Below are 113,251 nucleotides of genomic sequence, written 5' to 3'. Positions count from 1 at the left end.
CAGCGACGCCTGGCACGGCATCTCGCCGGCCTGGATAGGCCTCGCGGCGGCGCTGGTGTGCCTGTTCCCCGGCAGCGGCCTGATGCCCGACCGGCCGCTGTCGTCGCTGAACATGGAGTCGCTGTTCTATGTCGCCGGCATCGTCAGCCTGGGCGCGCTGGCCTACCACAGCGGGCTGGGCGAACGGGTCGCCCATGTGCTGCTGGCCGCGCTGCCCCTGAACGGCGCCGGCGACGCCACGACCTTCGGCCTGCTCGGCGGACTGGCGATGGCGCTCGGCACCTTCCTGACGCTACCCGGCGTGCCCGCGGTGCTGACGCCGCTGTCCCCCGAGATCGCCGCCATCACCGGCTGGTCGCCGGAGGCGGTGACCATGACCCAGGTGGTGGGCTTCTCGACCATCCTGCTGCCCTACCAGGCGCCACCGCTGGTGGTCGGACTGCTGGCGGCGCGGCTGCCGCTCAGCAGCGGGGCCCGGGTGTGCCTGATCATGGCCGTGCTCAGCCTGGCGCTGCTGTGGCCGCTGGACTACCTGTGGTGGCAGCTGCTGGGGCGGATCTGAGCGCCGGCCTCATCCGGCTCAGAAATAGCGCGCCCGGAAGTGCCACTCCCCGGGAGCGATGTCGTTGCGGATCGCCGCCACGACATCGGGATCAAGAGCGGGGTCGTCCGGGGCGTAGAGGCCGCAGTGCGAAAGCGCCTGGCGCGGGCTGACCGTGTCGGCGATGCGCTCGTAGACCACCCTCACGCCGCAGGGCATGCGCTCGCTGCTGTCGGCCACGCCCAGCTTGAGGCCGGTGAGCCGGGCCACGTGACTCTTGAAGCTGGGGAAGAGGATGGTCTGGGTGATCTCGTGGCCGTTGAGCGACTCGTGATCGGCCAGGAACAGGCGGTCGGTCAGCATCAGCGCCACGCCGCGGTAGCGGTTGTGCCAGACGCGCCCGCCGGCGCGGGGCGGCATGCGCTCGGTGCGCTGGTAGAGCACGTCCTCGCCGCGCCGCTCGAGGCACACCAGGGTGCACAGCACCTGGCCGGGCCGCGACATCGCCATGTAGTACTCGTGGTAGCAGCCGAGATAGCGCGATAGTCCCTGGCGCCCCTGTTCGAGCAGCGCGGCGGGCAGCCCGAGCGACGTCGCGCGCTCGACGGGGTCGCCGTCCCGGGCCGGACGCAGCCGCACCAGCGCGCGGAACTCGTCGTGAGGCAGCAGGATCTCGTGGACCTCGACGCCGAAGAAGTCGCAGATGCGGCGCATGGTGTTGCTGGCGGGCTTGTAGCGGCCGCTGAGATAGCGGTTGAACTGGGCCCGGTTGATGTCGAGCCGGCGGCAGACCTCGGCGATGGAGCGGTAATAGCTGCACAGCAGCCGCAGGTTGGCCGCGAAGTCATCATGCATGTCGTGGAGATTCCTCGGGCAGTCGCCCTGAAATGGTGCACCCTGGTGCACTGGATGCGGCGCATGGTGCGCCAGGCTGCACCATAGCGTCAAATCACAGCGCGCCTCCGTCCTGCTTAAATCCCTCGCACCGCGAATAACGCCAATATGGAGACTATCGGATGTTGGATTTCCTCAATGACCTGCTATGGGGCAAGGTCCTGATCGTGCTGCTGATCGCCGTGGGCATCGGCTTCACCGTCGCCTCACGCTTCGTGCAGTTCCGCTATTTCGGCCGCATGTTCCGCATCCTCGGCGCCAGCCAGGCCTTCAAGCGCGACAAGCACGGCCACCTGAGCTCTTTCCAGGCGCTGGTGCTGTCGGTGGCCGGCCGGGTCGGCGGCGGCAACATCGCCGGCGTCGCCGTGGCCATCACCCTGGGCGGCCCGGGCGCGATCTTCTGGATGTGGGTCGTCGGCCTGATGGGCATGGCCACCAGCTTCCTCGAGTGCACCCTGGCGCAGACCTACAAGAGCGCCGAGGGCGATGGCACCTACCGCGGCGGCCCGGCCTATTATATCTCCCGCGGCCTCGGCCGGCGCTGGAACTGGCTGGCCGGCGTCTACTCGGCGCTGCTGCTGGTGACCTTCGGCTTCGCCTTCACCGCGCTGCAGTCCTACTCCGTGGCCACCTCCTTCGGCGACGCCTTCGGCGTGCCGGTGCTCTACAGCGGCCTCGGCCTGGCGCTGCTGGTCGGCCTGATCATCTTCGGCGGTATCAAGCGCATCGCCCGCATCTCCGAATTCCTGGTGCCGATCATGGCCGGCGGCTACATCCTGATCGCGCTGGTGGTGCTGGCCCTGAACGTCACCCAGATCCCCGACGTGATCACGCTGATCGTGAAGAGCGCCTTCGGCCTCGAGCCGGCCATCGGCGGCGGCATCGGCGCGGCCATCATGATGGGCCTCAAGCGCGGCCTGTTCTCCAACGAGGCCGGCCTCGGCAGCGCCCCCAACGTGGCCGCCGTGGCCTACGTGCCGCACCCCGCCAACCAGGGCATCGTGCAGGCCTTCTCGGTCTTCATCGACACCGTCATCATCTGCTCCGCCACCGCCTTCGTGATCCTGCTCAGCGGCGCCTATGATCCGGCCTCCGGCGTCGACGTGGCGGGCATCGCCCTGACCCAGGAGGCGCTGGCCGACCACGTCGGCGAGTGGGGGCGCACCTTCGTCAGCATCGCGCTGCTGCTGTTCGCCTTCAGCACCATCCTCTACAACTACTACCTCGGCGAGAACAGCCTGAACTTCTTCAGCCGCAGCAATCAGGGCCTGTTCAACGCCTTCCGCGTGGCCATCGTGCTGCTGGTCTGCTGGGGCGCCACCACCGACCTCGGCACCGTGTTCGGCTTCGCCGACGTGACCATGGGGCTGCTGGCGGTGGCCAACCTGATCGCCCTGATCATGCTGTTCAAGCCGGGCCTGCGCATCCTGCGCGACTTCGACGACCAGATGCGCAGCGGCATCGAACAGCCGGTCTTCAACGCCAAGGACCATCCGGAGCTGGACCTGGATCCCAAGTCCTGGGAGCTCGAGCCCGAGGACCTGGAGCGCGCCCACCAGGCGCTGGGCAACGCCCAGGCCGCCAACCGGCGCTGATGCCTCCCACGGCCCCGCTCATGCGGGGCCGTTTGCATTTCGCCCCTCGCCCCTCGCCCCTCGCCCCTCGCCCCTCGCCCCTCGCCCCTCAATTGTGCAACCAATGCTGAATAGAAAAACACTGTTCACAAAGTCGCGAAAATGGTCTTAAACTAAAGGCGAACGCTGCCGATGTGACACAATAGCGTTAAAGCCGAATGACACGCCCGCGAGGTTACCGGTGATGGCCCGCCCACTCTGCCTACTCTTCGATTGCGACGGCACCCTGGTCGACAGCGAGCCCCTGCTCGCCGCCGAGATGGAGGCCAGCCTGACCGCCGCGGGACTCCCCTTCCAGGCCAGCGACTACGTCGGAGAGTTCCGCGGCGCACGCTTCCGCCATATCGTCGCCGAGCTGGAGCGACGCCACGGCGCCGTCGATCCGGACCATCTCGACGTGCTGGAGCGCGACATGCGCGCCAACCTCAACCGCCGCCTGGCCACCGACCTGACGCCGATCACCGGCGCCACCGAAGCGCTGGCCGCCCTGACCGGCCACCCCATGGGCGTGGTCTCCAACGGACCGGTCAACAAGATCCGCACCTCGCTGCTCGCCACCAATCTCGAAGCGGTGTTCGGCGAGCACCTGTTCAGCGCCTACGAGGCCCAGTGCTGGAAGCCCGATCCCTGCCTGTATCGTCACGCCGCGGCCCTGCTGGGCTATACCCCCGAGGACTGCGTGGCCATCGACGATGCGCTGGTCGGCGTCCAGGCGGCGCTGAACGCCGGCATGACGGTCATTCACCTCAACCGCTTCCCGGACGCCGAGGAAACCCCGGAAGGCGCCATCATGATCACCAGCATGTTCCAGCTGCCCACCGTGATCGCCCGCCTGGAGCACGACCGCCAGCGCTCGCTGTCGCACGCCTGAGCCCCCTGCCCACCATGGTCTAACGCCGCCTGGCTTGCCATATCGCTCGGCTTGACACGAGAATGGGAACGTTCCCATTTTTCGTGACGCCCTCCATGACCGCTACCACACGCCGAGGCTCTGCCACTCTGCTGGAAGTCGCCCGCGACGCCGGCGTCTCCAAGACCAGCGTCTCGCGCTATTTCGGCGATGAGCGCAGCCGGCTGTCGACCGCCATGCAGCAGCGCATCGCCGCCAGCGCCGAGCGGCTCGGCTACCGGCCCAACCGCATCGCCCGCGGCCTCAAGGGCGGTCAGTCGGGGCTGATCGGCATGCTGGTCGCCGACATCCGCAACCCCTTCTCGGTGGCGGTGATGCACGGGGTCGAGCAGGCCTGCCGCGCCCACGGCTTCTCGCTGATGGTCTGCAACACCGACAACGATGCCGACCAGGCGCGCGAGCACCTGGCGCTGCTGGCGTCGTACCGCGTCGAAGGCCTGGTGCTCAACGTCGCCGGGCACCCCGGCGAGGCGCTCGCGGCCCTGGCCGAGCGGAACGCCCCGCTGGTGCTGCTAGATCGCGCGCTGGACGATCTCGCGGCGGACATGGTCGGCCTCGACAACGACCAGGCCATCGACGCGGCCCTGGACCACCTGCGGAGGCAGGGCTATGGCGAACTGCTCTACGTCAGTGAGCCGCCGGAGCGCGCCAGCTCGCGTCAGCAGCGCCTGGAACGCTTCCGCGAGCGCCTCGATGCCGACGGCCTACAGGGCGAGACCTGCTGCCTGGCATTGGATGATGCCCCGGCGCTGGAGCGAGCCATCGCCGGCTTCCTCGACCGCCCATCGCACGCCCCCAAGGCCGTGCTGTGCGCCAACGGCAACGTCACCCTGGCGGTGACCCGGGTGCTGCAGGCCCGCGGCGACACCCTCGGCACCACCGGCCTGATGGGCATCGACGAGCTCGACTGGTGCGGAATGGTCGGCCCCGGCATCACCACCCTCGCCCAGCCCACCGAGGCGATCGGCCGGGCCGCCATGGACAGCCTGCTGGAGCGCCAGGCCGATGCTCGGCGCCCGCCCCGCCAGGTCCGCTTCTCGCCGACCCTGATTCCCCGCGGCTCGACCCGCCGCTGATCCCATCGCCCCGTCGAGCGACGGCCTGTGCGCTCGAATGGTAACGTTCCCATTACACTTCAGGAGAGTTCGCCGATGACCACGTCCTCCCCCAGCCCCGAGATTCTCGCCTTCGGCGAGGCCATGACCCTGTTCGTCGCCGACGCCGCCGGCGAGCTGGCCGACGTCGAGACCTTCGGCCGCCGCATCGCCGGCGCCGACACCAACGTCGCCATCGGCCTGGCGCGGCTGGGCTTCGGCGTCGGCTGGCTGAGCCGGGTCGGCGACGACGCCTTCGGCCGCTACATCCGCCGCACCCTGGAGGCCGAGGGGCTGGACTGCCGACACCTGGCCCGCGACCCGGAGGCCGCCACCGGACTGATCTTCAAGGAGCGCGCCGAAGGCGGCGCCGACCCGCACGTCGAGTATTTCCGCCGCGGCAGCGCCGCCAGCCGGCTGTCGCCGGAGGATGCCCGGGCGGTGGACTTCACCGCCGCCCGACATCTGCATGCCACCGGCATCCCTCCGGCCCTCTCGGCGAGCTGCCGCGAGCTGTCCTGGCACATGCTCGATCAGGCCCGCCGGGCCGGCGCCAGCATCTCCTTCGACCCCAACCTGCGCCCGTCGCTGTGGGCCAGCGAGGCCGAGATGCGCGACACCCTCAACGCCATGGCCGGCCAGGCCGACTGGGTGCTGCCCGGGCTGGCCGAGGGCCGCCGACTGACCGGCCTGGACACGCCCCACGACATCGCCGGCTTCTATCTCGACCGCGGCGCCCGGGCGGTGATCATCAAGCTGGGGCCTGAAGGCAGCTACTACCGTGGTACGCTCGGAGGGCACGAAGCGAGCCTCGAGGTGCCCGGCGTGGCGGTGGCCAACGTCGTCGACACCGTGGGCGCCGGCGACGGCTTCGCGGTCGGAACGATCAGCGCCCTGCTCGATGGTCTCTCAGCACATGAGGCGCTGCAGCGCGGCAACCTGATCGGCGCCCTCGCCGTGCAGGTCCGGGGTGATATGGAAGGGCTGCCCTGCCGTGAACGCCTCACCGAACTCGAAGCCCGGCCGACCATGCCGGAATAAGGAGATTCCCATGCAGAAGCGTATCGTCGTCTATCGCCCCCTCCCCGAGGACCTGCTCGCCGAGTTGAAACGCGACTTCCACGTCGAAGACTTCGGCCATCTGGATGACCTCGACGATCCGGCCTTCCGCGCCGCCCTGAGCGAGGCCCACGGGCTGCTCGGCGCCGGCCAGAAGATCACCGCCGAGATCCTGGATGCCGCCCCGCAGCTGGAGACGATCTCCAGCGTCTCGGTGGGGGTAGACGCCTATCCGGTCGAGGAGCTGACGCGGCGCGACATCCAGCTGTGCCACACCCCGGACGTGCTCACCGAGACCACCGCCGACACCGGCTTCCTGCTGATCATGGCCACGGCGCGCCGCGCCATGGAGCTGGCCGACCTCATCCGCCGCGGCGACTGGCAGGCCAGCATCGGCGAGGCCCACTACGGCAGCGACGTGCACGGCAAGACCCTGGGCATGGTCGGCATGGGGCGCATCGGCGCCGCCATCGCCAGGCGCGGCGCCCTGGGCTTCGGCATGCGCATTCTCTATTCCAACGCCTCGCCGAAGCCGGCGCTCGAGGAGGAGCTCGGCGCACGGCGCCGCGAGCTGGACGAGCTACTCGCCGAGGCCGACTTCGTCTGCGTGACCGTGCCGCTGAGCGCCGAGACCGAACGCCTGATCGGCCAGCGCGAGCTCGGGCTGATGCGCGACTCGGCGATCCTGATCAATATCGCCCGCGGCAAGGTGGTCGACGAGACGGCGCTGATCGAGGCGCTGAATGCCGGACGCATCCGCGCCGCCGGGCTCGACGTCTTCGAACGGGAGCCGCTGCCGGCCGACTCGCCGCTGTCCCATATGGCCAACGTGGTGGCGCTGCCGCATATCGGCTCGGCGACCCACGAGACCCGCCACGCCATGGCCCGTCGCGCGGTGGACAATCTGCGCCTGGCGCTGTCCGGCGAACGACCGATCAGCCCGTTCAACGACCCGGCCCGCCTCCCGGCCTGACGCTCACTCCGCTCACGAGGACACCATGCTCCAGCCCCTCTGCCTGCTCTTCGATTCCGACGGCACCCTGGTCGACAGCGAGATCCTGCTGGCCGAGGTGATGGCCGAGATCCTGCCCCGTCACGGCCTGCCCTTCACCGCCCGCCAGTACATGGACGAGTTCCGCGGCGTGCGCTTCCTGTCCATCGTGCAGGCGCTGGAAGCCCGCCACGGCGCCCTCGACGAGGCTCAACGCCGCGTGGTGGAGGACGAGATGCGGGCACGGATGGAGGCGCGGATGCGCGCGGAGCTGGCCGCGATCGACGGCATGCCGGCGGCCCTGGAGGCCCTCGCCGAGCATCCCCTTGCGGTGGTCTCCAACGGCCCGGAACGAAAGATCCGCTGCGCCATGGAGAGCACCGGGCTCGGCCACCACTTCGGCGAGCGACTGTTCAGCGCCTACACCCTGGGCGTGTGGAAACCGGACCCGGCGCTCTATCTCAAGGCCGCCGAGGCCATGGGCCATCCGCCCGAGCGCTGCGTGGTGATCGACGATGCCGCGGTGGGCGTGGCGGCCGGCCTCGCGGCCGGCATGCATGTGGTGCACCTGAACCACTTTCCCGACGAGGAAGGCACGCCCGACGGTGCCATCGCCATCGGCCATGCCTGCGAGCTGCCGGCGGCGATCGCCGCCCTGGCCGCAGAGGTGACGCCGGCTCCCTGAGCCGGCAGTGGGAGGTACCTCGAGGCGTCAGGTCGCGTCGGTGAGTGGCGCGCTCGAGGCGCACTCCGGCTCGGACTGCCCCGGGGTGGGCACCGTCATGCTGAAGAGGCTGCCCGCCAGGGGCCAGCGCTGGCGGGCCTCGTCATCCAGGTGCTGGGTCGCGGTCGTGATATAGAGCGTGCGCAGATCCGCCCCGCCGAAGGCCACCATGGTCGGGTGCAGGCAGGGCAGCTCATGGCTGGCGATCAGCCGACCCTGCGGCGAGAAGCAGACGATGCGCCCGCCGCCGTAGAGCGCGCTCCAGTAGTTGCCGTCGCTGTCGACCGCGGCTCCGTCGGGCACCCCGGGCAGCCCGTGCGCCTCCAGGTCCACCCAGGTCTCGGGCGAGCCCAGGTCGCCGCTCTCGACGTCGAAGGGGTAGCGCTGGATACGCCGCGTCAGCGAATCGGTGTGATAGAGCCAGCGTCGATCAGGGCTGAAGGCCAGACCATTGGCGATGCCGATGCCGGAGCGGCGTGGATGCAGCGCCCCGTTTTCCAGGTGATAGAGCGCCGCCGTCGCCTGCGTCTCGTCGGCGTCGATGGTGCCCACCCAGAAGCGCCCGGAGGCATCGCAGCGGCCGTCGTTGAAGCGATTGCCGCGTGCCTGCCACTCGGGGTTGTCGACCAGCCGCTCGTACCGGCCGTCCAGGGGCAGCGTCAGCCGGTCGATGCCGGAGGCCTTCGCCGCCAGCAGCCCGTCCCGATGCAGGGCGATGCATCCCACCTTCTCGCCCAGCTCCACCACGGTCGGCGCGTCGCCGCTCTGCGGCCGCCAGGCATAGAGGCGGCCGCGATTGATGTCCACCCAGTACAGCGTCTGATGCCGCACCGACCAGAGCGGGCTCTCTCCCAGGCTCATGTCCAGATCGAGCGCGACCCGGATCGTCGATTCCGTCACTGCTTCCTCTCCCGACTCGCTCAGTGATTGTCCCGCGGCGGGCTGACCCGCGCCACGTCGCGATATCTCGTCGCCGGCGCCAGGGTCATGCCGCGGTCCAGCGGCTCGACCATCGAGCGCTGAATCTCCTGCCAGGGCGTCTGATGGTCCGGGTAGCGATAGCCACCTTCGGCCGCCAGGCGCTCGCGGCGCGCGGCCAGCTCGGCGTCGTCGACCATCAGCGTCACCTCGCAGCGGGTGAGATCCACCCGCAGCCGGTCGCCGCTCTGAAGCAGCGCCAGCGGCCCGCCGGTGGCGGCCTCCGGCGAGGCGTTGAGGATCGACGGCGAGCCCGAGGTCCCCGACTGGCGCCCGTCCCCCAGGCACGGCAGCGACTCGATGCCGGCGCGGATCAGCGCCTCCGGCGGCTGCATGTTGACCACCTCGGCGCCGCCGGGATGACCCACCGGGCCGGCGCCGCGCATCACCAGGATGGTGCGTTCGTCGATGCCGAGCGCCGGGTCATCGATGCGGGCGTGGTAGTCCTCGGAGCCGTCGAACACCACCACCCTGCCTTCGAAGGCGTTGGGGTCCTCGGGGTCCTCGAGGAAGCGCTGGCGGAAGTCCGCGGCGATCACGCTGGTCTTCATCAGCGCCGAGTCGAACAGGTTGCCCTTGAGGTTGAGGAACCCCGCGTGCTCGACCAGCGGATTGGCGTAGCGGCGGATCACCTCGTCGTCGGCGGTCTCGCGCCCGGCCAGGTTCTCGGCCAGAGAGCGGCCGTTGACGGTCGGTACCTCGCCGTGGAGCCGGCCGGCGCTCAGCAGCTCAAACATCACCGCCGGCACGCCGCCGGCGCGATGGAACTCCTCGCCGAGATACGCCCCGGCCGGCATCACGTTGGCCAGCAGCGGCACCTCGTGGCCGAGGCGCTGCCAGTCGTCGTTGTCGAACTCGACCCCGGCGTGGCGGGCGATGGCATTGATATGGATCGGCGCATTGGAGGAACCGCCCAGCGCCGAGCAGGTGACCACCGCGTTCTCGAACGCCTCGCGGGTCAGGACGTCGCTCGGCCGCAGGTCGTCCCAGACCATGTCGACGATGCGCTCGCCGGTCTGGTAGGCCACCGCGCCACGCTCCTTGTAGGGGCCGGGGATCATCGCCGAGCCGGGCAGGCTCATGCCCAGCGCCTCGGCCAGCGAGTTCATGGTCGAGGCGGTGCCCATGGTGTTGCAGTGGCCCACCGAGGGCGCGGAATCGGCAATCCTGGAGAGGAACTCGGGATAGTCGATGTCGCCGGCGGCCAGGCGCTTGCGCATCTCCCACACCACGGTGCCGGAGCCGACGCGCTCGGCGCCGCGCCAGCCGTTGAGCATCGGCCCGCCGGACAGCACGATGGCCGGGATGTTGACCGTGGCCGCGGCCATCAGGCTGGCCGGGGTGGTCTTGTCGCAGCCGGTGGTCAGCACCACGCCGTCCAGCGGATAGCCGTGCAGCACCTCGACCAGGCCCAGGTAGGCCAGGTTGCGATCCAGCGCCGCGGTGGGGCGGCGCACGTTCTCGTGGATCGGATGCAGCGGGAACTCGAAGGGCACCCCGCCGGCGGCGCGGATGCCGTCCTTGACCCGCTTCACCAGCTCGATGTGGTGGCGGTTGCAGGGCGTGAGGTCCGAACCCGACTGGCAGATGCCGATGATCGGCTTGCCGCTGGTCAGCTCCTCCAGGGTGATGCCCTGGTTCATGTAGCGTTCCAGGCACAGCGCGGTGGTGCCGGGATGATCCGGATTGTCGAACCAGTCGCGCGAGCGCAGCCGGTCGGGGGTGATCTTGTGACCAAGGTCGTTCATGACACTATCTCGTCAATAGAGGAGAGCGGTTGCTGAAGAGGCATGACGCGCCGCCGCGGATGGCAGGCGGCGCGAAACAGGCTTATTCGTATGCCATCTCCTCCAGCTCCTTGCCATTGGTCTCCCTGACGAACTTCACCACGAACAGGATGGACAGCGCCGCACACAGCGCATAGAAGCCGTAGGCGCCGGCCAGGCCGACGGAGGCCAGGAGGATCGGGAAGGTCATCGTGATACCGAAGTTCGCGATCCACTGGCAGAGCCCCGAGATGGCGAGGCCGGAACCGCGCATCTGGTTGGGGAACATCTCGCCCAGCATGACCCACATGACTGGCCCCCAGGAGACGTTGAAGAACAGCACATAGGCGTTGGCAGACAGCAGCGCCATCGTGCCCATGTGATCCGACATCTCGAGACCACCGTCGACCATGTCGGCGCTGGCGAAGGCATACGCCATCATCGACAGCGTCAGGGCCATGCCGACCGAGCCACCCCACAGCAGCGGCTTGCGGCCGATCTTGTCGATCAGGGCAATGGCCACCAGACAGGCTCCGATGCTGACCGCGCCGCTGATCACGTTGATCAGCAGGGCATCGCTTTCCGAGAAGCCGACCGACTGCCACAGCACGGCGCCGTAATAGAACACCACGTTGATACCGACCAGCTGCTGGAAGACCGCCAGCCCGACGCCGACCCACATGAGGTTGCGCACCTTGCCGCTGACGGGGTCGAGCACGTCGCGCAGGCTCGGCTTGCGATCGCGCTCCAGCGAGGCCTCGATATTGGCCAGCTTGGTGGTGACCCGATCGCTGGCGGACACCAGGCTCAGCACGCGCTCGGCACGCGCCGTCTTGCCCACGCTCACCAGGTAGCGCGGGCTCTCGGGGATGAACATCAGGGCCACCAGGAAGACCGCGGCAGGCAGCAGCTCCATCCAGAACATCCAGCGCCAGGCCGCCTGGCCCAGCCACAGTTCGGACACGGAGGAGCCCGCGATGCCGGACAGGAAATAGTTGCTCAGGAAGGAGACGAACAGGCCACCGATGATCGCCACCTGCTGGATCGTCGCCAGACGGCCACGATAGCGCGAAGGCGCGACCTCACTGATATAGGCCGGCGTCATGACGCTGGCCGCCCCCACGGCCATGCCCCCGAGCACGCGATAGATGACGAACTCCAGGGAGCCGTCGGCGACGCCCGATCCCCAGGCGCTCACCAGGAACAAGACCGCCGAGACGATCAGCAGGGTGCGACGTCCATAGCGATCCGCCAGCCGGCCGGCGAAGAAGGCGCCCACGGCGCAGCCCAGCAGCATCGAGGCGACATTGAAGCCGGTGCCGACGCTGTCCGAATTGAAGGATTCCTGAAGACCGTCGACGGTGCCGTTGATCACGCCGCTGTCGAAGCCGAACAGGAAGCCACCGATGGCAGCCACACAGCAGATGATGAAGATGTAAGCCGTACGTTGCGGAGACCTGTCTTGAGGCATGCTACCCCCCTTTCATTATGCGTTATGGTCGGGAATTGACTGGCTACGTGGCGGATGACGTCTCGTCATTGCGTCCTGAATGGTTCAACACCACCCGGCATCCACCCAGTAGTTGTGCGCGGTGCAAGCAGCGCCGTCATCGGAGGCCAGGAACAGCACCATGCTGGCGATATGATGCGGATGGATCCGAACCTTGAGCTTCTGCTCCGCGACGATCTGCTGCTCGTCCTCGGGGCTGTACCAACGCGACTGCCGCGGCGTCTTGACGTTGCCGGGAACCACACAGTTGACGCGGATGTTGTCTCCCCCCAGCTCCTGGGCCATCGCACGCGTCATGCCCTCGATACCCGCCTTGGCGGTTTCGTAGATCGCCAGACTCTCCTGGCCGAGATGCCAGCTGATCGAACCGAGGTTGATCACCGAGCCGCCACCGCGCGTTTTCATGCCCGGCGCCGCGGCCTGGATGGCGAACATCACGTGGCGCAGGTTCACTGCGATCCGTTCGTCCCAGTAGCTCGGCGTGATGTCGCTCAGGGAGTGGCGGTCATCGTTGGCGGCGTTGTTGACCAGGACGTCGACGGTCCCGATCCGCTGGAAGACCGCCGACAGCGCCTCGAGGTCGGTCAGGTCGCAGCGATGAAAGGTCGGCTTGCCGCCCAGCCGGTCCACCAGCGCGAGCGACTCGTCCTCGGCCACGTCGATGAAGTGCACCTCGCTCTGCTGGTTGACGAAGGCCTCGACCAGTGCCGCTCCGATGCCGGAGCCGCCGCCGGTGATCACCACGCGCTTGTCGGTGAGGCTGGGATAGATAGCCGAATTCATGCGGAACCTCTCTCTGCTGTGCCCTGTGCCGGTGTCGATCCGAGATGACAGGGCGGGATACCCGAGGTCGAAGGCAGCAGGACGCTCGTCAAAAAGCGCCCGCCTTTAGTTAAGACCTCTTACTAAGCGGCAAGTATTCCGCTTCCCCCAGGCCGTTTGCCATGAGACAAAGGTCTACTCCCGGCGACGGAGCGCTCCGGGACAGGACCCGAACCTCTATCTTGGTTTCGGTACCAAACCAAGCAGCGGCCCCGGAACGCGCACCGCCATGACATCGCCTCCCCACCGCCCAGATGTCATAATCGGCCTTCACGCCGCCGACAGCCGGCGAAGCCCTGCGTCAACGACGGACGATCCCAAGCCGCACCATGACCATCACCTCCCATCAGCACCAGGCGGGGGACCTTCATTTCCTGAAGCGACTCAACCGCAGCGCCATTCTCGAAATGGTGCGCCGCACCCCCGGCATGACACGCGCCGATATCGCCACGCGAGCACAGCTCACCAAGGCCACCGTGGGGGGAGGCGTTCAGACGCTGTTGAAGCAGGGATGGCTCGTCGAAGGGGAGCTGCTCAAGAGCAGCGGCGGCCGACCGGGCCGGGCGCTGCACCTCAACGATCAGCGCCATGTGCTGCTCGGCGCCGAGGTCAGCGTCCACGGCCTGCAGGTCATCGCCTGCACCCTGTCGGGCAAGACGCTGCACCAGCGCCACATCCGCATGGCGCCGGACGCTCCCGACACCACCGCCGAGGCGCTCGCCGAGCTCATTCGCGAGGTGATCGACCATCCCGAACTGAACGAACGTCAGCTGCTGGGTCTCGGCGTCGCCCTTCCCGGCCCCATCGCCCCCGACCGCCCGCTGCTGCATCTGGCGCCCAATCTCGGCTGGCGCGACGTGAGGTTCCTCGATCTGCTGCGGACGAAGCTGCCGGCCCTGGGCGGCCGCTGGCTGCTGGACAACGAGGCCAAGGCGGCCGCCTTCGGCGAGCTGTACTTCCGCACCGACAAGATTCCGGAGTCGCTGCTCTACGTCAGCGCCGGGACCGGGATCGGCAGCGGCATCGTCGGCGGCGGCCACTGGCCGCTGGTCACCCGCGGCACGCACGGCCTGGCCGGGGAGATAGGGCATACCGTCCTGCAGCCCGGCGGACTCTATTGCCACTGCGGCAACCGCGGCTGCGCCGAGACCCTCGTCAGCGGCTGGGCACTGCGCGCGGCCCTGGGGGTCGGCGAGGAGGAAGACCTGGTCGACACCCTGCTGCACCGCCAGCGGGAGCCGGAGGTCGGCCTGGCCCTGAAACGTGCCGGCGAGGCGCTGGGCACCCTGCTGCTCAACCTGCACCACACCCTTGACCCCGCCGAAATCGTGCTTGGCGGCTCCCTGACGCGACTCGGCACGCCGCTGCTGAAACCGGCCCTGGAATACTTCACGGCCAACCAGAACCGCCTGCTCGGCACGACCCAGCAGCGCCCGCTGCGCATCATCGACGACAGCACCTTCACCGCTGCCCGCGGTGCCGCCGCCGAGGTGCTGGCCAACACCATTCACGCCGCCGCCTAGCCCGCAGGGGCTCACGGCCCTCGCGCCGCATTAGACGAAGGTCTCGCTTACAGGGTAAGTAAAAAGATTGAACATACCTCCACTTAGTTCAATTTCATCCCAAAGTCAGCATCACGACGAGAGGAGCTCCCCTATGCCCCTGGAAGGCAAGCAACTGATCGGCCAACAGGCCGTGCTCAGCGACGGCAAGGCGATCCACGCCGTCGATCCCGCCACCGGCGAGACCCTGTCCCCGGGCTATCCCGCCGGCGGCCAGGCCGAGGTGGAACAGGCCTGCGCGCTGGCCCGGGCCGCCTTCGACGCCTATCGCGAGACCGGCCTCGAGGCCCGCGCCGCCTTCCTCGAGACCGTGGCCGAGGAGATCGAGGCCATCGGCGATGAGCTCATCGTGCGGGCCATGGCCGAGTCCGGCCTGCCCCGCGCCCGCCTCGAGGGCGAGCGCGGCCGCACCTGCGGCCAGCTGCGCCTGTTCGCCTCCGTGGTGCGTGCCGGCGAGTGGCTCGACGTGCGCCTCGATCCGGCGCTGCCGGAGCGTCAGCCGATGCCGCGCGTCGACCTGCGCCAGCGCCACATCGCCCTGGGCCCGGTGGCCGTGTTCGGCGCCTCCAACTTCCCGCTGGCGTTCTCCGTGGCCGGCGGCGACACCGCCTCCGCGCTGGCCGCCGGCTGCCCGGTGGTGGTCAAGGCCCACGCCGCCCATCCCGGCACCTCCGAGCTGGTCGGCCGCGCAGTGCAGCGCGCCGTGGCCAAGTGCGCGCTGCCCGAGGGCGTGTTCTCGCTGCTCTACGGCTCCGGCCGCGAGCTCGGCCAGGCGCTGGTGCGCGACCCGCGCATCAAGGCGGTGGGCTTCACCGGCTCGCGCAGCGGCGGCACCGCGCTGATGCAGGCCGCCCAGTCGCGCCCCGAGCCGATCCCGGTCTACGCCGAGATGAGCTCGATCAACCCGGTGTTCCTGCTGCCGGAAGCGCTGAACAACCGCGGCCGCGATCTCGGCGAGGCCTTCATCGGCTCGCTGACCATGGGCGCCGGCCAGTTCTGCACCAATCCCGGCCTGGTCATCGCCGTGAAGGGCGAGGCGCTCGACGCCTTCGTGGCGTCCGCCGCCGAGGCGGTGAAGGCTTCCGCGGCCCAGACCATGCTGACCCCGGGCATCCATGACGCCTACGTGCAGGGCGTCGACGGCCTGGTCGCCAGCAGCAAGGCCCGCGAGGTCGCCCGCGGCAACGCCGGCGAGGGCCCCAACGCCTGCCAGACCGGGCTGTTCGTGGCCGCCGCCGAGGACTTCATGGGCGACGAGGCGCTGCAGGCCGAGGTCTTCGGCGCCACCTCGCTGGTGGTCGAGTGCGCCGACCTCGACGAGGTCAAGCGCGTGGCCGAGTCCCTGGAAGGCCAGCTCACCGCCACCCTGCAGATGGACGACGCCGACCTGGACGCCGCCCGTGCGCTGCTGCCGACGCTCGAGCGCCGCGCCGGCCGGGTGATGGCCAACGGCTGGCCGACCGGCGTCGAGGTGTGCCACGCCATGGTCCATGGCGGCCCGTACCCGGCGACCTCGGACTCCCGCACCACCTCGGTGGGCAGCGCAGCGATCCATCGCTTCCTGCGTCCGGTGTGCTACCAGAACCTGCCGCAGGGCCTGCTGCCCGAGGCCCTGCGCGACGGCAATCCGGCCGGCGTCAGCCGCCTGGTCGACGGCCAGCGCGAGGCCTGAGGAGATGCCCATGCCCGATAGCATGACCTTCGCCCTGCCCGAGGATGCCGACCGCGCCCTGCTGGTCGGCCGGGTCTGGCGCGATGCGCCCCACCCGGGCCCGGCCCTGGTCGTCGTCCGCGACGGCCGGGTGGTCGACATCTCGGCGAGCGTCGCCTGCATGGCCGACCTGCTCGAGCGCGACGATGCCGCCGCGCTGGTGGCCACGGCCGAGGGCGAGGACCTCGGCCCGGTCGAGGCGCTGCTGGCGCGCTCGCTGGACGAGACGCCCGAGGCGCCCTACCTGCTCGCGCCCTGCGATGTGCAGGCGATCAAGGCCTGCGGCGTAACCTTCGCGGTCAGCCTGATGGAGCGGGTGATCGAGGAGCAGGCCGGCGGCGATCCGGCCCGCGCCAGCGAGCTGCGCGAGGAGCTCAGGCGGGTGATCGGCGGCGACCTGTCGAAGATCGTGCCCGGCTCCGAGGCGGCCATGGCGCTCAAGGCCGAGCTCCAGGCCCGCGGGGCCTGGTCCCAGTACATGGAGGTCGGCATCGGGCCGGACGCCGAGGTGTTCACCAAGGCCCAGCCGCTGTCGGCGGTGGGCTTCGGCCGCGGCGTGGGCCTGCATCCGGCCTCCGCGTGGAACAACCCGGAGCCGGAGATCGTGCTGGCGGTGGACGCCGCCGGCCGGGCCCGCGGGGCGACGCTCGGCAACGACGTCAACCTGCGCGACGTCGAGGGGCGCAGCGCCCTGCTGCTGGGCAAGGCCAAGGACAACAACGCGTCCTGCGCCATCGGCCCCTTCATCCGCCTGTTCGACGACGGCTTCACCCTGGACACGGTGCGCGAGGCCACGGTGTCGCTGCGCATCGAGGGCGCCGACGACGACTTCGTGCTGGACGATTCGAGCGACATGCGCCAGATCAGTCGCGATCCGCTCGACCTGGTGGGCCAGACCCTCGGCGCGCATCACCAGTATCCGGACGGCTTCATGCTGTTCCTGGGCACCATGTTCTCGCCGATCCAGGACCGCGACGGCGAGGGCCAGGGCTTCACCCACCACCTGGGCGACGTGGTGACCATCGCCACGCCCTCGCTGGGCGCCCTGGTCAACCGCGTCGACCGGTCGGACCGGCTGCCGCCCTGGACCTACGGCATCCGCCAGTGGATGGCGGATATGGCCTAGCGCCGGTAAGCGAACCGCCGACGTGAAAGAAGGGGCGGCCCATGCGGGCCGCCCCTTTTGCCCTGCGTTCGACCGCCGGCGCCAGGCCTCGTATCATCGTGGCTCATCCCGCATTGCCCAGGAGGCCCCATGGCATCCCTTCAGGACCAGCTGCGTGGCCTGGTCTACTCCACCGAACACGGCGACACCTGCCCCGAGTGCCGCCAGCCCGTCGACGACTGCCGCTGCGCCGAGCTGGCCGAGGACGCGCGCCTGGCGAGCCTGGACGGCATCGTACGGCTGCGCCGCGAGACCAAGGGCCGCAAGGGCAAGGGCGTGACCCTGGTCGAGGGCGTGCCGCTCAAGGCCGACGAACTCAAGTCCCTGGCCAAGGAGCTCAAGAAGCGCTGCGGCACCGGCGGCGCCCTGAAGGACGGCGTGATCGAGATCCAGGGCGACCAGCGCGACGTGCTCAAGGGCGAACTGGAAAAGAAAGGGTTCAAGGTCAAGCTGGCCGGCGGTTGAAGCCTTCGAGCCCCTCGACCAGCGCGGTCAGCCCGGCCTCGGCGCCGGCGGCCACCTTGAGCGTGTAGAGGTCGTCGGCGCGGGTCCGCCCGAGATTGAGGCAGGCCAGCGGCTTGCCGGCTCGGGCGGCTTCCCTGGCGAAGCGAAAGCCTGAATAGACCATCAGCGATGAGCCCACGACCAGCAGCCCGCCGGCCTCCTCCAGCAGCGCGAAGGCGTCGTCGACCCGGCTGCGCGGCACGCTATCGCCAAAGAACACCACGTCGGGCTTCCAGATGCCGTCGCCGCAGCGGGTGCAACTCGGCACCCGGAAGTCGGTGAAATCCGCCTCCAGATCGGCGTCGCCGTCAGGGCCCGCCCGGGCGCCGGTATCGAGCCAGTCGGGATTGCGGCTGGCCAGCTCGGCGTGCAGGTCGTGACGCATGCGCATCGCCCCGCAGCCCATGCAGCGCACCAGATCGGCGCGTCCGTGCAGCTCGATCACCCGCCGCGACCCGGCGCGGCGATGCAGACCGTCGACGTTCTGGGTGATGAGGCCGGCCACCCGCCCCTCGGCCTCGAGCCGGGCCAGGGCGCGATGCGCCTCGTTGGGTCGCGCGTCCTGCAGGGTGCGAAAGCCGATCAGCGCCCGCGCCCAGTAGCGCTGACGCGCCGCCGAACTGCCCATGAACACGCCGTGCTGCATCGGCGGCGAACGCTTCCAGTCGCCGCTGTCGTCGCGGTAATCGGGGATGCCGCTGGCGGTGCTGACGCCGGCCCCGGTCAGCACCGCCAGGCGCGGCGTACGGGCCACGAAGTCCACCAATGCCTCGATGTCGCCGATCTCACTCCTCATTCCTCGCACCTCGCACCTCGCACCTCGCACCTCGCACCTCGCACCTCGCACCTCGCACCTCGCACCTCGCACCTCGCACCTCGCACCTCGCACCAACCGAGCATGGCCGCGGGGGCACATCGTTGTCTACAATGGCCAGGATACCCGACGGGCAAGGACTCCCGATGGCCTGGCTGGAATACCTGATTCCCCTCATCTTTCTGTTTCCCCTGGCGGCGACCGCGGTGATCGTGGTCGGGCTGCGCAACCTGCACGACGCCCGGGTCAGCTCGCCGTTCGACGCCCATCCGCTGCGCGAGCCGGGCCAGTCGCTGCGCGACCGCCTGGACCGCGCCTTCGCCGGCCTGTTCCTCAACGGCGCGCTGGGCCCGATCGTGATCATGGCGCCGATGGTCTACGGCATGGGCCGCATGCTGCTGGCGAACGAGCAGAACTGGCTGGAGTGGACCCTCTACGGCGCGCTCTCCACGCTGCTGGTACTGGTGTTCTGCTTCCGCCTGATCCGCGACTTCCAGCGCATCCGGCGCCTCAAGCTGGGGCTGGCCTGCGAGCTGGCGGTGGGCCAGGAGCTCGAGCGGATGATCCGCCCCGAGTCGCACCCCTACGTGGTGTTCCACGACGTACCCGGCGAGGGCGACACCCTGGACCACGTGGCGGTCACGCCCCAGGGCGTGTTCGCCGTCGAGACCTGGGCGCGTAGCCCGGCGGTGCGCCCTTCCGGCGAGGAAGACAACCGCGTCACGGTCGAGCATGGGCGGCTGCGCTTCCCCGGCTGGATCGAGCGGCGTCCGCTGCGCGACACCCGCCGCGCGGCGCGCTGGCTGGCGGAATGGCTGGAGGGCGAGCTGGGCCGGCCGATGCCGGTGCAGGGCGTGCTGGCCCTGCCGGGCTGGCGAATCGAGAACGCCGAGGCCGCCGACGACCTGCTGGTGGTCAGCGGCGACGCCCTGGCCGACCGCCTGCTCGAGCACCATCTGGACGCACTCGACGACGCCACCCACGAGGCCGTGATCGCCGCGATCCATCGCCGCGCCCCGCACTGAGCGCCGAGCGACGCACTCCGGCTAACCGTCGAAGTCGGCGATCCGAACTCGCGTCGCACAGCGCCCGCGGCCGAGTCGCACCAGGCTATCGGCGGCCGGAAAACGTTCCAGGGCCTCGGCGTCGATGCCGATACGCACCTCGGTCAGCAGCCGGTTGCCGCGCCCGCGGCACTCCAGCCGCAGCGCCCGCCCGGTGTCCTCGCCGAAGGCCGCCTCGAAGGCCCCGATCAGGGCGTTGCGCCCCACCACGCCGCCGCGATGCAGCGCCACGAAGTCGCCGAAGGCGCTGTCGTTGACCGCCTCGAGCAGTTCGAGCGAGTTGGAAAACAGCGCCTCGGCGGGCAGCGCCAGGCAGGCCGCGTGCTTGGCGTACTGGTAGCGATCCAGGCAGCTCGCGCGCCCCGGCATGGCCCGGTCCAACCGCTCGCCCAAGGCCTCGGGCAATGCCAGCGGCGCATGGGCGCGGCAGAAGCCGCCGTCCGGCCGCGGCGTCTCGAGGAAGCAGCCTTTCCGCCACCAGTCGCGGCGCGTCACGCCGCGCTCGCGGAGCTCATCCGGCAGCGAGGCCCAGAGCCCGTGCAGCACGAAGCCGTCGTCGGCCCCGCGTCGCAGCCGCGCCTCGCGGCACTCCCGCGGCGGCCGCGAACGGCTGGCGCAGAAGCCGGGGTGCCAGGTCAGCGCCAGGGTGTAGTGATCGACGCCGGGCACCGCCAGCGCCGTGTCGTCGGCGACGGCCGGGGTGGTGGCAATGCCGGCGCCGAAGACGAGCAGGCCCCATAGCAGCGCCGCCGGCCCCAGCCGGCGGCGCGCTCGTCGCGCCCATGTCAGGCGACTCAATGGCAGTGCCCGCCGCCCTGGCGACGGCCCCACAGGAAGGCGCCCACCGCCAGCGGAATGGCGATCACGTTGAGCAGGGTGATGTAGTTCCAGCCGAACACATCGCGGCCCAGGCTGACGTCGCGCGGCCCCTCGGGCAGCCAGCCCAGGGCGGCGAAGCCGACGTCCAGGCACAGCGCGGTGACGATGGCGCCGAGGAAGAACACCAGCGCCATCCAGCCGGCCGCCTTCCAGCCGTAGTAGCGGCGATAGACCGACAGCATCGGCAGGGTGATCAGGTCGGAGAGGATGAAGGCGATCACCCCGCCGAACGAGATGCCGCCCTTCCACAACACCGCGGCGAGCACGATGTTGCCCACCGAGCAGACGAAGGCCAGCACGGCGATGAGGCTGCCCGCCACGGCGTTCCACAGCAGCACGCCGAAGCCCGGGTCGCTGCCCTCGTTGAGGAACAGCGCCTGCCAGGCCGACTGCGGCACCAGCACCGAGAGCACCGCCGCCACGGTCACGCCGATCAGGATGTCCTTGCCGACCATGGTCACGTCCATATGGAAGTGCGAGGCCGCGGTACGCAGTTTGCGGCGGGTGCCGCTCTCGGCCTGACCGTCGTGGTCGTGGTCGTGGTCGTGGTCGTGGTCGTGGTCGTGGTCGTGGTCGTGGTCGTGGTCGTGGTCGCCATGATCGTGATGCTCATGGCCGCCGCCGCTCTCGCGACCGGCGTTTTCCCGCGCGGCATCGATCACCGCCTGCGGCACCAGCAGCCTGACCAGACCCGCCATCACCAGGATGAAGATCAGCCCGCCGATCAGCTCGCCGAGCACGAAGGCCAGGCCCATCAGCGAGAACAGCACGATCAGGATCTCGAACACCAGGTTGGTGCTGGCGACCATGAAGGCCATGGCGTTGGCCCAGGCCGCGCCCTTCATGATCAGGGTGCGCGCCATGCTCGCCGCGGCGTAGGAGCAGCTCGACGACAGTGCCCCGACGCCGGTGGCCAGCGACAGCGAGGCGGGAGTCACCCGCCCCAGCTTGTCGCCGACCAGCGAGGCCGGCACCCAGGCGCGAATCAGCCCCGAGAGCAGGAAGCCCAGCGCCAGCCCCCAGAAGATTTCCCAGACCATCCCGGCCCAGGACGAGATCAGTTCGACGATCATCGTGCCTCCTTCCACTCCGTGGCTTCGAGCGTATCAGCATAAACCCCGGGGCAACCCAAGGCTCAAGCGTCCCGGCGCCGATAATGCTTGCCAGGATCGCGAAGGCGGATAATAATTCGCCGCCTTCGCAGGAGATGCCTTTTTCATCGCCATGAAACTCATCACGTTCGACGTTTTTCGCACCCTGGGCATTCCCGGCGTGCGCTATATCAAGCCGGAACGCATGTACGATCACCTGGAGGAGATTCGCCAGGCGGACTGGCTGCTGTTTCCCGAGTACTGGCAGGTCAACGCCCTGGTCTACGGCCTCGGCGCGCGCATCTTTCCGAGCCTCGCCAGCTACCATCTGGGCCACGACAAGGTCCAGCAGACCCGCGCCTTCCTGGCGCTGTGCCCCGAGCACGTGCCGCCTACCGAGATCCGCGGCACCTCCCGCGCCGCCCTGGATCGGGTCGAGGCGCGCTTCGGCTATCCCTTCATCGCCAAGCGCATCAAGAGCGCCATGGGCGAGGGCGTGCGGCTGATCGAATCGCGCCAGGCGCTGCACGACCACGTCGCCGAGGAGCCGGTGCTGTATGCCCAGGCGCGGCTGCCCATCGACCGCGACCTGCGCATCGTGCTGGTCGGCGGCGAGGTGATCGCCGCCTACTGGCGGGTCACGCCGCTGGACGGCTATCGCGCCAACGTCAGCCAGGGCGGGCGCATCGACCACGCGGCGATTCCCGAGGCGGCCATCGCTCTGGCCCGTCGCCTGGCCCGCGAGCTCGACATCGACCACGCCGGCTTCGACATCGCCATGGTCGACGGGCATCCCTACGTGTTCGAGTTCAACCGCCTGTTCGGCAACCAGGGCATCGCCGACAGCAGCCGGCGCATCGGCGACGCCATCCGCCGCGTCATCGGCCTGGACGACGACGATCGCGATCCTGACGGGGAGCCGCCGCTGCAGCTCACCGCCTAGTCGGCGACGAGCAGGCGCCGCTCAGTCGCCCCTGAGCCGCCCGCCCATCTCCTGAGCCAGATCCACCGCGTAGTGGTCGGTCATGCCGCCGATGAAGTCGAGCATGCGCCGGTAGCTGTCGTAGAGCGACCAGGAGGGGCGCGGGGTGTTCTCGCCGATCAGCGCCAGCACCCGCTGGTGCTTGAAGGTCGATGAGCCGGTGTGGTGCAGCTCGTGGGCGGCGCCGATGAAGGCCTCCAGCAGAATCCCCAGGGTCGTATACGCGCCGATCTCCAGCTTGGCCTTGCGCTCGTTGCGGAAGATGCGCTCCCGGGCCAGCTGCTTGGCCGTCTTCACGCCCCAGTCCAGGTCCGGGTGACACATCTCCAGCAGGTCGTGGCGCAGCCGGCCGCCGAGCAGCTCGCCCTCGTGCTGGACGAACGCCCCGGCCACCTCGGTCACTGCGCGCTCCATGGCCGCGCCGCGCAGCGCGGCGATCCGCCGCCGCTGGGAGACGCCCTGCTCGCGCATGGCCGCGAAGTCGCCGGGCTCACCGCCGGCGATCTGGGTCAGGATGCCGGCCACCTCGTCGAAGCCGAGGATGCCCATCTCCAGGCCGTCCTCCAGGTCGAGCAGCGCGTAGCAGATATCGTCGGCGGCCTCGACCAGCCAGGCCAGCGGATGCCGGCTCCAGCGATTCTCGCCCTGGGGCAGCAACCCCAGCCGCTCGGCCACCTCATCCAGCAGATGCGCCTCGCTCTGGTAGCAGCCGAACTTGCCGGCGGCTCCGCCGTGCTCGACGGTCCAGGGGTACTTGAGCAGGGTGCCCAGCGTCGCCGCGGTCAGGCGCATGCCGCCGCGGAACTGGTTGTATTCGATCTGGGTGACGATGCGGAAGCCCTGGGCATTGCCCTCGTAGGTCAGCAGGTCCGCGCGTTCGGCGTCGGACAGCCCCTCCAGCAGGCCGCTGCCGTCGCTCTCGGCGCGCTTGAACCAGTCGCGGATGGCGTACTCGCCGGCGTGGCCGAAGGGCGGATTGCCGATGTCATGGCCCAGGCAGGCGGCCTGGACGATCACGCCGAGATCGGCCGGGGTGATGTCCTCGGGCAGCCGGTGACGCAGCCCCTCGCCGACGCTCATGCCCAGCGAGCGGCCGACGCAGCCGACCTCCAGCGAGTGGGTCAACCGGGTGTGGATATGATCGTTGTCGGTCAGCGGGTGCACCTGGGTCTTGCGCCCCAGGCGGCGGAAGGAGCCGGCGAAGACGATGCGGTCGTGGTCCTTGTGGAAGGGGCTGCGGCCGATCTCGTCGCGGGACGTGCCGCGCCGGTCGTGGAGTCGGGCCGGATCGAGCAGCCGCTCCCAGGTCATCTGCGTCATGGGCGTTCCTCCTTGAGGCCCCCATTCTGGCACCCGGAGGCGAGACGCCCAAGCCGCCGACGCGGCTTGGCGTTTTCCGTCAGCCCAGCCGGCGCTTGACCAGCAGCGCGTAGATCAGCCCGGCGCACAGCAGGGTCGCGGCGAAGGCATAGATGCCGATCGAGATCCCGCTGCTCCACAGGATGCTCCAGTCGCCACCGGTGATCGATAGCGCCCGCCGCAGATTGAACTCCATCTGCCCGCCCAGCAGCAGCCCGAGCACCACCGGCACGGTGGGGATCTCGAGCTTGCGCAGCACGTAGCCGAGTACGCCGAAGGCCAGCATCATGTAGAGATCGAAGGGGCTGTTGTTGAGCGAGTAGATGCCGACGAAGGCCACCAGCACCACCATCGGCATCAGGAACCAGGACGGCGCCTGCAGTACCTTGGCGAACAGCCCCACCAGCGGGATGTTGAGCACCAGCAGCATCACGTTGCCGATGAACAGCGCCGCCACCAGCCCCCAGACCATGTCCGGCTGTTGCTCGAACAGCAGCGGCCCGGGCGTGATGTTCATCGACAGCAGCAGCGCCAGCAGGATCGCAGTGGTGCCGCTGCCCGGAATGCCCAGCGACAGCATCGGGATCAGCGCCCCGCCGGCGGCGGCGTTGTTGCCCGCCTCCGGGGCCGCCACGCCGCGGGGATCGCCGCGGCCGAAGTCACCCTCGGCGCCCCAGCGGCGCTTCTCCAGCGAATAGGACAAGAAGCTGCCGAGCGAGGCGCCGGCACCCGGCAGCACCCCGGCGATGAAGCCGATCAACGAGCCGCGACCGATGGACGACGCGCAGTCCAGCGAGCGCCGCATGCCCGGCGCGGCCGAGCCGAGTCGCACGGGCGCGGCGTCCTGGCGCTGATCGCGCTCGAGGAACAGCAGGCACTCGGAAATGGCGAACAGCCCGATCAGCGCCACCAGATAGTCGATGCCGTCGTAGAGCTCGTACCAGCCGAAGGTGTAGCGCGCCACGCTGCTGACCGGGTCGATGCCCACCGTGCCCAGCAACAGCCCCAGGCAGGCGGCGATGAAGCTCTTGGTGAAGCTGCCGGACGTCACCCCACCGATGGTGGCGAAGGCCAGCATGAACAGCGCGAAGTACTCGGCCGGCCCGAAGCGGATCGCCACCTTCACCAGCAGCGGCGCGAACAGCGTCAGGCCGATGGTGGCGATGGTCGCCCCGGCGAAGGAGGCCACCGCGGACAGCCCCAGCGCCTCGCCGCCGCGGCCGGCGCGCGCCATCGGATAGCCGTCGAGGGTGGTCATCATCGCCGGCTCGTCGCCGGGAATATTGAGCACGATGGAGCTGATGCGGCCGCCGTACATGCAGCCGTAATAGACGCTGACCAGCAGGATCAGCGCCGCGGTGGGCGCCAGCCCGAAGTTGAACGCCAGCGGGATCATCAGCGCCACGCCGTTGACCGGGCCGAGGCCAGGCAGGGCCCCGACCAGGGTGCCGACGGTGCAGCCGATCAGCGCCAGCAGCAGATGCTCGGGCTGCAGCGCCACCGCGAACCCGTGCACGAGGAAATCGAGAATATCCATGACGTATCGCTACCCACTCCAGCCGGGCGTGTCGGGCAGCGGAATGCCCAGGGCGAATTCGAACAGCAGGTACAGCGACAGCCCGAGCAGCGCGCCGTATGGCAGGGCCTGACGCCATCGGGCGCCGAACAGGCGCATCAGCAGCACCGTGGCCACCAGCGTCGCGGGCACGAAGCCCAGCGGCTCGAGCACGACGGCATAGCAGCCCAGCAGCAGTAGCATGCCAAGCTGGCGCACCAGCGCCGCCTTCTCCGGCCAGCGCTGATTGATGCCGGGGCGTGCGATCAGGTACAGCGACAGCACGCCCAGCGGCACGCTGACCAGCCGGGGAAAGACCCCCGGCCCCACCGGCTGCATGAAGCCGGTGACGAAGGTATGGGAATGCCACCATGCCCCCAGCGCCAGCAGCGCCAGCACCGCCCCGGCGATGCGATCGCCCAGGGCGGCATGGTGGATCGGCGACGCTTCGCTCACTGGATGACCCCGATCTCGCGGGAAATGGCCTCGACGTTGTCGATCGACTCGCGCACGAAGTCGCTGAACGCGTCGCCGCCGCGCCACAGCGGCACCAGACCGTTCTGCGCCGCGACCTCCTTCCACTCGTCGCTTTCGTAGAGGGTATGCAGGGTGTCGACCATCGACGCGTAGTCCTCGTCCGACACCTCGCCGCCGGTATAGAAGCCGCGCCAGTTGTAGCCGGTCACGTCATAGCCCTGGGAGACGGCCGTCGGCAGCTCGGCGAAGGGCTCGGGCAGCGGCTCGTCGGAGAGCACCGCCAGCACGCGCACGTCGCCGGACTCGATGAAGCCGGCAATCTCGCCCAGGTCGGTGGACACCGCATCCACGTGGCCGCCCATCATCTGGGTCACGGCCGGGCCGCCGCCGTCGAACTGCACCCAGCGCAGCGCGCCGATGCGATCTCCCGGCAGCCCCGCGGCCTTGGCCAGCATCAGCGCGCGGATATGGTCCCAGCCGCCGGCGCCGCTGGAGCCGGACATCACCACCGAGGTGGGGGCCGCGACGATCGCCTCGAGCAGCTGGTCGAGGGTCTGGTAGGGACTGTCGTCGTCGACCAGGATCACGCCCACGTCGGTGCCGAGCATCCCCAGCCAGCGCATGGTGTCGGCGTCGCCCGGGTAGCGGCCCTGGGCGATCTGGGTCATGCCCACGGTGCTGGTGGCCACGATCAGGTTGCTGTCGTCGGCGCGCTTGCCGGCCACGTTGGAGAACGCCACCGCGCCCACGCCGCCCGGCATGTTGGTCACCTGGACGTTACCGTCGACCAGATCCAGCTCATGCAGCAGCTTGCCCACCGAACGGCAGGTGAAGTCCCAGCCGCCGCCGGGATCGGCGGGGGCGATGCATTCGTCGATGGGCAGCGCCTGCGCGGGCAGGCCGGCGGCCAGGCCCAGTCCCAGCAGGCTCGACGCCATCAGACGGCGGGGTGTCACGAAAGTGCTGATCGGCATGTCGTCGCTCCTAGTCCTTGTTGTTGTGATGCTGCTGTCGCGTCGCAGTCGTGCCATGCCCCACGGAGGGGCGCTTCAGATGACGCCCTTGTCGCGCAGCGCGCCGCGCTCGGCGTCTGCCAGGCCCAGCGCGGCGAGGATCTCCTCGGTATGCTCGCCGAGTTCGGGCACCGGATGGTGGATGGCCGCCGGGGCCTCGGACATCTTCACCGGGAAGCCGGTGGTCGGCACCCTGCCATGCACGCCCTGATCGAGCTCCAGCGCCATCTGCTGCTCGCGCACCTGCGGGTCCTCGAACGTCTCGTGCAGGTCGTGGACGCGGCCGCAGGGCACGCCGGCCTCGTTGAAGTGGTCGATCCACTCGGCCACGCTGCGCTGCGCGATCTCGCGATTGAGGATCTCGCGCAGCGCCTCGCGGTTGTTCATGCGCCGGCGGTTGTCGCTGAAGCGCTCGTCGTCCAGCAGTTCCAGCCTGTCCAGGGCGCCGAGGAAGCGCTGGACCATGTTGTCGTTGCTCGGCGCGATGGCGACCTCGCCGTCGCTGGCCTGGAACAGGCCGTAGGGATAGAGCATGGGGTGATCGTTGCCGGTGCGTTTCGGCACCTCGCCGGTGGCGAAGTACTCCGCCGCCAGATAGCCCATCATGCTGATCAGACCGTTGGTCAGCGCGGTCTCGACGATGTCGCCCTGGCCGGTGCGCTCGCGACGCACCAGCGCGGCGCTGATGCCGAAGGCCAGGTTCTGGCTGGCGACCATGTCGCTGATCGGCGGCGCGGCCCGCATGGGCTCGCCGCTCTCGTGGCCGTTCACGCCCATGAAGCCGCTCATCGCCTGGGCGATGAAGTCGTAGGCCGGCCGGTCGCGATACGGGCCGCTGGAGCCGAAGCCGTTGATGCGCCCCACCACCAGGTGCGGGAAACGCTCGCGCAGCACCTCGTCGCTGAAGCCCATCCTGGCCATGACGCCGGGGCGGAAGTTCTCGACCAGCACGTCGGCGTCTTCCAGCAGCCGGCTCAGCACGGCCTTGCCCTCCTCCTGGCGCAGGTCGAGGGTCAGGGAGCGCTTGTTGCGGTTGAACTGGGCGAAGTACCAGCTGAAGCCGTTCACCATGTTGCCCTGGGAGCGCACGATGTCGCCGCGCCCGGGCGGCTCGACCTTGATCACCTCGGCGCCGTGGTCGCCCAGCATCTGAGTGCAGAAGGGCCCGGAGATCACCCGGGTCAGGTCGATGACGCGGATGCCCTGCAGGGAACCCGAAGAAGACGTGGCGGAGTCGAGCATGCTCATCCTCGTGCGGTGGGAACGGCGGAACAGTCGCCGAGCGTCAAGTGCGCCCCGGCCTTGGACACCTGCCCCGGCAGGTCACGGCCCATCAGCCGCGTGGCGACCCGGGCGGCTTCGATCATGCCGGTGAGATCGATGCCGGTGTCGATGCCCATCTCGTCGAGCAGGTAGACCAGATCCTCGCTGGCGATGTTGCCCGAGGCGCCGGGCGCGAAGGGGCAGCCCCCGAGGCCGCCGATGGAGCTCTCGTAGCGGTCCACGCCGAGGGCGAGCCCCTGCATGACGTTGGCCAGGCCGATGCCGCGGGTGTTGTGGAAGTGCAGGGTGGGGACGATCGACGGCGCGGCCTCGCGCAGATGCCGGATGCGCTCGCTGACCAGCGGCGGCGTGGCCATGCCGGTGGTGTCGCCGAGCGAGACGTGGCGCACGCCGATGTCGGCGAAGTGGCGGGCGATCCGCCCCACCGCGCCGACCTCGATGTCACCTTCGAAGGGGCAGCCGAAGCTGGTGGCGATCGCTCCGCGCAGCTCGACGCCGCTGCCTTCGAGCAGCCGCGCGACCTCCTCGAAGCCCTCGAGGGAGGCCGCCACCGAGCGGTTCACGTTCTTGGCGTTATGGGTCTCCGAGGCGGAGACGAACATCACCACGGCATCGACGCCAGCCTCCAGCGCGCGCTCGGCGCCCCGGCGGTTGGGCACCAGGGCAGACAGATGCACGCCGTCGAGCCCGCGCAGTGCGGCGACCAGCTCGCCGGCATCGGCCAGCGCCGGCACCGCCCGGGGGCTGACGAACGACGTGATCTCGAAGGCATTGACGCCCGCCGCCACCAGCGCATGAATCAGCTCGAGCTTCTGGGCCGTGGACAGGATGACGGGCTCGTTCTGCAGGCCGTCCCGCGGCCCCACCTCGGTGACCTGGACGCGTGAAGGCTGGCACTCGAGGCGATCGGCGACGGACATGACGACGGACTCCTTTCCGAAAGACGGCGCGCGAAACGCGCATCGACTCACTATAGGCAGCGCCGGAAAGCGCTCACATTAGCCTTTTGTTGATAAAAGTCGATAACACGCCGGCTTCACGACCGCCGCGTTCGCGCGCCATACCGCTTCCGTCGTATTTCGTTGCCTAACAAAACACCATAGAATCGACCGCCTAAATCGCGCCACACAGAAAAAAGATTATCCACGACACCCGATTATCAGCAGTAAATGCCTGAACATGGCGTCGTGGACTCCCCCTGGGCGCGGTCGACAATGCATAAATCAGCGACAAGGCAGACGTTTCATGACCTCCACTTCCGACGCCGCGGCCTCCCGACGGGATCGCGGCTTCTTCGGCCATCCGCGCCCGCTGGGGCCGCTGTTCTTCACCGAGATGTGGGAACGCTTCTCCTACTACGGCATCCGTCCGCTGCTGGTGCTGTTCATGGCCGCCAGCCTGCTCGACGGCGGCCTGGGCTTCGACGAGAAGACCGCCTCGGCCATCGTCGGCCTCTACGCCGGTGCCATCTATCTGGCCGCCCTGCCCGGCGGCTGGCTGGCCGACAACTGGCTCGGCCAGCGCCGGGCGGTGTGGTACGGCTCGGTGCTGATCGCCCTGGGCCACCTGGCGATCGCGCTGTCGGCGCTGCTCGGGGCACCGGCCTTCTTCGTCGGCCTGATCCTGATCGTGCTCGGCTCGGGGCTGTTCAAGACCTGCATCTCGGTGATGGTCGGCGGCCTCTATGACGACGGCGACGTGCGCCGCGACGGCGGCTTCGCCATCTTCTACATGGGCATCAACATCGGTGCGCTGCTGGCGCCGCTGTTCAGCGGCGTGATGCTGGAACACTGGGGCTGGCACTGGGGCTTCGGCATCGGCGGCCTGGGCATGCTGATCGCGCTGCTGATCTTCCGCCTGTGGGCGGTGCCCGCCATGCAGCGCGCCGACCGCGAGCGCGGCCGCGAAGCCAGCTGGGATGGCCCCGCACGGCAACGCCGCCACGTCGGACGCTGGGTCGCCGGTTTCATGGCGCTGATCGCCGGGCTGGTGGTGCTGAGCGCCACCGGCGTCATCCACATCGACGCCCGCGCCCTGGCCGAGGTCATGACCTCGGTGCTGATCGTGGTGGCGATCGGCTTCTACGCCTACCTGATGCTGTTCAACGGCCTGAATGGAGACGAACGCGCCCGGGTCACCGTGTGCTTCGTGCTGATCGTGGCCGCGGCCTTCTTCTGGGCCGCCTTCGAGCAGCAGCCCACCTCCTACAACCTGTTCGCCGACACCTACACCGACCGCGGGCTGTTCGGCTGGGAGATTCCCACCGTCTGGTTCCAGTCGCTCAATCCCATCTTCATCGTGCTGCTCGGCCCGCTGTTCGGCTGGCTGTGGCCGGCGCTGGGGCGCCGCCGCCTGGAGCCGGGCAGCCCGATGAAGTTCGTGCTCGGCCTGCTGCTGGCCGCCGCCGGCTTCGGCCTGATGGTGCTGGCCGCCCAGCGCGTGCTGAGCGGCCCGGGGCTGGTCTCGCCGCTGTGGATCATCGCCAGCATGCTGCTGCTGACGCTGGGCGAGCTGTGCCTGAGCCCGGTGGGCCTCTCCACCATGTCAGGCCTGTCGCCGCGTCGCACCCAGGGCCAGCTGATGGGCCTGTGGTTCACCGGCTCGGCGCTCGGCAACCTGGTGGCCGGCCTGATCGGTGGTCACGTCAATCCCGAGGAGGTCCAGCAGCTGCCCGAGCTGTTCGGCCGTTCGGCCATCGCGCTGGTGATCTTCGCCGCGGTGCTGCTGTTGCTCGTACCGGTGTTCAAGCGCATGCTCGGACACCATCGCCTCATCGACCCGACGGCCGCCCAGCGCGCGGGCGCCGACGCCAGCTATCAGACAGGAGCCTGAGCATGACCTCTTCCAGTGCCGCCACCGCACGCCAACGCCTCGACGCCCTGCGCAAGGTCATGCGCGAGCACGCCATCGACGCCTGGTGGCTGCCCTCCTCCGACCCGCACAACTCCGAGTACCTGCCGGAACACTGGGCCGGTCGCGCCTGGCTGTCCGGCTTCGACGGCTCGGTGGGTACCCTGGTGGTGACCCAGCACGCCGCCGGCGTGTGGGTCGACAGCCGCTACTGGGTGCAGGCCGAGGAGCAGCTGGCCGGCAGCGGCATCGACCTGATGAAGCTCCAGCCCGGCCAGGCCGACGCGCCGATGCGCTGGCTGGCCGAGCGGCTCGACGAGGGTGCCACCCTCGGCTTCGACGCCGACGTGGTGGCGCTGGCCCATGCCCGCCGGCTCGAGGCGCATCTGGCCCCGGCGGGCGTTCGCCTGCGCGGCGATGTCGACCTGCTCGACGCCATCTGGCCCGAGCGCCCGACGCTGCCCGGGGCGCCGCTCTACGCCCACCCGGCGGCTTACCTCGACGAGACCCGCGGCCAACGCCTGGCCCGGGTGCGCGAGGCCATGGCCGAGCACGGCGCCGACTGGCACCCGATCTCGACGCTGGACGACATCGCCTGGCTGACCCAGCTGCGCGGCGCCGACGTCGAGTTCAACCCGGTGTTCCTTTCCCATCTGCTGGTGGGCCGCGACAGCGCCACGCTGTTCGTCGCCCCGGGCAAGCTCGACGACGAGCTCACGGCGGCGCTGGCCGACGACGGCATCGCCGTGGCCGACTACGCCGACTGGCATCGACGTCTCGGCGAGCTGCCGGCCGCGTCCACGGTGCTGATCGACCCGGCCAAGCTGACCCTGGGCACCCGCGAGGCGCTGCCCGAGGGCGTGGCGCTGGCCGAGGCCTACCAGCCCAGCACCCTGGCCAAGGGCCGCAAGAGCGACGCCGACCTGGCCCACGTGCGCGAGGCCATGGAGGAAGACGGCGCGGCGCTGTGCGAGTTCTTCGCCTGGCTCGAGGCCGCGCTGGAGCGCGGCGAGACGGTCACCGAGCTGACCGTGGACGAGAAGCTCACCGCCGCCCGCGCCCGTCGCCCCGGCTTCGTCAGCCGCAGCTTCGGCACCATCGCCGCCTACAACGCCAACGGCGCCCTGCCGCACTACCACGCCACGCCGGAGGCCCACGCCACCATCGAGGGCGACGGCCTGCTGCTGATCGACTCCGGCGGCCAGTACCACGGTGGCACCACCGACATCACCCGGGTGGTGCCGGTGGGCACCATCACGGACGCCCACCGCGAGGACTACACCCGGGTGCTCAAGGGCACCATCGCCCTGTCCCGGGCGCACTTCCCGCGCGGTATTCCCTCGCCGCAGCTCGACGCCATCGCCCGCGCCCCGCTGTGGGTCAGCGGCCGCGACTACGGCCACGGCACCGGCCACGGCGTGGGCTACTTCCTCAACGTCCACGAGGGTCCGCAGGTGATCGCCTGGTACGCGCCGGTGGCGCCCCACACCGCCATGCAACCGGGAATGATCACCTCCATCGAGCCCGGCGTTTATCGCCCGGGCCGGTGGGGGATCCGCATCGAGAACCTGGCCGCCAACCGTCCCGCCGAGGCGAGCGAGTTCGGCGACTTCCTGCGCTTCGAGACGCTGACCCTGTGCCCCATCGACGCCCGGCCGATCGACGTCGCCCTGCTCGACCCCGCCGAGGCCGACTGGCTCGACGCCTATCACGCCGAGGTCCGCAGCCGGCTCGCACCGAAGCTCGAGGGCGAGGCCCTGGCCTGGCTCGAGAAGCGCACCCAACCGCTCGAACGCGGCTGAGCGACAGCGGCTTTCTTCAAGCCGACTGAAAAAGAGGGGCGCCCCATCACGGGGCGCCCCTCGTCGTTTGCGGAGGCGTTCCGGCGTGCCTGAACGCGCTGCAAGTGGGCTTGAGAGACCCTCACTGGCCTGCATCGGAGAGAAGCCGCACCATGAGCGTGCCAGGAATTTTCACCGCACAAGGAGCCCCTCATGCCCGCCCAACGCCCGCCCTTCCGCGCCGATATCGTCGGCAGCTTCCTGCGTCCGCAGCCGCTGAAGGAGGCCCGCGCCCGCTTCCAGCAGGGCGAGATCGACGCCCCCGCCCTGAAGGCGGTGGAGGAGCGGGAGATCCGTCGCGTGGTCGAGCAGCAGCAGGCCGCCGGCCTGGAGGTCGTCACCGATGGCGAGTTCCGCCGCGCCTGGTGGCACTTCGACTTCCTCGAGCGCCTCGGCGGCGTGACCGGTTTCCACGGCGATCAGGGCATCCAGTTCCAGGGCATGCAGACCGGCGCCAGGCAGATTCGCGTCGACGACCGGGTCCGCTTCGATCCGGCGCATCCGATGCTGGACGACTTCCGCTATCTGGCCGGCGTCGCCGGCGTGATGCCCAAGATGACGATCCCGAGCCCCAGCGTGCTGCACTTCCGCGGCGGCCGCCGCAAGATCGACAGCGGCGTCTACCCCTCGCTGGACGCCTTCTTCGCCGACACCGCCGACGCCTACCGCGACGCGGTGCGCGCCTTCTACGACGCCGGCTGCCGCTACCTGCAGCTCGACGACACCGTCTGGGCCTATCTGTGCTCGGAGAAGGAGCGCCAGGCCGCCCGAGAGCGCGGCGACGACCCCGACCGGCTGCAGGCGATCTACGCCGAGATGCTCAACCACGCCCTGGCCGACCGGCCCGACGACCTCTACACCGCGCTGCACGTCTGCCGCGGCAACTTCCGCTCGACCTGGATCAGCGAGGGCGGCTACGAGCCGGTGGCCGAGACGTTGTTCGGCAAGGTGAACGTCGACGCCTGGTTCCTGGAGTACGACAGCGACCGCGCCGGCAGCTTCGACCCGCTGCGCTTCATCCCGGAAGGGCACCAGCAGGCGGTGCTGGGACTGATCACCACCAAGGTGGGCAAACTGGAAGACGCCGACGCCGTGCGCGCCCGCCTCGACGAGGCCACGCACTTCGTCGCCAAGGAACAGATCTGCCTGAGCCCGCAGTGCGGCTTCGCCTCGACCGAGGAAGGCAACGACCTGGCCGAGCAGGCCCAGTGGGACAAGATCCGCCTGACGCGGGAGATCGCCGACGGCTACTGGTCCGGGGATAAGGGGTAAGGAGCTAGGGGTGAGGGGTGAGAGGTGAGGAGCGAGACAGACGCCTCACCCCTTCCTCCTCACCGCTCACAGCATCAGTCCTCCGCCATCTCCGGCAGCAGGGTCTTGAGCTTGCGGGTGAGGGTGTTGCGACCCCAGCCGAGCAGCTCGGCGGCCTCGCCCTTGCGTCCGCCGGTGTGCTTGAGCGCGGTCTCGATCAAAATCTTCTCGAAGTCCGGCACGGCTTCTTCCAGCAGGTGGGTGTGGCCGGCGGCGAGCGCGCGGTCGGCCCAGTCGCGGAAGGCCAGGCGCCAGTCGCCGGCGGCGCCGCCCTCGTCGGCCTCGCGCAGCTCCGGCGGCAGGTCCTCGACCAGCACCTCGCGGCCCGAGGCCATCACCGTCAGCCAGCGGCAGGTGTTCTCCAGCTGGCGGACGTTGCCCGGCCAGGCCAGCCGCGTCAGGTGAGCCTCGGCCTCCGGCGTCAGCACCTTGACGTCGGTGGCGAGCTCCTTGGCGGCCTCGGCCAGGAAGTGGCGCGCCAGGCGCGGGATGTCCTCGCGGCGGTCGGCGAGCTTGGGCAGGTGAATGCGGATGACGTTGAGGCGGTGGAACAGGTCCTCGCGGAAGCGGCCGTCATCGACCAGCCCCTCCAGGTTCTGGTGGGTGGCGGCGATGATGCGCACATCGACCTTCACCGAGGTGTGGCCGCCGACGCGGTAGAACTCGCCGTCGGCCAGCACGCGCAGCAGCCGGGTCTGGGTCTCGGCGGGCATGTCGCCGATCTCGTCGAGGAACAGGGTGCCGCCGTCGGCCTGCTCGAAGCGGCCCTGGCGCTGGGCGGTGGCGCCGGTGAAGGCACCCTTCTCGTGGCCGAACAGCTCGGACTCGATCAGGTCGCGGGGAATCGCCGCCATGTTGAGGGCGATGAACGGCCTGCCGGCCCGCGGGCTGTGCTGATGCAGTGCCTGGGCGACGCGCTCCTTGCCGGTGCCGGACTCGCCGTTGATCAGCACCGTGATGTGCGACTGCGACAGCCGGCCAATGGCGCGGAACACCTCCTGCATGGCCGGTGCCTCGCCGATGATCTCGGTGTCCAGCCCCTCGGGGGCACTGACCGGGCGCTGGCGTTCGCGGGCGTGGGCCACGGCGCGGCGCACCAGCGCCAGGGCCTCGTCGACGTCGAACGGCTTCGGCAGGTACTCGAAGGCGCCGCCCTGGTAGGAGGCCACCGCGCTGTCGAGGTCGGAATGCGCGGTCATCACGATCACCGGCAGCTCCGGATGCGCCTCGCGCACCTTCGCCATCAGGTCCAGGCCGTCCAGGCCCGGCATGCGGATGTCGGTGACCAGCACGTCGGGCGGATCCTCGAGCAGCCGCTCGAGGATCCGGTCGGCACGCTCGACGCTCTCGACCTCGAGGTCGGGCTGGGCCAGAGCGCGCTCCAGCACCCAGCGGATGGCGCGATCGTCATCGACGATCATGACGCGGGCGGCTTCAGTCATGGGATGTCTCCAGCGGTATCAGCAGTCGGAATTCGGTCTGGCCCGGGCGGGAGTCGCACTCGATCAGCCCCTGATGGCGATGCAGGACCGACTGGGCGATCGACAGCCCCAGGCCGCTGCCCTCGGCGCGGCCGGACACCATGGGGTAGAACAGCGTCTCCTTGAGCTCCTCGGGGATGCCGGGGCCGTTGTCGATCAGGCTCACCTGGCAGACCAGGCGGTGGCGCTCGGCGCCCAGCGTGAACTGGCGCCGCGCCCGGGTCTTGAGCACCAGGGTGGGCGCCTCGATCCCGGCCTCTGTCATCGCCTGCACGGCGTTGCGCGCCACGTTGAGGATGGCCTGGATCAGCTGGGATTCGTCGCCCATCAGGTCGGGCAGGCTGGGATCGTAGTCGCGGGTGAAGGTCACCTCGGGATGCTCGACCGAGACCAGGGCACGGACCCGTTCCAGCACCTTGTGGATATTGAGCGGCTCGGGGCGATTGAGCCGGTGGGGGCCGAGCATGGCGTCCACCAGGTCGCGCAGCCGGTCGACCTCCTCGACGATGATGCGGGTGAACTCGGTGAGCTGGGAGTCGCCCAGGTCACGCTCCAGCAGCTGGGCGGCGCCGCGGATGCCGCCCAGCGGGTTCTTGACCTCGTGGGCGAGCCCGCGCGCCAGCACCTTGATGGTCTCCTGACGAGTCTGAAGCGCCTCCTCGCGGGAGATGCGCAGCAGCCGGTCGCGGGGCTCCAGCTCCATCAGCAGCTCGTCCGCCGACAGCGGCGTGACGGTATAGTCCACCGTCAGCACCTCGCCGGTGGGCAATGTCAGGCGCGCCTCGCGCTGGGTATAGGGGTGGAACTCGTCGCGGGCCTTGGCCAGCAGCTCGCCGATGTCGTCCTCAGAGTTGACCAGCCCCGGCAGCGGCTGTCCGGTGACACGCGAGCGACTCAACGCCAGCAACGCCTCCGCCGCCGGATTCATCCAGCGCAGCCGCAGCTGGCCGTCCAGCAGCAGCACGGCGGTGGTGAGGTGTTCCATCAGGCGTTGATACATGAGTGCATTCCCGGCAGCGAAGTAAAGAGGCGCCTCCCCATGAGTGCTGCAAGAAGCGCGCCATCTTGGGGAAGGCGACATGGCGTCGCCTGGCGGGTGATCCGACATGGGGATCGTGCACCATGATAGTGCACCAAGCTGGTGCACGCACTGCGAGATAGCGCTTACTCCTCCTGTGACGCGTCGCGATGGTGCCGGCGCGACTGGTCACGCCATGGGTCACGGTCGTGCCGGTCGCGCGCGGGCGCCGGCGGAGCATCGCCGCGCAGTTCCTCGGCATGGCGAAAGGCGCTGCCCTCGCCGATGCGCTCGGCATGATCGAAGGCATCGAAGCGCCCGTCGTCACGCGCCGGGGGCGGGTAACAGGGCCTGGGGGAGCCGTCCGGGCACAGCGGTCGATGTGGCCGGCGAGGGGGCAGCTAATTGTTGGCGGGATTGTTGGGGTTGCTCGGCAGATAGACGCTGGCCCGCTGCACGTAGATCGTCAGCGGCGAGGTACGGTGGCGCACCGCGCCCGAGGCATCGAGCAGCTCGGCCTGTACCCGGTGCTCGCCGCGATCCAGGTTGGAGAGCAGGAAGGTGTCGGTATGCATGGCGGACTGGCTGATCTGGCCGTCCACCAGCAGGCGTACCCGGTGGTCGTCGCGCAGCGCGGGGCGGATGGCGAGCTGCACCTGAACGTTGCCGGCCGCGCCGGTGGGCACGGTGGTCTCCGGCGCCGGAGAGGCGATCGCGAACACGTCGTAGGGCATGAAGGGCTGGCCGGGGTCGCCGTAGCGCGTGGCGCTGCCGGCCTGCCCGGCGCTGGCCGACGGCAGCGGCTGCACCGGCCGGGAGGGCACCACGGTCAGCGGATCGAGCTCCACCGCCTCGCCGCCGCGCTGAGGGTCGTCGGTGAACACCGTGTTGCCCTGGGCATCGGTGGTGCGATAGATGGTCTGCGCGGCGGCCGGCAGGCTCATCGCCAGGCCCAGCGCCAGTGTCATGACAGCCTTGTGCATGCGTCTCTCCCGAAGTCCGTGACGGCCGTCCGCGGCGCGCCATGCGCCCGCCGTCGCCCTGCTCCAAGCCTAGCCCACCGCGGGCCAGGAACGGAATCCGCATTCGCCGTCGGAGCGAATGCGGTTAGGATGATCGGGCGATGGCACAAGGCGAGGAGCGTGAAGCATGGACGCGTGGGAGAAGGTGGTGGCACTGACCCTGATGGCCGGCATGGCGATGCCGCTGGGCGGCTGGGTGGCCAAGGAGGAACGCATCCACCCCAACTGGCTGGAGAACGAGCTGCGCCACGGCATCATCGCCTTCGGCGGCGGTGCGCTGCTCTCGGCGGTGGCCCTGGTGCTGGTGCCGAACAGCTTCGAGGCGCTGGATCTGGCGCCAGCCATAGCCTGGTTCCTGGCCGGCGGCCTGGCCTTCATGGCACTCGATATCGTCCTCAACCGCAGCGGCACCTCCGCCAGTCAGCTCACCGCCATGCTCTCCGACTTCCTGCCCGAGGCCCTGGCCCTGGGCGCGGCCTTCGCCTACGGCGGCGGCAGCGGCGTGCTGCTGGCGCTGCTGATGACGCTGCAGAACCTGCCGGAGGGCTTCAACGCCTACCGCGAGCTGCGCGAGAGCACTCACTACTCGACCCGGCGCCTGTTGACGATGTTCTTCGCCATGGCCTGGCTGGGGCCGCTGGCCGGCCTGAGCGGCTACTGGTGGCTGGCCGCCTACCCCTCCGCGGTGGCCGCGATCATGCTGTTCGCCGCCGGCGGCATCCTCTACTCGGTGTTCCAGGACCTGGCGCCCCAGGCCAGGCTCGAGCGCCACTGGGGCCCGCCGCTGGGCGCGGTCATCGGCTTCGCCACCGGCATCGCCGGGCATATGGTGATTTATGGGTGAGGGGCGGAGTGTAAGGCGTGAGGGGGAAGGAGTGAGGTGTGAGGTGTCGGTGACACTAGGCACCTCCAGCAAAAGCCGGCGCCTCCCTCCACTCCTCACTCCTCCTCCCCTGACTCCTCTCACAGACACAAAAAAGGCACGCCCATGGGGCGTGCCTTTCGCGTGCTGGAGCGCGGCGCCGGGCGCCGGGCGCCGCGCGGCATCAGCAGCTGTAGTACATGTCGAACTCGACCGGATGGGTCGCCATGCGCAGGCGCTCGACGTCCTCTTCCTTGAGCTCGATGTAGGCATCGATCATCTCGTCGGTGAACACGCCGCCTTCGGTCAGGAAGGAACGGTCGGCGTTCAGCGCCTCGAGGGCCTGGTCCAGGCTCTCGGCGACGGTCGGGATGGACTTGCCTTCTTCCGGCGGCAGGTCATACAGGTTCTTGTCCATGGCATCGCCGGGATGGATCTTGTTCTTGATGCCATCGATACCGGCCATCAGCATCGCCGCGAAGCACAGGTACGGGTTGGCGGTCGGGTCGGGGAAACGAGCCTCGACGCGCTTGCCCTTCGGGCTGGCGGTGTACGGGATGCGGATGGAAGCGGAGCGGTTGCGGGCGCTGTAGGCCAGCATCACCGGCGCTTCGAAGCCCGGCACCAGACGCTTGTAGGAGTTGGTGGACGCGTTGGTGAAGGCGTTCAGGGCACGCGCGTGCTTGATGATGCCGCCGATGTAGTACAGCGCCATTTCGGACAGGCCCGCGTACTCGTCGCCGGCGAACTGGTTCTCGCCGTCCTTCCAGAAGGACTGGTGGACGTGCATGCCGGAACCGTTGTCACCGACCAGCGGCTTGGGCATGAAGGTGGCGGTCTTGCCGTAGGCGTGGGCGACGTTGTGCACCACGTACTTCATTTCCTGAAGTTCGTCGGCCTTCTTCACCAGGGTGTTGAACTTGACGCCGATCTCGTTCTGACCGGCGTTGGCGACCTCGTGGTGGTGCACCTCGACGGACTGGCCGATGGCCTCGAGGGTGTTGCACATGGCGCCACGGATATCGTGGAAGCTGTCGACCGGGGGCACCGGGAAGTAGCCGCCCTTGACGCGCGGACGGTGCGCCAGGTTGCCGCCCTCGACCTGACGGTCGGTGGCCCAGGCGCCTTCCTCGGAGGTGATCTTGTACATGGCGCCTTCGATGTCGGCCTTCCAGTGCACCTCGTCGAAGATGAAGAACTCGGGCTCCGGGCCGAAGAAGGCGGTGTCGCCCAGGCCGGTGGACTGCAGGTAAGCCTCGGCGCGCTTGGCGATGGAGCGCGGGTCACGCTCGTAGCCCTGCATGGTGGCCGGCTCGATGATGTCGCAGCGCAGGATCAGGGTGGCGTCTTCGGTGAAGGGGTCGAGGAAGCCGGTGCCGTCCTCCGGGCGCAGAATCATGTCGGACTCGTTGATGCCCTTCCAGCCGGAGATGGAGGAGCCATCGAACATCTGACCGTTCTCGAAGAACTCTTCATCGACGTCACGGGCTGGAATGGTGACGTGCTGTTCCTTGCCTTTGGTGTCGGTGAAGCGCAGGTCGATCCACTTCACGTCATGCTCTTCGATCAGGGCGAGAGTCTTCTCGGACATGAGGTCCTCCAGGGTACAGTGGCTAGTGTTGGTATTCCGCTGAATCTGTCTGTCGTCGGTCGTGGGTGTGTCCAGTCGACGTTGTAGCATGGCGTCGGCGCATTGCCCACGCCGCCATGCACGACCATGGCATTGCCCCAAATAATGCAGGCCACGTGCCAAAATGGCGACAAGACGCGAGACACCCTCTATAAACGGCTGAAGGAAAAGAAGAAAAATTCCGCTCCACGAGGGTGCAAGATCGATGCACCGCGTCATTTTCTTTCATCGCCGGCCCATCGGCACCCGATCACGCACCAAAAAAGTGCAGAGCTTGCCAGCCTGCACTACCAGGGAGCATAAGAAGCCCTCTGCAGCCAGACTGACAAGCCCTGCCTTGGACGGCAAGACGCCTATCCGCCTATGAATCGGCATTCTCGCTATCATTCAGCCACTGGTCGATGAGACCGGGATGACCATCGATCCAGCGCCGCACTCCCTCCTCGGGGCTACCGACGTCTTCGATGGTCAACATCAGATCGGCCAGCTGGGCATGGCTCATGTGCCATTCATTCAGCATGGCGACCACGTCGGGATGATCGTCGCTGAAACCGAGCCTCGACATCCACTTGATGTCATCTCCGCCGCCGTAGGCGCCCTTCGGATCCTCGATGGCCTTGAGGTCATACTGGGCATAGGCCCAGTGCGGCTGCCACAGCGTCACCGCGATGGGTGCTTCCTGGCGATAGGCTTCGTCGAGCGAGGCGATCATGGCCGGCGAAGAGCTGTTCAGCTGACGGAAGGGAAGGTCGTAGCGCTCGATCGCCGCCTCTGTCTCCCCGGCGATCGCCGCGCCCGATTCAATGCCCATGATGGTCGGCTCGCCCTGGTACACGAACCGCTCCGCGTTGGCCTTGAGGTCTGCCATGGTATTGATGTCGGAAAGATAGGCCGGCACCACCAGCTCATCCTGGGCGCCGTTGTACCAGGCGCCGTGCACATCGATACGATCCTGATAGGGCTCCAGGTACTGGGCATCGCCGTTGGGCAGCCAGACTTCCAGGGAGATATCGAGATCACGCTGGGCCAGCGCACTGAAGATGATGCTCTTGCCGGTCGTCTTCAGCGTGACATCGTAGCCTCGATCTTCCAGTAGCTGCTGCCACAGGTTCGAGACGGCAATGTTTTCCGACCAGTTGTTGGTGCCGATGGTCAGCGACGTGTCGGCTGCCGCAGCATTCCCGATGCCGAGCGTGCCAAGGGTCATGCACAGGGTGAGAGTAGTGATCGGTTTCATGGATCTCCTTGCGTTTACTGTCATGATGCCGACGAGCCCAGCAGCTGCTCGTCATAGCCATAGGTCGAGAGTCGGTCGATACCCTGCTCGGTAATCAGCACCTGCTCCTCCAGCTTGACGCCTTCGCTGCCATCGCGGTGCCCGATGTAGGCCTCGACGCACAGCGTCATGCCAGGCTCTATATCGCCGTCGTAGCCGACGTCGTCCCAGTCCATGTCGTGGGCGATCAGCGGCCATTCACCGGACATCCCACAGCCGTGCACGATGTCCAGGTAGCGGTTCTCGCGGTAGCCCTGGGGAATGGGCCAGGCGCGGCGTGAATACTCACGGAAGCTCATCCCGGGTGCGAGCAGGGCGATGTTGCTCTCGAGCTGATCGACCGCCATTTTATACAACCGCTCCTGCTCCGCGTTGGGGCCACCGCGTCCAGGCACATGGAAGGTCCGGGAAAAATCGGTGTAATAGCCGAAGCAGCCGACGATATCGGTGTCGAACGCCACCAGCTCACCAGGAGCGATGATCTTGTCGGAACACTCCTGGAACCACGGATTGGTGCGATCGCCCGAGACCAGCAAGCGGGTCTCGGCGTATTCGCCGCCGGTGGCAAGTACATGCTGATTGAAGATGGCCCACAGCTCGTTCTCCGACATGCCCGGTCGCAGACTGGCCTCCATGCGCGACATCGCCGCCTCGGTGAGCGTCACGGAGCGGTGGATCAGGCTGAGCTCATCGACACTCTTGATCGACTTGGCCCCCTCCATGGCCACCGCCGCATCCATCAGCTCGAACCCTGCCTCGCCGAGCGCGGACACTGCCGCGGTGGGGGCGGACTCGATGCCGAGACGCTTGCCCTGAGTGGCCGAGCGCGCGAAGAGCGCCTGGATGTCATCGACGAAGGCCGCCGTATGCTGCGCACAGCGGGGTCCACTGTATTGGGGCATCACCGCTCGTGCCGGGCGAACGTCATCCAAGAGCCGGAGATCCTTCGCCAGATGCAGGCAGGCGCTGAACTCGAACAGCACGATCGGACCATCGAGGGCCACATAGAGGTAACGTGCGGGATTGCGCTGCGAGTAGACCTGCATGTTGCGTGAACCACAGGCATACCGGATGTTGATCGGGTCAAACAGGATGACCGCATCCATCTCATGGTGCCGCATCTGCTGGCGCAGGCGCTCTAGCCGGTAGCGCTCGACGCGCTCGAGCAGAGCGGCATCGATGGTCTGATGGCGGAAGGCGCCATCACTGTAGGAACGGCCGTCGCGGGACGCGTCGGCCAGGGCCACGATCTGACTCATGGGGGAAAACTCTCGCTGGTTCATGGGGCAACGGACTGGGGCATCGGGCCGAGGGTCTTCCTCGACCGCTGTCTCACCCCATCAGATCGTCGTGGCGACGCTGGTTATGCGCATCGATATGGGCCTGGGTCACGCGGCCGTATATCTTCTCGGTATGCTCCAGGCTACCCATCATGTCCGGCGTCTTGGCGTATCCCAGCAGGGTGCAAAGACGCTGTCCCTTGGCGGCGGCCACGCGGTGCATCGAATAGCGCCCCTTGAAGAGCTGCAGGTCGCCGGTATTGAGCGTCAACGACTCGACCTCGGAATGGTCGCCCTCAAGGATCCGCTGCACGCCGGCGAAGTTCTCCTCACCGGGCCGCCGAATACCGGGCGCATATTGAAACTCCCCTCCACTGTCGGGCCGCCTTGTCATCAGGCTGACGATGAACTCGTTGGTATCGAAGTGCCACGGCAGCTCGGTATCGTCAGGCATGACGTTGATGACCAGCCCCGCGATGGGATCGGCGAACTCATGGATCTCTGGCTCCTCGAGGCAGTCGGCAATGAATCGCTGGAACGCCGGATCGTGATAGAGCCGCTTGACGATGGCATCGTCGGGAATCAGATCCTTGGCCACGAAACCGTTGGTGTAGTGCTGGAAGCAGCGCACCGGATGATCGGAGGGCAGGCTGGGATCATCCTTGGTCACGTAGGGATTGACGCTGTTGTCGGAGTAGTAAGCCAGTGGGGCCAGCGCTTCGCTTTCCTTGCGCAGCGCTTCGATGACGCCATCACGGATGAAGCGGGTGAGCAGCGCACAGCCATCCTGTCGCAGCTGGGCCCGCACCGCTTCCACCGCCTCATGATAGGCATCACTTCCCGGCCTATCGATCGGGTACTTCGCCAGATCGACCAGCCGAGCCAGAGGGGCGTCGACGGGCGCCGGCATGGTCGATGAGCGTTCTTCTCGGAGAGCGGAAGAGGGCATCGGCTTATCTCCTCATTGATAGTCGGTTGTGTACTGCGGCCTAGACTAGGGAGCCCGCCTCACCAACTCCAATCAGAATTCCGTCACCGATGGCATGAGTTTTTTATCATTCTTTTCAGCGAGTTGAACGCTGGATCAGACAGAGTCGCGATACATTTCGCGCACCAAGGAGGCGAGCGGCTTAGCCACCCGAGCGACGCGCGGTTCGTCGGCAAAGGCCAGATACCAGGGAATCCGGGGAAGCTCGCCGGCCAAGGGTCGCATGACCACTCGCCCCGAACGCGCCGCATCACGCACCGCCCAACGCGAGAGAATGCTGACGCCCTTGCCGGCCGCCACCAGATCGAGGATCAGATTCACCGACTCGACCTGCACCATATGCGAGGGGTAAACACCGCTAGGCTGGAAGAAATGCTCGAACTCATGGCCAGCTTCCGGCGCCACGCTATAGGTAAAGTGGCGCCCTTGATCGAACACTTCCGGGGGCACCGCCTCGCGGTCGGCCCAGGGGTGCGACGGCGGCAGCACCGCCATCAGGGGTTCTTCGAACAGGTCGCAATAGGCGAGGCCACGCTGAACGGGCACCTCGATCATGGGGATCATGTCGACACGCCGGGCCAGCAAGGCACCGGTCATCTCCGGCATCGGCAGGCTCACCAGATCAATGTCGCCGGCCGGCCCATCATAGAGATGGGGCACGACGCGGGAGAGCGTATCGTAGGGGCCAACGCCCAGACGCACCGGTGGCTCGCCATGGCGCGCCAACTGCCACGCCTCGATTTCCGCGCTGCGCAGCTTCGGGAGAATATCGCGAGCGGCGGCCACCAGGCGCTCGCCGGATGCCGTCAACGCCAGTCGCCGCCCCTCCCGCAGGAACAGCGAGACACCCAGCCGACGCTCCATCTCGCGGATGCGATGCGTCGCCGCCGGCTGCGTGACCCCGATCGCTGCGGCCGCCTCATGGACCGTGCCGTGCGTCGCGATAGCCTCTATCAGCACGTAAAACTTGATATCCAGCATGTGTCTGCTCGCCTGACCGACAGGGCCAGCAATGGTATCCAAGACCGGGATCGACGACGACCGGCCTGGCCACCCTGTGCCTCGCGCTGACGGACCGAAGCCCACGATGCGCGGGAAACGGATTCTTGGTCACAAGGCTGGTAGCGCCGAGGTACTGACCCTATAATGCCAGCCCAATTTTCCCAGCAGGATCCCGTCGTGATCGAGAATCTTCGCAACATCGCCATCATCGCTCACGTCGACCACGGCAAGACCACCCTGGTCGACAAGCTCCTCCAGCAGTCCGGCACCCTGGACCGCAAGGCCGAGGGCCAGGAGCGCATCATGGACTCCAATGACCAGGAGAAGGAACGCGGCATCACCATCCTGGCCAAGAACACGGCGATCCGCTGGGATGACGGCAACGGCAAGGACTACCACATCAACATCGTGGACACCCCTGGACACGCCGACTTCGGCGGCGAGGTCGAGCGCGTCATGTCCATGGTCGACTCCGTGCTGCTGATGGTCGACGCCGTCGACGGCCCGATGCCGCAGACCCGCTTCGTGACCCAGAAGGCCTTCGACCAGGGCCTCAAGCCGATCGTGGTGGTCAACAAGATCGACCGCCCCGGCGCGCGTCCGGACTGGGTCATCGACCAGATCTTCGACCTCTTCGACAACCTCGGTGCCAGCGACGAGCAGCTCGACTTCCCGATCATCTACTGCTCCGCCCTCAACGGCGTGGCCGGCCCCGAGCCGGATCAGCTGACCGACGACATGCGCCCGATGTTCGAGGCCATCGTCGACATCGTCGAGCCGCCCAAGGTCGAGCTGGAAGCCCCGTTCCAGATGCAGATCTCGGCGCTGGACTACAACAGCTACGTCGGCGTCATCGGCCTGGGCCGCATCACCCGCGGCAGCGTCAAGCCGAACCAGCAGGTCACCGTGGTCACCAAGGAAGGCAACACCCGCCGCGGCAAGATCGGCCAGGTGATGACCCACCTCGGCCTCGAGCGCGTGCAGACCGAGGAAGCCACCGCCGGCGACATCATCTGCATCACCGGCATCGAGGATCTGGCGATCTCCGATACGCTGTGCGATCCGTCCGCCGTCGAGGCGCTGCCGGCGCTGACCGTCGACGAGCCGACCGTGTCCATGACCTTCCAGGTCAACGACTCGCCGTTCGCCGGCAAGGACGGCAAGTTCGTCACCAGCCGCAACATCAAGGATCGCCTCGACCAGGAGCTGATCCACAACGTGGCGCTGCGCGTCGAGCAGGGCGACTCCCCCGAGAAGTTCATCGTCTCCGGCCGCGGCGAGCTGCACCTCTCGGTGCTGATCGAGAGCATGCGTCGCGAAGGCTTCGAGCTGGCCGTGGGCCGTCCCGAGGTCATCATCCGCGAGATCGACGGCCAGGAGCAGGAGCCCTACGAAGAAGTCATCATCGACTGCGAGGAGCAGCACCAGGGCGCCATCATGGAGGAGCTCGGCTACCGCAAGGGCGAGCTCAAGAACATGAACCCCGACGGCAAGGGCCGGGTGCGTCTCGACTTCATCATCCCGGCGCGCGGCCTGATCGGCTTCCGCGGCCAGTTCCTGACCCTGACCTCCGGCACCGGCATCCTGACCAGCCGCTTCGACCACTACGGCGACCTCAAGCCGGACGCCTCGGTCGAGCGCCGCAACGGCGTGCTGGTGTCCATGGTCTCCGGCAAGGCCCTGGCCTACGCGCTGTTCGCGCTGCAGGACCGCGGCAAGCTGATCGTCGAGCACGGCACCGAGGTCTACGAGGGCATGCTGATCGGTATCAACAGCCGCGCCGAGGACATGGTCGTCAACCCGACCAAGGCCAAGAAGCTCGACAACATGCGCGCCTCCGGCAACGACGAGAACCTGGTGCTGACGCCGCCGATCCGCTTCACCCTGGAGCAGGCGATCGAGTTCCTCGACGACGACGAACTGGTCGAGATCACGCCGAATCACATCCGCCTGCGCAAGAAGCTGCTGAGCGAGAACGAGCGCAAGCGCTTCAAGAAGAAGTAAGCCGCTTCGCCGCCTCAGGACAGCGCCCGCCATCATGGCGGGCGCTTTCGTTTCTGCCGCTTTCGTCGATGGCCTCGCCCCCCGGCCGGAGGCTATGCTGAAACAGCCGTTTACCAAGGAGACAGCCCGATGCACAAGCACGTCGAATGGGACGATCCCGGCAGCGCCAGCGTAGAGCGCTACTACAAGGACCACCCTCAGGACTATCCGGAGCCCCACGAGGGCAGCATCATCAGCGCGCGCTTCCGGGGCTTCAGCGTGCGGGTGCGGGTCGATGCCCGGGTCGAGGACACCAGCATCGGCGAGGTGGTGGCGTTGATCGCCGCCGACAACGGCCGCCGCGAGCAGAGCGTCGGCGACCTGGCGCTCGGCGACACCGTGCGCCTGCCCGATGCCCTGCGCGCCATGGAGCCGCGCCACCCCGCAGCGGACGACGATCAGGACTGAAGCGGCGTCCGGATTACCATCCACCGTCGCCAACGGCCCCTAAACGCAAGCCATCTGGTCAAGCGGCCCGCGTCTGGCGCACAGTGACGGCCATGAGGCCGGAGATCCCGGCGCAGTATCACCATGGCCCACGCTTGATGGCACACGTCCTCGAGGCCGCGCGCACTTCCGAGAACCCATGAGCACGAACAACGTCTGGACGCACAAGGGCACCTTCCTGCTCGCCGCCGTCGGCTCGGCGGTGGGGCTCGGCAATCTATGGCGCTTTCCCTACCTGGCCGGCGAGAACGGCGGCGGCGCCTTCCTGCTGGTCTACGCCCTGACCATCTTCGCCGTCGGCATCCCGATCCTGATCGCCGAGACCATGCTCGGCCGCAACAGCCGGCGCAGCCCGATCATGGGCATGCGATTCCTGACCCGTACTCACCAGACCTCCCGCGCCTGGGAGTCGATCGGCTGGCTGGGCGCCTTCTCGGCCTTCATCATCCTCAGCTTCTACTCGGTGATCGCCGGCTGGGCGATCCACTACACCGGCCTGATGCTCACCGGCCGCCTGAGCGGCGCCGACGCCGAGGCCGTGGCCGCCAGCTTCGACGCCCTGCTGGCCTCGCCGCCGCTGCTGACCCTCTACCACAGCCTGTTCATCGGCGCCTCGGCGCTGGTGGTCGGGCTCGGCACCCACCGCGGCATCGAGAACGGCCTGCGCATCCTGATGCCGGCGCTGTTCGTGATCCTGATGGTGGTACTGGCCTATGCGGCGGCGATCGGCGACCTGGGCCGGGCGATGGACTTCCTGTTCACCTTCAACGTCGCCGACCTGAGCCTGGAAGGCTGGCTCGAGGCCATGGGCCAGTCGTTCTTCACCCTGAGCCTCGGCATGGGCGCGATCATGGCCTACGGCGCCTACATGTCCGGCGACGCCTCGCTGACCGGCACCGCCTTCACCATCGCCATCGTCGACACCGCGGTGGCCCTGGTCGCCGGCGTGGCGATCTTCGCCCTGGTGTTCGGCGCCGGCCTCGACCCCGCCGAGGGCCCGGGGCTGATGTTCGTCACCCTGCCGCTGGCCTTCGCCGAGATGCCCGGCGGCGCCCTGCTCGGCGCCGTGTTCTTCATCCTGGTGCTGGGGGCGGCGCTGAGCTCGTCGATCTCGCTGATCGAGCCGGTGGCCGCCTATCTGGTCGAGCGCTTCGACATCAGCCGGCCCCAGGCGGTCTCGGCCATGGTGATCGCCAGCTGGGCGCTGGGCCTGCTCACGGTGTTCAGCTTCAACCTCTGGGCCGGCGACTCCTCCTTCCATCAGCTCACGGGGCGCAGCCCCTTCGAGGTGCTGGAGCTGGCCACCAACATCTTCATGCCCCTCGGCGGCCTGCTGATCGCGCTGTTCGCCGGCTGGGTGCTGACCCACGGCGAGGTGATGAAGGAGATGCGCACCGGCGACTCCTGGTTCCAGGTCTGGCGCCTGCTGGTGCGCTTCGTGGCCCCGGCCGCGGTGGCCTTCGTGTTCCTGCGCAGCATTCCCCAGGTGCAGGGCTACTGGATTCCCACCATCGGTGCGGTGGTGATCGTCGGCGCCTTCGCCGCCGGCCGCAGTTTCCTGACGGAGCGCCATGCCTAGTCGCCGCGCACCGTCCTACAACAATGAACAATGCATAACGGGTAAGACATGTCCGCCATCATCGACGTCCGACACGTCAACAAGGCCTTCGGTGGCCTCAAGGTCATCAACGACTGCTCGCTGCAGGTCGAGGAAGGCTCCATCACCGGCCTGATCGGCCCCAACGGCGCCGGCAAGTCGACGCTGTTCAACATCATCGCCGGCGCCCTGCCGCTGGACTCCGGCCAGATCGTCTTCGACGGCGAGGACATCACCAACCGCCCCGCCGACGCGCTGTTCCACAAGGGCCTGCTGCGCACCTTCCAGATCGCCCACGAGTTCTCGAACATGACGGCGCTGGAGAACCTGATGATGGTGCCGCCCGCCCAGGCCGGCGAGAACCTGTTCGCCACCTGGTTCAAGCCGGGCCAGGTGCGCCGCGAGGAGGCCGAGGTCAAGCGCCGGGCGCTGGAGGTGATCGACTTCGTCGGCCTGCGCCACGTGCGCAACGAGCTGGCCGGCAATCTCTCCGGCGGCCAGAAGAAGCTGCTCGAGCTCGGCCGCACCATGATGACCGACGCCAAGGTGGTGCTGCTCGACGAGATCGCCGCCGGGGTCAACCGTACCCTGCTCGGCGACCTGGTCGGCAACATCGAGCGCCTCAACCGCGAGATGGGCTACACCTTCCTGGTCATCGAGCACGACATGGACATGATCGCGCGGCTCTGCGATCCGGTGATCGTGCTCGCCCAGGGCAGCGTGATGGTCGAGGGCTCCATCGAGGAGATCCAGAACAACCCCGAGGTCATCGAGGCCTATTTCGGTTCACCCGCGGCCTAGGGGTTCTCCGGCGACCTAGGGGTTTATCCGCAGCCTGGAGGCTCGCCGGCAGCGGCACACGACAACAACGAGGGGCGGCCGGATCCCGCCCGATAACGACAACGCAGAGAATCCTCTATGCCACTACTCGACGCACGCGACGTGCATGGCGGCTACGGCGGCATGAACATCCTCAACGGGGTGGACATGGCCATCGAAGCGAACGAGATCGGCGTCATCGTCGGTCCCAACGGTGCCGGCAAGTCGACCATGCTCAAGGCCGTGTTCGGCCTGCTCCATGTCAGCCAGGGCGAGATCCTGCTGCGCGGCGAACCCATCCACAACCTGCCGCCCAACAGGCTCGTCCAGAAGGGCATGGGCTTCGTGCCCCAGGAATACAACGTCTTTCCCAGCCTCTCGGTGAAGGAAAACCTGGAGATGGGCGCCTACCTCAAGCCCGGCAACGTCAAGCGCATGCTGAGCCGGGTCTACGAGTTCTTTCCGCCGCTCTACGACAAGCGTCACCAGCCCGCCGGCGAGCTTTCCGGCGGCCAGCGCCAGATGGTCGCCATGGGCCGCGCGCTGATGGCCGAGCCCGAGGTGCTGCTGCTCGACGAACCCACCGCCGGCCTCTCGCCGCTGTACATGAACGAGATCTTCGAGCGGGTGAAGGAGGTCAACGCCGCCGGCGTCGGCATCCTGATGGTCGAGCAGAACGCCAAGCAGGCGCTGGCCATCGCCGACAAGGGCTTCGTGCTGGCCGCCGGCCAGAACCGCTTCACCGACACCGGCGCGGCCCTGCTGGCCGACCCGGACGTCGCCAAGAGCTTCCTCGGCGGCTGAGCCCGCCGCGACGGTACATCGGAGAGACCCCGTGAACGAACTCGTGTTTTTCATCAACAACGTGGTGATCGCCGGCTGCGTGGCCGGCTCGATCTACGCCATCGGCGCGGTGGGGGTGACGCTGATCTTCAGCATCATGCGCTTCGCCCACTTCGCCCACGGCGACATGATGACCTTCGGCGCCTTCATGGTGCTCTTGCTCACGACGCTGTTTCCCAGCGCGGGGGCGGCCATCGGCATCCCCACGCCGCTGATCATGCTGCCGCTGGCCATGGCGCTGACCGCGCTGCTGGCGGTGGGCATCGACCGCGCCTTCTACAAGCCGCTGCGCGCCCACGGCGTGAAGCCGATCGTCATGGTCATCGCCTCGCTGGGCGTGACCCTGATGCTGCAGGGGCTGATCCGCCTGTTCGCCGGCACCGGCGGCGAGAGCCTCTACGTCGACGACCGCAAGGAGATCTTCCGCCTCGCCCTGCCCATCGAGGGCGTGCGGGTGCCGGTGGTGATCACCGAGCCGCAGCTCTACCTGTTCGCGCTGACGCTGATCAGCGTGGTGGCGCTGCACCTCTTCCTGTCGCGCTCGCGGCTGGGCAAGGCCATGCGCGCCATGTCCGACAACCCCTCGCTGGCGCAGGCCTCGGGCATCAACACCAACACCATCGTCGCCGTGACCTGGGTGATCGCCGGCGGCCTGGCCGCCATCGCCGGCACCCTGCTGTCGCTGGACGTGACCTTCAAGCCCGACCTCAGCTTCTTCCTGCTGCTGCCGATCTTCGCCGCGGCCATCGTCGGCGGCGTGGGCCATCCCTACGGCGCCATCGCCGGCGGCTTCGTGGTCGGCTTCGCCGAGACCCTGGCGGTGTTCAACTGGGGCATCCTGCTGCGGCCCTTCCGCGACAGCCTGCCGGACTGGCTGGCCCAGGCCGGCAATCTGGCCTTCGTCGGCACCGAGTACAAGATCGTGGTGCCCTTCTTCATTCTCGTCGCCATCCTGGTGTGGCGCCCCACCGGCATCTTCAAGGGCAAGGTGATCTGATGAGCACGACACGCACCGATACCGTCGCCGCCCCGCGCCGCTTCCCGCTGCGCGAGGTAGTCATCTTCGCGGCCCTGCTGGTCGCCGTCCTCGGCGTCTACGCCATGATGGGCGCCGCCTACAGCACCCGCATGCTGGTCGAGGCCGCCTGCTACGCCATCCTGGCCCTGGGGCTGACCATCCAGTGGGGCTATGCCGGCCAGTTCAACGCCGGCGTCATGGGCTTCGTCGCCCTGGGCGGCTTCTGCGCCATGTTCTTCAGCGTGCCGGTCAACGACGCCTTCTGGGACTCCGACCTGCCCGGCCAGCTGGGCACGGTGCTGGCCTATATCGTCGGCGCCGTGCTGGTGGTGTTCGGCGCCTCCCGGCTGGACCGCATCGGCGTGCCGAAGAAACTGCGCACCGCCATCACGGTCGTGCTGGCCGTGGTGCTGTACATGGTGGTGATCAGCGCCTTCCGCGGGGTCGCCGACCAGATCGAGTCCCAGGCCGGCTTCATCGGCGGCCTGGGCCTGCCGGCCTGGGTCGGCTGGATCATCGGCGGCGCCCTGGCCGGCGGCGTGGGCTACTTCATCGGCCACATCTGCCTGGGCCTGCGCAGCGACTATCTGGCCATCGCCACCATCGGCATCGCCGAGATCATCAAGGCGTTCCTCAAGAACTCCGACTGGCTGACCCGCGGCACCGCCACCGTCTCGCCGCTGCCATGGCCGGTGCCCGGGCCCGCCGAGGTCGGCTTCACCCTGGCCCGCGCCCTGTACCTGTCGGTCACGGCGGTGATGATCGCGGCGATCTTCTTCCTGCTGCACCGCGCCTATCACGCCCCCTGGGGGCGGATGATCCGCGCCATCCGCGACAACGAGATCTCCTCGGCGGCCATGGGCAAGGACATCAACAAGCGCCGGCTGGAGATCTTCGTGCTGGGCTGCATCCTGATGGGCATCGGCGGCGCCGTGCTGGCGAGCTTCAACAGCCTGTTCGATCCCCAGGGCTACCTGCCGTTGAATCACACCTTCCTGGTGCTGGTGATGGTCATCCTCGGCGGCCCCGGCAACAACCTGGGCACCATCTTCGGCGCCGTGGCGGTGTACATCATCTGGCTGATGTCCGAACCGCTGGCGCTGTTCCTGATGGAGCTGGCCGTGCACTTCGGCGAGAGCACCTTCGGCTGGGACGCCCCGGCCAGCCTCGACAGCCGCGCGCTGCAGGCCCGGGTGTTCGTGATCGGGCTGCTGATCACCCTGGTGCTGCGCTTCGCGCCCAAGGGGCTGTTGCCCGAGAAGACCAAGCACGTGGAGTGAGGGCGAGAAGTAAGGAGTACGGCGTAAGGTGTGAGGGGTAAGGCGTGAGGGGTAAGGCGTGAAGAGGCGCTCACCTTACTCCTCACCTCCTTCCCCTCACCCAGACACAAAAAGGCCCTGGCATCGCTGCCAGGGCCTTCGTCGTTCGGGCGATACGGCCGACGCTTACTCGTCGGCGTCGACGTAGCCCTGGATGGTGAAGGTGCCATCCTCGACCAGCATCTCCTGCACCACGCCCGGCACGTCGCCGTTGGCGTCGAATTCCTGAGTGCCAGAGGCGCCTTCGTAGTTGATCTCGGTACCGGCGTCGATCAGCTGCTTGGCCTTCTCCCACTCGCCGGGCAGGATCACCTCGCCGGGGGCGCTGGCGACGCTGCGCAGCGCCTCGTTCAGGCCCTCGCGGTCGGCGCTGCCGTTCTGCTCGATGGCCAGACCAAGCAGGAAGGCGGCGTCGTAGGCCTGGGCGGCGAACACCGCGCTGGGGTCGATGCCGGCCGCGTTGGCCTGCTGGTTGAACATGGCGGTGCCCGGCAGTTCCGGACTGCCCGGACGAGTGGCAATCATGCCGTTGAGCACGTCGGCGCCGATGGCCTCGACCAGGCTGTCGCCGACCATGCCGTCGCCGCCCACGTACTGGGTGAACATGCCGCTCTCGTAGGCTTGGCGCAGCACGGTCTGGCCGGAGGTGTCGGCATAGGCCAGCACCACCAGGGTCTGGGCGCCGGTGGCGGCCAGGGTGCCCAGCTCGGAGCGGTAATCGGCGCGGTTGTCCTCGTGGGCCAGGTTCTCGAGCACGCTGCCGCCGCCCTTCTCGAAGGCGGCCACGAAGGCATCCGCCAGGCCGCGGCCGTAGTCGTTGTTGACGTAGGTGACGGCGACTTCCTGGATGCCCTTGTCGAGCAGCAGCTTGGCCAGCATCTCGCCCTGGAAGGCGTCGGAAGGCACGGTGCGGAAGACCAGGTCGTTGTCGTCCAGGTCGGTGACCGCCGGCGCGGTGGAGGCCGGGGAGACCATGGTCACGCCGCCGGGAATGGCAGCGTTGTTGGCCGCGGCCACGGTGGCACCGGTACACAGGGCGCCGACGATGGCGGTGACCTGCTCGGTGTTGACCATGCGGTCGGCCGCGTTGGAGGCCGCCGAGGCGTCGGAGCAGGTGGTATCGCCGGTGGGCATGACGATCTCCTCGCCGTCCAGCACCCCGCCCTGCTCGTTGATCTGCTGCACCGCCAGGTTGGCGCCGTCGAAGATCGGCGGCGTCAGGCTCTCGATGCCGCCGGTGAAACCGCCGAGGAAGCCGATCTTGACCTCGGCCTGGGCCATGCCGGAGAGGGCCAGGGTGGTCGCGGCCACCGCCGTCGCTAGAACGCGTTTCTTCATGATTGTTGGTCTCGCTCTGGTTGCTCGAATCATCCGCTGCGCGAATCACACCCCTCCAATCTGGAAGGCCGCCGCCCAAAACACAACCCGCGGCTGCCAACGCTGGGCGCCGCCAGGCGGCCCGCAATGCCTTGATTAACAAGCCCCACTTTCCTCGTATCAGCAATCGAACGGGCGCTTCAACGCTGGCCTCGCTCGGCCGCCTATACTGAGGGCCTCTCTCATCCATCGCCGAGGACCGCACGATGCGACCGCTGACGTTTCTCACCCTGGCCGCGCTGGCCAGCACCGCCCAGGCCGACGGCCGCGAGATCGACTATCGCGTGGACGACGAGCCCTTCACCGGCTACTTCGCACCGGCCGCCGACGACGCCCGCGGCACGGTGCTGATCATCCACGACTGGGACGGCCTGACCGACTACGAGCGCCGCCGCGCCGAGATGCTCGCCGAGCAGGGCTATGACGCCTTCGCCCTCGACCTCTACGGCCAGGGCAACCGCCCGGTGGAAACCGCGGCCAAGAAGGCCGAGACGGCGAAGCTCTACCAGGACCGCGAGCGCATGCGCGCGCTGACCCTGGCCGGACTGGCCGAGGCCCGAGCCCAGGGCGCCGCCGCGGCGACGGTGGTGATGGGCTACTGCTTCGGTGGCGCCGTGGTGCTGGAGCTGGCGCGCAGCGGCGCCGCCGAGGACGTGCACGGCTACGCCACCTTCCACGGCGGCCTGGCCACGCCGGAGGGCCAGGGCTACGGGCCGGACACCCCGCCGATCCTGGTCGCCCACGGCGGCGCCGACGAGGCCATCCCCCTCGAGGATGTCGTGGCGCTGTCGCGCCGGCTGGAGGACGCCGGGGTCGACTACGAGATCGACATCTACTCCGGCGCGCCCCACGCCTTCACCGTCCTCGACGGCGACCGCTACCAGCAGCGCGCCGACGAGCGTTCCTGGTCGGCCTTCCTGACGATGCTCGACGAGGTGCTGCCGAAGCAGTGAGCCACTGCCGCACTTACACAAGTTTTTAATCGTTCCTTTCTGTAGAATCGCGCTCCTGCATGATTTCCTGCTACCAAAAGCCGATATAACAGAAAGGAGACATCCCCTTGTCCGATTCCACGACGTCCGCCGCCAGCGGCCTCTGGCGGCGCATTCCGCTGTGGCAGAAGATCCTCGCCGGCCTGGCGCTCGGCGTGCTCACCGGCGCCCTGCTCGGCGAGGACGCCAGCGTCTTCAAGCCGCTCGGCGATATCTTCATCAACGCCATCAAGATGCTGATCGTGCCGCTGGTGTTCTCGACCCTGGTGGTCGGCATCACCGCCATGCGCGACCCGCAGAAGATGGGCCGCATCGGCGCCCGCACCATCGCCCTCTACCTGGTGACCACGGCCTTCGCCATCGCCATCGGCCTGCTCGCCTCCTGGCTGTTCCAGCCCGGCATCGGCCTGGAGATGAGCTTCGACTCGCCCGTCGAGGCCAAGGACGCGCCCAGCCTGACCGAGATCCTGGTCAACCTGGTGCCGCGCAACCCCATCGACGCCCTGGCCAGCGGCAACATCCTGCAGATCATCGTGTTCGCCATCGGGCTCGGCATCTCGCTGACCCTGATCGGCGAGAAAGGCGAGCCGGTGGTGCGCGTGTTCGAAGGCTTCGCCGAGGCCATGGTCAAGCTGACCAACATCGTCATGGCCTTCGCGCCGATCGGCGTGTTCGGCCTGATCGCCCACGTGGCGGGCAGCTACGGCCTCGAGGTACTGCTGCCGCTGGCCAAGGTGATCGGCGTGGCCTACCTGGCCAGCGCCCTGCACGTGCTGGTGGTCTACTCCGGGCTGCTGGCGCTGCTTGGCCGGCTGAACCCGCTGCGCTACCTGCAGGGCATCCTCGACGCCCTGGTGGTGGCCTACTCCTCGGCCTCGTCGTCCGGCACCCTGCCGGTCTCGCTGCGCTGCGCGCGCAACAACCTCGGCGTCTCCGAGGGCGTGTCCGGCTTCGTGCTGCCGGTGGGCGCCACCATCAACATGGACGGAACCGCCATCTATCAGGGCGTGGTCGCGGTGTTCATCGCCCAGCTGGTCGGCGTCGACCTGAGCCTCGCGGACTACGGCATGATCATCGTCACCGGCACCCTGGCCTCGATCGGCACCGCCGGCGTGCCCGGCGCGGGCCTGGTGATGCTGTCCATCGTCATGGCCCAGATCGGCCTGCCGCTGGAGGCCATCGCGGTGATCGCCGGCATCGACCGCCTGCTCGACATGGCGCGCACCAGCGTCAACGTGGCCGGCGACCTGATGGTCACCACCCTGGTCGGCAAGAGCGAAGGCGAGCTGGACGAAAGCGTCTACAACGCCCCGCGCAAGAGCTGATACCGCCCCGCTGCCCAGCATGAAACGGGGCGCCGGGGACAGGTCATAGAGGGGGTTTTTGCCATGGATGGCAAAAGTAGCGCCCATGGACGGGTTCACAGCGCCCCTCGTCGACCTGTCGACGGATCAGTCCCGTACCACATAGATGCCGGGCGAGGCTTCCGCCCGGCGCCCCGACCGATCCTGCTAGGCTGAGCGCATTCCCCTCTTCCCTGGAGGTCACCATGCAGCTCAGCGTCTTCTCCGGCTCCCGCGCCGAGATCGGCGAGGCCCACGGCCGCACCCACGCCGCCCTGATCACCTCGAGCCTCGAGGTCTACGACCGGCTGTTCCACGACTTCGTCGGCCTGTGCTGGACCGAGGCCCGCCGCGTCGCCGAGCGCTTCGTGCCGATGATCGAACGCGGCTTCCCCGAGATGCTCGACGAGATGGCCGGCATCGCCCGCGGCGCCGGGCTCGACCTCGAGGACATCCTCACCCTCAATTGCCGCAGCGAGATCTCGCTGACCCAGGCCAGCGGCGGCTGCACCGCGCTCTCGATCAACCGCGACGGCACTCAGTGGCTGGCCCAGAACTGGGACTGGCGCAGCGACCAGCTGCACAACGTGGTGGCGATGGAGCTACGCCCGACGGGCGCGCCGAGGCTGGTCAGCGTCGGCGAGGCGGGGATGGTCGCCAAGATCGGCCTCAACGAACACGGGGTCGGCGTGTGCCTCAACGCCATTCGCTCGCGGACCCTGGGCGAGGGGCTGCCGATCCATCTGGCGCTGCGCAAGATCCTCGAGGCCGAGTCGTTCGACGCGGCGACGAGGGTGGTCACCCACGACCGGGTCTGCTCCCCGGCCCACTGCCTGATCGCCAGCGGCGACGGTCGCGCCGCCGGCTTCGAGGTGCATCCCGGCCTGCCCGGCGTGCTGGAGCCCCGCGGCGGCGCGGTCACCCACACCAACCACCTCTACGCCGAGACCGCCACCTGCCAGGTGGAGGACTTCCCGCGGCCGGACTCCGGCACCCGGCTATCGCGCATCGACGCGCTACTGCGCGAGCGGCTGCCGCTGGGCGCGGCGGTCGACGCCGAGACGCTGTTCGCGATGCTCGCCGATCACGACAACGCCCCGCTCTCGATCTGCCGCCACTTCAACCCCGACCAGCCGGCCGAAGAGCGCATGGAGACGCTGTTCGCGGTGGTCATGAACCTGCGCGAGCGGCGCCTGGTGCTGCGCCACGGCAAGCCCTGCGAGAGCGACGTCAGCCTGGACGTGAGGCTCGACGGCGACTGATCACCTTTTCACTTCCGCCGCCAGGCGCCCAGCTTCGGCGGCTCACCCAGCTCGCCCCTCAGATAGCGTTCGGTGGTGCGCAGGAAGCGCCGCTGATGCTCAGCGATCGCCTCCTCGCGGCGCATCGCCGCACTCGCCGGGTCCTCGTAGTCGGCCTCGTCGTGAGCGTGCGCCCAGGCCATGCGGACCGCACAGGCGCTGACGTCGCAGACCTGCCAGATGGGATGGGTGCCGTGAACCGCCGCGCGAATGTGATGAGCCATGTCCGCCTCCCGATAGCGCCATTTAATGATAACGATTATCAAATGCAACTATGGGTAGGCAGGACACACCCTGTCAAGCAAGGGGCGCGATGACATGACGCGAGTCACGTTCAACGCCGCGTCATGAGGCTGCCAAGCCGTTGTCATTCACCGGCGCCATCATGTGAGCGCCCACCCTCCACAGGAAGGAAACGATGATGCGCATGACGCGACGCGGTGTACTCAAGCTCGGCCTGGCCGGCGGTGCCACGCTCGGCACCGGCCTGGTCGCCCCCGCCATCGTGCTGGCCGAGGGCCGGCGCCCGGTCGTCGACGGCGGCGTGATGAGCGGCGACATGCTCGCCGACCGCGCCATGCTGTGGTCGCGGGTCGACCGCCCGGCCCGCATGCTGGTCGAGCTCGCCGACAACCCCGAGTTCCGCGCCGCCTGGCGGCTGCAAGGCCCCGAGGCGCTGCCCGCCGATGGCCTGACCGCCAAGCTGGACGCGACCGGGCTCGGCGGCCTGGACGAGGTCCACTACCGCGTACGCTTCGCCGCCCTGGGCGATCATCGCGCGCTCAGCGAGCCGGTCACCGGACGCCTTCGCCTGCCGCCGCAGACCCGGCGCGACGTGCGCTTCGTGTGGTCCGGCGACACCGCCGGCCAGGGCTGGGGCATCGACGAGGCGCGCGGCGGCATGACCACCTACGCCGCCATGCGCGAGCAGCGCCCGGACTTCTTCATCCACTCCGGCGACACCGTCTACGCCGACGGCCCGCTCGAGGAGAGCGTCGTACTCGCCGACGGCAGCCTGTGGCGCAACCGCCTGACGGCGGAGAAGCTGAAGGTGGCCGAGACCCTGCAGGAATTCCGCGGCCAGCACGCCTACAACCTGCTGGACGCCAACGTGCGGCGCTTCAACGCCGAGGTGCCGATGCTGGCCCAGTGGGACGATCACGAGACCGCCAACAACTGGTATCCCGGCGAGCTGCTCGACGACGACCGCTACACCGAGAAGAACGCCTCGCTGCTGGCCGCCCGCGGCCGCCGCGCCTTCCTCGAGCACACGCCGCTGCGTCAGCGCCCCGAGGCGCCCGGGCGCGTCTACCGCCGCTTTCCCTACGGCCCGGGCCTGGAGGTGTTCATGCTCGACATGCGCACCTTCCGCAGCGCCAATAGCGACAACCGCCAGGCCCGCGGCGCCGACATGCTCGGCGCGGAGCAGCTGCGCTGGCTGCTGAATTCGCTGCGCGATTCCACCGCCACCTGGAAGGTGATCGCCTCCGACATGCCCATCGGCCTGGTGGTGCGCGACGGCGAGCGCTTCGAGGCCGTGGCCAACGACGACGCCGGCCAGCCGCTGGGCCGCGAGCAGGAGATCGCCCGACTGCTCAAGGCGATCCGCGCTGAAGATATCCACAACGTGGTGTGGCTGACCGCCGATGTGCACTACACGGCGGCGCACCACTACGCGCCTGAGCGCGCGAGCTTCAAGGACTTCGCGCCGTTCTGGGAATTCGTCAGCGGCCCGCTGCACGCCGGCACCTACGGCCCCGGCGAGCTCGACGCCACCTTCGGCCCCGAGGTGGTGTTCCAGAAGGCGCCGCCGGCCGGCCAGGCCAACCTGCCGCCCTCCGACGGCTACCAGTTCTTCGGCCAGGTCGACCTGGACGGCGAGAGCGAGACCCTGACCGTGACGCTGAAGGACGCGGCGGGCCGGTCGCTGCATCGCCAGGTGCTGGAGCCCCAACGGGCCTGAGCCCTGCGCCGCCGCCCGCGGGCGGCGGCGCTCAGCCCGCCAGCGCTTCCTCCACCAGCCGCCGGGCTTCGTCGCTCATCGGCAGCCCCAGGGCCAGCTCATGGGCCCGGGGCGACATCTTCTTCCAGGTCTTCTGCACGATGCGGATCAGATGATCGTGATCGACCTGCTTCGAGAAATCGGCGAAGTAGTTCTCCAGGAACACCAGGCAGGCGCAGTCCTCCACCGCCTGGGTGCCCGCATCGCGGCCCAGGCCCTGCTTGCGGATCATCGCCGCCACCCGCTCGGCGTCGTCCTCCGCGTAGCCGGCCTCGCGCATCGCCTGCGCCGTCGTCTCCCCGGCCCGCTTGCCCTGGTCGCGCCGCCAGGTCAGGTAGCCCACACGGCCCTCGGGGTAGTCGCCGCGCGGCACCTGCCAGCGCTGCAGATGCTGGTTGTGCACCGCGATGCGCACCAGCTCGTCCGGCGCCTCATCGAGCGTGTTCAACCAATCACTCATGCGCCCGGCGTGCCACAGCTCCAGCGGCAGGCTTTCGCCCGCCACCTCCACCCGGCGCGGGTCCTCCGCGTGCAGGGCATCCAGCGCGGCCTGGGTTCGCTCATAGGGCGACGATGCGTCCATGGGACCTCCTCGTTGTTCTCTCGCGACATCGACCCGCCCATGGTGACACGGAACGCCATCGAAGCGATGCCGACGGCCCGAGCGTATTTGTCATCCACGCTCGGCCCCGGCAGGATGTTGTACGGTCATTCAATAAAAGGATTCCCATGAAGATCGCCATTCCCCTCGCCACTGCCCTGGCCCTCGGGCTGGCCGCCCCGCTCGCGGCCCAGGCCGACGCCCTCGAGCAGCAGCTCGACGAGCTGCAGGACTTCCAGATCATCGCCCACCGCGGGGCCAGCGGCCACGCGCCCGAGCACACCTGGCCCAGCTACGAGAAGGCCCGCGAGATGGGCGCCGACTACCTCGAGCTCGACCTGCACATGAGCGCCGACGGCGAGCTGATGGTGATCCACGACGACACCCTGGACCGCACCACCGACGGCGAGGGCAAGGTGAAGGAGCACAGCCTCGCCGAGCTCAAGGCGCTGGACGCCGGCAGCTGGTTCAACAAGGCTCACCCCGAGCGGGCGGACGAGGCCTATGAAGGCGCCCGGATGCTGACCCTCGACGAGGTGATCGACCGCTACGGCAGCGACGTGCGCTACTACATCGAGACCAAGTCACCCGAGCGCTACCCCGAGCTGCAGCGCGCCCTGGTCGACACCCTCGAGGCCAATGGCCTGGTCGCGTCCGGCTCGGTGGTGATCCAGTCGTTCAGCCAGGGCAGCCTGCAGCAGATCCACCAGCTCAACGCCGACATCCCGCTGGTGCAGCTGGTGTGGTACTCCCCCGCCGAGGACGGCAGCGGCCTGACCGAATGGACCGGCGTGACCCCGGACCCGGCCGAGATCAGCGACGCCGACTTCCAGGCCATCGCCGACTACGCCGTGGGCATCGGCCCCAACGTCGTCTACGACAGCGAGGACGTGATCGATGCCGGCTTCGTGGAACAGGCCCACGACAACGGCCTGCTGGTGCACGCCTACACCATCAACGACCCCGAGCAGATGCAGCGCCTGCTGGACTGGGGCGTGGACGGGATGTTTACCAACTTCCCGGATCGGTTGAGTGGGCTGGTGGAGTAAATTGCCGCGATTTAAGTGCCCCATTAAAGCCTACGGGTACAAGAGTCAGCTAGCACTGACGACTCACAGAGACTAACGACACTTGTACCCGCGTAGCCATGTGCATACTGCGACGCTTCAAGCACCTTGATGGCAGGAATCTCAGTGTCATTGTTATCCGCGTGGCCTGTGTAGGCCACGACGCTGAAGTAATAGTGTCGTCGAAGACCTGTTGCTTGTTTCTATCCGCGCGACCCGTGCGGGCCACGACGCTGGCTGATGCGCAGCGCGGGCGAGGGCATAGACGTTTCTATCCTCGCGGCCCGTGGGGCCGCGACCCTATGGCAAAGCTGCCGAGTGTCCTGGTGGACATATTTCTACCCGCGCGCTCCATGCGAACCGCGGCGGAGCAGTCATCGAGCCGCCCTGCACCTCGAGCCAGTTTCTATCCGCACAGCCCGCACTCGGACCACGACATATGGACGCCTGAGTCCATCATCAACCGAATGGAGTTTCTACCCACGCGGCCCATGCGGGCCGCGACTCGTGTCGCCGCGCAGCATCCACAGCATCTCGACGTTTCTATCCGCGCGGCCCGTGCAGGCCACGACTCGGCGTCGCGGTTGTAGGTCTCGCGCACCCGCATGTTTCTATCCGCGCGGCCCGTGCAGGCGGCAACTTGATGGTGCTCCAGTCCACATAGACGCGCTGGCTGATTCTATCCGCGCGGCCCATGCGGGCCGCGACTTCTCATCAAGCACGACAAAGCCAGCATCCATCCAGTTTCTATCCGCGCGGCCCGTGCGGGCCGCGACACCATCGAGGAGATCCTAGCCGGGCTGAGGGAGCGTGTTTCTATCCGCGCGGCCCGTGCGGGCCGCGACCATCAGGCCCGCCGCTGTCGGCACTGACAGCTTATTGTTTCTATCCGCGCGGCCCGTGCGGGCCGCGACCGGCCAGCTGGAGGGAACCCGGTGGATATTGAATGTTTCTATCCGCGCGGCCCGTGCGGGCCGCGACCTGCACGCTCAGCACGGTGCCAGTGAGGTCGCCGTTTCTATCCGCGCGGCCCGTGCGGGCCGCGACATGCTCAACAGCTGGCAGCCCAACGGGCAGACGCTGTTTCTATCCGCGCGGCCCGTGCGGGCCGCGACCTACTCCTATGCTTACTTGCTGATCAGCTTATCAGTTTCTATCCGCGCGGCCCGTGCGGGCCGCGACCACAGGCGCTTGCCGTGCATCAGCTTCCCGGGCGGGTTTCTATCCGCGCGGCCCGTGCGGGCCGCGACTAGCGCAGCAGGGCGCGTGGTACTCATGGTCGCAGTTTCTATCCGCGCGGCCCGTGCGGGCCGCGACCAAACTGAAAGCAACGCCCGGTCCTTGGGTATTCATGTTTCTATCCGCGCGGCCCGTGCGGGCCGCGACATGCCGCGGGCCAGCAGTGGGTCAAGGAGCTGATGTTTCTATCCGCGCGGCCCGTGCGGGCCGCGACTGCCGGCATTGGGGGCGCCGTGCATCATTGCGGAGTTTCTATCCGCGCGGCCCGTGCGGGCCGCGACGACAGGTTCGCCGTCTCGGCGCCGCTGCGGGCGCGTTTCTATCCGCGCGGCCCGTGCGGGCCGCGACCGCGAGTATAGATTCGCTCAGCAGTGTTGACATGTGTTTCTATCCGCGCGGCCCGTGCGGGCCGCGACGGCAGCATCACCTGGTCGCCCTGCTTGCTGGTCGGTTTCTATCCGCGCGGCCCGTGCGGGCCGCGACCGGGGTGCACCCCGCGTTCGTGGTCGGCGGCGTGGAGTTTCTATCCGCGCGGCCCGTGCGGGCCGCGACACGACACCTCGCCACAACCCTGGCCGGTCAAATGTTTCTATCCGCGCGGCCCGTGCGGGCCGCGACTCCTTCCGGCTGGGTGCTGTGCAACGGGAGTAATGGTTTCTATCCGCGCGGCCCGTGCGGGCCGCGACCAGCCTGACGACACCGTGGGCGGCTTCTACGTGGTGTTTCTATCCGCGCGGCCCGTGCGGGCCGCGACCTCGAGGACATCAACGACGTGGCCAAGCCGATCATGAAGGTTTCTATCCGCGCGGCCCGTGCGGGCCGCGACGCGTGGACGACGTGGTGCGCGGCTCCGCGAACATGTTTCTATCCGCGCGGCCCGTGCGGGCCGCGACGTCGGATGGATCAACGATCTGCGTCTCGGCTTGATGTTTCTATCCGCGCGGCCCGTGCGGGCCGCGACAATCAACGGAGAGCAGCCATGAGCATCAAGGACATGTTTCTATCCGCGCGGCCCGTGCGGGCCGCGACGCTCGTGACCTGGGACGGGTTCTGACACGTGAGGATGTTTCTATCCGCGCGGCCCGTGCGGGCCGCGACCCCAGGTGATACGGGACCACCACATGCCGGACAAGGTTTCTATCCGCGCGGCCCGTGCGGGCCGCGACAGGGGGCGTGTTACATGACGCGACGGATGAGCTTGTTTCTATCCGCGCGGCCCGTGCGGGCCGCGACCGTTCGTTTATAACTCATTGAGAGATAAAAAAAAATCGCCCTGAATCAGCGAACCTTTGATTTACATGCAACCGATGAGGTGCCATTAAACGCTTAAAGCGCTCAAATGCCGTTAAATCAAATTGTTAAAGAGGCGCGAACATGGCAGGAAACAAGGAGACAGTTGCGGTTCGCAGGCAGTGAAGCCACTTAAAAGACGAGGGGACCATTCATATCCAGGGCAGGTTTGGCACCAATATGTTCGATGCGCTTCTGCCAGTTACGTCCGAGAAAATAGAAACGCAGGCTATCAACCTCTTCATCGATCAAATCGATCAGGCTCTGTCGCAGTCGAGTCCACTGGTCGGGTTCGACTTCGATTTCAAAGACCGAGAACTGTACGCGTTGCCCAAAATCGCGGCAGGCTTTCGAAACCTGCCGCAGCCGCCGCGTGCCGCCCTCAGATGTAACACTGACATCGTAGCTGACCAGTACCAGCATGAAGCACTCCCAGTCTATTTCCAGAGAAAGGGTGGGTAGGCATCGAGGTCGCCGCGCAGGTGGCGCGCCAGTAGCTGCGCCTGGAGAAAAGGCAACATGCCGATCGGTGCCTTCTCGCCCATGAAGGTGTGATTGAGCTCTTCACGTTTGCGCTCCTGATAAGCGGTCAGCACCGTCTTGCGGGCTTCTTCCGTCAAGGTTACGCCGCCACTTTCGGCAATGATGAAGTCTTTTTCCCGTAGCTGGCGTCGATTGATCAGCGACAGCGCCAATCGGTCTCCCAGCAGCGGCCGGAACTCCTCGGCAAGGTCGAGCGCCAAGCTCGGTCGCCCGGGCCGGTCGCGATGCAGAAAGCCAACAGCAGGGTCGAGGCCAACGCTCTCCAGCGCCGAGCGGCAGTCATGAGTCAGCAGCGTATAGAGAAACGAAAGCAGCGCATTACTGCAATCACGCGGCGGTCGGCGATTGCGACCCGCAAAGCGAAACGCATCGCTCTCATGACGAATCAACAGATCAAACACGCTGAAATAGCGTTGCGCCGCTTCCCCTTCCAGTCCACGCAGCCTGTCTGTGGTGGGTTCGGTTAGTAGGTCGCGTGCAATCCGGCTCATCCGCGAGCGCTCCTCTTCGAGCCGTACCCTCTCCTCTTCCGGCAGCTTGGCCCCGTAGTCGCGCAAGCCACGCGATAGCACGGCACGCTGATTATGCACCTTGCCGACCAGTACGCTACGAACGATAGCGGCACAACCGGTTTCGTCATCGCTCACGCGATATTGGGTGCGGCGCAGCAGCACATTGCCCGACACGGCCCCCTCGATGCGTGCCAAGAATTTTCCGTAAGGAGTGAGATGGGTGATGGTAACGCCCTGCTCGGCGCAAAAACCCATCAGTGGCGGTGAGACCAGCACACGTCCGAAACAGACCAGCGATTCGAGCATATGAATCGGCAGGCGAGCACGTTCCTTGCCTTCCACTTCCATGACGATATTCGCGCCCTCTTTCTTCATCCAGGCGCCTTCGGTGGTGATATAGAGTGTATTCAGCTGTCGTCGCATAGTGATCAGTCGTCCTTCATGCCATCGAGCTGACGCGCCAGCCAGCGGCGCGCTGAGCGCTGTTTGCCCATCACCTTTGGCTGACAGACGTCGATCAGCGAACAACGGTCGCAGCGTTTGGCCTCGTATACGGCGGGCGGTGTGCGATTGCCATCGAACAGCATGCGAGTGCCGGTGATCACGTCCGACGTCAACGCCCGCAGCGCCTTGTCGAAAGGCACGTCCTTGCGCCGCCGCGTTTTGCCGTAAAAAAGCGCGCCGTGTTCGATCTCCACGTTCAACATCTCTTCCAGACAGAGCGCCTGGGCGCAGAGCTGCACTTCGTCGGCACGATGCGCCTTAGGCCGTCCGCGCTTGTACTCGATAGGCCGGACGATGGTCCGCGTTTCCCGCTCATCGAACTCGACCACGTCGGCAACGCCGGTCAACCCAAGCCGTTCATTGGCCAGCGGCAGCGCCATAGCGGTATGCACGCCGCGCCGACGCTCGTGGCCGAGACGATCGGCGCGTTCATGCAGGATGCGCCCTTCCGCGGTATAGCGGTTCTCGGCCCACTGCTGCTCGAGATGGATCAATGCACACTGGCGCGGGCAATAGAGATAGTGCTGCAACGCCGATAGCGGGATCAGGCGGGCCTCGTCCTTCATTCCCGCTGGCCTATAGGCGCTCGTCGACGCCGACACCTGCCGGCAGGCTCTCGGTATCGACCGAAACGCGATAATCACTGTATTGGCGAGCGGGAGAGTCGAGCTCTCCATCGACGCGCTCGACTTTCACGCTATCGAATAGCTTGTGCGCTGGCGCATTCCCCATAGGATTATCGTGTTTGAAAATGATCAATTTACGCGCCGACATCTCGCCACGCGCTGCAGAGCGGTCATGCTCGAACATATTGATCAGGGCACGCCAGAGCAGTTCGATGTCATCCTCGGAAAAACCGGTACGCTCGGCAAGTTTGGCCGAGATATAACCATGTACGCGATAAAGCCCATAGGGAATAATATGCTTGCGTCCCATGGTCCGTTCTTTTTCGAGATCCTTTTCGTTGGTGACCGCCATGCGAGTGATCGACACCTCCATGGGCACGACCGGATCGATCGAGTTGGCAAAGGCCAGCTGTACTGGCCCACGCACCTGCCCGGAATTGATCTCGGTGGTCATCACTGCTCCGAAGGTACGCACATCGAAAAAGTTCTGACACATCCAGGCAGTCAGGTCGCGCGCCTTGGCCTCATCCTTCGGTAGCTTCTTCGACTCGGGTTTTATATCGAGCGCGTCGTACGCTTTTTTATGCTGGTTATTTAGGACCGACTTTTCCTGCATGTAGATGGCGTAGCCAGCGTCATCTTCTTTTTCCAGTCCGACGTAATTGCGAATCTTGCGTTTGAGACAGACATCGGTGACCAACCCCTGATTGGTTTCCGGATCGAGGCGTGGCAAGTTGCCGGCATCCGGGTCGCCGTTGGGGTTGCCGTTGGTAACGTCGAATAACAGCACGAATTCATAACGGTTGGCGATAGCGGTCATGCGTCTTCTCCCTGCGTGGATTCTTCTGGTGTCATTGCACTGTCGCGCTTGGCTAAACGCGCCCGCGACTGATGGTAATAACCGATGGCAAAGCGTCCCTGGTCTTCGATCTTCAGATGTTTGGGGAAAGTATCACCGAGGCCGTTGACGATGGCACCGATTTCACGCTCGATGGTATGCGCCAGCCCACCTTTATCCTTCTTGCGCATGTTCGACATATGGTTCTGCGCATTGCGCAGCAGCATCGGGAAGACGCTAGCTGGCGTCGCCGAGGCCGCACCGTAGTAGCGGTCGCGAATGGTGGCGTTGACCTGGTCGCCCAGCGCACCGCGCTGGGCACTTTCCAGCTCAGCGAACAGTCGTCCGAGCAGATAGCCGGGATGAGTGGAGTGTCGATCGAGACTCACGGGCACCTCCTGAGTATGGGGATTGGAATGCGCCGCAAGTCGCGCCGCCCGCGCGAGTACGGCCTTGCAGAGCGCGATACGCGCCCCGGTAATATGACCATCATTGCGAAACCGCATGACGAGATTGGACAGCAGCGACTGCGGATAACGGCTACCAGTGAGAATTGCACGCATCAGTTCACCGGCGAGCTGCGGTGGCACATCGTCCGCCTTGGGCTTCTGACCGCCGTGCATCGGCGCAGTCTGTAAGGCCAGCCACCAGCTACCCGGCGCGATGCCTTTCCAGGGCGTCGGCTCCAACGCAAGATCCCGATGATGCTGGGCATAGTGGTGCGCCAGTCGGTCCAGAGTATCGGCACACCAGAAGCGGACCGATAAACGTGCCGCATTGGGGGCCAGCCCGAGCACGAAGAAACGCGTACCACTTTCCAGCCGTGGATCGAGATCCGCCAGCGGTCGCCCTTGGGCGACCTGACCCAGCAGGCTGCCTAGCCTTGCCGCTTCCTGTTCGTCGCTCGGCGGCTCGTTGAGCATCGCAAAGAAGTCTTCGGCGACCTCGGCATGCGCCGCATCGCTGGCCTCGGCCCAGAACACCACGGTGGCATCACCGATCTGCAGACGCTGGTGATTGTCGCTGTCGCCGCGCAGTAAATAGTTGAGTGCCGTAGAGTAACCGAAGATAGCGTGTTTCGAGATGGCAGCGTTGGCCTGCCCCTTGTTGCCGTATGAGTTGTAAGCATCGCTGTTAAAAGAGACAAGGGAAGCACCCGATGACTGGGCACCCCGTACCCCTCGAATGGCGGGATGGTCGGTACCTAAGGTAACGCTCTCTCCGGTGACCAGACACTGCCCAACCTCACCCTCGTCGTTTTCCAGCTCGGCGCTCCACAAGCTCCGCGCCACTGAACTCTCATGCAAGTAGCGCTGCTGGCCATCGAGGCGAAAAACAATATTAGTGTCCAGCATCTCTTCACTGTATCCGGAAAGCCTAGTTAGTTTCTCCGGCTGCCAGTGCTTGAGCATACTCAGGAAGGCACATAGATCAGCATCATCGCAGCCACCAAACAGCGCAAACTGACGCTCCTTGAATGCAGCGTGTTCATCTGCCAAGCGCTTACCCTCTCCAGCAGTCACACCTAAGGCATAGGCCGTTTTGTCCCATAGCGGATAAGCATGAATCCCGGATGTTCGACGTTTATCGACCGGCACTTGCTGCGACCTTGGCCTTGGTTTCTTGCCTGAAGTATCGCGTAAGTCATCAATGGCGACTGGCTCACCGTCGCGAGAAAAAACCAGTGCATAGCTGACTTTCTCGCTGCTGAAACCGGGGACCGGCACCTTATCCTGAGCCGCAAGACGCCGATAATAGTCGTTGAGTGCAGAGAGAATCATGCCAGCGACTCCGCAAAGGGCGGCACTTCAATCACGCCCTCCTGCATCCTGGCGCGATAGAAACGCGGCGTCTTGCCATTGGCGAAGTCGATATCGTGGAGCATGAAACCAAGATCGCGTTCGCCACTCAGATCATCGTTGACCGCCGGCATCTGCTCATCGGACTCGATTAGCTCAAAGGCGGCAGGGAACTCCCGAGTACCCAGACACGGCATGTGAAAGCATTGCCCTTGGCGGGCGCGACGGTTGAAGATATCCAGATGCTTTCCAGGTGTGTCGCTGTCATCAGCGCGAGACGTGAACTCGAAGTGCGCTTCAATCACATAACCCACGTCACGCAGGATGGTTGAAGCGCGCTGCTGACGCTTCTGGTCGACGAAGTAGTGTACGTCATCGACGCAACCGGCTCTCATAGCCGCTTTGACTGTGCGCTCGGGTAATTTATCGGCGACCTCGTTACGGCGGATCGATTCGAAACGAATCGGCTTCAACACATGGATGCGGTCGATACACCAGCGAATAGCCGGTTTCCAGTGGATGGCCTCCAGAATACCGCGCGCCGCCGAAGGCGTAATCACGTCATAGGAAACCCGCTCTACTTTCATCTCCGGGCGCGTGAAACAGGCCCGCTCCCCCCAGATATGTAGCCGCACGCCAAAGCTCATATAGCGCTCCTTATAGCATTCCCAATTAAACATCAGGAAATTCACCAAATGTTCGATTCGCCGGCTCGAAAGGTCGGCTCGCTCCAGTTCAGCCCGAGCATCTCGTCATAGAGGTCCATGTTCATCAGCACCATGAACTGCTCGCCGAACTTATCCGGTTCGGCTGCAGCAATAGCACCAACACGTTCCAACGCATCAAATCCCTGGCGCGGCACCTGCACGGTATACGGCTGGAGCTCACGGGCGATTCCCCCAATGCTTTCGGCGTGACTCAGTTGCTTGATGGCGTCACGCGCCTGCTGATCGAAGGGAATGATCACCGCACGCTGCGTGTTCTCGATCATGCGGAACTTCTGCTCCAGCGTTTCGAACGGCAGCCCTTCCAATCGCCCCTTTTCGCACAGGCCAAGAAGATCGTGCCGGTCCAGTGCCTTGTCGCCCTGCTGCCAGTAGAGCAGGCGGAAGTAGGCCTCGATGGCATCCAAAGAGAGCGGATCGTCACGGTGACTTCTGAGCACTTCGCGGCTGACCTGGGCGAACTGCTCGAGCTCCGGGGGTGGGGCCCAATCATCGTTGGCCATGGCGAACACGAGCACTTCACTGTCGGCTATATGACGCTTGCCTTCACGGTTGCAGCGCCCGGCGGCCTGAGCGATGGAATCGAGCCCGGCTTCGGCGCGCAGCACTCGGGGGAAGTCGACATCCACACCGGCCTCGATCAGCGAGGTTGAAACGACGCGGCAGGGCTGGCCATCTTTCAGTTGCTGGCGAATCTCAGCCAGCACCTGGCGGCGATGCAACGCGCACATCGACGTGGTGAGATGATAAGCACCGGGCTGCTCGGCAATCGCTTCGAAAAGCGCCCGGGCATGGCGGCGAGTGTTGACGATGCACAGCACCTGCTCGATGGCGAGCAACTCGTTGCGCAGCGCCTCATCCTCTAGTGTTCCGACATGGCGTACGGTGACACGCTCAAGTTGGCGATAGAGTTGCTGCGGATTGGGTGCCAGCTCATGTAGATCGCGCAGGCCGCCGACAAAGCTGCGCTCGGGATCATCGGTTTCAGCCAGCGCCGGCTGGGTGGCGGTGCACAGCACTACGCTGGTGCGGTAATTGAGCGCGAGTTCGTCCAACGCCGCCACGCTGGGGCGCAGCAGCGGAAGCGGCATGGTCTGTGCCTCGTCGAGAATCACCACACTATTGGCGATGTTGTGCAGCTTGCGGCAGCGCGAGGTCTTGGCGGCGAACAGACTCTCAAAGAACTGTACGGCGGTGGTGACGATAATCGGCACATCCCAGTTCTCGCTGTCGCGTCTGAGCTTGTCGCGGCTATCACGATTGCGCGGCACATCACTGTCGAAAGCACTGTGATGTTCCAGCACGGCAGCATCACCATACTCACCCAGCGCATGACGAAACACAGCGGCGTTCTGCTCGACGATACTGGTGAACGGGATCACGTAGATCACCCGATCCATGCCGTGGGTGATGGCGTGATCGAGCGCGAAGGCCAACGAGGCCAGCGTCTTGCCGCCACCGGTGGGCACGGTGAGCGTGAAGCGGCCAGGCGGTTTTTCGGCCTGAGTGCGTACATGGGTCAGTATCTCGCCGCGCCGCCGATTGACATCGCTATTGGCCTTGAAGGCGGCCAGATAGCCATTCAACGCATCGCGCAGTACACCGAGCCCGGGGCCGCCGCCACGCGCATTGGGAAAACCTTTTTCATGCAGGGCGTAGAAATGCTCGGTATCAATGAAGTCGGCATCGACCAGGCAAGAAAAAACCATTCGGGCAAAGAATGAAAGCTGGAAGTGGAAACGTCTCTTCTGCCACTCGAAAGAATCCGGCGGCCGTAATTCGCCGGGCAGGGTTATCTCTTGCTGCCAGACTGGTTCAAGCGGTGGTAGATCCGCCTCCAGACGGCCTTTCAGTGGTGTGCGTTCTCCACAGTCCCGACCGTTGGCTAGTCCGGCATGATGCCCTGCTATCAAGTAGGCCAGCAGGTGGCCCAGCTGCGGATATTTTTCAATCGCAATATGAGCGCCGGCCGTGGAATGATCGACGCGTTCCGGAGAGCCCTCTAGTCGACGCTGGAAAGGAGAGGTGTACTTGCCGATATCATGCAGCAAGCCAGCTGTGAGCCCCCACTCAGGAGCACCAAACCGACTTGCCCGCTTGGCGGCCATATAGCCCACCATCCTCAGATGGCTCTCCAGGGTCTGCCAGTTGGATTTGTCGGGTATCGATGTGGAGTGTGCGTAGAACATGCGTCCCTGCCATCGTCGAATCATCCTTCATCTAGCTAAGCATTCCTAATACAGTTCCTCCACCCTTGGAAATGCATCCACTGTACTGATCAACCCGGTCCTACCCCGAGTCATCCACCTCGCTCCTCCATAGACGGAGTCTTCATGAACGACGCATCGCTTCCCTGGGACACCCTAGCCCGCTATCGCCTAATCGAGATCTTGGCCTTCTGGGAGGGCCGGGTGGTGGCCTCGCAGATCGGCGAGGCCTTCGACATCGGCCGCCAGCAGGCCCAGAAGGTGCTGCGGAACTATCGCGAGGAGGCGCCGGAAAACCTGACCTACGACGAGTCGCGGCGCGGCTTCTTGCCCACGGTGGCATTCCGGCCACGCTTTACCCGGAACCGGGTCGAGGAATACCTGCATCTGCTGAGCGCGCATGCGGACCTGGACTCGCCCTTCGCCGGCCTGGGGCTGGGCGCGGCGGACACCGAGTCGCTGCCGCTGCCGAGCCGGGCGGTGAATCCTTATGTCGTGCGCGAGGTGGTCAAGGCGGCCAGGGCGGGGCGCCGGCTGGAAGTGGTCTATGCGTCCTTCCGCAACCCCGCCGGCGAGGAACGCATCCTGGTGCCGCACACCCTGGTATTCGCCGCCGGGCGCTGGCACGTGCGCGCCTACTGCGAGAAGCATCGCGACTATCGGGACTTCGTGCTGAGCCGCTTCCGCGGCATCCCGGAAGATAGCGGTGAAATGCTCGACGAACATGGCAAGAACGGCGACGATGCCTGGCAGACGCGGGTGGAGGTGTGCCTGATTCCGGACCGCCGGCTGCCGCAGGAGGAACGCGACCTGCTGGCGGTGGACTACGGCATGCGCGACGGCGAGCTGACGCTCCACTGCCGCGGGCCGCTGGTGCTCTACGCCCTGCGCGAGCTGGGCGTGAACCCGCACCATGTAGAGGGTGAACCTCGCGCCCAGCAGATCGATATCGCCAACCGCGAGGCACTGGCGGAGTGGATCCACTGGGCCTGAGCCGGCATGATGCCCTCTCCCGCTTTGCCCTCTCTTAGCCCCATCCCCCACGAGGAGTCTCCATGTCGACCGTGTTCGCTCGCCTCAAGGACCTCGCTTCGTCCCGCATCGGCCTGGGCGCCATGAACCTCTCCCACGGTTACGGCAGCCCGATGCCGGAGCCCGAGGCGGTGCGCGCCCTGCAGGCGGCCGTCGACATGGGCTATCGCCACGTCGATACCGCGACCCTCTACGGGGCCACGGCCAACGAGTCGCTGGTGGGCAAGGCGCTGGCGAGCCGGCGCGACGAGATCCTGCTGGCCAGCAAATGCGGCATGGCCATCGATCCCGAGCAGGGCAAGAAAGTGATCGACGGCCGCCCGGCGACGCTGCGCCGGCAGTGCGAGGCGAGCCTCTCGCGGCTGGGCACCGATCATGTGGACCTCTACTACCTGCATCGCTGGGACAAGCGCGTGCCGATCGAGGAGAGCGTGGGCGAGCTGGGGCGTCTGGTGGAAGAAGGCAAGATCCGCGGCGTCGGCCTGTCCGAGGTATCCGCCGCGACCCTGCGCCGGGCCCGGGCCGAGCATCCCATCGCCGCGGTGCAGTCGGAGTACTCGCTGTGGACGCGCAACCCGGAGATCGGGCTGATCGCGGCCTGCCGCGAGTCGAACACCGCGCTGGTGGCGTTCAGCCCGCTGGGCCGGGGCTTCCTGTCCGGCGCGGTGGAAGACCCGGCGCGCCTGGAGGAGAGCGACATGCGCCGCAGCATGCCGCGCTTCAGCACCGAGCATTTCCCGCACAATCTGCACCTGCTGGACGACCTCAAGGCCGTGGCGCGAGAGCAGGACGCGACACCCGGCCAATTGGCCCTGGCCTGGCTGCTGGCCAAGGGCGACGACGTCATCCCCATCCCCGGCTCGCGCTCCGTCGCGCACATGCGCGAGAACCTGGCGGCGGAAGCGCTGCGCCTGGACGCCGCGACCGTCGCCCGGCTGGACGCCATGTTGACGCCCGATCAGGTGATGGGCGGCCGCTACGGCGCGGCCGCGCAGGCGGACGTCGACACCGAGGAATTCGGCGCCTGACCCCGCCTTCCTTGCCCCCAGGCCGGGGCAAGGACGCCGGAAACAAAAACGCGGGGCACGCCAACGGCGTGCCCCGCGTCATTCAGCAACGATCAGACGTCAGAAGGTGTAGACCACCCCGGCGGTGACCATGTCGATATCGCCAATCTCGTCGGTATCGAGGCGTTCGATCTCAACGCGGCCGGTGATGTCGAGCAGCTCCACGCGCGCGCCCAGGCCGTAGACCGGGTCGGTGCCGGAATAGTCATGGGTCAGGCCACGGCCGCGACGCTCGGCGTCCCAGTCGGCCATGCCGGCCTTGGCGTAGACGCCCAGCGGGCCGAAGCTCAGCCCGGCCACGCCCATCGCCTCGAAGGCGTCCACGTCCAGCGAGCCGGAGCGGCCGTCCACCTCGCCGTGCAGGGTGTCGCCGTTGACGTAGCCGAGCTCGGCGCCCAGATCGAGGAACGGCAGCCAGCCGACGTTGTAGCCGGCGGTCAGCTTGACCATGTCGGCTTCGTCGTCGAAGTCGTCGTCACCGTGCATCTGGCCGAGGGCGCCGCCCAGGTAGACGCCGGTGGTGCCGGTGGCGAAGGCCGGCGCGGCGGTGATGGCCAGGCCGGTGGCCAGGGTGGCGGCGAGCAGGGAGCGCAGGGGCGTCTTGCGGGTCATGGCGATTCCTTTCGGGCACAGGGAGTGAGCGCGCAGTGTAGCGCGCCGGCCGTCGACGGGTCAGGTCGCAGGCGGCTCGGCGGCCGCCGCATGGGGCCGAACCGGCCGGCCGGCACGGTGCTAGCCTGCAGGACATCGACGCTCGTCCCTGCTCATGGCGGCATCGGTGATGATATCGATGCTGGCGAGCGCCAATATTGTTATGTTATAACGCATGCCACTTTTGCGGAGACGTTACACCATGGCGCATCGACCCCACCGCCATCGCCCCGAGGGGCCCTGTCATTTCTCGCTGATGTCGCTGTCCGCGCCGCGTCGTCTGCTGCTGGTCGCCGCCCCGCTGGCGGCGCTGTGGCTGGCAGTGGCCTGGGCGACGGGAGAATTCGCCTGATGGCCCGCCTGCAACTGCACGACCTGCAGCTCGCCCGCGGCGGGCAGACGGTGGTCGAGCACCTCGACGGCCGCTTCCAGGACGGCGCCATCACCGCGCTGATCGGCGCCAACGGCGCCGGCAAGAGCACCCTGATCGCCGCCATCATGGGCATGCTCAAGCCGGTGGCCGGCCGCGTGGAATGCCGGGTGCCCAAGGAGCGCTGCGCCTGGCTGCCCCAGCAGCTGGCCCTCGACCTCTCCTTCCCGATGAGCGTGGAGGAGCTGATCATGAGCGGCACCTGGCCCAGTCATGGCGCCTTCAAGGGCTACTGCGGCCCGCACTATCGCCGCGGCCGCGAGATCATGGCGCGGCTGGGCATCTCGCACCTGGCCCACCGCCAGCTCGGCGAGCTCTCCGGCGGCCAGCGCCAGCGCGCGCTGATCGGCCGCACCCTGATGCAGGAGGCCGAGCTGCTGCTGCTCGACGAGCCCTTCGCCAACGTCGACATCGAGACCGTCGAGGTGCTGACGGAGGTGTTTCGCGACATGGCGGCCCAGGGCGCCACCCTGATCGTGGTGCTGCACGACATGGAGCAGCTCTCGCGCCTGGCCGACGACGTGCTGATGCTCGCCGGCGGCCACGGCCGCTGGGTCAGCCCCGAGGCGCTGCTCGAGCACAGCGCCGGCCAGCCCGCCCGCGCCCCGCGCCTGCCCTTCGACTTTTCCGAGGTTTCCCATGCTGGCTCTGCTTGACGCCTGGTTCATCGCTCCCTTCGACTACGGCTTCATGCAGCGCGCCCTGGTGGCCGGCCTGGCACTGTCGCTGGCCGCCCCGGCGCTGGGCGTGTTCCTGATGCTGCGCGGCATGAGCCTGATCGGCGATGCCATGTCCCACGCCATCCTGCCCGGCGTGGCGCTGGGCTTTCTGTTCGCCGGCTTCTCGCTGCCGATGATGAGCCTCGGCGGCATCCTCTCGGGGCTGCTGGTGGCGGTGCTGGCCGGCAGCGTGTCGCAGATGACCGGCCACCGCGAGGACTCGGCGATGGCCAGCTTCTTCCTGATCTCGCTGGCCGCGGGGGTGATGATGGTCTCGCTGGCCGGCAACAGCGTCGATCTCACCCACGTGCTGTTCGGATCGATCCTGGCGGTGGACTCCACCGCGCTGCTGCTGATCGCCGGCATCGCCAGCCTGATCGTGGTGTCGCTGGCGGTGATCTTCCGCGCCCTGGTGGTGGAATGCCTGGACCCGCTGTTCCTGCGCGGCCAGGGCGTGCGCGGCGGTCTGGTGCACGGCGTCTTCCTGGGGCTGGTGGTGCTCAACCTCACCGCCGGCTTCCAGACGCTGGGCACCCTGATGGCGGTGGGCCTGATGATGCTGCCGGCCACCACCGCGCGCTTCTGGAGCAACCGCCTGGAAGGATTGATCGTGATCGCCATCGGCGTGGCCATGGTGGCCAGCGCCGGCGGCCTGCTGCTGTCGTACCACCTGAGCCTGCCCTCCGGCCCGGCGATCATCCTGATGGCCGGCGTGGCCTATGTGCTCTCGGCGCTGTTCGGCCGCCAGCACAGCCTCGCCGCCCGCTTCCGGCGCCGCGCCGCGCCGCTGGAAGCGCCCACGCCGTCGTCCTGACGCCCCTCTTCGCCCCTTTCGTTGCCACGGAGCCACCGATGCCCTTCGCCAAGCCCATTGCCCTCGTCGCCGGCGCCGCCGCGCTGCTGCCCCTGGCCGCCGCCCAGGCCGACGAGCGCGTCCACGTGCTGACCAGCTTCAGCGTGCTCGCCGACATGGTCGAGCAGATCGGCGGCGACCACGTCGACGTCTCCTCGCTGGTCGGTGCCGACAGCGACGCCCACGTCTTCACCCCGAGCCCCACCGACGCCCGCGCCCTGGCCGAGGCCGACCTGGTGGTGCTCAACGGCCTGCAGTTCGAGGGCTGGATGTCGCGCCTGGTCGAGGCCAGCGACTACGACGGGCCGACCGTGGTGGCCACCGACGGCATCGAGCGGGTCCTCGGCAACACCGAGCACGCCGACGGCCACGATCATGATCATGCAGAACACGGCCATGCAGAGCACGGCCATGAAGAACACGACGATCATGACCATGCCGGCCACGCCCACGTGCATGACGGCATGAACCCGCACGCCTGGCTGGACCTGGGCCTCGGCGAGCTCTACGTCGACAACATCCGCGACGGCCTGATCGCCGCCGACCCGGCCCACGAGGCCGACTACCGCGATCGCGCGGCGGACTATCAGCAGCGCATCGACGCCCTGGACGCCGAAGTCCGCGCGCTGATGGACGAGCTGCCCGAGCACACCGCGGTAATCACCGGCCACCAGTCCTTCACCCACTTCTCCCGCGCCTACGGCGTCGACTTCCTGTCGCCGGCCGGACTCTCCACCGAGGCCGAGCCCAGCGCCGCGCGCATGGCCGAGCTGATCGAGGTGATCCGCGGGCACGGCGTCCAGGCGCTGTTCCATGAGAACATGACCAGCCCGGCGATCATCGACCAGCTGGCCGAGGAAACCGACCTGCCGATCGCCGGCACCCTCTACTCCGGGGCCCTGGCCGCCGAGGGCGAGGCCAGCACCTGGCTGGGCATGGTTCGCCACGACGCCGAGCTGCTCCACAGCGCCCTGGCCGCCCCGGATCAGGAACACGATCACGAGCACGGCGACCACGACCACTGAGCCGCCGCCCGCGCACGCACACGCGGCGCCGCCCTCGGGTGGCGCCGTCGTCGTTTCGGGCGCGGCCGTGCGAAGATGACCCCGTCGCTCACGCTCGGGAGAACCCCATGAACCTGCTGGATGCCATGACCGTCTTCGTGCGGGTCGCCGAGCTCGGCAGCTACACCCGCGCCGCGGAGGCGCTCGACCTGTCGCGCACCCGCGTCTCGCGCCAGGTGATGGCGCTCGAGGAGCATCTGGGGGTGCGCCTGCTCCAGCGCACCACCCGCCGGCTGCACCTCACCGAGGCCGGCGAGCGCTACCTGCTGCGCGCCCAGGGCATCCTGCAGTCGCTGGAGGAGGCCGAGGCGGAGGTCGGCAGCGGCGTCAGCGAGATCCGCGGCCGGCTGCGCCTGAACGGGCCGATGAGCTTCGGCACTCGCCACCTGGCGCCGCTGGTGGCGCGCTTCATGGTCGAGCACCCCGCCCTGGAGGTACGCCTGGACCTCAACGACCGCCGGGTCGACCTGCTCGAGGAGGGCTACGACCTGGCGATCCGCATCGGCAGCCTGCCCGACTCCAGCCTGGTGGCGCGCCGCCTGACGCGCTGCAAGCTGGTGCTGTGCGCGTCCCCGGAATACCTGGCCGAACACGCCGCCCCGCGCCGCCTGGCGGACCTGGAGCAACACCGCTGCCTGCGCTATCGCCCCGGCGGCCGCGGCGGCGAATGGCAGTTCATCGACAGCCGCTTCACGGTGCACGGGCCGCTGGAGAGCAACAACGGCGACGTGCTGACCCACGCCGCCGAGGCCGGGCTCGGCATCGCCCAGCAGCCCAGCTTCCTGATCACCGACAGCATCCGCGAGGGCCGGCTGGTGCCGATAGAGCTCGAGGAAGCCGCGCCGGCGCTGGACGTACACGGCCTCTATCCGGCCCGCCGCCACCTGCCGGCCAAGGTCGACCGTTTCCTGGCCCTGCTGGCCGAAGCCTGGGGGGATCCGCCCTCGTGGGAGCGCGAGCTGGGGCTCTAGACGGGGCTTGGCCGGGACCGCCGCGTCGTTCGCCGCTGTTGCTGCCGCTCATGGCTGCCACGCTTTGTCGCTAAAAGCGCAACAGTCATGTGCCATGACAGACGATTATCGCCGTCAAGATCGCGTCTAGAGTGTCCTTCATATCAAGACATCGTGCCTCGACGGAGACTTCCCCATGACCACTCAAACCGCTCGCCCCGCTTCCGCTCCCGTTTCTCACTCCGCCACCCCATCGGCCTCGCTGGACCGCCTGCAGCCGGCGGCCATCACCCTGCTACGCCTGTCGCTGGGCCTCATGGCGATGGCCCACGGCCTGCTCAAGGTGTTCGTGTTCACCGTGCCCGGCACCGTGGGCTACTTCGAATCCCTCGGCCTGCCCGGCGAGTTCGCCTACCTGACGATCCTAGCCGAAGTGGGCGGCGGCCTGGCCCTGCTGCTGGGCATCTACACCCGCTGGATCGCCCTGGCCCTGATCCCGACGCTGCTCGGCGCCGTCTGGGTGCACTCCGGCAACGGCTGGGTGTTCTCCAACGAGGGCGGCGGCTGGGAGTACCCGCTGTTCTGGGCCATCGCCCTGCTGGTACAGGCCGGCCTTGGCGGCGGACGCCTGGTGCTCAGCCGCCGCTTCGCCTGAACCCGCGGCGCGGATAACACCACCCAGGCCCAAGACGCCGCCCGCCCGGGCGGCGTCGCTCACTGCCTCCCCTCCGCCCTCCACACCAGACCAGGAGACCACGATCATGTTGCCCAGCCTGTTCATCTCTCACGGTTCGCCGATGCTGGCGCTGACCCGCACGCCGGCCCACGATTTCCTGCGCGAGCTGGGCGGCTCCCTGAACCCTGACGCCGTGGTAGTCGTCTCCGCCCACTGGAGCAGCCGCCGCCTGATGGTCAGCGTCAGCGAGCGCCCCGAGACCCTCCACGACTTCGGCGGCTTCCCCCGCGCGCTGTTCGAGTGCCGGTACCCGGCGCCGGGCGCACCCGAACTGGCCCGGCGCCTGGCCCGCGAGCTCGACGCCGTGCCGGTGGAACGCGGCCTGGATCACGGCGCCTGGGTGCCGCTGTCGCTGATGTTCCCCGAGGCCGACGTGCCGGTGGTGTCGCTGTCGCTGCCGACGACCTGGTCCAACGCCGAGCTGGTGGCCCTCGGCGAGAAGCTCAAGGCGCTCTTGCGCAAACCGGAGGGCAAGGAGAACGTACTGGTGATCGGCTCCGGGAGCCTGACCCACGACCTGCGCTCGCTGCTGCCGTTGGACGCGCCGATGCCGAGCTGGGTCGGCGAGTTCGCCGACTGGACCCACGACCGCCTGGCCGCCGGCGAGCGCGAGGCCCTGCTCGACTGGCCGGCAGCGCCCCAGGCGCTGGCCAACCATCCCACGCCAGAACACTTTCAGCCGCTGCTGGTGGCCATGGGCGCCGGCGGGCCCGCCGAGCGGCTGCACCACAGCGTCGAACACGGCGTGCTGGCGATGGATCTCTACGCCTTCGCTTGACGCACTTTTCGGGCGCCACCAACGAACGAGGCCGCCCCGAAGGGCGGCCTCGTCGCGTCACGCAAAGTCAGCGCGTGCATCAGGCTTGCGGAATCTCCAGCGCCTGCTGCACCGCCGGCCAGGCCGGCTCGCCGTCGCGGGTGGTCACGCCGTCGAGGAAGGCCTTGACCCGGGCCGGATGCTCGCGCAGCCACTCCAGGGCCACCGCATCGGGCTCGCGCTCCTCGTAGCTGAAGCCGAGGATCATCTGGCTCTGGTCGTCGGCGCTGAAGCTCAGCTGATCGAGCAGCCGGGTGGCATTGGGATGGGAATCGGCGAAGTCGGTGGTCACCAGCGTCTTGACGTCGCTGGCGCCCTGATTCGGCCCCCACATGTCTTCGGGATCATCGAGATACTTCACGTCGTATTCGATGTTCATCCAGTGCGGCGTCCAGCCGGCGAAGACGATCCACTCGTCGCGATCGATGGCGCTCTTGGCCGCGCTCAGCATGCCCGGCGTGGAGGTTTCGGAGAGGCGCCAGTCGCCCAGGCCGTAGGTGTCGTTGTCCACCGCCTCGTTGAGGATCTCGCTCATGCCGGTGCCCGCCTCGATGGAGTAGACGGTGCTCTCCAGCTTGTCGGCATATTCCGGGTCGTCCAGCTGCTCGGCGGAGGTCAGGCCGGCCTCGTAGACGTAGGTGGGCACGGCGAAGCCGAGGCGCGCGCCGTTCACGTTGTTGCCCAGATCCTTCAGCACGCCCTCTTCCATGGCGGTGTCGTACATGCCCTTCTGCGCGGGCAGCCAGCCGGCGAGGAAGACATCGACCTCGCGCTGGGTCAGCGCCTCGTAGGTGATGGTGGCACCTAGCTCGGCCGACTGGGGCTCATAGCCCAGGGTCTCGAGCAGGGTGGAGGCCAGGGCGGTCTTGACGGTCACGCCGGGCCAGGACGGCACGGAGAAGCGGACCTGGGCCGATTCTTCGGCCTGGGCCAGGCCGCTCATGGCCAGCAGGGAGCCGGCCAGCGCGAACGCGAGGGGGCGGTGGGACAGGGACATCGGGACTCCTTGGCGGGATGCGCCGTGGTGAAACACGCCGCAGACCCTAATGCCCTGACGCTATATCGACAAGCCGGATCGTCAACGCTCGGCGACGATCCGGCGCCGGCGTCAGTCGCCCTTGCCGACCATCTTGGCGGCCTCGACCACCTCGATCCAGTAGCCGTCCACGTCCTTGACGAACACCACGTCCTTCATCTTGCCCTGGTCGGGGCGCTTGATGAAGGTGACCTCGTTGGCGTCGAACCAGGCCACCGCGGCCTCCAGATCCGGCACCGTGAAGCAGATATGGCCGAAGCCCTGGGGCTCGGCGTTGCCGTCGTGGTAGGCGAAGTCCGGCTGGTCCTCGGTGCCCCAGTTGTGGGTCAGCTCCAGCAGCCCCTTCTGGGAGAAGGTCCAGACGGTGCGCTCGTCGACGTTCTCCGGCACCTGGTCACCCTCCTCGAGCCTGGCGAGGAAGTAGAGCGTGAACTGCATCTCCTCGAAGTCGAGGCGGCGCAGCACGCGCATGCCGAAGACCCGCGAATAGAAGGCCAGCGCGGCCTCCGGATCCTTGACCCGCAGCATGGTGTGATTGAGACGGAAGCCGTCGCTGTCGCCGGTGGGCGTCTTGACGCCGGGATGTTGCTCGCCTTTGAAGCTCATGGAATCTCCTTGTCAGAGGTCAGGCAGGGTCGGGACTGACGCGATGCCTCAGGTATGGAGGCAGGACGACGACTTTTCCACCCCGAGCGCGCCGTCTGACCCGAAGCATTTCGATACACAGGTTATACACCGCGTGCCATGCACGCCAGAGGCCCGCCTCATCCCGATGCCGGGCGATGCCATCGTTCGCCATGCACAATCGCTGACTGGCGAGGGCATGACCCAGGTTCTACATTTTCTATACATCTGCCGCCATCCACTCGGCCGCCCTCCGTTCGGCCACCATCGGGAGCTCGAGATGACCGCCATCGACCAGACCCTCGGGGATCACATCACCATCAAGGAACTTTCCAATGCCCTCGGCCACGGCTTCTCGCCGATCGTCGAGGTGGAATCCATGGACGGCATCTACACGGTGCGCTTTCACCACGCCAACGGCATCTCCACCCTTTCCGACAAGCAGGGCAAGACCTGCACCTTCCTCGGCACCGGCGAGATCCGCGACCTGCTGGGCGGTCTTGGACTCACTCACGGCGTGCTGACCTGGGCGGACCAGTGCGGCGACGAGATGATCGGCGTGCCCGGCCATGCCATGACCCCGGACGAGATGCTGACCCACGGCACACGCATCGCTTTCCGCTGATGTTCACAGCCGCCGGCAAGGCGGCTAGGCTGGGAACGACGAGAGGGAAAACGGACGCCGATGCCCATGCCAGCGATCTCCGCCTCAACCGCCCCGGCGCTCGCCGCCGCGGCCCGCCTCGAGCGGCTGATGCCGCTGGTGATGCTGGCGCTGATGCTGACACTCGCCGGCTGCGCCGGGCCCCAGCTGGCCACCCGCGACGCCGGCGGACTGTCGATGGACCGGGCGCTGATCCTGGCCGAGGCCCGACAGGCGCTGGGCACGCCCTATCGCTATGGCGGCACGGATGCCAGCGGCCTGGACTGCTCGGGGCTGGTACAGCGGGTCTATGCGCGAGCCGGCATCTCCGTGCCGCGCACCTCGCGCCGTCAGTTCGAACGCCTGCCGTCGATCGACGAGGCGCGCCCCGGCGACCTGCTGTTCTTCGACACCGCAGGCGGCGGCGATGCCAGCCACGTCGGCATCTACCTGGGCGACGACGAGATGATCCACGCCCCGGGCCGCGGCCGCCAGGTCAGCGTGACCTCGCTGTCGCTGGGCTACTGGCAGCAGCATTTTCTGGGCGCCGCCGCGCCGGCGCCCTGAGCGGCCGTTCCGGCCTCTCGATGGTTTCGTGATCCGACGCATGGCACTTCAAACACGATTCAGGAGGACACCATGGCACTGCGACTCGGCGATATCGCCCCTGACTTCACCCAGGAAAGCACCGAAGGCCCGATCCACTTCCACGAGTGGGCCGGCGACAGCTGGGTGATCCTGTTCTCCCACCCCAAGGACTTCACCCCGGTGTGCACCACCGAGCTCGGCGAGGTCTCGCGGCTCAAGCCGGAGTTCGACAAGCGCAACACCAAGGCCATCGGCCTGTCGGTGGACCCGCTGGAGGATCACAAGGCCTGGGTCGGCGACATCCAGGAGACCCAGGGCTGCGCCCTGAACTTCCCGCTGCTGGCCGACGCCGACCGCAAGGTCAGCGACCTCTACGACATGATCCACCCCAACGCCAACGACACCCTGACGGTGCGCAGCGTCTTCATCATCGATCCGAATAAAAAGATCCGCCTGATGCTGACCTATCCGGCCAGCACCGGTCGCCACTTCGACGAGATCCTGCGCGTGCTCGACAGCCTGCAGCTGACCGACTCGCACAAGCTGGCCACGCCGGTGAACTGGAAGCCGGGTGACGACTGCATCATCGTGCCCGCGGTCAGCAACGAGGAGGCCGCCAAGCTGTTCCCCGAGGGCTGGGACGAGCAGAAGCCCTACCTGCGGCTGGTCAAGCAGCCCGGCAAGTAAGCAGCTGTCCCGAGACGACGCCGGCCCAAGTGCCGGCGTCGTCGTTTCCGACCGATGCAGCGCCCGCCCATACGCACGAGCTGTGCCGAAATGGCATGTGCCGAAATAACATATGAGTATGAATAAATCGTCCTAAACGAGACTTATGGAATAAGCTAATGCTGCGTAGCATTATTCTTTCACGCATCCGGTAGAGGCCTCCGCATGTTCCGACACATCCGCCGCCTGGCCCTGCTGGCCGCCCTGTCCCTGAGCTTGTCCCTGGGTCTGGCCGGCCAGTCCCAGGCCGACGACACCACCCTCGAGGTCGGCTACATGCCGATTCTGCCCGTCGCCCAGCTGTTCGTGATGGAAGGCGAGGGCTGGACCGACGACGCCGGCCTCGACCTGGAGCTGACCCGCTTCTCCAGCGGCCCGGCCATGGTCCAGGCGCTGGCCTCCGGCGAGCTGGACGTCATGTACTTCGGCATCGGCCCGGCCATGGTCGCCCGCGCCAACGGCGTGCCGATCAAGGTGCTGGCCTCGAGCATCCGCGAGCAGATCGGCGTGGTCGCCCGCGGCCCGCTGGCCGAGCACTTCGCCGCCACCGAAGACGCCGCCCGGGCCATCGCCGACTTCACCGAGGCCGAGGGCCGCCCGCCCAAGATCGCCACCTTCCCCCAGGGCTCGGTGCCGGACACCGTGCTGCGCTACTGGCTGACCGAGCAGCTCGGCATCGGCACCGACGCCGTGAACATCGTCGCCATGGGCGCCGACCGCGTGCAGCAGGCGCTGCTGGCCGGCGCGGTGGACGCCGCCTCGATCCTCGAGCCGATCCTGACCACGGTGCAGCAGCGCGACGACGGCGCCCGGGTGGTGGCCCGCGCCGACGAGATGCTGCCCGGCCAGCCCGGCGCCGTGCTGGCGGCGCGCGAGTCGACCCTGGCCGAGCACCCCGAGGCGATGAGGACGCTGATGGCACTCCATCTGCGCGCCACCCGGATGCTCACCGACGATCCCGAGCGCGCCGCCCCGTCGGTGCGCGAGTTCGTCGGCAAGCGCCTGATTCCGCTGGAGACCGTCGAAACGGCCCTGGCCTCGCCGTCGTCGAACTACGTCGCCGACCCGCACGCCATCCGCGAGGGCACCCGGCGCATGCACGACTTCCAGCTCGAGCAGGGCTCGCTGCGCCAGGCGGTGGACCTGGACGCACTGTTCGACACCTCGCTGTATGACGCCGTGGTCGCCGAGCACGACGACTCATGAGCCGATCCCAGCGCACCCTGCTGAGCCTGTGCGGCCTGGCCGGCTTCCTCGCGCTGTGGGAGCTGGCGCTGCGCAGCGGCCTGCTGCCCGGCAGCCTGGTGCCGCTGCCGTCGGTGATCCCCGGCGTGCTGTGGGCCGAGATCGCCGATGGCATCTGGCTCGAGGTGGTCACCGCCAGCCTCTCCCACTACGCCGCGGGCGTGCTGATCGGTTCGCTCTTGGGCATTGCCGTGGGCGTGGCGGCGGCGCTGCTGCCGCGCTTCAACGCCGTGCACGCCTGGCTGGCGCGGCTGCTGCGCCCGATCCCGCCGCTGGCGTGGATTCCCTTCGCCATCATCTGGTTCGGCATCAACCCCTCGGCGGCGGCGTTCATCATCAGCATCGGGGTGTTCTGGATCAATTACTTCGCCAGCCACAGCGCGGTGCGCTCGGTGGACCCGGGCTACGACGAGGTGGCACGGGCCTTCGGCCACGTCGGCTTCCTGTCGCGGCTCACCCGGGTCAGCCTGCCGGCCGCCGCGCCGGGCATCCTCAGCGGCCTGCGCGCCGGCCTCGGCCAGGGCTGGATGACGGTGGTGGCCGCCGAGCTGTTCGGCATTCCCGGCATCGGCCAGCGCATGATGGAGGCCTCGAGCCTGCTGGCCACCGACATCGTGGTGGTCTACATGCTCACCATCGCCGGCCTCTACGCGCTGTTCGACTTCCTCTTCGTCCTGCTGCAGCGTCGGCTGCTGAGGTGGCAGCCATGAGCGCCCACGCCAACGACCTCGACGCCGCCCCGGTGCTGACCGCCCACGGCATCCGCCTCGGCTTTTCCGACACCACGGTGCTCGACGGCGTCGACCTGGCCGTGCGCCCGCGCGAGTTCGTCGCCATCGTCGGCGCCTCCGGGGTCGGCAAGTCGACCCTGCTGCGCGCCCTGACCGGGCTGCTGACGCCCCAGGCCGGCAGCGTCAGCATCCCCCACGGCCGCGACGCCGACAGCCGCGCCTGGTCGATGGTCTTCCAGGCCCCGCGGCTGTTTCCCTGGCGGCGGGTGCGCGCCAACGTGGAGCTGGGCCTCGAGGGGCTCGAGCTGTCCCGCGACGAGCGCCGCCGCCGCGCGCTGGAGCCGCTGGCGCTGGTCGGCCTCGAGGACTACGCCGAGCGCTGGCCGCATACGCTGTCCGGCGGCCAGCAGCAGCGGGTCGGCATCGCCCGCGCCCTGGCGGTGCGCCCGCGGGTGCTGTTCATGGACGAGCCCTTCTCGGCGCTCGACGCCATCACCCGCCGGCGCCTGCAGCAGGAGCTGATCGACCTGCGCCAGCGCACCGAGGCGGCGATCGTCTTCGTCACCCACGACATCGAGGAGGCCGTGCTGCTGGCCGACCAGGTGATAGTGCTCGGCCGCCAGGTGCCTGACCGCCCGGCCGGCGTGGTGGCGCGCCACGAGATCACGCTGCCGGCCACCGAGCGCCGCGACCATCCCGACTTCGCCGACAACGTGCAGGCCGTCGAGGCCGCCATCGGCGAGCACTGAACGAGGAAACGCCCGATGAGCGACCTGCGCGTCCTGCTCCACGCCCCCACCGCCGATGGCCTGGCCAGGGCCCGGCGCAACGCCCGCAACCTGCTGAACGCGCGCCCCGAGGCCGAAGTGCTGATCGTCGCCAACGGCGCCGCCGTGGCCGCCGCCCTGGCCGAACCCGACGCCACCGACGAGCGGCTGCGGCTGTGCCGCAACTCGCTGAAGGCCCAGGGGCTCGAGAATCCCGACGGCATCGCCGAGGTCGACGCCGCCGTGGTCACCCTGGCGGAACTGCAAATGGACGGCTGGGCCTATATCCGCGCCTGAAGCAGCGGCGCCGGCCCTCGGGCCGGCGTTCTCCTCACTCCTCACTCTCCGCCCCTCGCACCTCACCCCTTCCCCCTTACTCCTTTCCCCTCGCCCCTCCCTCTCAACAAATTCGCCAAATTAAGCGCCGGTTAAGTTGCACATCTCACACTGTCGGGGAATCGTCACGGAGACACCCCGATGTCCTTGACCGCCACACGCTCCACCGCCGAACCGCCGATCGAATGGCGCGAAGCCCGCCACTGGTCGGAACGCCGCCAGCTGGAACAGCTGGTCAGCCACTGCTTCGCCACTCAGCATGACGCCCGTATCTCCCAGTATCTGCCGCGCCTGTTCGGCCTGTGGCAGCAGGAGCACCCCGTGGCCGCGGTAGGCGTGCGGCGCGCCGACGAGGGACGGCTGTTCCAGGAGGGCTACCTCGAGGCGCCCGCCGAGGCCTGCATGACCCAGGCCCTGGGCACGCCGATCGCCCGCGGCCATATCGCCGAGATCGGCAATCTGGTGAGCACCCGCCGTGGCCTGCAGCGAGTGCTGTTTCCCTATCTGATCGACCAGCTCGCGGGCGAGGGCCTGCACTGGGTGCTGTTCACGGCCATCCCGGCGGTGATCAACGGCATCCGCCGCCTGGGCATCGAGCTGATGCCGCTGCGCCTCGCCGATCCGGCCTGGCTGGGCGAGGAGCGCGAGGCCTGGGGCCACTACTACGACCAGCACCCCTGGGTGATGGCCGGCGACCTGCGCCTGGCCCGCGAGCGGCTGCGCACCGCCGGCCTGCTCTCGGCGCTGCGGGAGGACGATCATGTCCGACCGGCGTGAACGCTTCCTCGAGCGCCTGGCCGCCCACGCCGAGCGCGACCCCGAGGCGACGGCGCTGTGGGACGGCACCCAGTGCCTGAGCTACGGCGAACTGGCCGCCGCCATCGACGAACGCCGGGCGCGGCTGGCGGCGGCCGGCGCGAATCGCGTGGGCCTGGCGCTGGACAACGGCGTCGAGTGGGCGCTGTGGGACCTGGCGCTGCTGGCCGATTCGCGCGTGGCGGTGCCGGTGCCGGCCTTCTTCGGCGACGCCCAGCGTCGTCACCTGGTCGAGCGGGCCGGCCTCGATGCCTGGATCGGCTCCGGCGGCGAGGCGCTGGGCTTCGCCACGCCCGGACCCGACGGCATAGCCACCCGCGCGGTGACCGAACCGCCGGCGCTGCACCCTGGCACCACCCGCATCACCTTCACCTCCGGCACCAGCGCCGCCCCCAAGGGCGTGTGCCTGGACACCGAGGCGGTGCTGGCGGTGGCGATGAGCCTCGCCGAGGCGGTCGCCCCGGCCCATATCGAACGCCACCTGGCGATGCTGCCGCTGGCCACCCTGCTCGAGAACCTCGGCGGGCTCTACCTGCCGCTGTGGCTCGGCGCCGGCGTGGCGCTGCCCGGCGCCGCCGAGCTCGGCTGGCAGGGCGCCAGCGGCTTCGACGCCGAGGCCGCGCTGGCGGCCATCGAGCGCTACCGGCCGCACAGCCTGATCCTGGTGCCCCAGCAGCTCCAGGCGCTGGTGGACGCCGCCCCCCGCGCGCCTGAAGGGCTGCGCCTGGTGGCGGTGGGCGGCGCCCGGGTCGCCGCGCCGCTGCTCGAGCGCGCCCTGGCCGCCGGCTGGCCGGTGGCGGAGGGCTACGGCCTCTCCGAGTGCGCCTCGGTGGTATGCCTCAACCGGCCCGGCGAGGCGCCCCACGGCGTCGGCCGCCCGCTGCCCCACGCCCGGGTGCGGCTTAGCGACGACGGCGAGGTCGAGGTGGCCGGCGCCACCATGCTCGGCTATCTGGGCGAGCCGCCGGTCGCCGGCTGGCACGCCACCGGCGACCTGGGCCGCTGGGAGGGCGACGCCCTGGTGCTGGAGGGTCGCCGCCGCGAGGTCTTCATCACCGCCTACGGCCGCAACGTCGACCCCCAGTGGGTGGAGGGCGTGCTCGCCACCCGCCCGGGCATCGCCCAGGCCATGGTCCACGGCGAGGCCCTGCCCCATAACCGGGCGCTGATCGTGCCCACGGCCGCGGGGCTCTCCGACGACTTCATCGACGCCGAGATCGCCGCCGCCAACGCCAGCCTGCCGGACTACGCCCGGGTTGGCGAATGGCGCCGCAGCGCCCCCTTCACCCCGCACAACGACCAGCTGACGGCCAACGGCCGCCTGCGCCGCGAGGCCATCCTGGCCGCCCACCGTGACTGGCTGACCCTCTCCAGCCCGGACGACGCATCACGACCGACGAGGAGTGACCCCATGAGTGCCTATCAACGCCTTCAGGACGCCACCCGCAGCGAACGCGAGTGGCTGCTCGACACGCCCATGATGACCCGCGCCATGCAAGGCGAGGTCGGGCGCGAGGAGTACCTGGCCTTCCTCGGCCAGGCCTACCACCACGTGCGCTTCACGGTGCCGCTGATGATGGCCTGCGGCGCCCGCCTGCCCGACCGGCTGGGCTGGCTGCGCGGTGCCCTGGTGGAGTACATCGAGGAGGAATATGGCCACGAGCAGTGGATCCTCGACGACATCCGCGCCGCCGGCGGCGACCCCGAGGCCGCAGCCGCCGCCACGCCCGATCCGGCCACGACGCTGATGGTGGCCTACGTGCGCGACCAGATCGAGCACGGCAACCCGGTGGCCTTCTTCGGCATGGTCCAGGTGCTCGAGGGCACCAGCACCGCGGTGGCCACCCGCGCCGCCGAGCAGCTCCAGGCCAGCCTCGAGCTGCCCGACGATGCCGTACGCTACCTGAGCTCCCACGGCAGCCTCGACGTCGGCCACCTGGCCTTCTTCGAGAAGCTGATCGACCGCCTGGAGGAGGACGACCTGAACGCGGTGATCGAGGCCGCGCGCATGGTCTATCGCCTCTACGGCGCCATGTTCCGGGGCGTCACCGCCCGCTGCACGGGGGGCACGGCCGCCCAGGAGCTCACCGATGCGCTGGTTTGAGCCGCACTATCTCGCCGAGGGCTGGCCCGGCCAGCGGGTGCTGATCACCGGCGCCAGCGGCGGCATCGGCCAGGCCCTGGTCGACGAGCTCGCCGCCGCCGGCGCCCAGCTGCTGGTCACCGGCCGCGACGCCGAGACCCTGGAGCAGCTGTGCCGCCGGCACCCCGGCCAGGTCACGGCTCAGCCCGCCGACCTCACCCGCGCCGAGGATCGCGCCCGGCTGGTGGCCGTCGCCGAGCGGCTGCATTGCACCATGCTGCTCAATGCCGCCGGCGCCAACCGCGCCGAACTGTTCAAGCACACCGACGACGAGGCCATCGAGCAGCTGGTGGCCATCAACCTGACCGCGACCCTGCAGCTGACCCGCGCCATGCTGCCGCAGCTGTGCCGCGCCGAGCAGGGCCTGATCGTCAACGTCGGCTCGGCCTTCGGCCATATCGGCTATCCCGGCCAGGCCGCCTACTGCGCCACCAAGTTCGCGCTCTACGGCTTCACCCAGGCGCTGCGCCGCGAGCTGGCGGATTCGCCGATCGCCGTACACTACATCGCTCCGCGGGCCACCCGCACCGCCATGAACGCCCCGGCCATGGAGGAGATGAACCGGGCGCTGGGCAACACCATGGACGCCCCGGAAACGGTGGCCGTCCAGATCCGTCGCGCCATCGAACGCGGCCGCAAGGAGACACGCCTGGGCGGCGCCGAGCCGATCTTCGCGCGGCTCAACGCCCTGTGGCCGGGGCTGATCGACCGCGCACTCCGCCGCCAACTGCCGACCATCCGCCGCTTCATCGCGCCGCCCAGGGGACACACGCCATGACCCGACGCCTCGTTTCGCTGACGTTCGCGGCCGTCTCGACGCTGGCCGCGCTGACCGCCGTTCCCGCCGCCGCCCTGGCCATGACGCCCGAGGTCGCCGACGCCGTAGACGGGCTGCAGTCGCGCTGGGCCGAGATTCGCTACGAGCTGCCCGAGAACCAGCAGGAAGACGCCTACGCCGCGCTGGCCGACCGCGCCGAGCAGGCGGTGGCCGCCCATCCGGAGGCCGCCGAGCTGCACACCTGGGCCGGCATCGTGCGCTCCACCCAGGCCGGCGCCAGCGGCGGGCTCTCGGCGCTGAGTCTGGTCAAGCAGGCCCGCGAGGAGCTCGAGACCGCGCTGTCGCTGGATCCGATGGCCCTCGACGGCGCCGCCTATACCAGCCTCGGCGCGCTCTACTACCAGGTGCCGGGCTGGCCGGTGTCCTTCGGCGACGACGACAAGGCCGAGCGCTATCTCCAGCGTGGACTGTCGATCTCGCCCGACGGACTCGACAGCCTGTACTTCTGGGGCGACTATCTGCACCAGCAGGGTCGCGACCAGGAGGCCCGTCGGGCCTTGCGCCACGCTCTCGAGGCCGCGCCGCGCCCCGGCCGGGAGCGCGCCGACGCCGGACGCCGCCAGGAGGTGCGAGCCCTGCTCGAGCAGCTCGACCACTGACAAGGAACGCCCATGCGCATACTGCTGGTGGAGGACGATCCCAGCCTGGCGTCGGGCATTCGCCTGGCGCTGAAACCCGAGCACTACACCGTCGACATCCTCGACGACGGCATCGACGCCCTCAACGCCCTGCGCGACGAGGAACCCTTCGATGCCGTCATTCTCGACCTGGGCCTGCCGCGACTCGACGGCATCGACCTGCTCGAGCGGCTGCGGCGTGTCGGCAACCGGGTGCCGGTGCTGGTGCTGACCGCCCGCGACGGCATCGAGGAGCGCATCCAGGGCCTGGACGCCGGCGCCGACGACTACCTGGTCAAGCCCTTCGAGGTCGACGAGCTCAAGGCCCGCCTGCGCGCCCTGCTGCGCCGCAGCCAGGGGCTCGCCAGCAGCGAGCTGCGCCATCGCGGGGTGGTGCTCGACCCGGAGAACCGCCGCGTCACCTACCAGGGCGAGCCGGTGTCGCTGTCGCGCCGCGAGTTCACCCTGCTGCAGGAATTCCTCAGCCATCCGGGCCACGCCTTCACCCGCGATACCCTGACCCGCCTGCTCTACGGCTGGGACGAGGACGTCGAGAGCAACGCCATCGAGGTCCACGTTCACCATCTGCGCAAGAAGCTGGCGCCGGAGCTGATCCGCACCCTGCGCGGCATCGGCTACATCATGGACAAGGCGCCGGCCGACGAGACGCCCGAGAACAAGCACGCATGAGCTCGATCCGCCGCCGCACCCTGGGCCTCGTGCTGGCCGTGGTCGCGCTGTGCATGCTGGCGATCGGCGTGACCAGCTACCGCGACGCCGCCCACGAGGTAGAAGCGCTGTTCGACGCTCGCCTGGCCCAGCACGCCCGGCTGCTGGAGGGTCTGGTGCACGCACCGCTGCCCGAGGCCCGGCGCGACGCCCTGCTGGCGAGCCTCGACGGCGCCCTGCGCCGCGACGCCCCCGGCCTCTCGCCCGATGACGGCCATCGCTACGAGGGCAAGGTGGCCTTCCAGGCCTGGCGCGGCGATCGGCTGCTGCTGCGCTCGGCCGGCGCGCCGGCCGAGCCCTTCACCGACCGCCGGGCCGGCTACGGCGACGAGACGCTGGACGGCCACGAATGGCGCGTGTTCGCCCTCGGCGGCGACGGCGACCTGCGGGTGCTGGTCGGCGAGCGCGGCGACGTGCGCGGCGAGCTGGTCACCGGCATCGCCCTGCGCACCCTGGTGCCCGACCTGCTGGGCTTGCCGGCGCTGGCGGCGCTGCTGTGGTGGGCGATCGGCTGGGGCCTGCGGCCGCTGTCGCGGCTGGCCACCCAGATCGAGGCCCGCGACCCCCAGCGGCTGAATCCCCTGCCCGACGACCCGCTGCCCCGCGAGCTGGCCACCATCGTCGGCGCCCTCAACGGCCTGCTGGCGCGGATTCGCCGGCTGCGCAGCCGCGAGAAACGCTTCATCGCCGACGCCGCCCACGAGCTGCGCACGCCGCTGACGGTGCTCGACCTCCACGCCCAGAACGCCCTGGCCGCCGAGGACCCGGAGGATCGCCGCGAGGCGCTGACCCTGCTGCGCGACGGCCTGGCGCGCACCACCCGGGTGGTCGGCCAGCTGCTGACCCTGGCGCGCCTGGACCCGGAACAGGAAAGCGCGCCGGACCAGCGCATCGACCTGCTGCACGAGGTGCGCGAGTCGCTGGCCGAGCTGATGCCGCTGGCCACCGACCACCGCCAGAGCCTGCATCTGGAGGCCGACGACGGCGCCGACTGGCGGCTGCGCACCGAGCCCGGGGCGGTGGCCACCCTGATGCAGAACCTGGTCGGCAACGCCATCCGCCACTCCCCCGCCGGCAGCCGCATCGACGTCGCCCTCAGCGCGGAGGCGCAGGCCCTGAGGCTGCAGGTGGACGACAGCGGCCCCGGCATTCCCGAGGCGCACCGCCAGCAGGCGCTGGCCCGCTTCCACCGCGGCGGCTCGGGAGCCGGCGCCGGCCTGGGGCTGTCCATCGTGGACCGCCTGGTACAGCGCCACGGCGGCCGGCTGACGCTGGACGACGCGCCGGGCGGCGGCCTGCGGGTGCAGGTGTGGCTGCCCCGGCCCTGACACGGCGTCGTCATGTCCGATCCCTATTGTGGCTTAAGTCGACTTTAAGCCAACGCGACTACTGTGGTGTGATCGCTCGGACAACGACAATCCCGCCAGGAGGCACCGCCATGACTGCCCTTTCTCCGACATCCCTCGACGCCTCCCTGCGCCGTCCGCTGTGGCTGGCCTTCGGTGGCGCGCTGCTGCTCGCCGCCGGCTGGCTGGTGGCCGCCTGGGGCGTGGGCAGCCTGCCGCTGGCGCTGATCGCCCTGGCCGCCGGCGGCGCAGTGCTGCTGCGCTCCCTGAACACGGAGGCGAAACTCGAATCCGAGGAGGATGGCAGCGGCATGACGGCCGATCTCCAGGCCGCCTCCCAGGCCAGCCTGCTGACCCTGCTCGTGCTCCAGCTGGCCGCCTGACCTAGTCGGGCCTGCCGGTTCCCCCCCGCCCCACGGGACTGTTCCGGGTGCAGGCCTCGAGGGGCGCCGTGAACGTTTCCCCGGCGCCCCTCACTCCTCACTCTCTCCTCACCCGTCCCACTCCGGGAGCCCCGAGTCCCGGCTTTACATGCCTCGGGCGAAGGGCGATAGTGAGGCCCGACGACAGGGGCGCCAGGGCGATGACTCGCCGCGGCTGAGACGCACCCTCACCACCTGACCCGGATAATGCCGGCGGAGGGAGTCGTGCCGGCTTCCTCCGCGGCCGCGCCTCCCGTCGCCAGGAGGCCCGATGCATTCCCTCGATCCCGCGCCGCATCTGGCGCGCGTGCGCCGCACCACCCCGCTGGTTCACAACATCACCAACCACGTGGCGATGAACTTCATGGCCAACGTGCTGCTGGCGCTGGGCGCCTCGCCCGCCATGGTCCACGCCCGCGAGGAGGCCGCCGAGTTCGCCAGTCTGGCCGCCGCCCTGACCGTGAACATCGGCACCCTCTCGCCGCACTGGCTCGACGCCATGGACGACGCCGCCCGCGCCGCCAACGACGCCGGCACGCCCTGGGTGCTCGACCCGGTGGCGGTGGGCGCCACCCGCTTTCGTCGCGAGGCCGGTGCCCGCCTGCTGGCGCTGGGGCCGACCGCGATCCGCGGCAACGCCTCGGAGATCCTGGCGCTGGCCGATCAGGGCGGCGGTGGACGCGGCGTGGACAGCACCGACAGCGCCGACAGCGCGGAGCGCGCCGCCGTGGCGCTGGCCCGCGGCAGCGGCGCCGTGGTGGCGGTCACCGGCGAGGTCGATCTGGTCACCGACGGTCGCCGCCTGGCGCGGGTCGCCGGCGGCCACGCGCTGATGCCCCGCGTCACCACCATGGGCTGCGCGCTGAGCGGCGTGGTCGGTGCCTTCCTGTCCGGCGCCGAGGACCCGTTCGCGGCCACGGTGGCGGCGCTGGCCGCCTACGCCGCGGCCGGGGAAGTCGCCGCCGAGTCCGCTGCCGGCCCCGGCAGCTTCGCCGTGGCCTTCCTCGATGCGCTCTACGGCCTCGACCCCGCCCGTCTCACGATTCCCCTCGCCGACCGCCTGGAGCTCACCGATGCGCCTTGATCTCTCTCTCTACCTGGTCACCGACCCCGAGCTTTGCGCCGCCCACGGCGTCGAGCAGACCGTGCTGGCCGCGGTGCGCGGCGGCGTCAGCGTCGTGCAGCTGCGCGACAAGCACGCCAGCGACGCCGAACTGGTCCCGCTGGCCCGGCGCCTGAAGACCGCTCTGGCGGGCAGCGGCGTGCCGCTGATCATCAACGACCGCCTCGAGGTCGCGCTGGCCAGCCACGCCGACGGCCTGCACATCGGCCAGGACGACGGCGAGGCCGCCGACGCCCGGGCCGCGCTGGGTCCGGACGCCATCCTCGGCCTCTCGGTGCAGACCCGCGAGCAGCTGGCGCGGCTGGACGCCGAGCGCCTCGACTACCTGGGCCTCGGCCCGGTGTTCGCCACGCCCACCAAGCACGATCACGCCGCACCGCTGGGCGTCGACGGCCTGGCCGCGCTGGCCGCCGCCAGCCCGCTGCCCACGGTGGCGATCGGCGGGCTCAAGGTCGAGCACGTCGAGGCGGTGCGCCGCGCCGGCGCCGACGGCCTGGCGGTGGTCTCGGCGATCTGCGGCACTCCGGACCCGGAAGCCGCAGCCCGCGCCTTTCCCCGCTTCCGCGGCTGAGCAGACGCCCGACGAAAACGGCCCCGTGCGATCGCACGGGGCCGTGACAGGGAGCGGCGGCGACCTCAGGACGAGGGCGGCTCCCGCTCGGGCAGGCGATGATAGCCGTGGATCATGCCGGCCACCAGGTTGTCGCGCCGCCTGCGGCTCTCGAGCACCGCGCCGAGCACGTGCAGCGGCACCAGCACGGCGATGGCGTTGGCCATGGTCTCGTGCAGCGTCTTGACCCACTCCACGCCCCAGAAGCGCACCGTGTCTTCCATCATGTAGCCGGTCACGCCGAGCCCCACCATCAGCGCCAGCAGGGTCAGCATCATCAGCGCCCCCAGCGGCGTATGGGTGATGCGCGGGCGCTCCTCGGCCGGCGCGGGCTCGGCACGATGCACCGACGCCCCGGCGCGATAGGCGCGCAGCCGCGAGGGCGTCGGCCAGAAGCTGCTCCAACGCGCCGACCAGGGGCCGACGAAGCCCCACAGCAGTCGCAGGCCGATCAGCGCCATCAGGCTGTAGCCGATCCAGATATGCCAGTCGCCGCCCGCCTCGTTCAGCAGGTAGTTGGCCGTGAAACCGGCCACCAGCAGCCAGTGGAATACGCGGACCAGAGGGTCCCAGACCCGCACCCGGTCCCGCTGCGAAGATGTCGTCATGGCGCGCCTCCCGGGCTCAGTCGTCGACTTCCTGCTTGACGATATCGCCGCTGACCGGATCGAAGTAGATCTCGACGCGGTGCTTCTGGTCGTCCCAGCCGTAGATCTCGTAGCAGCCACCGTCGGTGGTCTGGAACGTCTTGATCTCGTAGCCCATGTCGGTGATGCGCGCGCGCATCTCGTCGGCCGGCAGCCAGTCGCTCTGCGGCGCCTCGCTGCAGGTAGGGCTGGCCAGCGCCGAGGCGGCGGTCAGCAACAGGCCCAGGGCCAGGGCACCCTTCACGATACTCGTCTTCTGCATGGCGGAATCTCCCGTAACGTTGGGTGGCGACGACGTGTCGCCAATCCCGAGTCTGGCCGATGCAACTTAAGCACGACTTATCGCGAACGATACGGGCATCAAATATTCGCGCGGCGATTCAGGCTGACGCGACGCTCCTGATAGGCGATGGCCAGGCCGCTGACGATGATCAGGCTGCCGCCGGCGAATACCCAGGGATCCGGCATCTCGCCCCAGAAGCCCCAACCCAGCAGCGTCGCCCACAGCAGCGCCGTGTAGTCGAAGGGCGCGGCGATGGCTGCCGGCGCATGACGGAAGGCCTGGGTCAGCCCGACCATGGCGCCGACGCCGAGCACGCCGGCGGCCAGGAACCCCAGCCAGTGGATCGGGGCCGGCGTCTGCCACACCCAGGGCAGGGTCACGGAGCTGGCCAGGCAGGGCACCAGGGTGGTGGCGAAGACCATGGCCCAGAGGTGCTCTCCCTCGCCATAGCGGCGCGCCGTGATCATGGTCAGGGCATAGAACAGCGCCGCCGCGACCACCACCAGCATGGCGGGCTGGAAGCCGGCGGCCCCGGGCCGCACCACCACCAGCACCCCGACGAAGCCCAGCAGCGTGGCCAGCCAGGTCGGGCGCTCGACCCGCTCGCCGAGCAGCGGCACCGACAGCAGCGTCACGAACAGCGGCGCGGCGAAGGCGATCGCCGTGGCGGTGGCCAGCGGCAGCAGCACCAGCCCCCACATGAAGGTGATCATGGTGGCGGTGAAGATCAGGCCGCGCAGCAGGTGCACGCCCGGGCGGCGCGTGGCCAGGGTGCGCAGTCCGCCGTTGAAGCGCGCGATCAGCACGATCAGCGGCAACGACACCAGGGTGCGGAAGAAGATGATCTGCAGCGGCGAATGCACCGCGCCCAGCCACTTGGTCACGGCATCGCCCAGGGCCAGGCACAGCACGCCGCCGCACATGTACAGAATGCCCTTCAACGAGGATGTCATACGGCGCCTCCCTGCGCGTGAGGAGTGGAGAAAAAACCACCCCGCCGGCGAGGGCCGACGGGGTGATGGTGCTACGCTAGGCGATTCGCACCGCTACGGCAACGCCGCACACGGCACCGGACGACAACGGCTCACAGCGAGGCCTGCACCACCATGCAGTCCATGCCCTGTGACTGGAGGCGCTGGCAGGCGTTGCGGGCCTGGCGCTCGCCCAGGTCCACCAGCCGGGCCCGGTAGACGCCGGCGTTCTCGGCCCAGGGCACCTCGACCCGGGCGTCGGCCATCTCCGTGGCCAGGCGCGCGGCGGCACGATCGGCCAGCCGGCGCGCGTGATCGGCATCGCTGAAGGCGCCGACCTGAACGCCCCAGTCGCCGCCGACCGCGTCGTCCCGGTCGATCAGCGTGCGCAGCGGATCGCCACCCTGGCCGCCGGCGCCATCGGCCGTGGCGTCGACGCTCGGCGCCGCGGCCACGATGGTCTCGTCCGGCGAGGGCGCGGCGATCTCCTGCACCACCGGCCCCGGCGCCGAGGCGCTGGCCGGCTCGGGCGTCCGGGTCGCGCTGGAGGTGGAAGAAGGGGAAGCGGATGCGGAGAAGGCAGCGGACGCCGACGCGCTACCATCACGGCTCGCCAGCCTCTGCCCGGCCGGCGGCAACGTGCGCCCCGGCAGCGCCATCAGCTTCTCGTTGCTGATCTCGGTGCGCGCCAGCCAGCCGTGGCCGTCGGCCAGGGAAGCGCGCGTGAAGCCGCGATTCAGCAGGTCGGCCATGTGCTCGTCGCGGGAGGCGGCGGTGAAGCCGCCCATCACCACCGAGAGCATGCGCCGACCGTTGTGCACCGCCGAGGTGGCGACGTTGAAGCCCGAGGCGCGGATGAAGCCGGTCTTGAGACCGTCGGCGCCCGGATAGTTGGCCAGCAGCCGGTTGTGGCCGCGATGGACCCGGCCCCGCCAGGTGAACTGCTGCAGCGAGAAGTAGTGGTAGTACTCGGGGAAGTCGAGCATCAGCCGGCGAGCCAGGATCGCCATGTCGCGGGCCGTGGTGACCTGGGCGTTGTCGGGCAGGCCGGAGGCGTTGCGGAAGACGGTATGGCGCATGCCCAGCTCGCGGGCCTCGCGGGTCATCATCTCCGCGAAGTGGCGCTCGCTGCCGCCCAGGGCCTCGGCGACGACCACCGCCACGTCGTTGGCCGAGGTCACGATCAGCGATTCGATGGCCTTCTCCACCGGAATGCTCTCGCCGGGCTTGAGGTAGAGCTTGGTGGCCGGCATGGCGGCCGCCGCGCGCGACACCGGCAGCGGCTGGCCGAGGCTCATGCTGCGTCCGTCGAGGGCCTCGAACAGCAGGTAGAGCGTCATCATCTTGGTCAGCGAGGCCGGGTAGCGCGGCGCGTCGGCGTTCTCCGCGTAGAGGATCTCGTGGGTGTCGGTGTCGATGACGATGCCCGCATAGCGGGGATTCTGTGCCTGGGCCAAAGGTGCCAGCAGCAGGCTGGCCATGACGAGGGCGGCGAGCAGGCTGACTCGCCAGCCGGAGACCTGAGTGGGCTGCATGGTGTTCCCCTGAAGAATGACGCGCTTTATGAGTGCATTATGACCCAGCGACCCGCCCTGTACAGGGCGAAAAGCGGCCCGCGTGGCCATTTCCACTTTTCGTTGTTCAGCATCCAGCCTCGTCCTTGAGCGCCGCGATGTCCACCGTATCGATCTGTTCCGGCGCCAGGAAGCGCTCGGCATAGTCGTGCCACACGCCGCTGTCGAGCAGCAGCGCGAACACCGCCGGGTCCAGATGGCCGTCGCGGGCCATGCCGGCCAGGATCGACAGCGCCCGCGACAGCGTCATGCCCGGCTTGTAGGGCCGGTCGGCGGCGGTCAGCGCCTCGAAGACGTCGGCCACCGCCATGATGCGCTCCTCGAGGCAGGCCTCGGCGAGCCTCAGCCGACGCGGATAGCCGCGGCCGTCCATGCGCTCGTGATGGTTCCCGGCGATGGTCGGCACCCGCCGCAGATGCTTCGGCCAGGGCAGCGACTCCAGCATCATGATGGTCTGGACGATGTGCTCCTGGATGCGGAAGCGCTCGATGTCGTTGAGCGTGCCGCGGGCCACCCTCAGGTTATAAAGCTCGCCCTGGTCGCCGGCCGCCTCCGGCGGCTGCATGGCGAAGCCCCAGCGGTTGCGCGGGTCGTCCTCGGCCACAGGCGGCGGCGCAGCGGCCCAATCGAGGCGGTGGCGCGGCCGGTCGGCCAGCAGGCGTTCCTCGGCGGGCGGTGGCGCCTCGGGCTCGCGCGCCAGGCGCACGGCCTCGTCCTCGGACACGCCGAGCCGGTCGTCGAAGTGGCGCCACCAGCGCCAGTCGGCGATCGCCTCCAGCCGCGCCAGGCTGGACTCGTCGACCGCCTCAGCGCCCCGGTTGAGCTCGGCGACCAGCCGAAAGGCGTCCTGCAGCTCGGTCTGCCGGTGCTGGCGCGCCTCGGCCAGCGCCGGCTCGTCGCCGCCCTCGGCAAGCCCGCGCCAGTAGGTCACATCGGCGTCGCGCCACAGTACCTCGAAGCGGGTGCGGATCTCGTGGATGCGGTTGTAGCGGGTCTCCAGCTTGGTGGCCTTCTCCATGACCTCGTCCGGCGTGGTCAGCTTGCCGCAGTCGTGCAGCCAGGCCGCCAGATGAAAGGCGGTACGGCGGTCGTCATCCAGCGTCTCGTCGGCGAAGGGGCCGTGGGTCGCGCGGTGGGCGCCTTCCAGCAGCATCTCGGCCAGCTGCGGCACCCGCGAGCAGTGGCCGCCGGTATGCGCCGACTTGGCGTCGGTGGCGCCGGCGATCAGCTCGACGATGGCATCCAGCAGGCGCTTCTCGCCCTCCAGCAAGCGGCGGGTCTCGATGGCCACCGCCGCCGCACCGGAGAGCTCCTCGACGAAGCGCCGCCAGGAGCGATCGCCGTCAGAGCCCGACGCGCGCAGCGCCAGCACCAGCAGGCCCATGCGATGGCCGCTGCGATCGCACAGCGGTTGCACCAGGTAGCCGCGGGCCGCGGCCAGTCGATCCAGCGCCGCCAGACCGGTCTCGTCGGGGGCGGACAGCACCAGGCGCGGCGGCAGCGGCGCCTCGGGGGCGCCTTCGCCACGCTCGGCCACGCAGGCGAAGCGGGTGGGATCGGCCTCGTCCTCGAGGTAGATGGCGCCGTGGCGGCTGTCGGTGATGGCGAGCAGGTCCTCGAGCACGGTGGCCAGCAGCGTGTCCAGACGCGGCTCGCGACTCAGCGTCCGGGTCATGCGCTGGAAGCCCGCGATGCTCTCGGCCATGCCTGTCAGGGCGCCGCTCAGCTGCTGCACCTCGCGCACCGGCGAGCGCACCCCGCGGCAGGCGGAGAAGTCGAAGTTGCCCAGCGCTCGGACCTGCTCGGCCAGGGCATTCAGCGGGCGGCTGAGCCGATGGCCGACCCACACGCCCAGCGGCAGCAGTGCCAGGGCCAGCAGCACGGCCACCAGGGACCGCTGCCACAGCTGCTCGCGCGTGCCGGCGAGCAGTTCGCGTTCCGGCACCACCATCAGCAGCGTGGCCGGCTCCACGCCGGGAATGCGGAACGGCAGCCGCATGCCGAACCAGTCCTCGCCGTCGACCTGGAAGCTGGCGGAAGCGGTGTGCGGTGCGTTGTCGGCGGCCATCTCGCCCGGCGCCGCGGCGCCCAGCGAGGCGGCATCGGCCTCGGTCAGCTGGCCGAGCCGGCGCAGCGCCGGGTCGTCGATTTCATCCAGCGTCGCCAGTCGCGTCGAGCCGCCGTGCTCGGCGAGCAGCGCCGCCACGTCGGGATGCGCCAGCAGCCGGCCGTCCCGGGAGACCACCGCCAGCCGAGTGCCGGGCGTGATGCCCAGCGAGTCCATTTCACTGCCGAGGTCGGCCAGCGAGGCGTCCATGCCCACCACCGCATGGCCATCGCGGCTGCGCCGGGCCAGGGTGATGCCGATCTCGTGGGTGGTGAAGAAGGCGTAGGGCTCGGTCAGCCAGGCACCGCTGGCGGCCATCGCCCGCCGGTACCAGGGGCGCTCCCGGGGGTCGAAGGCGTAGTCCGGCTGCAGGCGCCGGACGAGCAGGTTCAGGTCGCGGTCGTAGAGCCGCCATTCACCGCGGACCGCGCCGCCGTCCTCGCGCTCGATCGTCTGCACCAGGTAGGCCGCCTCGTCGGACTCGGGCACCTCGGGCAGCCGTTCAGCGGTCACCCTATCGGCGGGCCGCAGCAGCAGGAAATCGCCGTCGTCATAGCCGATGTAGACGGCACTGGCGGCATCGTGAGCCTCCAGCGAGGCGGCCAGCAGCGGCAGGTGCTGAAGGCGATCGATGAGCCGCTGTCGCGACGCCAGGCTGTCTTCGGCCAGCAGCGCCACCACTACCCGTGCCGGATCGATCAACCGCCGCGCCCGCTCCTCGGTGGTCACGGCCAGCTGGCGGCCGGTGTCCTCCACGGCGCGGACCATCAGCTTGTCGGCACCGCGCATGCCGTGCCACAGCAGCACCCCGGCCACGATCAGCATCAGGCCGACGATCGAGACCGCGGTCAGCGATCGAAGAGAGAAGGAGCGGCGCATGGGCGGCCTCGGCAACGACGAGTCGGCAATGCCTTTCAAGATATGCCAAGTTTGCCGAGGATGAGGCGGCCTCGCCGGGACGGCTTTCAACGCCCGGCCCTGATTCCCGCGTCCGGCTCAGGCCCCCCAGAGGCGCGAGAGACCGAGCCATGCCAGGCGCAGCGCCAGCAGCGTCAGCGTCAGCCGGAACAGGCGATCGAAGCGATGGTCGGAGAGCCGCTTGAGCACATTCAGGCCCAGCCAGGTGCCGACGAAGCCCGCCGCGACCATGGCCAGGATCAGGCCCAGCCAGTCGTGAAACACGAAGCCGGCGGCGCCGAACACGAAGGCCTTGGTCAGATGCTGGGCCACCATGCAGGCGGAGAAGGTCGCCACCTTGGCCAGCCGGCCTTCCTGGCGCTGCTTGATGAAGGCCGCGACCATCGGCCCGCTGGCCCCCACCAGGCTCGACAGCAGGGTGGTGACCGCGCCGACGATCAGGATGCCGGGGCCGCCCAGGGCGCGCCCGGGCAGCCCCGGCCCCCACAGCGTGAAGAGCACGAAGGCGGCGATGCACAGCTCCAGCACCCCAGCGGGCAGGCGGATCAGCAGCCAGACGGCGGCCAGGGCGCCTAGCGCCACCCCGGGCAGGAAGGCCAGCAGGGTGGCACGATCGAGATGGCGCCAGGTCATGCCCGCACGCCCGACGTTGGAGCCCAGCTGCACCATGCCGTGCACCGGGATCAACGCCGCCGGCGGCATCACCTGGGCCAGCGCCATGATCATCAGCACCCCGCCGCCGGCGCCGAAGGTCGCGGTGAAGGCCGAGGTCAGCATCGAGAGGGCGATCAGCGTGAGGTCGAGGCCGCCGGCCAGCGGCGACAGCGCATCGAGCGCGGCAAGGAGCGACATCGGGGGTCCCCGTCCATGGGCGGAGCCCCATCATAGCCGAGCGCCGCTCCGTCGGGCCAAGGCGGTGCGATGGATCGGTCGAGACCGTCGACTCAGCCGGCCAGCGCCTCGCGCACGGCGGCCAGCGAGGCACGCTCGCGCTCGGCATAGAGCGCCAGCTCGTCGGTCACCGTCGCGCCCAGATCGGCCTCGAAGGCCGCGCGGTTGGCGTGGCCGGCGTAGGCCTCGCCGCCGCCGTCGCCCAGGTTCGACTGGAAGATGCCCGCCGCGCTGACCGGCAGGAAGTCCTCGTAGGTGATCGGCCGGGCGGCCACCAGGCCGCGCGCGATCAGCGCCTCGAGATCCGAGGCGTCGAGCGGACCGGACGCCCGCCCGGCCTCGGTGAGCCGGTACTCGAAGAACGCCAGGCCGCGGCGGCGCAGCTCGGCCTCGTCGTCCGGAAAGTCGGCGAAGGCCTCGGCCAGGGCACGCTGATGCGCCTCGTGGGCGAGCCCGGCGGTGCTCGCCTTGGACGCGGCGAGCAGGCGGTCGTAGAGCGCCCGCCCCTCGGCGGTCAGCGCCACGCCGCGCTGCTCGATCTCGCCGAAGCGCGCGGTGTGGGTGCCCTGGCGATCGCCGGCGAAGCGGATCGGTTCCTCCAGCGCCTTGAAGCTGGTCTGGCGCAGCAGAATCGGGCAGGCGCGGCGCGGCGGGCCCTCGATCACCGCCTTGGGGTTCATGCCGGCCGCCGGCATGCGCCGCTGGACCTCGTCGATGTCCAGGGTGCGCGGCGTCAGGTGGTTGATGTGCGGGCCGCGGAAGCAGACCACGTCGGCGATCAGCCGATGCTCGGCGTGCAGCGCCTCGTAGGTGTCGAGGTCCACGGTGGCGTCGCGGTGCCAGCGGAAGGTCTCCAGCGCCGCGCTGACGAAGCGCTCGGCCTGGTCGTCGGTGAGCCCGCCCTGGCGCTCGGCCAGGGCGATCAGCTCCCGGGCCTCGAGGGTGAAGATGTCGCGCTCGGCGAGGATCTCCGCGGCCCGCTCGCGCAGTTCGGCGCTTTCGATCAGCTCCAGGCGCAGCAGCGAGGTGAAGATGCGGAAGGGATTGCGCGCCAGCGCCGCATCGTCGACCGGGCGGAAGGCGGTGGAGTGCACCGGCACGCCGGCCTCGGCGAGATCGTAGTAGCCCACCGGATACATGCCCATCACCGCGAACAGCCGGCGCAGCATGGAAAGCTCCTCGGCGCTGCCGACGCGGATGGCACCGTGACGCTCCACGCCCAGGCGGCCCAGCTCATCAAAGGCCTCGAGGCGCTCGGCCAGCGCCGCATCGCGCGCCAGGGTCTCGCGGTTCACCTCGTCGACCAGCGCGAGCAGGGTCTCGTACTGGGGCACCTCGGCCTGGTACATGGCCGACATGGCCCGGGAGAAGCGGTCGCGGATCTCGTCGGCGGAAACGCAGGATGTCGTGGTCATCTCGATTACCTCTGTCATCTCGGTTATCCCTTGGATGAATAGCCTGAACATAGGCGTCTGCCGCCAGGATGGCGACAGGGTACGCAATGGGTGGCCAGCCGCGTCTGGCGAGCCGTCACGGGAGTCATGGCGCCAGCGTCTCCAGCGCGCGGGTGATACGCAGCAGCCCTTCGTCCATCGCCTCCGACTCGATGGTCAGCGGCGCCAGCAGGCGCAGCACGTTACGCTGCCGCCCGCTGGGCATCAGCAGCACCCCCGCCTCTCGCGCGGCGGTCAGCAGCGCCGCCAGGTGCTCGGCGCCCGTGGCGTGCTCGGTGTCCTCGAAGACGATGCCACGCATGGCGCCAATCCCGGTCATGGCGCCGACCATGGGGAAGCGCTCGCGCCAGTCGCCATGGGCGGTGACGATGGCGGCCTCGAAGGCCTCGCCCCACTGGCGCAGCCGCGCCTCGTCCATCAGGTCCATCACCGTCCGGGCGGCGGCGCAGGCCACGGCATTGCCCGAGTAGGTGCCGCCCAGCCCGCCCCTGGGCAGGCCGTCCATGAGCGAGGCCCGGCCCGCGACGGCGGCCAGCGGCAGGCCCGCGGCCATGCTCTTGCCCATCAGCAGCAGGTCGGGCTCGATGCCCAGATGGGAGAAGGCGAAGCGCTCGCCGGTGCGCCCGAAGCCGGACTGGATCTCGTCGAGAATCAGCACGATACCGTGCTCGTCGCACAGCGACCGCAGTCGCGCGGCGAAACCGGCGTCGAGCAGACGAAAACCGCCCTCCCCCTGAACCGGCTCGACGATGATCGCGGCTACCTCGTCGCTCGGCACCTCCACCTCGAAGAGGCGCGTCAGGGCCGCCATGGCCTCGTCGGCGCTCACGCTGCTGTCGCGACTGGGAAACGGCAGGTGGAACACCGGACCGGGCAGGGCCCCGAGCCGATGCTTGTAGGGCTTGACCTTGCCGTTGAGGTTGAGCGCCGCCAGGGTCCGACCATGGAAGCCGTCGTCGAAAGCGATCACCGCCTGGCGACCGGTGGCGCCGCGGGCGATCTTGAGCGCGTTCTCGGTGGCCTCGGCGCCGCTGTTGGTCAGCATGCAGGACAACGGATAGTCGACCGGCACGAATCGATCCAGGGCCTCGGCTACCTCGAGGTAGCCGCGATGCGGCAGGGCATTGAAGGCCGAATGCATCAAGGTCTCGACCTGGGCCTTGACCGCCTCGACCACGGCCGGGTGACCATGCCCCAGGTTGAGCACGCCGATGCCACCAATGAAGTCGATGTAATGCCGGCCCTGTTCGTCCCATACCTCGGCGTTGCGCCCGCGCTCGATGCAGAGCGGGTGCACGATGCCCAGCGAGCCACTGACGTGGGGAAAGTCCATGTGGGGTTCCTGTCGATTCATCGGGGATGTCGTTGTGTCGCCGATGAAACCAGCGCCCCGCGAAGGCTTCAAACGAAAAAAAACGCACTATTCATTCCATGAACTCATGCATCTCCCCAGGCAGCTCGGAGTAATGGCAGGAAAACGCCATCATGGATGCCTGCGAAGAATGGATGGCGTGCGCCGGTGACGGCATGGGAAGCCCCGATGGGATACAGTGACACTCTTGATTCTGCCCGGGAGCCAAGCCCCATGACGGTACGCCACCTGCCCTCGACCACGACCATGCAATGCTTCGAGACGGCCGCGCGGCACATGAGCTTCACCCGCGCCGCCGAGGAGCTGAGCATGACCCAGAGCGCGGTCAGCAAGCAGGTCGCCCAGCTCGAGGACTACCTGCAGCACAAGCTGTTCCGGCGCGTGCGTCGCACCCTGGTACTCACCCCCGAGGGGTCGCTGTATCTGAGCGAGGTGCGCAAGATCCTCGCCCAGATCGAGATGTCGGCGAACGCCATCATGACCTACAGCGGGCACGGCGAGGTGCTGAAGGTCGCGACCCTGCCGACCTTCGGCAGCCACTGGCTGAGCGCTCGCCTGCCGGCCTTCTTCGCCGCGCATCCGCGCATCCGCCTGAGCATCACCGACCGGGTCCAGGCCTTCGACCTGGAGGAACAGGATATCGACGTGGCCTTCTTCCATGGCCATGGCCACTGGCCCAATCTGGAATGTCACAAGCTGTTCGACGAGGAGGTCGTGGCGGTGGGCGCCCCGGGCTATCTCACCCGCCATCGACTGACCCGGGCCACGGACCTGACCGAGTGCCGCCTGCTGCATCTCGCCACCCGCCCGGATGCCTGGCACCGCTGGTTTGCCGATCAGGGCGTCGCCACCGAGCACAGCTATCACGGGCCGCGCTTCGAAACCTTCCAGATGCTGATACGCACGGCCATGGCGGGCGGCGGCGTGGCGCTGGTGCCGCGCTTCCTGGTCGCGAACGAACTCACCGCCGAACGCCTGGCACTGGCCTGGCCCCATGCCCTGTGCAGCCCCGACGCCTACTACCTGGTCTATCCGGAACCGCTCGGCGAACTGGCCAAGGTGCGTCACTTCGTGGCGCACATCCTGAGCTGCACCGAAGCCGGGGCCGGTGCTGCCTAACGCGACACCCGGGCCTCATCGACACGCCCCCCATCGACTCGGGCCGGGGCGTCGAGATGCTCGAGCATCCAGTCGATGAACCCCCTCACCTTGGCCACCTCGCCCTTGTACTCGGGATAGGCCAGATAATAGGCCCCGCGGCTGGTCAGCGAGAACGACCAGGGAATCGTCAGCTGGCCGGCCGCCAGCTCCTCCTCGACCAGAAAATGAGGCACCAGGGCCACGCCACAGCCGGCCCGGGCAGCGCTCACCGCCATCGAGAAGGTGTCGAAGCGCGGCCCGTGATAGCTGTGCGCGGTATAGCAGCCCTGGGCCTCGAACCAGTCATGCCAGGCTTCGGGCCGCGTCGCCCCCTGCAGCAGCACCAGGTCGGTGAGCGCCAGCGGGTCGTCGATCCCGCCCTCGGGAACCGCCGTCGGCGCGCACACCGGCACCATGGTCTCATCCAGCAGCTTGATGCATTCCGCCTTGGGCCAGGCCCCGTGGCCGAAGAAGAAAGCCACGTCGACCCGCTCCTCCTCGAGATCGAAGGGCTCCGAGCGGTTGGCGATGTTCAGGAAAACGCCGGGATGCCGGAAGCGATAGCCATTGAGTCGCGGAATCAGCCAGCGGGCGCCGAAGGTCGGCAGGGTGGTGACGTTGAGCACCTCGCTCTGGCCGCCGTAGGACTGCATGTAGCGGGTGGACATCTCGACCTGGGCCAGCACCTTGCGTACCTCGCTCAGATACAGCGAGCCCTCCGGCGTGACCTGAAGACGCTTGCGCACGCGGCGGAACAGCGGGTGCTCGAGGACCGATTCGAGCTGGGCGACCTGCTTGCTGACCGCACTCTGAGTCAGGCTCAGCTCCTCGGCGGCGCGGGTGAAGCTCAGGTGGCGGGCCGAGGCCTCGAAGCACTGCATGGCAGACAGCGTCGGCAGATGACGGCGGCTCATGGCGCCTCCTATCAAGAAAATCTGGAATGAAGTTCGTATAAAACGTCGTTTGAGGCCCGTCAACCAGCGCCGCAATACTGCTCTCGTTCCCTATCACACGTCGATGAAGCAGTAGGAGGAAGAATGATCGAGTCCATCATGCAGCGCCTTGGGGTCGCGGACACCCTGTATCGTGGCGGCGACTACACCGTGACCTCTCCCACCGACGGCGGCGAACTCGGTCGAGTGGCGCTGGAAAGCGGCGACGACGTCAAGGCGCGGATCGATCGCGCCCAGGCCGCCTTCGAGGCCTGGCGCCGGGTGCCCGCACCGCGCCGCGGCGAGCTGGTGCGCCTGTTCGGCGAGCAGCTGCGCCGCCACAAGGAAGACCTCGGCACCCTGGTGACCCTGGAGTGCGGCAAGATCTACCAGGAAGGCCTGGGCGAAGTGCAGGAAATGATCGACATCTGCGACCTGGCCGTCGGCCAGTCGCGCCAGCTCTACGGCCTGACCATCGCCTCGGAGCGCCCCGGCCACCACATGCGCGAGAGCTGGCACCCGCTGGGCCCGATCGGCCTGATCACCGCTTTCAACTTCCCGGTGGCACCCTGGGCCTGGAACGCCGCTCTGGCGCTGGTCTGCGGCAACAGCCTGCTGTGGAAGCCCTCCGAGAAGACCCCGCTCTGCGCCCTGGCCTGCCAGGCGCTGCTCGAGCGTGCCATGGCCGAGTTCGGCGATGAGGCGCCGGCGGATCTCAGCCAGGTGATCATCGGCGAGCGCGAGGCCGGGGAAGTGCTCACCGACGATCCCCGCGTGCCGCTGATCAGCGCCACCGGCAGCACCCGCATGGGTCGTGAAGTCGCCCCCCGCGTCGCCGCCCGCTTCGGCCGCAGCATCCTCGAACTCGGCGGCAACAACGCCATGATCCTGGCGCCCAGCGCCGACCTGGACATGGCCGTGCGCGCCATCCTGTTCTCCGCCGTGGGCACTGCAGGCCAGCGCTGCACCACCCTGCGCCGCCTGATCGTCCACGAGTCCGTGCGCGACGAAGTCGTCGAGCGGGTCAAGAAGGCCTATGCCGGCGTGACCATCGGCGATCCGATGGGCGGCAGCCTGGTCGGCCCGCTGATCGATGCCCAGGCCTTCGACCAGATGCAGTCGGTGCTCGGCAAGGCCCGCGAGCAGGGCGCCAGCGTCTTCGGCGGCGAACGTCGCCTGGCCGACGAATATCCGCAGGGCTTCTACGTGGCGCCGGCCATCGTCGAGGTCGAGCAGCAGGACGAGCTGGTCAAGCACGAGACCTTCGCCCCGATCCTCTACGTCATGAGCTATCGCGACTTCGACGAGGCGCTGGCGCTGCAGAACGACGTGCCCCAGGGGCTCTCCTCCTGCGTGTTCACCACCGACGTGCGTGAGGCCGAGGCCTTCGTCTCCGACCAGGGCAGCGACTGCGGCATCGCCAACGTCAACATCGGCCCCAGCGGCGCCGAGATCGGCGGCGCCTTCGGCGGCGAGAAGGAAACCGGCGGTGGCCGCGAATCCGGCTCCGACGTCTGGAAGAGCTACATGCGTCGCCAGACCAACACCGTCAACTACTCCCGCGAACTGCCGCTGGCCCAGGGCATCAAGTTCGACTGATCATGTTCGCCGTTCCCGGCCGCCGACACCGGGGACGGCAAGACGCACATCAACAACAAACACAGGAGGCGTCATGAAGGAAAGGTGCTTGTGGCACGACACCTCCCCCGAATCGGCACTGGCACTGACGCCGCTGCGGGCCGATCTCACCGCCGAGGTGGCGGTGATCGGCGGCGGCATCACCGGGCTCAGTACCGCCCTGCATCTCGCCGAACGCGGGGTCAGCGTGACCCTGCTCGAAGCCGGGGAGATTCCCAGCGGTGGCTCGGGGCGCAACGTCGGGCTGGTCAACGCGGGGCTGTGGATTCCTCCGGACGACATCTGCGAGGCCCTCGGCCAGGAAGACGGCGAGCGCGCCAATGCGATCCTCGGCGGCGCCCCCGCCGAGGTGTTCGCGCTGATCGAGCGTCACGGCATCGACTGCCGGGCGACCCGCACCGGCACCCTGCACCTGGCCCACAATGCCAAGGGCGAGCGCGAACTGGCGCGTCGCGTGGAGCAGCTCCAGCGACGCGGCGCCCCCGTCGAGCTGCTGGAGGACGAGGCCTGCTGCGAGAAGACCGGCACCTCACGCATTCGCAGCGCCCTGCTCGACCGCCGAGCGGGCACCATCAATCCCGCGGCCTATACCCGAGGGCTGGCCCGAGCCGCCATCGCCGCGGGGGCCAGCCTTCATGATCGCAGCGCGGCCACCGGCATCGTACGCCAGGGCTCGGACTGGCGCGTCACCACCGCCGAGGGCAGCGTCACCGCCCCACGCCTGGTGATCGCCACTAATGCCTATACCGAGGATCACTGGAACCAGGTGCGCCAGCATTTCTTTCCCGGCCACTTCTTCCAGGTCGCCTCGCCACCGCTGTCGGACGAGCTCGCCGGCGATATCCTGCCCGAGCGTCAGGGGGCCTGGGACACCCGCATGGTCCTCAGCAGCATGCGCCGCGACGCCGAGGGCCGACTGATACTGGGCAGCCTGGGCAAGGGCGAGGGCCGGCCTCTGGGCTACGTCCGCCACTGGGCCGACCGCGTCCAGCGCCACTACTTCCCCCAGCTGGGCCGCGTCGACTGGGAATGCACCTGGACCGGGCGCATCGCCTTCACTCCCGACCACACCCTGCGGCTGTTCGAGCCCGCCCCCGGCATCCTGGCCGCCTCCGGCTATAACGGGCGTGGCGTCACCACCGGCACCGTGGTGGGCAAGGGCTTCGCCCATTACCTGACTCGCGGCGACGATGCCCTGCTGCCGCTGCCGATCCGCACGCCGAAGCCGATTCGCGCCAAGCCGCTGCGCAGCTCCGGCTACGAGAGCGGTTTCACGCTCTATCACACCGGCCAGTGCCTGCGGGTCTTGACCTGAGCGCCTCCCGACCTCGCCAGGAGATGCACCGAAGCGACGGCCACATTTGATCGCACGTCATTGAGACCAAGGAAAACAACATGACCGCCCCAACAACAACATCGACCGCTCGTTCCTCGGAGCCCAGCCTGCCGCTGGCCGTGCTCCCCGTTCTCCTGACCCTCGCCGCCCTCGGCGTGCAGATCTTTCACTTCGGCGATTTCACTCCCCACATCCCCCTGGCCATCGGGCTGGCGATCACCTCGCTGGTCGGCATCAAGCAGGGCTTCTCGTGGAAGCGCATCGAGGAAGGCATCTTCCACGTCATTCACATCTCCCTGCCTTCCGTTTCGGTGCTGATCTGCGTCGGCATGATCATCGGCGTGTGGATCGCCAGCGGCACCGTGCCCTCGCTGATCTACTACGGCCTGACGCTGCTCTCGCCGACCGTGTTCCTCGCGGCGGCGATGCTGCTGTGCTCGGTGGTCTCGCTGTCGCTGGGCACGTCCTGGGGCACCGTCGGCACGGTGGGGCTGGCCCTGATGGGCATCGGCGCGGGCTTCGACATCCCGATGTACTGGACCGCCGGCGCCGTGGTCTCGGGCGCCTTCTTCGGCGACAAGGTCTCGCCGCTGTCCGACACCACCAACCTGGCGCCGGCCGTCACCGGCACCGACGTTTTCTCGCACATCAAGAACCTGATGCCGACGACGATCCCGTCAATGCTGATCGCCTTCCTCATCTATCTGGGCGCAGGTTTCACCCTGATCGATGACCAGAGTGCCTCCTTCGAGCGGATCGAGACCATCACCCGCAGCCTGCAGGCCAACTTCACCATCTCGCCCTGGCTGCTGCTGCCGGCCCTGCTGGTGATCGTGCTCGCCGTCAAGCGCATGCCGCCGATCCCCTCGCTGTTCGCCGGCGCCCTCGCCGGCGGCGTCACCGCCATGCTGGTGCAGGGGGCCGGGCTGCATGAGGTGGTCACCTATGCCAACTATGGCTATAGCATCGACACCGGCGTCGAGATCATCGACAGCCTGCTCAACCGGGGCGGCATCCAGTCGATGATGTGGACCATCTCGCTGGTGCTCATCGCCCTGGGCTTCGGGGGCGCGCTGGAAAAGACCGGCTGCCTGGCCGCGATCATCCGGGCCATCATGACCAGGGTACGGACCTTCCGGGGCGTGCAGACCTCTGCCATGTTCACCTCGCTGTCCACCAATCTGGTCGCCGGCGATCCCTACCTGTCCATCGCCCTCCCCGGCCGCATGTTCGCCCCCACCTATCGCGGACTCGGCTACTCGACCCTCAACCTGTCACGCGCCATCGAGGAAGGCGGCACCCTGATGTCACCGCTGGTGCCGTGGAACGCCGGCGGGGCCTTCGTGATAAGCGCTCTGGGGCTCGGCATCGCCGACGGCAATGTCGAGAACCTGCTGTACATTCCGCTGGCCTTCGCCTGCTGGCTGTCGCCGATCATCGGCGTGTTCTATGCCCAGACCGGGCTGTTCTCGCCCAAGGCCAGCGCCGAGGAACGCCGCCACTGGCAGGAGCAGGGGGAAGCCATCGCCACCGACCTGGGCGCCTGCCAGGCCGCCGCCGACGAGAACCACCCGCGACGTACCCAGCCGACCAGCTGATCCGTCCGCCATCACGGCCATGACGCGATGCCCCGTCCGGTGCCAGCCAGACGGGGCATCGCGCATTTTCCGGGCTACCGTCGAGCGCCCGGGTCACTGCATCAGGGCGCCGGCGGCGTCCTCGTCCAGCGCGATGCCCTCCACGCCGATCTCCTCCGCCAGCGCCAGCAGGTAGTGGCGCAGGGCGCGGCGGGTGGCGCGCTCGCTCAGGCTGTGCCGGACCCGGTCGGCGACCTCGTCGTAGGGCAGCGCCCGGCCCTCCTGCCGCTCGTCGATGCACACCAGGTGCCAGCCATAGCGGGAGGCCAGCGGCCGGGCGTGAAGCCCGACCGGCAGATGCCGCAGGGCGCGGTCCAGCTCGGGCACCGTCTGGCCGGGCGCCAGCCAGCCCAGCTCGCCGCCCTGCTCCTTCGACGGGCAGGCGGAGTGACGCTGGGCCAGCTCGGTGAAACGCTCGGGCGCTTCCTGGAGCTCGCGAATGAGTTTCTCGCCCTGCCGATAGCCGCCGTCCCGGCGCTCGGCGTCGTCCGGCGCCGCCGCCAGCAGCACGTGGCGCACCCGCAGCCGAGTCGGCTCGCTGAAACGCTCGGGGTGGGCACCGTGGAAGCGCCGGCAGTCCTCCTCGCCGGGCTCGGGGACGTCCAGCTCGCGCTCCAGCAACGCGGCGATGGCGGCCTCGATATCCGCGTCCTCCTCCACCGCCAGCCCCAGCTGCCCGGCGCGCTGGCGCAGCAG

Annotated in this window: 103 protein-coding genes, 1 CRISPR repeat array and 1 riboswitch (2 of these 105 only partly in view); of the genes, 58 read left to right on the top strand and 45 right to left on the bottom strand. The window is 68.4% G+C overall.

Annotated features, from left to right (window positions below; all coding sequences use genetic code 11):
* A protein-coding gene (locus tag MYL53_RS14765; protein ID WP_247854708.1) for an SLC13 family permease crosses the window boundary here: on the top strand, positions 1–562 show its 3' end. Its footprint begins 818 nt before the window's first position; the window shows 562 of its 1,380 coding nt (coding positions 819–1,380); its start codon lies beyond the left edge, outside the window; the stop codon is at positions 560–562.
* Between the two features lie 18 nt (positions 563–580).
* On the opposite strand, the gene MYL53_RS14760 is transcribed toward MYL53_RS14765, so the two are convergent.
* Entirely contained in the window at positions 581–1,396 is an 816-nt protein-coding gene (locus MYL53_RS14760) for a helix-turn-helix transcriptional regulator (RefSeq protein WP_247854707.1), read from the bottom strand.
* A gap of 161 nt (positions 1,397–1,557) precedes the next feature.
* Here MYL53_RS14760 and MYL53_RS14755 point away from each other — a divergent pair, with 161 nt between their 5' ends.
* The 6 genes from MYL53_RS14755 (at position 1,558) to MYL53_RS14730 (ending at position 7,808) form a co-directional block, all read left to right on the top strand.
* A complete protein-coding gene (locus MYL53_RS14755) occupies positions 1,558–3,030 on the top strand; it encodes an alanine/glycine:cation symporter family protein (protein ID WP_247854706.1) in 1,473 nt (490 codons plus the stop codon).
* Positions 3,031–3,253: 223 nt separating this feature from the next.
* The gene (locus MYL53_RS14750) at positions 3,254–3,940 is read left to right on the top strand and encodes an HAD family hydrolase (protein WP_247854705.1); all 687 of its coding nucleotides are present in this window, start codon (positions 3,254–3,256) and stop codon (positions 3,938–3,940) included.
* A 95-nt stretch (positions 3,941–4,035) separates the two neighbouring features.
* Positions 4,036–5,055, top strand: coding sequence for a LacI family DNA-binding transcriptional regulator (locus tag MYL53_RS14745; RefSeq protein ID WP_247854704.1), 1,020 nt, complete (start codon positions 4,036–4,038; stop codon positions 5,053–5,055).
* 75 nt (positions 5,056–5,130) lie between these two features.
* Positions 5,131–6,114, top strand: a complete 984-nt coding sequence (locus MYL53_RS14740; protein ID WP_247854703.1) for a sugar kinase — start codon at positions 5,131–5,133, stop codon at positions 6,112–6,114.
* Positions 6,115–6,124: 10 nt separating this feature from the next.
* A complete protein-coding gene (locus MYL53_RS14735) occupies positions 6,125–7,105 on the top strand; it encodes a 2-hydroxyacid dehydrogenase (protein ID WP_247854702.1) in 981 nt (326 codons plus the stop codon).
* 25 nt (positions 7,106–7,130) lie between these two features.
* A complete protein-coding gene (locus MYL53_RS14730; protein ID WP_247854701.1) occupies positions 7,131–7,808 on the top strand; it encodes an HAD-IA family hydrolase in 678 nt (225 codons plus the stop codon).
* 27 nt (positions 7,809–7,835) lie between these two features.
* On the opposite strand, the gene MYL53_RS14725 is transcribed toward MYL53_RS14730, so the two are convergent.
* The 4 genes from MYL53_RS14725 to xylB all read right to left on the bottom strand — a co-directional run bounded on the left by MYL53_RS14725 (position 7,836) and on the right by xylB (position 12,884).
* The gene (locus MYL53_RS14725) at positions 7,836–8,747 is read right to left on the bottom strand and encodes an SMP-30/gluconolactonase/LRE family protein (RefSeq protein ID WP_247854700.1); all 912 of its coding nucleotides are present in this window, start codon (positions 8,745–8,747) and stop codon (positions 7,836–7,838) included.
* Between the two features lie 20 nt (positions 8,748–8,767).
* Positions 8,768–10,573 (bottom strand): IlvD/Edd family dehydratase, encoded by a 1,806-nt coding sequence (locus tag MYL53_RS14720; protein ID WP_247854699.1) that lies wholly within the window; start codon positions 10,571–10,573, stop codon positions 8,768–8,770.
* Positions 10,574–10,655: 82 nt separating this feature from the next.
* Positions 10,656–12,062, bottom strand: coding sequence for a sugar porter family MFS transporter (locus MYL53_RS14715; RefSeq protein ID WP_247854698.1), 1,407 nt, complete (start codon positions 12,060–12,062; stop codon positions 10,656–10,658).
* An 84-nt stretch (positions 12,063–12,146) separates the two neighbouring features.
* A complete protein-coding gene (xylB, locus tag MYL53_RS14710; protein WP_247854697.1) occupies positions 12,147–12,884 on the bottom strand; it encodes a D-xylose 1-dehydrogenase in 738 nt (245 codons plus the stop codon).
* Between the two features lie 368 nt (positions 12,885–13,252).
* On the opposite strand from xylB, the gene MYL53_RS14705 reads away from it, so the two are divergent.
* The 4 genes from MYL53_RS14705 (at position 13,253) to MYL53_RS14690 (ending at position 17,826) form a co-directional block, all read left to right on the top strand.
* Entirely contained in the window at positions 13,253–14,446 is a 1,194-nt protein-coding gene (locus tag MYL53_RS14705) for an ROK family protein (RefSeq protein WP_247854696.1), read from the top strand.
* 133 nt (positions 14,447–14,579) lie between these two features.
* Positions 14,580–16,157 (top strand): aldehyde dehydrogenase (NADP(+)), encoded by a 1,578-nt coding sequence (locus MYL53_RS14700; RefSeq protein ID WP_247854695.1) that lies wholly within the window; start codon positions 14,580–14,582, stop codon positions 16,155–16,157.
* 10 nt (positions 16,158–16,167) lie between these two features.
* Positions 16,168–17,322 carry a fumarylacetoacetate hydrolase family protein gene (locus MYL53_RS14695; RefSeq protein WP_247854694.1) on the top strand — a complete coding sequence of 385 codons (1,155 nt, stop codon included), beginning with the start codon at positions 16,168–16,170 and terminating at the stop codon, positions 17,320–17,322.
* Between the two features lie 129 nt (positions 17,323–17,451).
* Complete coding sequence (locus MYL53_RS14690) at positions 17,452–17,826, top strand: translation initiation factor Sui1 (RefSeq protein WP_247854693.1); 375 nt, start codon at positions 17,452–17,454, stop codon at positions 17,824–17,826.
* Here the strand turns inward: MYL53_RS14690 and MYL53_RS14685 are convergent.
* Positions 17,807–18,661 carry an NAD-dependent protein deacetylase gene (locus MYL53_RS14685; RefSeq protein WP_247854692.1) on the bottom strand — a complete coding sequence of 285 codons (855 nt, stop codon included), beginning with the start codon at positions 18,659–18,661 and terminating at the stop codon, positions 17,807–17,809. The genes MYL53_RS14690 and MYL53_RS14685 overlap by 20 nt on opposite strands.
* Positions 18,662–18,825: 164 nt before the next feature.
* Between MYL53_RS14685 and MYL53_RS14680 the strand changes: the two genes are divergently transcribed.
* Positions 18,826–19,704: a nuclease-related domain-containing protein gene (locus tag MYL53_RS14680; protein WP_247854691.1), complete on the top strand. Its 879-nt coding sequence runs from the start codon at positions 18,826–18,828 to the stop codon at positions 19,702–19,704.
* A 21-nt stretch (positions 19,705–19,725) separates the two neighbouring features.
* On the opposite strand, the gene MYL53_RS14675 is transcribed toward MYL53_RS14680, so the two are convergent.
* Both MYL53_RS14675 and MYL53_RS14670 read right to left on the bottom strand, forming a co-directional pair.
* Positions 19,726–20,541 carry a ribonuclease T2 family protein gene (locus MYL53_RS14675; protein WP_247854690.1) on the bottom strand — a complete coding sequence of 272 codons (816 nt, stop codon included), beginning with the start codon at positions 20,539–20,541 and terminating at the stop codon, positions 19,726–19,728.
* Positions 20,538–21,695, bottom strand: a complete 1,158-nt coding sequence (locus tag MYL53_RS14670) for a permease (RefSeq protein WP_247854689.1) — start codon at positions 21,693–21,695, stop codon at positions 20,538–20,540. The genes MYL53_RS14675 and MYL53_RS14670 overlap by 4 nt, the downstream gene beginning before the upstream one ends.
* A gap of 151 nt (positions 21,696–21,846) precedes the next feature.
* On the opposite strand from MYL53_RS14670, the gene MYL53_RS14665 reads away from it, so the two are divergent.
* Entirely contained in the window at positions 21,847–22,656 is an 810-nt protein-coding gene (locus MYL53_RS14665) for an ATP-grasp domain-containing protein (protein WP_247854688.1), read from the top strand.
* Between the two features lie 21 nt (positions 22,657–22,677).
* Here the strand turns inward: MYL53_RS14665 and MYL53_RS14660 are convergent, their stop codons facing one another.
* The 6 genes from MYL53_RS14660 to MYL53_RS14635 all read right to left on the bottom strand — a co-directional run bounded on the left by MYL53_RS14660 (position 22,678) and on the right by MYL53_RS14635 (position 29,303).
* Positions 22,678–24,015 (bottom strand): deoxyguanosinetriphosphate triphosphohydrolase, encoded by a 1,338-nt coding sequence (locus tag MYL53_RS14660; protein ID WP_247854687.1) that lies wholly within the window; start codon positions 24,013–24,015, stop codon positions 22,678–22,680.
* Positions 24,016–24,094: 79 nt separating this feature from the next.
* Positions 24,095–25,591 carry a tripartite tricarboxylate transporter permease gene (locus MYL53_RS14655; RefSeq protein WP_247854686.1) on the bottom strand — a complete coding sequence of 499 codons (1,497 nt, stop codon included), beginning with the start codon at positions 25,589–25,591 and terminating at the stop codon, positions 24,095–24,097.
* Positions 25,592–25,600: 9 nt separating this feature from the next.
* Positions 25,601–26,065, bottom strand: coding sequence for a tripartite tricarboxylate transporter TctB family protein (locus tag MYL53_RS14650; protein ID WP_247854685.1), 465 nt, complete (start codon positions 26,063–26,065; stop codon positions 25,601–25,603).
* Positions 26,062–27,060 carry a Bug family tripartite tricarboxylate transporter substrate binding protein gene (locus MYL53_RS14645; protein ID WP_247854684.1) on the bottom strand — a complete coding sequence of 333 codons (999 nt, stop codon included), beginning with the start codon at positions 27,058–27,060 and terminating at the stop codon, positions 26,062–26,064. Before MYL53_RS14645 ends, MYL53_RS14650 begins: the two co-directional genes overlap by 4 nt.
* 75 nt (positions 27,061–27,135) lie before the next feature.
* Positions 27,136–28,341: a CaiB/BaiF CoA transferase family protein gene (locus tag MYL53_RS14640; protein ID WP_247854683.1), complete on the bottom strand. Its 1,206-nt coding sequence runs from the start codon at positions 28,339–28,341 to the stop codon at positions 27,136–27,138.
* A gap of 2 nt (positions 28,342–28,343) precedes the next feature.
* Positions 28,344–29,303 carry a hydroxymethylglutaryl-CoA lyase gene (locus tag MYL53_RS14635; RefSeq protein ID WP_247854682.1) on the bottom strand — a complete coding sequence of 320 codons (960 nt, stop codon included), beginning with the start codon at positions 29,301–29,303 and terminating at the stop codon, positions 28,344–28,346.
* Positions 29,304–29,628: 325 nt separating this feature from the next.
* On the opposite strand from MYL53_RS14635, the gene MYL53_RS14630 reads away from it, so the two are divergent.
* The 3 genes from MYL53_RS14630 (at position 29,629) to MYL53_RS14620 (ending at position 34,346) form a co-directional block, all read left to right on the top strand.
* Positions 29,629–31,215, top strand: coding sequence for a peptide MFS transporter (locus MYL53_RS14630; RefSeq protein WP_247854681.1), 1,587 nt, complete (start codon positions 29,629–29,631; stop codon positions 31,213–31,215).
* Between the two features lie 2 nt (positions 31,216–31,217).
* A complete protein-coding gene (locus MYL53_RS14625) occupies positions 31,218–33,035 on the top strand; it encodes an aminopeptidase P family protein (protein WP_247854680.1) in 1,818 nt (605 codons plus the stop codon).
* A gap of 192 nt (positions 33,036–33,227) precedes the next feature.
* Positions 33,228–34,346, top strand: coding sequence for a cobalamin-independent methionine synthase II family protein (locus MYL53_RS14620; protein ID WP_247854679.1), 1,119 nt, complete (start codon positions 33,228–33,230; stop codon positions 34,344–34,346).
* Positions 34,347–34,420: 74 nt separating this feature from the next.
* Here the strand turns inward: MYL53_RS14620 and glnG are convergent, their stop codons facing one another.
* The 3 genes from glnG to MYL53_RS14605 all read right to left on the bottom strand — a co-directional run bounded on the left by glnG (position 34,421) and on the right by MYL53_RS14605 (position 37,867).
* Entirely contained in the window at positions 34,421–35,827 is a 1,407-nt protein-coding gene (glnG, locus tag MYL53_RS14615) for a nitrogen regulation protein NR(I) (protein WP_247854678.1), read from the bottom strand.
* The gene (glnL, locus tag MYL53_RS14610; protein ID WP_247854677.1) at positions 35,820–36,866 is read right to left on the bottom strand and encodes a nitrogen regulation protein NR(II); all 1,047 of its coding nucleotides are present in this window, start codon (positions 36,864–36,866) and stop codon (positions 35,820–35,822) included. Before glnL ends, glnG begins: the two co-directional genes overlap by 8 nt.
* Before the next feature lie 419 nt (positions 36,867–37,285).
* On the bottom strand, positions 37,286–37,867 hold the full coding sequence (locus MYL53_RS14605; RefSeq protein ID WP_247854676.1) for a DUF4124 domain-containing protein: 582 nt from the start codon (positions 37,865–37,867) through the stop codon (positions 37,286–37,288).
* Positions 37,868–38,033: 166 nt separating this feature from the next.
* On the opposite strand from MYL53_RS14605, the gene MYL53_RS14600 reads away from it, so the two are divergent.
* A complete protein-coding gene (locus MYL53_RS14600) occupies positions 38,034–38,750 on the top strand; it encodes a ZIP family metal transporter (RefSeq protein ID WP_247854675.1) in 717 nt (238 codons plus the stop codon).
* Between the two features lie 202 nt (positions 38,751–38,952).
* On the opposite strand, the gene glnA is transcribed toward MYL53_RS14600, so the two are convergent.
* From glnA to MYL53_RS14575, 5 genes are all read right to left on the bottom strand, one after another.
* Entirely contained in the window at positions 38,953–40,359 is a 1,407-nt protein-coding gene (gene glnA, locus MYL53_RS14595) for a glutamate--ammonia ligase (RefSeq protein ID WP_247854674.1), read from the bottom strand.
* Between the two features lie 400 nt (positions 40,360–40,759).
* Positions 40,760–41,635 carry a glycine betaine ABC transporter substrate-binding protein gene (locus tag MYL53_RS14590; RefSeq protein WP_247854673.1) on the bottom strand — a complete coding sequence of 292 codons (876 nt, stop codon included), beginning with the start codon at positions 41,633–41,635 and terminating at the stop codon, positions 40,760–40,762.
* A gap of 20 nt (positions 41,636–41,655) precedes the next feature.
* Positions 41,656–42,933, bottom strand: coding sequence for a M24 family metallopeptidase (locus MYL53_RS14585; protein WP_247854672.1), 1,278 nt, complete (start codon positions 42,931–42,933; stop codon positions 41,656–41,658).
* Positions 42,934–43,006: 73 nt separating this feature from the next.
* Positions 43,007–43,903 carry a HalD/BesD family halogenase gene (locus tag MYL53_RS14580; protein ID WP_247854671.1) on the bottom strand — a complete coding sequence of 299 codons (897 nt, stop codon included), beginning with the start codon at positions 43,901–43,903 and terminating at the stop codon, positions 43,007–43,009.
* A gap of 135 nt (positions 43,904–44,038) precedes the next feature.
* Complete coding sequence (locus MYL53_RS14575; RefSeq protein ID WP_247854670.1) at positions 44,039–44,923, bottom strand: LysR family transcriptional regulator; 885 nt, start codon at positions 44,921–44,923, stop codon at positions 44,039–44,041.
* Positions 44,924–45,121: 198 nt separating this feature from the next.
* On the opposite strand from MYL53_RS14575, the gene typA reads away from it, so the two are divergent.
* The 7 genes from typA to MYL53_RS14540 all read left to right on the top strand — a co-directional run bounded on the left by typA (position 45,122) and on the right by MYL53_RS14540 (position 52,991).
* Positions 45,122–46,948, top strand: a complete 1,827-nt coding sequence (typA, locus tag MYL53_RS14570) for a translational GTPase TypA (RefSeq protein ID WP_247854669.1) — start codon at positions 45,122–45,124, stop codon at positions 46,946–46,948.
* Between the two features lie 129 nt (positions 46,949–47,077).
* Positions 47,078–47,395: a hypothetical protein gene (locus MYL53_RS14565; RefSeq protein ID WP_247854668.1), complete on the top strand. Its 318-nt coding sequence runs from the start codon at positions 47,078–47,080 to the stop codon at positions 47,393–47,395.
* Between the two features lie 178 nt (positions 47,396–47,573).
* Complete coding sequence (locus MYL53_RS14560; RefSeq protein ID WP_247854667.1) at positions 47,574–49,013, top strand: sodium-dependent transporter; 1,440 nt, start codon at positions 47,574–47,576, stop codon at positions 49,011–49,013.
* Between the two features lie 48 nt (positions 49,014–49,061).
* Positions 49,062–49,832 (top strand): ABC transporter ATP-binding protein, encoded by a 771-nt coding sequence (locus MYL53_RS14555; RefSeq protein ID WP_247854666.1) that lies wholly within the window; start codon positions 49,062–49,064, stop codon positions 49,830–49,832.
* 117 nt (positions 49,833–49,949) lie between these two features.
* Positions 49,950–50,654 (top strand): ABC transporter ATP-binding protein, encoded by a 705-nt coding sequence (locus tag MYL53_RS14550; RefSeq protein ID WP_247854665.1) that lies wholly within the window; start codon positions 49,950–49,952, stop codon positions 50,652–50,654.
* 31 nt (positions 50,655–50,685) lie between these two features.
* Positions 50,686–51,690 (top strand): branched-chain amino acid ABC transporter permease, encoded by a 1,005-nt coding sequence (locus MYL53_RS14545; protein WP_247854664.1) that lies wholly within the window; start codon positions 50,686–50,688, stop codon positions 51,688–51,690.
* Positions 51,690–52,991: a branched-chain amino acid ABC transporter permease gene (locus tag MYL53_RS14540; RefSeq protein ID WP_247854663.1), complete on the top strand. Its 1,302-nt coding sequence runs from the start codon at positions 51,690–51,692 to the stop codon at positions 52,989–52,991. Before MYL53_RS14545 ends, MYL53_RS14540 begins: the two co-directional genes overlap by 1 nt.
* Positions 52,992–53,156: 165 nt before the next feature.
* On the opposite strand, the gene MYL53_RS14535 is transcribed toward MYL53_RS14540, so the two are convergent.
* Positions 53,157–54,371: an ABC transporter substrate-binding protein gene (locus tag MYL53_RS14535; protein ID WP_247854742.1), complete on the bottom strand. Its 1,215-nt coding sequence runs from the start codon at positions 54,369–54,371 to the stop codon at positions 53,157–53,159.
* Positions 54,372–54,613: 242 nt separating this feature from the next.
* Here MYL53_RS14535 and MYL53_RS14530 point away from each other — a divergent pair, with 242 nt between their 5' ends.
* The 3 genes from MYL53_RS14530 (at position 54,614) to MYL53_RS14520 (ending at position 58,004) form a co-directional block, all read left to right on the top strand.
* Positions 54,614–55,360, top strand: coding sequence for a dienelactone hydrolase family protein (locus MYL53_RS14530; RefSeq protein ID WP_247854662.1), 747 nt, complete (start codon positions 54,614–54,616; stop codon positions 55,358–55,360).
* Between the two features lie 107 nt (positions 55,361–55,467).
* Positions 55,468–56,724, top strand: a complete 1,257-nt coding sequence (locus MYL53_RS14525) for a dicarboxylate/amino acid:cation symporter (RefSeq protein WP_247854661.1) — start codon at positions 55,468–55,470, stop codon at positions 56,722–56,724.
* 224 nt (positions 56,725–56,948) lie between these two features.
* A complete protein-coding gene (locus MYL53_RS14520) occupies positions 56,949–58,004 on the top strand; it encodes a C45 family autoproteolytic acyltransferase/hydrolase (protein WP_247854660.1) in 1,056 nt (351 codons plus the stop codon).
* An 8-nt stretch (positions 58,005–58,012) separates the two neighbouring features.
* Here the strand turns inward: MYL53_RS14520 and MYL53_RS14515 are convergent, their stop codons facing one another.
* Positions 58,013–58,267, bottom strand: coding sequence for a hypothetical protein (locus MYL53_RS14515; RefSeq protein ID WP_247854659.1), 255 nt, complete (start codon positions 58,265–58,267; stop codon positions 58,013–58,015).
* A 203-nt stretch (positions 58,268–58,470) separates the two neighbouring features.
* Between MYL53_RS14515 and MYL53_RS14510 the strand changes: the two genes are divergently transcribed.
* Positions 58,471–60,006 (top strand): alkaline phosphatase D family protein, encoded by a 1,536-nt coding sequence (locus MYL53_RS14510; protein WP_345740384.1) that lies wholly within the window; start codon positions 58,471–58,473, stop codon positions 60,004–60,006.
* A 31-nt stretch (positions 60,007–60,037) separates the two neighbouring features.
* Here MYL53_RS14510 and MYL53_RS14505 read toward each other — a convergent pair whose 3' ends face one another.
* Positions 60,038–60,628: a DUF4202 domain-containing protein gene (locus tag MYL53_RS14505; RefSeq protein WP_247854657.1), complete on the bottom strand. Its 591-nt coding sequence runs from the start codon at positions 60,626–60,628 to the stop codon at positions 60,038–60,040.
* A 146-nt stretch (positions 60,629–60,774) separates the two neighbouring features.
* On the opposite strand from MYL53_RS14505, the gene MYL53_RS14500 reads away from it, so the two are divergent.
* Entirely contained in the window at positions 60,775–61,695 is a 921-nt protein-coding gene (locus tag MYL53_RS14500) for a glycerophosphodiester phosphodiesterase (RefSeq protein WP_247854656.1), read from the top strand.
* 490 nt (positions 61,696–62,185) lie between these two features.
* Positions 62,186–64,185: direct repeats of the CRISPR family, unit length 33 nt; unit sequence GTTTCTATCCGCGCGGCCCGTGCGGGCCGCGAC.
* Between the two features lie 189 nt (positions 64,186–64,374).
* Here the strand turns inward: MYL53_RS14500 and cas2 are convergent.
* Genes cas2 through MYL53_RS14465 form a run of 7 tightly spaced genes read right to left on the bottom strand, consistent with a single transcriptional unit; the run spans position 64,375 to position 71,978 of the window.
* Complete coding sequence (cas2, locus tag MYL53_RS14495; protein ID WP_110060894.1) at positions 64,375–64,665, bottom strand: CRISPR-associated endonuclease Cas2; 291 nt, start codon at positions 64,663–64,665, stop codon at positions 64,375–64,377.
* 14 nt (positions 64,666–64,679) lie between these two features.
* Positions 64,680–65,720, bottom strand: a complete 1,041-nt coding sequence (gene cas1c, locus MYL53_RS14490; RefSeq protein ID WP_247854655.1) for a type I-C CRISPR-associated endonuclease Cas1c — start codon at positions 65,718–65,720, stop codon at positions 64,680–64,682.
* Between the two features lie 5 nt (positions 65,721–65,725).
* Complete coding sequence (gene cas4, locus MYL53_RS14485) at positions 65,726–66,367, bottom strand: CRISPR-associated protein Cas4 (protein ID WP_247854654.1); 642 nt, start codon at positions 66,365–66,367, stop codon at positions 65,726–65,728.
* Between the two features lie 10 nt (positions 66,368–66,377).
* Positions 66,378–67,247 carry a type I-C CRISPR-associated protein Cas7/Csd2 gene (gene cas7c / locus MYL53_RS14480; RefSeq protein ID WP_247854653.1) on the bottom strand — a complete coding sequence of 290 codons (870 nt, stop codon included), beginning with the start codon at positions 67,245–67,247 and terminating at the stop codon, positions 66,378–66,380.
* Positions 67,244–69,046, bottom strand: a complete 1,803-nt coding sequence (gene cas8c / locus MYL53_RS14475; RefSeq protein WP_247854652.1) for a type I-C CRISPR-associated protein Cas8c/Csd1 — start codon at positions 69,044–69,046, stop codon at positions 67,244–67,246. The genes cas7c and cas8c overlap by 4 nt, the downstream gene beginning before the upstream one ends.
* A complete protein-coding gene (gene cas5c / locus MYL53_RS14470) occupies positions 69,043–69,711 on the bottom strand; it encodes a type I-C CRISPR-associated protein Cas5c (protein WP_247854651.1) in 669 nt (222 codons plus the stop codon). The genes cas8c and cas5c overlap by 4 nt, the downstream gene beginning before the upstream one ends.
* Positions 69,712–69,752: 41 nt before the next feature.
* Positions 69,753–71,978, bottom strand: a complete 2,226-nt coding sequence (locus tag MYL53_RS14465; protein ID WP_247854650.1) for a CRISPR-associated endonuclease Cas3'' — start codon at positions 71,976–71,978, stop codon at positions 69,753–69,755.
* Between the two features lie 144 nt (positions 71,979–72,122).
* On the opposite strand from MYL53_RS14465, the gene MYL53_RS14460 reads away from it, so the two are divergent.
* Positions 72,123–72,989: a WYL domain-containing protein gene (locus MYL53_RS14460; protein WP_247854649.1), complete on the top strand. Its 867-nt coding sequence runs from the start codon at positions 72,123–72,125 to the stop codon at positions 72,987–72,989.
* Positions 72,990–73,051: 62 nt separating this feature from the next.
* Positions 73,052–74,056 (top strand): aldo/keto reductase, encoded by a 1,005-nt coding sequence (locus tag MYL53_RS14455; RefSeq protein ID WP_247854648.1) that lies wholly within the window; start codon positions 73,052–73,054, stop codon positions 74,054–74,056.
* Positions 74,057–74,155: 99 nt separating this feature from the next.
* Here MYL53_RS14455 and MYL53_RS14450 read toward each other — a convergent pair whose 3' ends face one another.
* Positions 74,156–74,707 (bottom strand): outer membrane beta-barrel protein, encoded by a 552-nt coding sequence (locus MYL53_RS14450; protein WP_247854647.1) that lies wholly within the window; start codon positions 74,705–74,707, stop codon positions 74,156–74,158.
* Positions 74,708–74,948: 241 nt separating this feature from the next.
* Here MYL53_RS14450 and MYL53_RS14445 point away from each other — a divergent pair, with 241 nt between their 5' ends.
* The 7 genes from MYL53_RS14445 (at position 74,949) to MYL53_RS14415 (ending at position 80,276) form a co-directional block, all read left to right on the top strand.
* Positions 74,949–75,098, top strand: coding sequence for a hypothetical protein (locus tag MYL53_RS14445; RefSeq protein WP_247854646.1), 150 nt, complete (start codon positions 74,949–74,951; stop codon positions 75,096–75,098).
* A complete protein-coding gene (locus MYL53_RS14440; protein ID WP_247854645.1) occupies positions 75,098–75,832 on the top strand; it encodes a metal ABC transporter ATP-binding protein in 735 nt (244 codons plus the stop codon). The genes MYL53_RS14445 and MYL53_RS14440 overlap by 1 nt, the downstream gene beginning before the upstream one ends.
* On the top strand, positions 75,816–76,709 hold the full coding sequence (locus MYL53_RS14435; RefSeq protein ID WP_247854644.1) for a metal ABC transporter permease: 894 nt from the start codon (positions 75,816–75,818) through the stop codon (positions 76,707–76,709). The genes MYL53_RS14440 and MYL53_RS14435 overlap by 17 nt, the downstream gene beginning before the upstream one ends.
* A gap of 38 nt (positions 76,710–76,747) precedes the next feature.
* A complete protein-coding gene (locus MYL53_RS14430; protein ID WP_247854643.1) occupies positions 76,748–77,773 on the top strand; it encodes a metal ABC transporter solute-binding protein, Zn/Mn family in 1,026 nt (341 codons plus the stop codon).
* A 107-nt stretch (positions 77,774–77,880) separates the two neighbouring features.
* Complete coding sequence (locus MYL53_RS14425; RefSeq protein WP_247854642.1) at positions 77,881–78,783, top strand: LysR family transcriptional regulator; 903 nt, start codon at positions 77,881–77,883, stop codon at positions 78,781–78,783.
* Between the two features lie 175 nt (positions 78,784–78,958).
* Positions 78,959–79,417: a DoxX family protein gene (locus tag MYL53_RS14420; RefSeq protein ID WP_282103599.1), complete on the top strand. Its 459-nt coding sequence runs from the start codon at positions 78,959–78,961 to the stop codon at positions 79,415–79,417.
* Positions 79,418–79,523: 106 nt separating this feature from the next.
* Positions 79,524–80,276 (top strand): DODA-type extradiol aromatic ring-opening family dioxygenase, encoded by a 753-nt coding sequence (locus MYL53_RS14415; RefSeq protein WP_247854641.1) that lies wholly within the window; start codon positions 79,524–79,526, stop codon positions 80,274–80,276.
* 79 nt (positions 80,277–80,355) lie between these two features.
* On the opposite strand, the gene MYL53_RS14410 is transcribed toward MYL53_RS14415, so the two are convergent.
* Both MYL53_RS14410 and gloA read right to left on the bottom strand, forming a co-directional pair.
* Positions 80,356–81,312 (bottom strand): ABC transporter substrate-binding protein, encoded by a 957-nt coding sequence (locus MYL53_RS14410; protein ID WP_247854640.1) that lies wholly within the window; start codon positions 81,310–81,312, stop codon positions 80,356–80,358.
* Positions 81,313–81,423: 111 nt separating this feature from the next.
* The gene (gloA, locus tag MYL53_RS14405; RefSeq protein ID WP_247854639.1) at positions 81,424–81,957 is read right to left on the bottom strand and encodes a lactoylglutathione lyase; all 534 of its coding nucleotides are present in this window, start codon (positions 81,955–81,957) and stop codon (positions 81,424–81,426) included.
* A 298-nt stretch (positions 81,958–82,255) separates the two neighbouring features.
* On the opposite strand from gloA, the gene MYL53_RS14400 reads away from it, so the two are divergent.
* The 16 genes from MYL53_RS14400 (at position 82,256) to thiE (ending at position 95,616) form a co-directional block, all read left to right on the top strand.
* Positions 82,256–82,600, top strand: a complete 345-nt coding sequence (locus MYL53_RS14400; RefSeq protein WP_247854638.1) for a hypothetical protein — start codon at positions 82,256–82,258, stop codon at positions 82,598–82,600.
* A gap of 66 nt (positions 82,601–82,666) precedes the next feature.
* Positions 82,667–83,185, top strand: a complete 519-nt coding sequence (locus MYL53_RS14395; protein ID WP_247854637.1) for a C40 family peptidase — start codon at positions 82,667–82,669, stop codon at positions 83,183–83,185.
* Between the two features lie 72 nt (positions 83,186–83,257).
* Positions 83,258–83,893: a peroxiredoxin gene (locus MYL53_RS14390; protein ID WP_247854636.1), complete on the top strand. Its 636-nt coding sequence runs from the start codon at positions 83,258–83,260 to the stop codon at positions 83,891–83,893.
* A gap of 204 nt (positions 83,894–84,097) precedes the next feature.
* Entirely contained in the window at positions 84,098–85,138 is a 1,041-nt protein-coding gene (locus MYL53_RS14385; RefSeq protein WP_247854635.1) for an ABC transporter substrate-binding protein, read from the top strand.
* Entirely contained in the window at positions 85,135–85,887 is a 753-nt protein-coding gene (locus MYL53_RS14380) for an ABC transporter permease (protein WP_247854634.1), read from the top strand. The genes MYL53_RS14385 and MYL53_RS14380 overlap by 4 nt, the downstream gene beginning before the upstream one ends.
* A complete protein-coding gene (locus tag MYL53_RS14375) occupies positions 85,884–86,657 on the top strand; it encodes an ABC transporter ATP-binding protein (protein ID WP_247854633.1) in 774 nt (257 codons plus the stop codon). Before MYL53_RS14380 ends, MYL53_RS14375 begins: the two co-directional genes overlap by 4 nt.
* 15 nt (positions 86,658–86,672) lie before the next feature.
* Positions 86,673–86,972, top strand: a complete 300-nt coding sequence (locus MYL53_RS14370) for a DsrE family protein (RefSeq protein WP_247854632.1) — start codon at positions 86,673–86,675, stop codon at positions 86,970–86,972.
* Between the two features lie 180 nt (positions 86,973–87,152).
* Positions 87,153–87,788, top strand: a complete 636-nt coding sequence (locus MYL53_RS14365; protein ID WP_247854631.1) for a thermostable hemolysin — start codon at positions 87,153–87,155, stop codon at positions 87,786–87,788.
* A complete protein-coding gene (locus MYL53_RS17345; RefSeq protein WP_345740383.1) occupies positions 87,772–89,931 on the top strand; it encodes an AMP-binding protein in 2,160 nt (719 codons plus the stop codon). Before MYL53_RS14365 ends, MYL53_RS17345 begins: the two co-directional genes overlap by 17 nt.
* On the top strand, positions 89,918–90,748 hold the full coding sequence (locus MYL53_RS14350; RefSeq protein ID WP_247854630.1) for an SDR family oxidoreductase: 831 nt from the start codon (positions 89,918–89,920) through the stop codon (positions 90,746–90,748). Before MYL53_RS17345 ends, MYL53_RS14350 begins: the two co-directional genes overlap by 14 nt.
* Positions 90,745–91,407 carry a tetratricopeptide repeat protein gene (locus tag MYL53_RS14345; protein ID WP_247854629.1) on the top strand — a complete coding sequence of 221 codons (663 nt, stop codon included), beginning with the start codon at positions 90,745–90,747 and terminating at the stop codon, positions 91,405–91,407. The genes MYL53_RS14350 and MYL53_RS14345 overlap by 4 nt, the downstream gene beginning before the upstream one ends.
* A gap of 12 nt (positions 91,408–91,419) precedes the next feature.
* A complete protein-coding gene (locus tag MYL53_RS14340; protein WP_247854628.1) occupies positions 91,420–92,115 on the top strand; it encodes a response regulator transcription factor in 696 nt (231 codons plus the stop codon).
* Positions 92,112–93,482, top strand: coding sequence for an ATP-binding protein (locus MYL53_RS14335; RefSeq protein ID WP_247854627.1), 1,371 nt, complete (start codon positions 92,112–92,114; stop codon positions 93,480–93,482). Before MYL53_RS14340 ends, MYL53_RS14335 begins: the two co-directional genes overlap by 4 nt.
* Before the next feature lie 110 nt (positions 93,483–93,592).
* Positions 93,593–93,883 carry a hypothetical protein gene (locus MYL53_RS14330; RefSeq protein WP_247854626.1) on the top strand — a complete coding sequence of 97 codons (291 nt, stop codon included), beginning with the start codon at positions 93,593–93,595 and terminating at the stop codon, positions 93,881–93,883.
* Positions 93,884–94,058: 175 nt separating this feature from the next.
* Positions 94,059–94,161, top strand: a riboswitch (TPP riboswitch).
* A gap of 32 nt (positions 94,162–94,193) precedes the next feature.
* The gene (gene thiM / locus MYL53_RS14325) at positions 94,194–95,006 is read left to right on the top strand and encodes a hydroxyethylthiazole kinase (protein ID WP_247854625.1); all 813 of its coding nucleotides are present in this window, start codon (positions 94,194–94,196) and stop codon (positions 95,004–95,006) included.
* Complete coding sequence (gene thiE, locus MYL53_RS14320) at positions 94,996–95,616, top strand: thiamine phosphate synthase (RefSeq protein WP_247854624.1); 621 nt, start codon at positions 94,996–94,998, stop codon at positions 95,614–95,616. The genes thiM and thiE overlap by 11 nt, the downstream gene beginning before the upstream one ends.
* 65 nt (positions 95,617–95,681) lie before the next feature.
* On the opposite strand, the gene MYL53_RS14315 is transcribed toward thiE, so the two are convergent.
* From MYL53_RS14315 to MYL53_RS14280, 8 genes are all read right to left on the bottom strand, one after another.
* Positions 95,682–96,263 carry a cytochrome b/b6 domain-containing protein gene (locus MYL53_RS14315; RefSeq protein WP_247854623.1) on the bottom strand — a complete coding sequence of 194 codons (582 nt, stop codon included), beginning with the start codon at positions 96,261–96,263 and terminating at the stop codon, positions 95,682–95,684.
* A 16-nt stretch (positions 96,264–96,279) separates the two neighbouring features.
* On the bottom strand, positions 96,280–96,564 hold the full coding sequence (locus MYL53_RS14310; RefSeq protein WP_247854622.1) for a PepSY domain-containing protein: 285 nt from the start codon (positions 96,562–96,564) through the stop codon (positions 96,280–96,282).
* A 98-nt stretch (positions 96,565–96,662) separates the two neighbouring features.
* Complete coding sequence (locus MYL53_RS14305; protein WP_247854621.1) at positions 96,663–97,538, bottom strand: DMT family transporter; 876 nt, start codon at positions 97,536–97,538, stop codon at positions 96,663–96,665.
* A 131-nt stretch (positions 97,539–97,669) separates the two neighbouring features.
* Complete coding sequence (locus MYL53_RS14300) at positions 97,670–99,091, bottom strand: D-alanyl-D-alanine carboxypeptidase family protein (protein WP_247854620.1); 1,422 nt, start codon at positions 99,089–99,091, stop codon at positions 97,670–97,672.
* Between the two features lie 106 nt (positions 99,092–99,197).
* Positions 99,198–102,116, bottom strand: coding sequence for an HD domain-containing phosphohydrolase (locus MYL53_RS14295; RefSeq protein WP_247854619.1), 2,919 nt, complete (start codon positions 102,114–102,116; stop codon positions 99,198–99,200).
* Positions 102,117–102,233: 117 nt separating this feature from the next.
* Complete coding sequence (locus MYL53_RS14290) at positions 102,234–103,007, bottom strand: sulfite exporter TauE/SafE family protein (RefSeq protein ID WP_247854618.1); 774 nt, start codon at positions 103,005–103,007, stop codon at positions 102,234–102,236.
* Positions 103,008–103,099: 92 nt separating this feature from the next.
* A complete protein-coding gene (hglS, locus tag MYL53_RS14285) occupies positions 103,100–104,461 on the bottom strand; it encodes a 2-oxoadipate dioxygenase/decarboxylase HglS (RefSeq protein ID WP_247854617.1) in 1,362 nt (453 codons plus the stop codon).
* A 124-nt stretch (positions 104,462–104,585) separates the two neighbouring features.
* Positions 104,586–105,833, bottom strand: coding sequence for a 2-aminoadipate transaminase (locus MYL53_RS14280; RefSeq protein WP_247854616.1), 1,248 nt, complete (start codon positions 105,831–105,833; stop codon positions 104,586–104,588).
* 252 nt (positions 105,834–106,085) lie between these two features.
* Here MYL53_RS14280 and MYL53_RS14275 point away from each other — a divergent pair, with 252 nt between their 5' ends.
* Complete coding sequence (locus MYL53_RS14275) at positions 106,086–106,991, top strand: LysR substrate-binding domain-containing protein (RefSeq protein ID WP_247854615.1); 906 nt, start codon at positions 106,086–106,088, stop codon at positions 106,989–106,991.
* On the opposite strand, the gene MYL53_RS14270 is transcribed toward MYL53_RS14275, so the two are convergent.
* The gene (locus MYL53_RS14270) at positions 106,988–107,926 is read right to left on the bottom strand and encodes a LysR family transcriptional regulator (protein ID WP_247854614.1); all 939 of its coding nucleotides are present in this window, start codon (positions 107,924–107,926) and stop codon (positions 106,988–106,990) included. The genes MYL53_RS14275 and MYL53_RS14270 overlap by 4 nt on opposite strands.
* Before the next feature lie 123 nt (positions 107,927–108,049).
* Between MYL53_RS14270 and amaB the strand changes: the two genes are divergently transcribed.
* The 3 genes from amaB to nhaC all read left to right on the top strand — a co-directional run bounded on the left by amaB (position 108,050) and on the right by nhaC (position 112,516).
* Positions 108,050–109,543, top strand: a complete 1,494-nt coding sequence (gene amaB, locus MYL53_RS14265; RefSeq protein ID WP_247854613.1) for an L-piperidine-6-carboxylate dehydrogenase — start codon at positions 108,050–108,052, stop codon at positions 109,541–109,543.
* Between the two features lie 73 nt (positions 109,544–109,616).
* Positions 109,617–110,897, top strand: coding sequence for an L-pipecolate oxidase (amaA, locus tag MYL53_RS14260; RefSeq protein WP_425591762.1), 1,281 nt, complete (start codon positions 109,617–109,619; stop codon positions 110,895–110,897).
* A gap of 80 nt (positions 110,898–110,977) precedes the next feature.
* Complete coding sequence (gene nhaC / locus MYL53_RS14255) at positions 110,978–112,516, top strand: Na+/H+ antiporter NhaC (RefSeq protein WP_247854611.1); 1,539 nt, start codon at positions 110,978–110,980, stop codon at positions 112,514–112,516.
* 93 nt (positions 112,517–112,609) lie between these two features.
* On the opposite strand, the gene MYL53_RS14250 is transcribed toward nhaC, so the two are convergent.
* Positions 112,610–113,251, bottom strand: partial view of a peptidylprolyl isomerase gene (locus MYL53_RS14250; RefSeq protein WP_247854610.1) — the 3' portion only. The gene runs 171 nt beyond the window's last position; the window shows 642 of its 813 coding nt (coding positions 172–813); its start codon lies beyond the right edge, outside the window; it ends in the stop codon at positions 112,610–112,612.

The organism is Halomonas getboli, from assembly GCF_023094245.1.
GTDB lineage: Bacteria > Pseudomonadota > Gammaproteobacteria > Pseudomonadales > Halomonadaceae > Halomonas > Halomonas getboli.
The sequence above is the reverse complement of the archived record's forward strand: the minus strand, read 5'-3'. Positions and strand labels throughout refer to the sequence as shown.

Excerpts from the sequence above, each read along its gene's own strand:
- MYL53_RS14760 (WP_247854707.1), bottom strand. The coding sequence starts at position 1,396 with ATGCATGATGACTTCGCGGCCAACCTGCGGCTGCTGTGCAGCTATTAC.
- MYL53_RS14755 (WP_247854706.1), top strand. The coding sequence starts at position 1,558 with ATGTTGGATTTCCTCAATGACCTGCTATGGGGCAAGGTCCTGATCGTG.
- MYL53_RS14750 (WP_247854705.1), top strand. The coding sequence starts at position 3,254 with ATGGCCCGCCCACTCTGCCTACTCTTCGATTGCGACGGCACCCTGGTC.
- MYL53_RS14745 (WP_247854704.1), top strand. The coding sequence starts at position 4,036 with ATGACCGCTACCACACGCCGAGGCTCTGCCACTCTGCTGGAAGTCGCC.
- MYL53_RS14740 (WP_247854703.1), top strand. The coding sequence starts at position 5,131 with ATGACCACGTCCTCCCCCAGCCCCGAGATTCTCGCCTTCGGCGAGGCC.
- MYL53_RS14735 (WP_247854702.1), top strand. The coding sequence starts at position 6,125 with ATGCAGAAGCGTATCGTCGTCTATCGCCCCCTCCCCGAGGACCTGCTC.
- MYL53_RS14730 (WP_247854701.1), top strand. The coding sequence starts at position 7,131 with ATGCTCCAGCCCCTCTGCCTGCTCTTCGATTCCGACGGCACCCTGGTC.
- MYL53_RS14720 (WP_247854699.1), bottom strand. The coding sequence starts at position 10,573 with ATGAACGACCTTGGTCACAAGATCACCCCCGACCGGCTGCGCTCGCGC.
- MYL53_RS14715 (WP_247854698.1), bottom strand. The coding sequence starts at position 12,062 with ATGCCTCAAGACAGGTCTCCGCAACGTACGGCTTACATCTTCATCATC.
- xylB (WP_247854697.1), bottom strand. The coding sequence starts at position 12,884 with ATGAATTCGGCTATCTATCCCAGCCTCACCGACAAGCGCGTGGTGATC.
- MYL53_RS14705 (WP_247854696.1), top strand. The coding sequence starts at position 13,253 with ATGACCATCACCTCCCATCAGCACCAGGCGGGGGACCTTCATTTCCTG.
- MYL53_RS14700 (WP_247854695.1), top strand. The coding sequence starts at position 14,580 with ATGCCCCTGGAAGGCAAGCAACTGATCGGCCAACAGGCCGTGCTCAGC.
- MYL53_RS14695 (WP_247854694.1), top strand. The coding sequence starts at position 16,168 with ATGCCCGATAGCATGACCTTCGCCCTGCCCGAGGATGCCGACCGCGCC.
- MYL53_RS14690 (WP_247854693.1), top strand. The coding sequence starts at position 17,452 with ATGGCATCCCTTCAGGACCAGCTGCGTGGCCTGGTCTACTCCACCGAA.
- MYL53_RS14685 (WP_247854692.1), bottom strand. The coding sequence starts at position 18,661 with ATGAGGAGTGAGATCGGCGACATCGAGGCATTGGTGGACTTCGTGGCC.
- MYL53_RS14680 (WP_247854691.1), top strand. The coding sequence starts at position 18,826 with ATGGCCTGGCTGGAATACCTGATTCCCCTCATCTTTCTGTTTCCCCTG.
- MYL53_RS14670 (WP_247854689.1), bottom strand. The coding sequence starts at position 21,695 with ATGATCGTCGAACTGATCTCGTCCTGGGCCGGGATGGTCTGGGAAATC.
- MYL53_RS14665 (WP_247854688.1), top strand. The coding sequence starts at position 21,847 with ATGAAACTCATCACGTTCGACGTTTTTCGCACCCTGGGCATTCCCGGC.
- MYL53_RS14660 (WP_247854687.1), bottom strand. The coding sequence starts at position 24,015 with ATGACGCAGATGACCTGGGAGCGGCTGCTCGATCCGGCCCGACTCCAC.
- MYL53_RS14655 (WP_247854686.1), bottom strand. The coding sequence starts at position 25,591 with ATGGATATTCTCGATTTCCTCGTGCACGGGTTCGCGGTGGCGCTGCAG.
- MYL53_RS14645 (WP_247854684.1), bottom strand. The coding sequence starts at position 27,060 with ATGCCGATCAGCACTTTCGTGACACCCCGCCGTCTGATGGCGTCGAGC.
- MYL53_RS14640 (WP_247854683.1), bottom strand. The coding sequence starts at position 28,341 with ATGCTCGACTCCGCCACGTCTTCTTCGGGTTCCCTGCAGGGCATCCGC.
- MYL53_RS14635 (WP_247854682.1), bottom strand. The coding sequence starts at position 29,303 with ATGTCCGTCGCCGATCGCCTCGAGTGCCAGCCTTCACGCGTCCAGGTC.
- MYL53_RS14630 (WP_247854681.1), top strand. The coding sequence starts at position 29,629 with ATGACCTCCACTTCCGACGCCGCGGCCTCCCGACGGGATCGCGGCTTC.
- MYL53_RS14625 (WP_247854680.1), top strand. The coding sequence starts at position 31,218 with ATGACCTCTTCCAGTGCCGCCACCGCACGCCAACGCCTCGACGCCCTG.
- MYL53_RS14620 (WP_247854679.1), top strand. The coding sequence starts at position 33,228 with ATGCCCGCCCAACGCCCGCCCTTCCGCGCCGATATCGTCGGCAGCTTC.
- glnG (WP_247854678.1), bottom strand. The coding sequence starts at position 35,827 with ATGACTGAAGCCGCCCGCGTCATGATCGTCGATGACGATCGCGCCATC.
- glnL (WP_247854677.1), bottom strand. The coding sequence starts at position 36,866 with ATGTATCAACGCCTGATGGAACACCTCACCACCGCCGTGCTGCTGCTG.
- MYL53_RS14605 (WP_247854676.1), bottom strand. The coding sequence starts at position 37,867 with ATGCACAAGGCTGTCATGACACTGGCGCTGGGCCTGGCGATGAGCCTG.
- MYL53_RS14600 (WP_247854675.1), top strand. The coding sequence starts at position 38,034 with ATGGACGCGTGGGAGAAGGTGGTGGCACTGACCCTGATGGCCGGCATG.
- glnA (WP_247854674.1), bottom strand. The coding sequence starts at position 40,359 with ATGTCCGAGAAGACTCTCGCCCTGATCGAAGAGCATGACGTGAAGTGG.
- MYL53_RS14590 (WP_247854673.1), bottom strand. The coding sequence starts at position 41,635 with ATGAAACCGATCACTACTCTCACCCTGTGCATGACCCTTGGCACGCTC.
- MYL53_RS14585 (WP_247854672.1), bottom strand. The coding sequence starts at position 42,933 with ATGAGTCAGATCGTGGCCCTGGCCGACGCGTCCCGCGACGGCCGTTCC.
- MYL53_RS14580 (WP_247854671.1), bottom strand. The coding sequence starts at position 43,903 with ATGCCCTCTTCCGCTCTCCGAGAAGAACGCTCATCGACCATGCCGGCG.
- MYL53_RS14575 (WP_247854670.1), bottom strand. The coding sequence starts at position 44,923 with ATGCTGGATATCAAGTTTTACGTGCTGATAGAGGCTATCGCGACGCAC.
- MYL53_RS14565 (WP_247854668.1), top strand. The coding sequence starts at position 47,078 with ATGCACAAGCACGTCGAATGGGACGATCCCGGCAGCGCCAGCGTAGAG.
- MYL53_RS14560 (WP_247854667.1), top strand. The coding sequence starts at position 47,574 with ATGAGCACGAACAACGTCTGGACGCACAAGGGCACCTTCCTGCTCGCC.
- MYL53_RS14555 (WP_247854666.1), top strand. The coding sequence starts at position 49,062 with ATGTCCGCCATCATCGACGTCCGACACGTCAACAAGGCCTTCGGTGGC.
- MYL53_RS14550 (WP_247854665.1), top strand. The coding sequence starts at position 49,950 with ATGCCACTACTCGACGCACGCGACGTGCATGGCGGCTACGGCGGCATG.
- MYL53_RS14540 (WP_247854663.1), top strand. The coding sequence starts at position 51,690 with ATGAGCACGACACGCACCGATACCGTCGCCGCCCCGCGCCGCTTCCCG.
- MYL53_RS14530 (WP_247854662.1), top strand. The coding sequence starts at position 54,614 with ATGCGACCGCTGACGTTTCTCACCCTGGCCGCGCTGGCCAGCACCGCC.
- MYL53_RS14520 (WP_247854660.1), top strand. The coding sequence starts at position 56,949 with ATGCAGCTCAGCGTCTTCTCCGGCTCCCGCGCCGAGATCGGCGAGGCC.
- MYL53_RS14515 (WP_247854659.1), bottom strand. The coding sequence starts at position 58,267 with ATGGCTCATCACATTCGCGCGGCGGTTCACGGCACCCATCCCATCTGG.
- MYL53_RS14510 (WP_345740384.1), top strand. The coding sequence starts at position 58,471 with ATGACGCGACGCGGTGTACTCAAGCTCGGCCTGGCCGGCGGTGCCACG.
- MYL53_RS14505 (WP_247854657.1), bottom strand. The coding sequence starts at position 60,628 with ATGGACGCATCGTCGCCCTATGAGCGAACCCAGGCCGCGCTGGATGCC.
- MYL53_RS14500 (WP_247854656.1), top strand. The coding sequence starts at position 60,775 with ATGAAGATCGCCATTCCCCTCGCCACTGCCCTGGCCCTCGGGCTGGCC.
- cas2 (WP_110060894.1), bottom strand. The coding sequence starts at position 64,665 with ATGCTGGTACTGGTCAGCTACGATGTCAGTGTTACATCTGAGGGCGGC.
- cas1c (WP_247854655.1), bottom strand. The coding sequence starts at position 65,720 with ATGCGACGACAGCTGAATACACTCTATATCACCACCGAAGGCGCCTGG.
- cas4 (WP_247854654.1), bottom strand. The coding sequence starts at position 66,367 with ATGAAGGACGAGGCCCGCCTGATCCCGCTATCGGCGTTGCAGCACTAT.
- cas7c (WP_247854653.1), bottom strand. The coding sequence starts at position 67,247 with ATGACCGCTATCGCCAACCGTTATGAATTCGTGCTGTTATTCGACGTT.
- cas8c (WP_247854652.1), bottom strand. The coding sequence starts at position 69,046 with ATGATTCTCTCTGCACTCAACGACTATTATCGGCGTCTTGCGGCTCAG.
- cas5c (WP_247854651.1), bottom strand. The coding sequence starts at position 69,711 with ATGAGCTTTGGCGTGCGGCTACATATCTGGGGGGAGCGGGCCTGTTTC.
- MYL53_RS14465 (WP_247854650.1), bottom strand. The coding sequence starts at position 71,978 with ATGTTCTACGCACACTCCACATCGATACCCGACAAATCCAACTGGCAG.
- MYL53_RS14460 (WP_247854649.1), top strand. The coding sequence starts at position 72,123 with ATGAACGACGCATCGCTTCCCTGGGACACCCTAGCCCGCTATCGCCTA.
- MYL53_RS14455 (WP_247854648.1), top strand. The coding sequence starts at position 73,052 with ATGTCGACCGTGTTCGCTCGCCTCAAGGACCTCGCTTCGTCCCGCATC.
- MYL53_RS14450 (WP_247854647.1), bottom strand. The coding sequence starts at position 74,707 with ATGACCCGCAAGACGCCCCTGCGCTCCCTGCTCGCCGCCACCCTGGCC.
- MYL53_RS14445 (WP_247854646.1), top strand. The coding sequence starts at position 74,949 with ATGGCGCATCGACCCCACCGCCATCGCCCCGAGGGGCCCTGTCATTTC.
- MYL53_RS14440 (WP_247854645.1), top strand. The coding sequence starts at position 75,098 with ATGGCCCGCCTGCAACTGCACGACCTGCAGCTCGCCCGCGGCGGGCAG.
- MYL53_RS14435 (WP_247854644.1), top strand. The coding sequence starts at position 75,816 with ATGCTGGCTCTGCTTGACGCCTGGTTCATCGCTCCCTTCGACTACGGC.
- MYL53_RS14430 (WP_247854643.1), top strand. The coding sequence starts at position 76,748 with ATGCCCTTCGCCAAGCCCATTGCCCTCGTCGCCGGCGCCGCCGCGCTG.
- MYL53_RS14425 (WP_247854642.1), top strand. The coding sequence starts at position 77,881 with ATGAACCTGCTGGATGCCATGACCGTCTTCGTGCGGGTCGCCGAGCTC.
- MYL53_RS14420 (WP_282103599.1), top strand. The coding sequence starts at position 78,959 with ATGACCACTCAAACCGCTCGCCCCGCTTCCGCTCCCGTTTCTCACTCC.
- MYL53_RS14415 (WP_247854641.1), top strand. The coding sequence starts at position 79,524 with ATGTTGCCCAGCCTGTTCATCTCTCACGGTTCGCCGATGCTGGCGCTG.
- MYL53_RS14410 (WP_247854640.1), bottom strand. The coding sequence starts at position 81,312 with ATGTCCCTGTCCCACCGCCCCCTCGCGTTCGCGCTGGCCGGCTCCCTG.
- gloA (WP_247854639.1), bottom strand. The coding sequence starts at position 81,957 with ATGAGCTTCAAAGGCGAGCAACATCCCGGCGTCAAGACGCCCACCGGC.
- MYL53_RS14400 (WP_247854638.1), top strand. The coding sequence starts at position 82,256 with ATGACCGCCATCGACCAGACCCTCGGGGATCACATCACCATCAAGGAA.
- MYL53_RS14395 (WP_247854637.1), top strand. The coding sequence starts at position 82,667 with ATGCCAGCGATCTCCGCCTCAACCGCCCCGGCGCTCGCCGCCGCGGCC.
- MYL53_RS14390 (WP_247854636.1), top strand. The coding sequence starts at position 83,258 with ATGGCACTGCGACTCGGCGATATCGCCCCTGACTTCACCCAGGAAAGC.
- MYL53_RS14385 (WP_247854635.1), top strand. The coding sequence starts at position 84,098 with ATGTTCCGACACATCCGCCGCCTGGCCCTGCTGGCCGCCCTGTCCCTG.
- MYL53_RS14380 (WP_247854634.1), top strand. The coding sequence starts at position 85,135 with ATGAGCCGATCCCAGCGCACCCTGCTGAGCCTGTGCGGCCTGGCCGGC.
- MYL53_RS14375 (WP_247854633.1), top strand. The coding sequence starts at position 85,884 with ATGAGCGCCCACGCCAACGACCTCGACGCCGCCCCGGTGCTGACCGCC.
- MYL53_RS14370 (WP_247854632.1), top strand. The coding sequence starts at position 86,673 with ATGAGCGACCTGCGCGTCCTGCTCCACGCCCCCACCGCCGATGGCCTG.
- MYL53_RS14365 (WP_247854631.1), top strand. The coding sequence starts at position 87,153 with ATGTCCTTGACCGCCACACGCTCCACCGCCGAACCGCCGATCGAATGG.
- MYL53_RS17345 (WP_345740383.1), top strand. The coding sequence starts at position 87,772 with ATGTCCGACCGGCGTGAACGCTTCCTCGAGCGCCTGGCCGCCCACGCC.
- MYL53_RS14350 (WP_247854630.1), top strand. The coding sequence starts at position 89,918 with ATGCGCTGGTTTGAGCCGCACTATCTCGCCGAGGGCTGGCCCGGCCAG.
- MYL53_RS14345 (WP_247854629.1), top strand. The coding sequence starts at position 90,745 with ATGACCCGACGCCTCGTTTCGCTGACGTTCGCGGCCGTCTCGACGCTG.
- MYL53_RS14340 (WP_247854628.1), top strand. The coding sequence starts at position 91,420 with ATGCGCATACTGCTGGTGGAGGACGATCCCAGCCTGGCGTCGGGCATT.
- MYL53_RS14335 (WP_247854627.1), top strand. The coding sequence starts at position 92,112 with ATGAGCTCGATCCGCCGCCGCACCCTGGGCCTCGTGCTGGCCGTGGTC.
- MYL53_RS14330 (WP_247854626.1), top strand. The coding sequence starts at position 93,593 with ATGACTGCCCTTTCTCCGACATCCCTCGACGCCTCCCTGCGCCGTCCG.
- thiM (WP_247854625.1), top strand. The coding sequence starts at position 94,194 with ATGCATTCCCTCGATCCCGCGCCGCATCTGGCGCGCGTGCGCCGCACC.
- thiE (WP_247854624.1), top strand. The coding sequence starts at position 94,996 with ATGCGCCTTGATCTCTCTCTCTACCTGGTCACCGACCCCGAGCTTTGC.
- MYL53_RS14315 (WP_247854623.1), bottom strand. The coding sequence starts at position 96,263 with ATGACGACATCTTCGCAGCGGGACCGGGTGCGGGTCTGGGACCCTCTG.
- MYL53_RS14310 (WP_247854622.1), bottom strand. The coding sequence starts at position 96,564 with ATGCAGAAGACGAGTATCGTGAAGGGTGCCCTGGCCCTGGGCCTGTTG.
- MYL53_RS14305 (WP_247854621.1), bottom strand. The coding sequence starts at position 97,538 with ATGACATCCTCGTTGAAGGGCATTCTGTACATGTGCGGCGGCGTGCTG.
- MYL53_RS14300 (WP_247854620.1), bottom strand. The coding sequence starts at position 99,091 with ATGCAGCCCACTCAGGTCTCCGGCTGGCGAGTCAGCCTGCTCGCCGCC.
- MYL53_RS14295 (WP_247854619.1), bottom strand. The coding sequence starts at position 102,116 with ATGCGCCGCTCCTTCTCTCTTCGATCGCTGACCGCGGTCTCGATCGTC.
- MYL53_RS14290 (WP_247854618.1), bottom strand. The coding sequence starts at position 103,007 with ATGTCGCTCCTTGCCGCGCTCGATGCGCTGTCGCCGCTGGCCGGCGGC.
- hglS (WP_247854617.1), bottom strand. The coding sequence starts at position 104,461 with ATGACCACGACATCCTGCGTTTCCGCCGACGAGATCCGCGACCGCTTC.
- MYL53_RS14280 (WP_247854616.1), bottom strand. The coding sequence starts at position 105,833 with ATGGACTTTCCCCACGTCAGTGGCTCGCTGGGCATCGTGCACCCGCTC.
- MYL53_RS14275 (WP_247854615.1), top strand. The coding sequence starts at position 106,086 with ATGACGGTACGCCACCTGCCCTCGACCACGACCATGCAATGCTTCGAG.
- MYL53_RS14270 (WP_247854614.1), bottom strand. The coding sequence starts at position 107,926 with ATGAGCCGCCGTCATCTGCCGACGCTGTCTGCCATGCAGTGCTTCGAG.
- amaB (WP_247854613.1), top strand. The coding sequence starts at position 108,050 with ATGATCGAGTCCATCATGCAGCGCCTTGGGGTCGCGGACACCCTGTAT.
- amaA (WP_425591762.1), top strand. The coding sequence starts at position 109,617 with ATGAAGGAAAGGTGCTTGTGGCACGACACCTCCCCCGAATCGGCACTG.
- nhaC (WP_247854611.1), top strand. The coding sequence starts at position 110,978 with ATGACCGCCCCAACAACAACATCGACCGCTCGTTCCTCGGAGCCCAGC.